Origin of the sequence: Tardiphaga sp. OK246 (assembly GCF_900188215.1) — a bacterium.
Classification (GTDB): Bacteria; Pseudomonadota; Alphaproteobacteria; order Rhizobiales; family Xanthobacteraceae; genus Tardiphaga; species Tardiphaga robiniae.
Genome location: NZ_FZOX01000009.1, coordinates 1 through 106,583 on the forward strand (window position 1 = coordinate 1; position 106,583 = coordinate 106,583).

Genomic DNA, 106,583 nt, shown 5'->3' on the forward strand with positions numbered 1-106,583 from the left:
CCGGCGTCCACCGCATCCCACCCCGCGAACGTGACGATCGCGATCGCCCCTCTCGGTGGGGCAGGACGAAGGGGAATATAAACCTGATGGGGATGTTGTCAATCGGAAGTAGGAATAAATGTTTGGCACTGTCGTGCCGCCTCACACTGTCATTCCGGGGCGGGACCGGCGCCGCAGGCGACGGGACCGAGCCCGGAATCCCGACATGTTCAGCGCAAAACACACCGAGATTCCGGGTTCGCGCCGGCCCGCTTCGCGGTCCTCTGCGCCCCGGAATGACGAGGAAGAGACGGTGTTACCAAACTAGGACTTTGCCTAGCTCACAAATTCGCTGCGCTTGTAGCCCTGCGCATAGAGCAGCGCCGTGAGATCGCCGTGATCGATCCGCGCCGCCGCGGCAGCAGCCACCGCAGGCTTGGCGTGAAAGGCGACGCCGAGGCCGGCATCCTGGATCATCGCGAGATCATTGGCGCCGTCGCCGACGGCCATGGTGTCGAGATTGTCGAGATCGAAGGACTCGCGCAGCTCCACGAGTGTTGCGAGTTTCGCGGCCTTGCCGAGGATCGGCTCCGCGACGGTGCCTGTCAGCTTGCCATCCGCGACATGCAACACGTTGGCGCGGTTTTCCTGGAAGCCGACGAGTTCGGCGACCTTGGCCGTGAACAGCGTGAAGCCGCCGGAGACGAGACAGGTATAGGCGCCATTGGCGCGCATGGTCTGCACCAGTTCGCGGCCGCCCGGCGTCAGCGTGATGCGCTCGGCCAGCACCTCATCGACGACGCCGACTTTCAGGTCTTTCAGGAGCGCCACGCGTTCGCGCAACGCCGGCTCGAATTCGATCTCGCCGCGCATGGCGCGCTCGGTGATGGCGGCGACATGAGCCTTGAGGCCGGCGAAGTCAGCGAGCTCGTCGATACATTCCTGGCCGATCATGGTGGAATCCATGTCGGCGAGAAAAAGCTTCTTGCGCCGGTCGCCGACAGGCTGCACGACAACGTCGATCGGCATGTCGCCGCGGGCTGCGCGCAGGCGGTCGCCGAGCGCGAGCATGTTGTGGTCGCTGGCAAACATGATATCTGCGGCGACGCCGTCGCTCAGCCAGTGCGTCTCGGTGTCGCCCGGCAGAAGTGCGCGCAGACCGTCGACCACCGTGCTATCGAGAGCGGGATTGGCGGGATTGCAGATCAGGGTCGCGACGAGAGACATGACGTGAGTTCCAAGCCAGACAACAGAGCGCTGCTTATCGCAGGGCCGACCGCCAGCGGCAAGTCGGCGCTGGCGCTGGCCGTGGCGCGCGCGCAGAACGGCGTGGTCATCAATACCGACAGCATGCAGGTCTATCGCGACCTGCGCGTGCTGACGGCGCGGCCGACGGTCGAGGAAGAAGCGCAGGCGTCGCACCGGCTCTATGGCTCCGTCGATGCCGCGGTGAATTTCTCCGCCGGCGCCTGGGTCGAGGAGGCGGCGCGGGTGCTTGCCGAGGTCCGGACGCAAGGCAAACTGCCGATCTTCATCGGCGGCTCCGGACTATACTTCAAGGCGCTGACGCGCGGGCTCTCGGCCGTACCGCCCGTCGCCGCCGAGGTGCGCGACGATGTCCGCGCGCGTCTGGAAAGGGATGGGCCGGAGGCGCTGCATGCGCAGCTCGCTTTGGTTGATCCGGTCTCCGCCGCGCGGCTCAATCTGCGCGACCGCACGCGCATCGCCCGCGCGCTGGAAGTCGTGGAGGCGACGGGACGTTCGCTGACCGACTGGCACAGCGAGGGCCTGCCGCCGCTGCTGCCGCCGGAGGGCGTCACCGCGCTGTTTCTGGCGCCAGACCGCGACGAGCTCTATGCGCGGATCGATGCGCGGTTCGGGCGAATGCTGGACGAGGGAGCGCTGGACGAAGTCGCGGCACTGGCTGCGCGCGGTCTCGATCCGCTGCTGCCGGCGATGAAGGCTCATGGCGTGCCGGCGCTGATCCGGCATATCCGCGGCGAGATCTCGCGCGAGGAGGCCGCGGAGATCGGGCAGGCGGATACGCGCCACTACGCCAAGCGGCAGTTCACGTGGTTTCGGCATCAACTGCCGGAGTTCGCGTGGATGACGGTGGAGGAGGCGGGGACGAGCTTGGCCAGAGCTCTTGTCAGTTGACCCATAGGGTGGTACAATGGCTCACCTGGGAGGCTCTGAATGATCGTCGGGTTTCGCGATGATTGGTTGCGGGCCTTCTTCGTGGACGATATCCATTCTCGCAACATTCCGGCGGACCTTGAAAGCCGGCTGTTTCGCAAGCTTCAGATGATCGACGATGCGACCACCGATCAGGATCTGCGCGTACCGCCGAGCAATCATTTCGAAAAGCTGCGCGGCAAACTTGGCGGCTTGCACTCGATCCGCGTCAACAACCAATGGCGGCTGATCTTCCGCTGGGATAGCAGCCGCGGCGAAGCGTCGGATCTTTATCTCGACGATCACAGCTATCGATGAGGTGACTCATGCTGATGACCAAACGCAAGCCGGCCACTGTCGGTGAAATCCTGGTCGAGGAATTCATGCAGCCGCTTGGCCTGACACAAGGGACATTGGCAAAGGCGATGGGTGTCCAGCGCAAGCATGTGAACGAGTTGTGCAACGATCGCCGTAACGTGACCGCGGCGACCGCGCTCATTCTCGCGCGCGTCTTCGGCAACAGCCCGGACTTCTGGCTGAACGTGCAGCGCCGCGGCGATCTTTGGGAGGCGATGAACTCGCCGCAGGAACTGGCGCGGATCGAACGTGCGACGCCTCTGGTGAAGGCGGCTTAGGCCTGCAAACTAACACTCCGTCATGGCCGGGCAGCGCGAAGCGAGCTTCGCTAGATGTCCCGGCCATCCACGTCTTCGCTTGCGGCCAAAGGCGTGGATACCCGGCATTCGCCGGGCATGACGATGGAGGGGGCGGGTGACCCGTACGTCGGCACGCATATCTGCCCGCCCGTTTTTTCCGCTCGCCGAATGCCAAAGACCCGGCTAGGCTCCAAAATCAGCGCGATCACAGCAACTTCCCTTGACATCCCCCGTTTGCTGGCTATGTTCCGCGCAAGTTATGAAAAGTCGGACCGATCCTGTGCGCAACAAAGTTACAAATCTCCTTATTATCGTGGTACCCTGGCGCACCGCCGGGGGTAGCTGACGGCTACCCACGAACCGAGCGGTGTGCACAGGGTCCTGAACGGGCCCTTTTTTATTGTCTGAACTTCAAGCTTTCCGAACCCAGCGACCATCCAGACCAAGCCGCGCCGCAGAGCGCATCCGGAGCGAACCATGAGCGACAGCAAGCCTCACGATCCCAATCAGATGACCGGCGCAGCGATGATCGTGCGCGCGCTTGCGGATCATGGCGTCAAGCACATCTTCGGCTATCCCGGCGGGGCGGTGCTGCCGATCTATGACGAGATCTACCAGCAGTCCGAGGTCGAGCACATTCTGGTCCGCCACGAGCAGGGCGCCGGCCATGCCGCGGAAGGCTATGCGCGCTCCACCGGCCTGCCGGGCGTCGTGCTGGTGACTTCGGGTCCGGGCGCCACCAATATGGTGACGCCGCTGGCCGACGCGCTGATGGATTCGATCCCGCTGGTCTGCATCACCGGACAGGTCCCGACGCATCTCATTGGTAACGACGCGTTCCAGGAATGCGACACCGTCGGCATCACGCGGCCCTGCACCAAGCACAACTGGCTGGTCCGCGACGTCAACGATCTCGCCAAGGTGCTGCATGAAGCCTTCTATGTTGCGACCACCGGCCGTCCTGGCCCGGTCGTCGTCGACGTTCCGAAGGACGTGCAGTTCGCCACCGGCACCTATCATCCGCCGCGCAAGTCGGACGTCCATATCTCCTATTCGCCGCGCGTGAAGGGTGATGCCAATGCGATCCGCAAGGCGGTGTCGATGCTGGCGGGTGCCAAGAAGCCGATCATCTATTCCGGCGGCGGCGTCATCAATTCGGGTCTCGCGGCATCGAAGCTGCTGCGCGAGCTGGTCGAGGTCACCGGTTTTCCGATCACCTCGACGCTGATGGGCCTCGGCGCCTATCCGGCATCCGGCCCGAACTGGCTGGGCATGCTGGGCATGCACGGCACTTATGAAGCCAACATGGCAATGCATGACTGCGACGTCATGCTGTGCGTCGGCGCGCGCTTCGACGACCGCATCACCGGCCGCACCGATGCGTTCTCGCCGAACTCGAAGAAGATCCATATCGACATCGATCCGTCGTCGATCAACAAGAACATCCGCGTCGACGTGCCGATCATCGGCGATTGCGGCAATGTGCTGGGCGATATCCTGCAGGTGTTCAAATCCGAGGCGAAGAAGCCCGACACCAAGGACTGGTGGAAGACCATCGCCACCTGGCGCGCGCGCAATTCGCTGGCCTATAAGACGAATAACGATGTGATCCTGCCGCAATTCGCGATCCAGCGGTTATTCGAGGCGACGCGCGGCCACGACACCTACATCACCACGGAAGTCGGCCAGCATCAGATGTGGGCGGCGCAGTTCTTCGGCTTCGAGGAGCCGCATCGCTGGATGACGTCCGGCGGTTTGGGCACCATGGGCTACGGCCTGCCGGCGGCGCTCGGCGTGCAGGTCGCGCATCCGGACTCGCTGGTTATCGATATCGGCGGCGACGCGTCGGTGCAGATGACGATGCAGGAAATGTCAGCCGCGGTTCAGCACGAACTGCCGATCAAGATCTTCATCCTCAACAACCAGTATATGGGTATGGTGCGCCAGTGGCAGCAGCTGCTGCATGGCAACCGGCTGTCGCATTCGTACTCGGAAGCACTGCCTGACTTCGTCAAGCTGGCGGAGGCCTATGGCGGCGTCGGATTCCAGTGCAGCAAGCCCGGCGATCTCGACGGCGCGCTGCAGGAGATGATCAAGGTTAAGAAGCCGGTGCTGTTCGACTGCCGCGTTGCCGCGCTGGAGAACTGCTTCCCGATGATCCCGTCCGGCAAGGCACATAACGAAATGCTGCTGCCGCTGGAAGCGAATGACGAAGCCACCGCGGCGGCCTTCGCGGGCGGCAAGGCGCTGGTGTGATGCAGATAACACAGGCCCTCATCCTGAGGAGCCGCACTCTTGTGCGGCGTCTCGAAGGATGAGTGTCCAAGCTCATGGTTCGAGACGCGCGAAGCCGCGCTCCTCACCATGAGGGATGTAACATCGTGGCGAAAGCCAAACGGGACTTCGACAGGAAACGACAATGGAACAGCCTGCCTCCGCCTATTTCATGGAAGAGCGTCACGATCCCAACGAGACGCATACGCTGACGGTGCTCGTCGCCAATGAGCCCGGCGTGCTCGCGCGCGTCATCGGTCTTTTCTCCGGCCGCGGCTACAACATCGAAAGTCTCACGGTGTCCGAGACCGAGAGCCACAAACATGTCTCGCGCATCACCATCGTCACTACCGGCACGCCGATGGTGATCACGCAGATCAAGCATCAGCTCGATCGCATGATTCCGGTGCATCGCGTCGTCGACATGACGCTGACCGGCCGCTCCATCGAGCGTGAGCTTGCGATGGTCAAGCTGCGCGGCACCGGCGAGCATCGTGTCGAGGCGCTGCGCCTCGCCGAAGCGTTCCGCGCCCGTGTGATCGATGCGACCATCGAGAGCTTCGTGTTCGAGATCACCGGCAATACCGGCAAGATCAACCAGTTCATCGACCTGATGCGGCCGCTTGGCCTCGTCGAGATCTCGCGCACCGGCGTCGCTGCCATCAGTCGCGGACCGGAGGGGATGTAGCCTCCGCGCATCGCAGTCATGAAACCTCTCGACATCGCGTTGGCCGTCGCAGTGGCCGTGATCTGGGGCGTCGGCTTCGTGCTGACCCGGATGGCGGTCGACGAGATGTCGTCGACGCTGCTCACCACGCTGCGCTTCGGCATCACGGCGCTGCCGTGCCTGTTCCTGCCGAAGCCGAAGCTGTCATGGCTGCTGATCGTCGCCACAAGCTGGCTCCTGGTAGCGCAATTCCTGGCGCAGACCTATGGCATGGCGCATGGCGTGCCGGCGGGGTTGACCTCGGTGATCGTGCAGAGCCAGGCGCTGTTCACGGTGGGCGCCGCAGCGCTGTTCCTGCGGGAATTGCCGACGCGGCAGCAGGTCGCGGGTATCGCCATCGCCATGGGCGGGCTGCTGATGATCTGCTTCACGGTCGGCTATGACTTCAGCGTGTTCCCCTTCATGGTGCTGATGACTGCGCCGGTGAGCTTTGCATTCTCCAATCTGCTGCTGCGGCGCGCGCAGGGTGTGCCGATGCTCGACCTGTTCGCCTGGATCAGCCTCGTTGCCCTGCTGCCGTTGCTGGTGGTGCTGTTCAGTGTCGATGGCGCAAGCACGACCTGGCAATCGCTGACGCATGCCTCGCTGAAGGCCTTCGCCTGTGTGTTGTTCCTCGCGCTGGTCGGCACCACGCTGGGCTACTGGATCTGGGGACGGCTGCTGCGTGATTATTCCGCCGCACAGGTCGTGCCGTTCGCGCTGCTGGTGCCGTTCATCGGTGCGGCCGCGTCGAGCGTCACGTTCGGTGAACAGTTCGGCACGCTGCGGCTCGCGGGCATGATCGTCGTTGTCTGCGGCATTGCCGTGATGCTGCTGTCGAAGCGCCCACCCACGCTTGTCGAGGTGGTCTGAGGTCATGTCGCAACAACTCTTGTTCGCCTTTATCGTGTTCGCCATCGTGATGTTCTTCACGCCCGGCCCGAACAACATCATGCTGCTCGCGTCGGGGCTTAATTTTGGCTTTCGTCGTACGCTGCCGCATGTCTTCGGCGTCACCGTCGGCTTCGCCTTCATGGTCGCCGTCACGGGCCTCGGATTGGGGGCGGTCTTCACCTCCTATCCGGTGCTGCACACCATCCTGAAATATGCCGGCGCCGCTTATCTCGTCTATCTCGCCTTTGCGATCGGGATGTCCGGTCCGCCCAACCCGGGTGACGCCGAACGGCGCCGGCCGATGACGTTTTTCGGCGCAGCGCTGTTTCAATGGGTCAACGTCAAGGGCTGGGTCATGGTGATCGGCACCATCACCGCCTATGCGGCGATTGCGAACTATCCCTGGAACATCCTGCTGCAGGTCGCCCTGTCGCTGCTGCTCGGGTTCGTCTCCTGCGTCACCTGGGTGCTGTGCGGCACCTCGCTGCAATCGCTGGTAAAATCGCCTGGCGCGGTCCGGGCGTTCAATATCGTCATGGGGCTGCTGCTGCTGGCCTCCCTGTATCCGGTGCTGGTCGAGCTATGAGCCCGACGCGCAGCGTAAAATCACCGTCGCGGGCTTGTCTCGCGGCACCCGTCGCCCTAGAAACCGGCGGCAATTCATGGTCATCCACCACGCGGTGGTGACCCGTTCGAACGGGCAGCTTTGAAATATAGTTGCTGAAGAGAGGAAATACCCATGCGAGTTTATTACGATCGCGACGCCGACCTGAACCTGATCAAGGGCAAGAAGGTCTGCATCGTCGGCTATGGCAGCCAGGGCCATGCTCATGCGCTGAACCTCAAGGACAGCGGCGTCAAGGACGTCGTGATCGCGCTCCGCAAGGGCTCGGCCACCGCGAAGAAGGCGGAAGCCGCCGGCTTCAAGGTGATGGAAGTCGCCGAGGCCGCCAAGTGGGCCGACCTGATGATGATGCTGACCCCTGACGAATTGCAGGGCGACATCTATCGCGACCACATGCATGACAACATGAAGAAGGGCGCTGCGCTCGTCTTCGCGCACGGCCTCAACGTGCACTTCAACCTGCTCGATCCGCGCGAAGATCTCGACGTGCTGATGATCGCGCCGAAGGGCCCCGGCCACACCGTGCGTTCGGAATATCAGCGCGGCGGCGGCGTGCCCTGCCTGATCGCCGTTCACAAGGACGTCTCGGGCAATGCCCATGACCTCGGCCTCAGCTACGCTTCGGCAGTGGGCGGCGGCCGCGCCGGCATCATCGAGACCTCGTTCAAGGAAGAGTGCGAAACCGATCTGTTCGGCGAACAGGCCGTTCTCTGCGGCGGCACCGTCGAGCTGATCCGCGCCGGTTTCGAGACGCTGGTGGAAGCCGGCTACGCGCCGGAAATGGCTTACTTCGAGTGCCTGCACGAGCTGAAGCTGATCGTCGACCTGATCTATGAAGGCGGCATCGCCAACATGAACTACTCGATCTCCAACACGGCCGAGTACGGCGAATACGTCACCGGTCCGCGCATCGTCACCTCGGAAACCAAGGCCGAGATGAAGCGCGTGCTGACCGACATCCAGTCCGGCAAGTTCGCCCGCGACTGGATGCTGGAAAACAAGGTCAACCAGGCCTCGTTCAAGGCAACCCGCCAGCGCAACAACGCGCATCCGATCGAGGAAGTGGGCGCCAAGCTCCGCGACATGATGCCGTGGATCAAGGAAAAGGCGCTGGTCGACAAGACCAAGAACTAAGCCCTTTTCAAATCGCAGTTACCAACGGGATCGCGGCAACGCGGTCCCGTTTTTAGTTTGCAGGCACTGCCACGCGCGCCCGGCGACGTTTCAGCACCGTCGCCGCGATCCTGAGCGCCATCACCACAATCAACGGCATCAGGAACCAGACATAGTTCGACATTTGCGGAATGCGCATGCCGAAGCTCACCATGAACTGGAACCAGAGATAATAGATGCCGGTCGTGTGCAGGATGCGCCATGGGCGCGGGCCGATGGCGGCCGCCGAGCGGTCGAATGACGTTGCCGCCATCGCGATGATGAAGGCGTAGCCGATGCCGCCGAAGATGTAGGAGGCGGGCGTCGTTGCTGCTGCATAGTCAGCGGGCGCCATCACGGCGAAGCAGACGATGGCGACGGCGTGGATGGCGTGAGACGCTGCAAAAGTGAGCCCAAGATAGCGGCGGTTGCGCCGCAGCCAGTGGGTGCCGGACGTGGGCCAGAGCATAGCCAAAGCGGATGCCGCGAAGGCGAGGCAGAAGAACAGCAGCGAACTGCGCGCGGTGAAGCGGATCACCATCCTGATGCCATCGACCTCGAAGCCGCGCATGCCGGCGATCCAGACGCTGAGCGCGATCAGTACAAGCGTCAGTATGGCGAGCAGCCGCCAGCCTTCGAACCAGTTGCGACGATCCAGTGTCATGACGTTCCCCTGTATTGCCATATGTAATCACCAGTTACATTCGGTGCAGGCGGTCCAGTCAATTGTGTAATCGGTGATTACATTCACGATACGGTGATGCTATGCTGGCGCATGTCCAAGTCCGCAAAGCCGCCGCCGTCCAGATCGGCATCGAAGCCGCCTGCGCGAAAACGAGCCGCCCGGCCATCGGTCGTGCCACGTGCCGCGAAGGGGCGAACGGCGACATCGCCGAAGAGCTATCATCACGGCGATCTGCGCCGTGTGCTGATTGTGGCGGCGCTTGAACTGGCCGAGGAAGGTGGCGCGGATGCCGTCAGCGTGCGCGAGGCCGCGCGCCGTGCCGGCGTGTCGCCGGGAGCGCCGTTTCGGCACTTCCCCAGCCGCAATGACCTGATGAGCGCGGTGGCGGAAGAGGCACAGCGCCGCTTCCGTAGCGCGATTGCTGCCGCGATCGCCGAAACGTCCTCCGAGGATCCGCTGGTTCGGTTTCGCGCGTTTGGCCTGGCCTATCTGCGCTGGGCGATGAAAAATCCTGCGCATTTCGAGGTGATCTCGAGCGGGAAGTATTTCGCCCATGACCAGTCGGAAGCGTTACGCGAGGACAATGATGAGCTGATCGCCATGACCGAGCAATTGCTGACGGATGCTTTGGAGCAGGGGCAACTGCGCTCCTCCGATCTGCGCGTGATCAAGATTGCCGGCCGTGCCTTGGTCTACGGCTTTGCCCGCATGAATATCGACGGGCATTTTCCACGCTGGGGCATCGCCCCCGCTGATGCCGAGCGGATGGCCGAGGCGATCATCACACTGTTCGTTGATGGTATCGCAAAGCCTGTCTGAACAGCGATTCCGTTCGAATATGCATCAAGCCTGCGCGGCTTGCTGTCGCAGATAGACAAGAGCGCGCCGATCGTCAAAAAACAATGAGGCGGCGATCCGCAATTCTCGTTGTGACCGCGGCGATGCGGTCTCGTCCTCGGCCAAATTCACGTGCCATCACATCTCAGGTGCTTTTCATGCGATCCATCGTCATCACCGGCGTCTCCACGGGCATCGGCCACGCCACGGCGAAGCTTCTGCTCGCGCGCGGTTTTCGCGTATTCGGCAGTGTCCGTAGGCAGGTTGATACAGAGCGGTTGCAAGCCGAGTTCGGCGCGAACTTCATCCCGCTGCTGTTCGATGTCACCGACGAGGCCGCTGTGTTGGCCGCCGCTGTGCAGGTCCGTGCCGCGCTGAACGGCGAGACGCTTGCAGGGCTCGTCAACAATGCCGGCGTTGCGGTGCCTGGCGCGTTGCTCGATCTGGCGGTGGACGAGTTTCGCCAGCAGATCGAGATCAATGTGATGGGGCCGGTGATCGTCACCAAGGCCTTCGCGCCGCTGCTCGGCGCCGATCCCGCGATGACAGGCACGCCCGGGCGCATCGTGATGATGAGTTCGGTGTCAGGACAATTCGGCAATCCACTGCTGTCGCCCTACAGCGCGTCGAAATTCGCACTCGAGGGATTGGCCGAAAGCCTGCGGCGCGAATTCATGCTGTTCGGCATCGATGTGCTGGTGATCGCGCCGGGAGCCGTGCGCACGCCGATCTGGGACAAGGCCGAGGCCATCGATATGGCGCGCTTCGCGAATTCGCCGTTCCTGCCGGCGCTGACGAAGCTGCGCGAGATGCTGATGAAGCTGGCGAAGAACGGACTGCCACCGGAACGGATCGGCGAGCTGGTTCATCAGGCGTTGACCGTAGCCCGCCCGAAACTGCGCGTGGTGGCGTCGCCGGAGCCGGTCCAGACCTTCGTCGCCGGCTGGCTGCCGCGGCGCTGGCTCGATCGCATTGTCGGCCGCCAACTTGGGTTGGCGTCGCGCAAGCGAGCTGGTTTCTAGAACTCGGCCGGGAAGGGCCTGAGCGGCCTCATGCCGTGAAAATCACCTTTGCGCGGCCCCGACGTCATCGTGATCGCAGTTGCCAGTGTCGGGCTCGGATAGCCGGAGGGAAGAGGAGGGAAAGGGCCTGCCACGCGAACGACGGCGAGGAACGCGCCGTCGAGTTCGGTATCCCCGGAGCTGCGGAGAACCTTTGACTCGATCAGGCGACCGCTGCGGTCGACGCGAAAGCCGACGACGGTCTGTCCCCGCACCGACAGCCTGCCGAGATTGCGGGCCGTGCGATTGATCTTGATATCGACGCCCCGGCGCCACTCCGCCATGGCCGGGCTGCGCTGGTCGGCTGCCGGTGCGGACTGTGCGTTCGCTTCGGGAGGGCCAAGCAGCAAAGTAACGAGAATGAGTGAGAGAGTCGTGGGGAGAGATGCGTAACGACGAGCCATGCTGCTGGACTTTCGGCAGTACTCGGCACCGGGCGTGCCATATTCCGTTAGCCTGTCCTATGTCCGCGCGTTGGCCGCGCGACTGAGCCAGAGCTGACGGTCGCGATCGCTATCTGCTTCGAAACGCGATTGGCAACGTAAAGTCGAGTTTCTTTTCCGGAAGGCCGTTTGGACCGAGAGGGATGGGACTGGCGAGCTGGACGGCCTGCCGGGCGGCGCGGTCGAGCGCTGCAGATCCCGAGCTCCTGATGATCCTGATGTTCGTCAGCTTGCCGGACGGCGCGAGCACAAAATGCACCAGGGCCATGCCGCCTTCGCCTTCCATGGCTGCCTGCGGCGGATACTGGACGGAGCCGAGAATGCGATAGGTGATGCTTGCTCGCAGGCGGGCGAGTTCGGCGGCGCGCGCGCGTGCCCGCATGGCCACGCAATGCGGCTCTTCGGATCTCGCGCATTCATGAGGTGGCGGAGGGGCGCTGCGCGCCTGTGCCTGCGCCGTGAACGCGGCAAGGACGAGTGCGGCGAGTACGGGCGATACGGCCGAAGCGATCGAGCGGGTGCGCGTATCGCGCAGACCCGCATCATGGCGTCCTGACGGGACGAACATTGGCGAGGTTATCCTGATGACGATGAGGGCGGTTTGGCTGGCTGCTACCATAGGTATTATATTGCGGAGATGGCATCCGCAAGACTGGGAAGACGGCCGAACATGTCTTGCCGCGCCCATCAGCCGCATTTAACTGCCTTGATCTGGTCCTACCAGATTGGTAGGGTCAGCCGATGCTCGCTGCGGTCAGTACCGACACCTCCGACGCTGTTCGGAAAATGCTCGAATTCGTCCGGCACCACCGGCTTGCGAAAGGCGACCGGCTGCCGTCGGAGCGGGATCTGTCGGAGCGGTTCGGCGTGACGCGCGGATCGGTCCGCGAGGCGCTGGCGGTGCTCGATGCCATGCGCATCACCGAGCGGAAGCCCAAATCAGGGATCTATCTGCGCAACGCGCTGGAAGACAGCGGGCTCGATGCGCTGGTGCTGCAGGCCGACCTTGGCCTGCCCTTCGATGCGCAGGTGACGCGCGATGTCACCGAGGCCAGAATTCTGTGCGAGGAACAGGCGTTCCGGTTGGCCTGCCAGCGCCGCACCGACGCCGATCTCGCGAAGCTGCATCAGCTGCTCGACACCTATGCTGGCCTCGTCGCCAAGGGCAGCAACATCGCCGATGAGGACGTGGCATTCCATCTCGCGGTTGTCGCGGCGAGCCAGAACCGCGTGCTGGTGCGCACGCTGACGCCGCTGATGCTGATGAGCACGGGCTGGCGGCGCCGCTATTTCGCCTCCGCGGAAATCCGCCAGCGCTCGCTCATTGATCACCGCGCCTTCGTCGCAGCCATCGAAGCCCGCGACGAAGCGACTGCCACAATGCTGGTGCATCGCCACGTGCAGACCGCAGCCGAAGACGTGCGAGCATTGGCCGAGCAGGGCGCCACGGACTCCGACATCAAGGACTGATCACGACGAACACACGCATCTGACGAGCCGTTCAACAATCCCGACAAACGGGAAGGCTCGGATCGCATACGGCAACGGCCGTCACTTATGGAAACGCAAAAAGAAGGACAGAAAATGCGTATCACGACGACTTCCAGGGCCGCGCCAGCGGCCGCCAGCATCGTGGCTGCGTTCGCAGCTGCGATTGCACTGGCAGCGAGCCCGGCACTGGCGCAGAAGACATATGGCCCCGGTGCCTCTGACACCGAAATCAAGATCGGCAACACGGTGCCCTATAGCGGCCCGGCCTCCGCCTACGGCATTCTCGGCAAGGCCTATGGCGCCTACTTCAAGAAGATCAATGATGAGGGCGGCATCAACGGCCGCAAGATCGTCTTCATCAGCTATGACGACGCCTATTCGCCGCCGAAGACCGTGGAGCAGACCCGCAAGCTGGTCGAGAGCGACGAGGTGATGGCGATCGTCGGCAATGTCGGCACCGCCGCGAATGCCGCGATCCAGAAATACGTCAATGCCAAGAAGACGCCGCAACTGTTTCTCGCGACCGGTGCCACCCGCTGGAACGATCCGAAGCAGTTTCCATGGACCATGGGCTGGCTGCCGAGCTACCACGCCGAAGCTGCGGCCTATGCGAAGTATCTTCTGAAGGAGAAGCCGGATGCCAAGATCGGCGTGTTCTATCAGAACGACGATTTCGGCAAGGACTATGTGAAGGGATTGAAGGAAGGCCTTGGCGACAAGGCTTCAACGATGATTGTGATGGAGACGAGCTACGAGGTCTCGGAGCCGACCGTCGACTCGCACATCGTCAAGCTGAAGGCGGCAGGCGTCGATACGATCTTCTCTTTCGCCACCGGCAAGTTCGCCGCGCAGTCGATCAAGAAGGTTGCCGAGCTCGGCTGGAAGCCGTTGCATATCGTGCCGAATGCGAGCTCGTCGCTGGGCAGCGTGCTGCGCCCGGCCGGTCTCGAAAACGCGCAGGACGTCGTCTCCGCGACCTTCGCCAAGGATCCGACCGATCCGCAGTGGAAGGACGATCCGGGCATGCAGAAGTTCTACGCCTATGTCGAGAAGTACATTCCGGAAGGCAAGGCGATGGAGAGCACCGTGCTGTCCGGCTACAGCATCGCCCAGACCATGGTTGAGGCGCTGAAGCAGTGCGGCGACGATCTCACCCATGAGAATCTGATGAAACAGGCCGCTAACCTCAAGAACGTGCAGCTCGACGGGTTGCTGCCGGGCGTGACCGTCAACACCAGCCCGACCGACTTCTCGCCCATCGACCAGTTCCAGATGATGAGCTTCAAGGGCGAGCGCTGGCAGCGCTTCGGCGAGATCATCAAGGGCGAGACGCCGACCGCAGTGCGGTAGAGGCGAGGGATGACGACGGCAGGCGGCGCCTGGACCGGCACCGCCTGCGTCGAAAGGTTCATTGTCCGTTCATGACGCCTGTATTACGATTTTGTGACATTCCGCAGGGTCCGGTCGCGGTGTGAGCCGGCTGGCCGTTGCCAGACAGGGTAGTTTTCTTGCCGGGTGTTCGCAGGCAAGTCATGCTGCCGTCGCCGATCTCAGTCTCTCCGGCGCAAGCCGGCCGTCGCTTCAGGGAGCGATTGGCGGCCGCTGGGCAGTATGTTCGGCAGTGGCCGCTGCGCACGGCGCTGATCGCTGCGATCCATACATTCGCGATCTATGTGCTGGCCTCGGTCGAATACGGCCCGTTCGCCACCACGCTGGCGCTGTTCACCTGGGCCTTGCTGAACTTCCTGTTCCTCGCGCTGTTCAAGCGGCCCGGCGTCAGCGCGGTGCTGTCGTTGCTGCTGATCACGACGCTGATCGTGCTGTCGCAGTTCAAGTTCGGCATCACGCAGCTGACGCTGACCTTCCTGGATTTCCTGATCATCGATCGCGACACGATCTCGTTCCTGCACTCGATCTTCCCGCAGCTGCGCACCCATCTGCTGATCGCCGCCGCCGTCGCGCTGCCGATCCTGTGGCTGATCTGGCGCGCCGATCCGTTCCGCTTGCGCCGCCGCAGTGCGCTGGCCTGCGCGGGCGTCTGCCTGACGGGAATCGTCGGCCTGTCGGCGGCCAATCCCGAAAAGCCATGGGAGCCGTTCCAGGGCGTCAATCACATTTCCAATCTGGCGCGCTCGGGTGTCGTCTCCGTCTCGCATCTCACCGCGACCGGATGGATCGAGGCGGATTCCAAGAGCCTCGTGAGTTCGGCGCAGGCCTCGCCGATGACCATCTGTGAGCCCGGCGTGAAGCGGCCGAACATCGTGATGGTGCTCGACGAGTCGTCATTCGACATCTCGGCGGCGCCGGGCATCAAGGTGCCCGCCGGCTACCACGATAACTTCAAGTCGTCGGATGGCCAGCAGCGTGTGTTGATCACCGAGTCCAGCGGCGGGCCGACGTGGTACACCGAGTTCAACATCTTCACCGGCCTGTCGGCACGCTCCTTCGGCGCATTGAAGTTCTATGTGACGCGCATTGCCGCCGGGAAGATCTCGCGCGGCCTGCCGCAGGCGTTGCAACGCTGCGGCTACAAGACCTTCTCGCTCTATCCGACCTACGGCAATTTCCTCAGCGCCCGCAGCTTCCAGGAGGGCGCTGGCATCGATGGCTTCATCGACATGGCGGCGATGGGCGTCAGCGAGGACATGCAGCCCGACAGGTTCTATTTCGACCAGGCCAGGGATCTCGTCGCGCGCGAGAGCAAGACCGACCAGCCGGTCTTCGTGTTGGTCTATCTCACCGCCAATCACTTCCCGTGGACCACGACCTATCGCGACGACCTGACGCCGGCCAGCTGGCAGGCGCCGGGCAATACGGCCGAGGTGGATGAATATATCCGCCGTCAGGCGATGACGGCTGCGGACTACAAGGCCTTCGTCGCGCAGCTCCAGAAGGACCATCCGACCGAGCCGTTCCTGTTGGTGCGGTTCGGCGATCATCAGCCGGCGATCGCGCAGAAACTGCTGGAGCCTGATCTGGCCCAGCCGAAGCGCGCCGACCGGATCATGACGCATGATGTCAGATACTATACGACCTATTACGCCATCGACGCGCTGAACTACCGGCCCGACCTGGCATCGGCGCTGCCGGTGCTGGACGCTGCCTACCTGCCGCTCATGGTGCAGGAGGCCGCACGCGTGCCGCTCGATCCGTCCTTTGTCGAGCAGAAGAAGATCATGCTTCGCTGCAAGGGCGTGTTCTATGGCTGCAAGGGCGGCGATGAAGCCAGCCGATTCAATCGGTGGCTGATCGATGCGGGGCTGATCAAAGATCTTTGACCCGGCCGGCTGCAGCAGTGAGGGCAGGGTGTCTGCTGGTTCCGTCGATCCCGTTCGGGCCAAGGTCATTGCCCGTTCATGACGATTACATTACAAATTAATGACATATCGCAGTTTCCGGCTGCGACATGCGCCCTCTGGCCGTCGCCAGCCCAGGCCCGAGGCCTCGCCGGTGGTGTTGCGTGCCGCCATGGCGCCTCCGCTCAATCCAGTACCCAGCGTCTCGTCAACTGCTGTGGCCGCGCCGACCAGCGTGTGGCGGCTGTTGGCCGTGGCCGCGCCGCATTTCGGCGCGCTGCTGGTGATGTTCCAGACCGAGACCGATCTGGTGGGTCGGATCGGCTTCGTGCTGGCCTGGGCCATCCTCAACCTGTTCTGGATTGCGCTCTTGCGCCGCCCCGCGCTGTCGGGGGCGCTGTCGCTGACCCTGGTCGTCATCCTCGTGCTGCTGTCGCGGCTGAAGCACGACGTGGTGCAGATGACCGCGAACTTCGTCGACCTGATGGTGATCGATCGCGATACCGCGGCCTTCCTGTTCACGATCTTTCCCAACCTGCGCTGGTCCGCCATTGGCGCCGCCGTCGTGGTGGTGCCACTCATGTATGCGCTGTGGTGGCTCGATCCGTTCCGCATCCGGCGGCTGCCGGCGCTGGCCGCGCTGACGGCTTGCCTCGCCGCATTGACGGGCTATGCGTTGGCGTGGCCCGATGAAGCCTGGCGCGGCTATTACGATGACGGCTATCTGTCGAAATTCGCGCGCTCCGGCGTCACCGCCGTGTCGGACTTCAGCAGCCACGGTTTCATGGAGTCCGATGCGGTCATCACCGAGCGGCTGAAGTTGCCGCTGGAGGATTCCTGCCATCCGGCGGGACGTCGTCCGCACATCATCATGGTGCATGACGAGTCGTCCTTCGACATCCGTCAGGCCGCCGGCGTGAAGACGCCGAAAGGCTATGGCAGCCACTTCGATTCATGGGACGGCAAGGCGCGCAAATTTCTCGCCGAGAGCAATGGCGGGCCGAGCTGGTTCACCGAATACAACGTACTGGCCGGACTGTCGTCGCGCTCGTTCGGGCCGTTCTCCTATTTCGTCACGCGCATCGCTTCGGGCCGCGTCGAGCGCGGATTGCCGTTGGCGCTGCGCCGCTGTGGCTACAGCACTATCTCGCTCTATCCGGCCTTCGGCGCCTTCATGAGCGCGCGCGGCTTCCAGACCACCACCGGCGTCGAGCGCTTCTATGACGCCAAGGATCTCGGCGCCAAGGGCGTCGAGCCCGACAGCTTCTTCTACGATTCAGCGGCGCGCCTGATGGCCGAGCAGCCGCCGGCCAATCCGCTGTTCATGTTCGTCTACCTCGCCGCCAATCACTTTCCGTGGGAAACCAGATTTCGCCCCGACATGACGCCGGGCTGGCGTGCGCCCGGCAACGTGCCGGTGGTTGATGAATATCTGCGCCGGCAAGCGATGAGCGTCGATCACTATGGTGCGTTCGTCGCGAAGCTGAAGAAGCTGTTTCCAGCGCAGCCGTTCCTGATCGTACGCTATGGCGATCATCAGCCGGAATTCGCGCCGGGCATTCTCGATCCCAACATGGATGAAGCGGGCCTTGGCAAGAAGCTGCAGAGTTACGACCCGCGCTACTACGCGACTTATTACGCCATCGACGCGATCAATTTCGAACCGGTGAAGAGCGCGACGGTGATGGACACGATCGACGGGCCGTATCTGCCGCTGGTCATTCAGGAGGCCGCGGGCATTCCGCTGGACCCGTCCTTCGAGGAGCAAAAGAAGATCATGCTTCGCTGCAAGGGACTGTTCTACGCCTGCAAGGACGGCGCGGAAGCGCGGCGATTCAATCGCCTGTTGATCGATGCGGGGATGATCAAGAATTTGTAACGCCGGAGCTCGTAGGATGGGTAGAGCGCAGCGAAACCCATCGCTTCGTGGCTCGCCATTGATGGGTTTCGCGAAGACGCTCTACCCATCCTACTTTTTTATCCTGTCCCACATCCACCGGGCCACACTTTCCGGCGAACTCGTCGCATCATTCCCGGCGCCGCGCAGATTGGCTTCCCGCATCAGCGGCAGATCGATCTTGCCGAGCAGCGGCTGCAACGTGCTGCGCAGCTTCTCGTCAGCCGCGCGTTTCGGCGCCAGCAGCATGATCGCGTCATAGGGCGGGATGGCGTGTTTGGGATCGTCGAGCACCACGAGATCGTATTTCGCGATCAGCCCGTCACTGGTGTAGCCGGCGATGACATCGACCTCGCCGGAGGCGACGGCGGCATACATGAAGTCCGGCTGCATGGTGCGCTGGGTCTTGAATGACAAGCCGTAGGCTGCCTTCAGCCCCGCCCATTCCGGCCGCGAAAAGAATTCGTAATCGCCGGCGATGGTCATATTGCCGCTCAGCGCCGCGAGATCGGTGGCGGTCCTGATGCCCAGCGCTTGGGCCTTCATACGCGGCATCACCAGCGCATAGGCATTGGCGAAACCGAGCTCGCCGAATAGCGTGATGCCTTGTTTCGCCAACGTCGTCTTCAGCTCGGTCAGCAACTTCTCGCGCGGCAGGATCTCGGTGCGGTGAAACTGGTTGGCCCACAGCGTGCCGGAGTAATCGATATAGACATCGATATCGCCGGAGGCCAGCGCATCATAGATCACGCTGGAGCCGAGACCCTGCCGCGTCGTGGCGGGCAGGCCGCCCGCCTGCAGGCGCTGCGACATCAGCGCGGCGAGTACATATTGTTCGGTGAAGGTCTTGGCGCCGACCACGATACGCGTGCCGGAACGGGCGAATGACGGTGCGAGTGTGACGATCACCAGCGCCGCGATACCGAGCACGCCGATGGCGGTGCGGATACGGCTGCGCAGGCGGATGCCGGTCTCGATCAGCGCCAGCAACTGATCGACGGCCAGCGCAAGAACTGCCGCGGCGACGCAGCCGAAGATCACCAGCACCCAGTTCTGCGTCTGCAGTCCCGCGAAGATGTAGTTGCCGAGTGAGGTCTGGCCGATCGGCGTGGAGAGTGTGGCAGTGCCAATCACCCACACTGCGGAGGTGCGGATGCCGGCCATCATGACGGGCAATGCCAGCGGCAGTTCGACCATGGTCAGCGATTGCCGCGGCGTCATGCCGACGCCTTGCGCGGCCTCGGTCAATGCGGGATCGATGCCGTTCAATCCGGTGATGGTGTTGCGCAGCACCGGCAGCATCGAATACAGCGCCAGCGCCAGCACCGCGGGCAGGAAGCCGAAGGCCGAGAAGTTGAAGCCGAGATATTGCAGCGACAGCGCCGCAAGCGCGAGCAATAGGGGATAGAACAAAGCCAGCAGTGCCAGGCCCGGCACTGTCTGCACGATGCTGGCCACACCGAGCAGCGCGCTGCGCATCACCGGCCGGTGCCGCGCGATGATGGCCAGCGGCAGGCTGATGACGAGGCCAAGCGCCAGCGCGGCGAGACTGACGCGCACGTGGCTGCCGAGATAATCCGGCAGATGCCCGAGCGCGTCGCTCCAGCGCGGATCGGTGAACAGGCTCATGTCGCGCCGCCTTGGGGCGCCGCGCCATCCTTCGGCAGCAGCATCTGAAGTCGTTCCGCTTGCCGGCGCGGTGTGCCCAGCAACTCACCGACATAGGGATCGGTGCTTTCGGATAACTGGGTGGGCGTGCCTTCCGCGAGCAGTTTGCCTGAGCGCATCACCGCAACACGATCGGCGAGCAGGATCGCTTCCGTCATGTCGTGGGTGATCATGATGGTGGTGAGGCCGAGCTTGTGATGCAGCGCGCGGTAGTCGTCGCCCAGCGCATCGCGGGTCAGCGGATCGAGCGCGCCGAACGGTTCATCCATCAGCACGATGCGTGGTTTTGCGGCGAGGGCGCGTGCAACGCCGACGCGCTGGCGCTGGCCGCCGGAGAGTTCGTGCGGGAAGCGGTCGCGATGCTGTGTGCGGTCGAGGCGCACGAGATCGAGCAATTCATCGACGCGCCCGGCGATCTCCTTAGGGGGGGTGCCAAGCAACTTGGGCGTGATGCCGATATTGTCTTTGATGCTCATATGCGGAAACAACCCGCCGCTCTGGAACACATAGCCGATGCGCCGGCGCAGTTCGATGGGATCAACCTGCGCCACGTCCTCGCCGGCGATGGTGATGTGTCCCGCGTCCGGCGCGATCAACCGGTTGGCCAGCCGCATCAGCGTGGTCTTGCCAGAGCCGGAGCCGCCGACCACCGCGAGGAACTCACCCTCCGCGACAGCGAGCGAAACGTCATCGACGGCCTTGATGGCCCCGCCGTCGAAGCTCTTGCTGACATGGGAGAAGCGGATGAGGGGCTGCGTCATACTTAATTGTCATCCCCGCGAAGGCGGGGATCCATAACCTCCAGAGAAGAAGGCAAGGCCCGGTCGATCCCACAGCGCAAACTTAGGTCTCCTGAGGCTATGGGTCCCCGCCTTCGCGGGGACGACAAATGATGGGGCGCCGATGAAAGCTATCATGCAGCATCTGCGTCACCAACCCGCCCCAGACGTTGAATTCCCAGCCCTGCGGCGCTAAGCCAGTCCCGGAACAAAAACACTCTGGGGAACGCGCGTGCAGGCAGGTGGGGCCGCGGCATCGATGGCGGTGGCGCTTGATGACGCGACAGTGGCGTTCGGTATTGCCGATAATCGCATCTATACGGCGGTGGAGAAGGCGACACTCCGGGTCGCGGATGGCGAGTTCGTTGCCATCGTCGGGCCGACCGGCTGTGGCAAATCTACACTGCTCAATGTCGCTGCCGGGCTGCTGGCGCCAGCCTCCGGTGCGGTCCGGATCTTCGGTCAGCTGCTGGGCGGACTGAACGCGCAGGCGGGCTACCTGTTTCAGGCCGACGCGCTGTTTCCCTGGAAGACCGCGCTCGATAATGTTGCCATTGGGCTGGAGATCGCGGGCATAGCGCGCGACGCGGCGCTGGCGAGGGCGCAGGACTGGTTGACCTCGGTGGGTCTCGGCGCCTTCGCTGGGCGCTATCCGCATATGCTGTCGGGCGGCCAGCGCAAGCGCGTCGGTCTTGCGCAGGTGCTGATCCGCAATCCGAAAATCCTGCTGATGGACGAGCCGTTTGGCCCGCTTGATGCGCAGACCCGGCAGGTGATGGGCAACCTGCTGCTGGATTTGTGGAGCAGGGATCGCAAAGCGGTGCTGTTCGTCACGCACGATCTCGAAGAGGCGATCGCGCTGGCCGACCGTGTCGTCATCATGTCGGCGGGGCCTGGCTCGCGCATCATCGGCGACTGGAAAGTGCCGTTGCCGCGGCCGCGCGATATTTTCGAAGTGCGGCTCGACAAGGAATTTCACGCGCTTCACCGCGAGATCTGGAGCGTGCTGAAGGACGAAGTGATGAAGGGCTATGCGCAGTCCGCTGGTATGGGAGCCGCGTCATGACGCGTCCTGTATTGCTGCTGTGTCAGGTACTCGTCGCCGTGGTCGTCATCGGGCTGTGGCACCTGCTCACCACCGTGCCGGTGTTCGGCCGCATCCTGCTGCCGCCGTTTTTCTTCTCCAACCCCTGGGATGTCGGCAGCCAGATCTATAGCTGGTTTGCCAGTGGCATTATCTGGAAGCATCTCGGCATCACACTGCTGGAATCCGTGCTGGCCTTCGTGATCGGCTCGACACTGGGCGTGCTGATCGGCTTCTGGTTCGCGCGCCAGCCGCGCCTCGCCGCGATCTTCGATCCCTATGTGAAGATGGCCAATGCGCTCCCGCGCGTGGTGTTGGCACCCATTTTTGCGCTTTGGCTCGGGCTCGGCATCTGGTCGAAGGTGGCGCTCGGCGTCACGCTGGTGTTCTTCATCGTGTTCTTCAACGTCTATCAGGGCGTCAAGGAAGTCTCGCCCACGGTGCTCGCCAATGGCCGCATGCTGGGCATGAGCGAGCGGCAGTTGATGCGCCATGTGTTCTGGCCGTCGGCACTGTCGTGGATGTTTTCGTCGCTGCACACCGCGGTGGGTTTTGCCGTCGTCGGCGCCGTGGTCGGCGAATATCTGGGATCGGCGGCCGGGCTCGGTTACGTCATCCAGCAGGCGGAGGGCACGTTCGATGTCGCCGGCGTGTTTGCGGGCATGTTCGTGCTGTCGGCCTTTGTCATCGCCATCGATGTGCTCGTGTCGGTGGTCGAGAAGCGCTTGCTGGTGTGGAAGCCGGTGGCGAGTGAAGGGCGGAGCTGAGACGATTCCCTCGCCCCGCTTGCGGGGAGAGGGGGGATCGAATGACCGAAGGTTATTCGAGACGGGTGAGGGGGAGCTAGCGAGTGAAACACTGGCTCCCCCTCACCCGGATCACGCGCTGTCGCTTTGCCCGTGGCTTACGGCAGCGGCTTGGTGTCGTCCGGCGCCTGCGGCGGGGTCTTGATGGCGATGGCGCGGAACGGCTTGCCGTCGGGCTTGGTGCCGCCATGGGGCGTGCCCTTCGGGATGATGATGAGGTCGCCGGCCTTGACCTGAACTTCCTTGTCGCCCAGCCACACGGTGCCGGTGCCTTCGAGGATGTACTGGATTTCGTTGGTGTTGGGATGCATGTGCTTCACCACATTGCCGTCCTGCACCGAGATGGTCGCGCCGTCGGCCTGCATGAACATCTTGGAGCGGAAGCCGGTGGGTGAGGCCGGGCCGAGTGCGTCGCCGACGAGTTCGGGGACGTGGATGACCTGGGCGGTGATGTTTTCCGCGGCCTGTGCCGGCGTGATACCCTCGGGCACGAGATGCGTGATGAGACAACCGGCGGCGAAGGCTGCGGTGATCGAGAGTGTCGCAGTGATGCGCTTCATGAACGTTCCCCTTGGATGACAATGATTTGCCGCGCGGATGCTATGTCGCGGGACGTGGGTTGACCAGTGCCGGCTTTCCAACCGGCGGAGGCTCCTCTATCCTCCGCGCCAGATAGCAGCGGAGGAAACAATGACAACAAACATAAAAACCGGCTTGAGCCGTTTATTCCTTGCACGTCTTTTCCTTGCGAGCCTTTTGTCGCTGTTTCTCGTTCATCCCGCTGCAGCGCAAACCAAGGTGACTATCGCCATCGGCGGCGGGGCGTGCCTGTGCTATCTGCCGACCGTGCTGGCCAAGCAGCTTGGCGAATACGAGAAGGCGGGTCTCGCCGTCGAACTGGTCGACCTCAAGGGCGGCTCCGATGCGTTGAAAGCCGTGCTCGGCGGCAGTGCCGATGTGGTCTCCGGCTATTTTGATCATTGCGTCAATCTCGCCGCCAAGAAGCAGGAGCTGCAGAGCTTCGTGGTCTATGACCGCTATCCCGGTCTCGTGCTGGTGGTGTCGCCGAAGCACACCGGCAAGATCACGTCGATCAAGGATCTCGCCGGCAAGAAAGTCGGCGTCAGCGCGCCGGGCTCGTCGACGGACTTCTTCCTGAAGTATCAGCTCAAGAAGAACGGTCTCGATCCGGCTGGTACTGCTGTGATCGGCGTTGGCCTGGGCGCGACGGCAGTGGCGGCGATGGAGCAGGGGCAGATCGAAGCCGCGGTGATGCTCGATCCTGCCGTCACCGTGCTGCAGGGCAGCCACAAAGACCTCACGATTCTCAGCGATACCCGGACGCAGAAGGACACGCTGGCGGTGTTCTCCGGCGAATATCCAGGTGGCGCGCTGTATTCGACGACGGCCTGGGTCAAGGCTCATGAGAAAGAAGTGCAGGGGCTGACCAACGCGATCATGAATACGCTGAAATGGATTCACAGCCATACGCCGGAAGAGATCATGGCGAAGATGCCCGAAGGCATTGTCGGCAAGGACAAGGAGCTCTATCTCGCGGCGCTGAAGAACACGCTCCCGATGTATTCGGAGACGGGGCTGATGGATCCGAAGGGCGCAGCTGCCGTGCTCGCCGTATTCAGCGAGGGCTCGCCGGAGGTGGCCAAGGCCAATATCGATGTCAGCAAGACCTACACGAATAAATATGTCGAGCAGTTCGCCAAAACGATGGGGACGAATGCGAAGTAGGTTTTGCGCATGATGACGCCGGTCATTCACCGCGTCACGCAACTCGACCTCACACGCAGCGATTGGCAGTGGCCATTCGCGCGTGAGCGGCGGGACGAGATCGACGCTCACTTCGCAGGCAAGCGCGCCGAGAAGCCGCAACTGTTCAATGGGCGCGTGTTGCTGGCGCGCAATGCGCAGTTCACTGGCAACCAGTTTAGCGCGGAGTATTTCGAGACCGATTTTGCGAGCTTTCTGGCGTGGCGGGATTGGCGCTGTCCCGATCCGGACGTGTTCAACGGCTTTGGCATGGGTGCGCTGCGTGCCAGCGACGGCGCCTTCGTGCTCGGCGAGATGGGACAGCATACATCCAATGCCAGACGCATCTATTTTGCGGCGGGCACGCCTGATCTGGACGACCTGCGCGGCGACGTGGTCGATATCGCCGGCAGCGTGACCCGTGAAGTCGAGGAAGAGCTCGGCCTGACAGAAGCCGATTACCGGGCCGACGCTGGCTGGTCCTGCGTCGTGACGGATTTCTCGGTGGCGATGATGCGTCTTCTAAATGCGGATCAGCCGGGTGAGACGCTGCGCAGCATCATCGAGGCCAATCTTGCCGGTCAGGCGTCGCCTGAGCTGAGCGGAATTCATCTGGTGCGCAGCGAAGCCGACTTCACCCCGACGATGCCACTGTTTGTGACAGCGTTTATGACAGCGCAACTGATGCCAGCGACGTGATCTGCTGGTATTGCCGGGATCGGCACGCTACGCTTGCAATCCCCATGTCCCGGAGTTGCCGATCTCATGTCTGCCAAGCCAGTTGTGTCCGCGTTGAAGTCCTATATCGAGCCGTATCGGGTCGACGGTTCGAAAGCTTTCCACCTCAAGGCGCATGACACCAATGGCAGCGGCGGGCTGCACAAGGAAACCGGCAAGAAGATCATCGAGGCCAACCGCCGCCGGCTGCAGGAGCTGCAGGAAAAGCTCTATGCGCAGGATCGCTGGTCGCTGCTGCTGATCTTCCAGGGCATGGACGCCGCCGGGAAGGACAGCGCCATCGAGAGCGTGTTCGACGGCATCAATCCGCAGGGCTGCGAGGTGCATTCGTTCAAGACGCCGTCGTCGAACGAACTCGATCACGATTTCATGTGGCGTCACACCATCGCGCTGCCACAGCGCGGCCGCATCGGCATCTTCAATCGTTCTTACTACGAGGAATGTCTTGTGGTGCGGGTTCATCCGGAGATTCTCGCCAAGCAGAAAATTCCGGGGGAGCTGGTGACAAAAGATATCTGGCGCGAGCGCTTCGAGGACATCACCGCCTTCGAAAAGTATCTGGCGCGCAACGGCACCGTGGTGCTGAAGTTCTTTCTCAACGTCTCCAAGGAAGAGCAGCGCGAGCGCTTCCTCGATCGTCTCGAGCAGCCGGCCAAGAACTGGAAGTTCTCATCGGCCGATATCGCCGAGCGCGCGTTGTGGGACAAGTATCAGGAGGCCTATGAGGACCTGATCAAGCATACGTCCTGCGAGGAAGCGCCATGGCATGTGGTGCCGGCGGATCGCAAATGGTTCTCGCGCGTGGTGATCGGCTCGGCCATCGTCAACGCGCTGGAGAAGCTGGACCTGCACTTCCCGACCGTGGACGGCGAGGCGAAGAAGGACTTCACGCTGATCCGCGAGGCGCTGGACAAGGAAGGGCCGCCGCGGGAAGGCAAGCCTGTGGTGAAGAAGGTCGCGAAGAAGAAGGTGGCCAAGAAGAAAGCGGCGAAGAAAACGTGATATTTTCTGGCTGTCATCCCCGCGAAGGCGGGGATCCATACACGCCGAAGAGGCCGTTCGTACGTTGTCGTCGCGACTTTGCCGTTTTGATTAGTTCGACCGTGGCTATGGGTCCCCGCCTTCGCGGGGACGACAGCTACGGCGGGCTAGTTTAACTCAGCTTCAATTCTTTCAACACCGCGGCGACCTTGTCCTGCGTCGCGTCGTTCAATGGCAGCACCGGGCGCGGTGGTTTCGCATCCGTCAGCCCCATCTGCTCCGCAGCCGCATACATCACGCGCAGGCTGGAAAACTGCTTGAACAGATCCCACAGCGGCTGCATCGCGCCGTTGAGGCGGCGCGCTTCGTCGGCATTGCCGGCCTGCGCTGCGCGGGTGATGGCCAGACAACTCTTTGGAAACAGGCCCGCCGCCACGCAATACCAGGCATCGCCGCCGGCCAGCAGTGTCTCCATCGAATTCCAGTCACCGGCATAGCCGACTGAAAAGCCTGATGGCACGGCGGCACGCATCTGCTTCAGGTGATCTGCCGCGAAGCTGGCTTCGGGGGAGGTGCCCTTCACCGCGACGACGCCGGGAATACGCGCGATGCGGCCGACAAGGTCGGGCGTGAACTTGAAATGCGTGGTGGCAAAGTTGTCGTAGATCACGATCGGCAATTTGCTTTCGCCGGTGACCGTTGTGAAATGTTCGAAGACTTCATCCTCGGTGAGCGGCGTATAGGACACCGGCGCCAGCAGGCCTGCGGCAGCGCCGGCCGCCTTGGCGTCGCGGGCGAGTTCGATCGTCTCGTCGGTGCGGAGCGCGCCGATGCCGACCAGCACGGGGACGCGGCCGTTCACCTCCGCAACGGCGGCTTCAGTGGCACGCCGACGCTCGTCGCGGGAGAGGAACGGGTAAGAACCGGTGCTGCCCAGGAGGCCAATGGAATCGACCTTGGCCGCCGCCAGCGGCGCCACCAGCCGCCGTAGCGCGGGCGTATCGACCCTGCCATTCGTATTCATCGGCGTGATCGGGAAAGCGGATAATCCCCTGGCGAAAGTCATCGTCCTGTCCTCGCAATTTCCGTTCGGTCTTAGGGCAAAAGGATGGCTGCGAAAACGTCCAGTTGGCGATGTTCTGGCTAGGCCAGTCGGCCACGCGCCCGAGCTTCTCCCAGGAGGATTTAGGTCAGCATTCCTGACCCTCTTAGCCGTTGCAGCCTCCCGCAATTGTCGTCTAGAACGACCTCAGGCCCTCGTCGGCAACGAACCATCAAGGGTTTTCCTTGAGACTGGTTTTGGCCGAGGATGTGGGCCTGAAGGTGTGGCAATGCTGATTCGCAGCGACATGGTTGGAGTTTCCGGGAGAGTGGCTGTTGCCGCTGGTCCCGACGCGATTCCGGCTGCGCTGCGCTCGAACCTCCTTCTTGGCGGGCTGCTTCTGCTTATCTGCCCCTGAGCGCCGTCTGGGCCGTTTGGCCTGGGTACTCAGGGGATCATGACATTCAGAACCATCAGCTCCCTCTGGCGCCCAGACAGATGCGCCCCGACCTAAGGAATATCTCATGACTTCGACCACCCCGTCCGTTCAGGACAAGTCCGACAAGGACCGCGTCATCATTTTCGACACCACCTTGCGCGACGGCGAGCAGTGCCCCGGCGCCACCATGACCTTCGAGGAAAAGCTGGAGATCGCCGCGATGCTCGACACCATGGGTGTCGACGTCATCGAGGCCGGCTTCCCGATCGCTTCCGACGGCGACTTCGAAGCCGTCAACGAGATTGCCAAGCGCACCAAGAATGCCGTGGTCTGCGGCCTGTCCCGCGCCGGCCAGAAGGACATCGACCGCTGCGCCGAGGCGATCCGCCCGGCCAAGCGCGGCCGCATCCATTCCTTCCTGTCCACCTCGCCGGTGCACATGAAGTACAAGCTGCAGATGGAGCCCGACGCCGTCCACGATCTGGTGATCTCGTCGGTGACCCGTGCCCGCAACCATACCGATGACGTCGAATGGTCGTCGGAAGACGGCACCCGCACCGAATTCGATTTCCTGTGCCGCTGCGTCGAGTCGGCGATCAAGGCCGGTGCGACCACGATCAACATCCCCGACACCGTCGGCTATTCGGTGCCCGAGGAATATTACGACCTGTTCAAGCGCGTGCGCGAGAACGTGCCGAATTCCGACAAGGCGATCTTCTCGGTTCACTGCCACAACGACCTCGGCATGGCCGTCGCCAATTCGATGGCCGGCATCCGCGGCGGTGCGCGGCAGATCGAATGCACCATCAATGGCATCGGCGAGCGTGCCGGCAATGCTGCGCTGGAAGAAATTGTGATGGCGATGAAGGTGCGCAATGACAAATTGCCGTACTGGAATAACATCGACACCACGATGCTGATGCGCGCCTCGAAGGAAGTCTCCGCCGCAACCTCGTTCCCGGTGCAGTACAACAAGGCGATCGTCGGCCGTAATGCCTTCGCCCATGAGAGCGGCATCCATCAGGACGGCATGCTGAAGAACGCGCAGACCTACGAGATCATGCTGCCGGAGACGGTGGGCGTGAAGCAGACCTCGCTGGTGATGGGCAAGCATTCCGGCCGCCATGCCTTCATCCACAAGCTGGAGGAGATGGGCTACAAGCTGGGTCAGAACCAGTTGGAAGACGCCTTCGTGCGCTTCAAGGCGTTGGCCGACCGCAAGAAGGACATCTACGACGAGGATCTGGAAGCGCTGGTCGATCAGGAAATGACCGCCGCCCATGACCGCATCAAGCTGGTGTCGCTGACGGTGATCGCTGGCACCCACGGTCCGCAGCGCGCGACCATGAAGCTGAACGTCGACGGCGTGGTGAAGATCGAGGAGGCCGAGGGCAATGGTCCGGTCGATGCGGTGTTCAACTGCATCAAGGCGCTGGTGCCGCATGAGGCCAAGCTGGAACTGTATCAGGTTCACGCCGTCACCGAAGGCACCGACGCGCAGGCGGAAGTGTCGGTGCGTCTGGCCCATGAAGGCCGATCGATGACCTCGCGCGCCGCCGATCCGGATACGCTGGTCGCTTCGGCCAAGGCCTATCTCGGCGGGCTGAACAAGATCGTTATGAAGCGCGCGCGCGACATGCCGGCAGCGGTTGCTGCCGCGAGCTGATCGCTTCCCAAAACCTATACGCGCAACGAAACGCGGCGTCGCAAGACGCCGCGTTTTTGCATTGCAGTAAAGCTTTTGCAGCAACCCCTGCGAAGGGAGCGATGGCGTTTGATCGCCGATGACGATAAAGCTCCCTGTGGCATCCAAGCGCAGCGACTTCTTAAAACAGCTCCGCATGGCCAACAGGGAGAACATCATGCGCAAGTTTATTTTAGCCGCAGCGTCGATCGCAGCGCTCGCGCTGGCCGGTCCGGCCTCCGCTCAATCCCCCATCGTCATCAAATTCAGCCACGTCGTCGCGCCGAACACGCCGAAGGGGCAGGGCGCGGAGAAGTTCAAGGAACTCGCCGAGAAATACACCAATGGCAAGGTGAAGGTTGAGGTCTATCCGAACTCGCAGCTCTACAAAGACAAGGAAGAGGTCGAGGCGCTGCAGCTCGGTGCCGTGCAGATGCTGGCGCCTTCGCTCGCCAAGTTCGGCCCGCTTGGCGTCAAGGAATTCGAGGTGTTCGACCTGCCTTACATCCTGCCAGACAAGGCGGCGCTGACCCGCATCACCACTGGGCCGATCGGCAAGGGCCTGCTGGCGAAGCTCGAGCCCAAGGGCATCAAGGGTCTCGCTTACTGGGACAACGGTTTCAAGATCATGACGTCGAACAGGCCGATGCATAAGGTCGCCGACTTCCAGGGCATGAAGCTGCGCATCCAGTCATCGAAGGTGCTGGAAGCCCAGATGCGCGCGCTCGGCGCCATCCCGCAGGTGCTGGCGTTCTCGGAAGTGTATCAGGCGATGCAGACCGGCGTCGTCGACGGCAACGAGAACACGCCGTCCAACGTCTATACGCAGAAGATGCATGAAGTGCAGAAGCACATAACACTCTCGAACCACGGCTATATCGGCTACGCCGTGATCGTGAACAAGAAGTTCTGGGACGGTCTGCCGGCCGACGTGAAGCCGCAGGTCGAGAAGGCGATGGATGATGCCACAGCCTATGCCAACGGCCTGTCGCAGACGGAAAACGACGACGCCATCGTCGCGATGAAGAAGGCCGGTACCACCACCTTCTACGAGCTGAAGCCGGAAGAGCGCGCCGAATGGATGAAGGCGCTGGAGCCGGTGACCGCTGACATGGCGTCGCGCGTCGGCAAGGATCTGATCGCGGCGTTCCAGAAAGAAGCCAACGCAAAGACCAATTGAGCACGGACGCACTCTCAACGTCGTCATGCCCGGCCTTGTGCCGGGCATCCACGTCTTGAAGCGTGCGGGGCAGACGTGGATGGCCGGGACAAGCCCGGCCATGACGGAATGTGGGGAAGGGGACAAATCTCGTGCGGTTCTTGTTACGCATCCTCGATCGTCTCGAGGAAACGCTGATCGCGACGCTGATCGGCGCCGCGACGGTGGTGATCTTTGTCGCCGTGGCGCATCGCTACACCACCGATTTCGTGGTGTCGTATCGCAACCTGCCCGGTGCGATGGCGGCCTATAAATTTCTCGCCAGCATCCATTTGTCCTGGGCGCAGGAACTTTGCATTTACATGTTCGTGTGGATGGCGAAGTTCGGCGCGGCTTACGGCGTGCGCACCGGCATCCATGTCGGCGTCGATGTACTGGTGCTGCAACTGCCGCCGAAATGGCGCAAGGGCACCATCCTGTTCGGCCTTCTGTGCGGCGCGCTATTCACCGGCATCATCGGCACCATGGGCGCGAGTTTCGTGATGGGTCTGTCGCAGACCGACCAGACATCGCCCGATCTCGAGCTGCCGAGCTGGATCGTCTATCTCTGCATTCCGCTTGGCTCCTATCTGATGTGCTTCCGCTTTCTGCAGGTCGCCTACAGCTATTTCCGTTTCGACGATCTGCCGCATCACGATCACAGCCATGTGGAGGGTATCGAGGTCGACACGGCGGTTGGTCCGACGCCGGAGGGCGCCCGATGACCACGCTGTTCATTTTCGCGCTGCTCATTGCGCTGATGCTCACCGGCATGCCGATCTCGATCGCGCTCGGCCTGACGGTGCTGACCTTCCTGTTCTTCCTCACGCAGGTGCCGATCGAGGCGGTGGCGCTGAAGCTGTTTACCGGCATTGAGAATTTCGAGATCATGGCGATCCCGTTCTTCATTCTCGCCGGCAATTTCCTGACTCATGGCGGCGTCGCCCGGCGCATGATCAATTTCGCGACCTCGATGGTCGGGCATTGGTATGGCGGTCTCGGCCTCGCCGGCGTGATGGCCTGCGCGCTGTTCGCGGCGATCTCCGGCTCGTCACCGGCGACAGTGATTGCGATCGGCTCGATCCTGCTGCCCGCCATGGTCGCGCAGGGCTTTCCGAAGCGGTTCGGCGCCGGCGTCATCACGACGTCGGGGGCATTGGGCATCCTGATCCCGCCGTCGATCGTGATGGTGATCTATGCGGTGGCGACCGGCGGCAGCGTCGCGCTCGGGCCAGACGGCGCGCGCGTCACCTCGGCGTCCGTCGGCCAGTTGTTCATCGCCGGTGTCATTCCCGGCCTGATGCTGGCGACGCTGCTCGGCGCCACCACGGTGTATCGCGCCTGGAAGTTCGATTATCCGCGGCTGCCGCGAGCGTCATGGGGCGAGCGCTTCAAGGCGTTTCGCGAATGTATCTGGGGCCTGCTGCTGATCTTCCTTGTGCTCGGGGGCATCTATCGCGGCTGGTTCACGCCGACGGAAGCCGCGGCGGTCAGCGCCGTCTATGCCTTCATCATCGCGGTGTTCGTCTACAAGGACATGGGTCTGAAGGACGTACCGCGGGTGCTGCTCGGCTCAGCCAGCATGAGCGCAATGATCCTCTACATCATCACCAATGCGGTGCTGTTCTCGTTCCTGATGACATCGGAACAGATCCCGCAGCAGCTCACCGCCTGGATCGTCGACATGGGCGTCAACTGGTGGACATTCCTGATCTTCGTCAACATCCTGCTGCTGGTCGCCGGCAATGTGATGGAGGCGTCGTCGATCGTGCTGATCACCGCGCCGATCCTGTTTCCGATCGCCGTGAAGCTCGGCGTGCATCCGGTGCATCTCGGCATCCTGATGGTCGTCAATATGGAGGTCGGCATGTGCCATCCTCCAGTGGGCCTCAATCTCTATGTGGCGTCGGGCATCGCCAAGATGGGCATCACGGAACTCACCATCGCGGTGTGGCCGTGGCTACTGACCATGCTGATGTTCCTCGTTGCGGTGACCTTCATCCCGGAGATCTCGCTGTGGCTGCCGCGCGTTCTCGGGATGCTGTGACAAAATTGCGGCTGTAAATATTGCGACAACACATCGCGACACCACATGGCCAAAGCGTAAGTTGAACCCGTGGCAGCGCAGGATCATCTTCAGGTAACTTTCCAAAGGAGGTTGCCATGAAGAAGATCTTGCTCGCCGGTGCCGCTGTTGCCGTGATCGCCGGTTCTACCGCGGTCTATGCCCAGCACCGTCCATGGATGCATCATCACGTCCGGATAAATCCCGAAGACCGCGCTGCCTTCGCCGATGCGCGCATCGCTGCCGTGAAGGCCGGGCTCAAGCTGACGCCGGACCAGGAGAAGATGTGGCCGGCGGTGGAGAGCGCAGTGCGCGATTTCGCCAAGCTGCGCATCGACCGCGCCAATGCGCGCATGGAAGAGCGCAAGAACCGCGACGACGACGCGAAGCGGACCGACACGCCGGACAATCCGGTCGCCCGCCTGCAGCAGCGCGCCGGCGACATGGCCACCACGGCCGCCGCGCTGAAGAAGATCGCCGATGCCGCCGACCCGCTCTACAAGACCCTCGACGACGGCCAGAAGCGGCGACTGGCGGTGTTGACCCATATGGACCGCGGCTTCGGCGGCGGGGAGGGCGGCTGGCGTCACCGCGGCCCGCGGCCGGGGTATGAGCGCGGCAGCTTCGAAGGCGAGGGATTCGGCCCTCCCGGCTTCGATCGCCCGCGTTTCGGCGATGACGACGATCGCGGTCCCGGTGGCCCCGGCGACAGATTCGAGCGCAACCCCGCGCCGGGCGCCGAACGGCTCTGATCCGGAGCAGTTTTCCACTGTCGCAATGACGAAGAAGCCGCTGAAATCCAGCGGCTTTTTCGCATTTTCGCGATTGCGAAAAACGGTGCAATTTTTGTGACAGCGTCGCTGGACATCCCGGGATCGCTTTGCTAAACGACGCCGTCCCCACGGGGATATCCGGATCTGGATCCGGGCGCATAGCTCAGTTGGTAGAGCAGGTGACTCTTAATCACCGGGTCCTAGGTTCGAGCCCTAGTGCGCCCACCACCCGGCTCTTGCTTTGTGGTTCGATCAAAACCATTCGCATTGGCTCCCAGAACGACACGTCATTCAAGAAGATTTTCGCGGGCGTCCCGACGCTTCCGCGCGCCGTCCCGTCGTTGCTGCATTGAGGTGCGCGCATAGGTCACGACCATACTCGCCGTGCGATGCCCGCTGAGAGCCCGCAACTGGGCGTCGCTGAGGTCGGCGTCAGCACCCTCCGTATTGCCGCCGTGCCGCAAGCCCATGAACTTGACCTCAGAATCGATGCCGGCGGCAGCGCGGATGTCGGCGACACGATGTCTAAAATAATCCTCACGCCAGGGCAGATACGATTTTCTAAGGCGGTCAGGACGGTCGCGCATGATGATCAGCGGTCCCCGTCGGCACGTGTGGTCAAGCCGCTCACACATCTCCGGCCAGAGTGGAGATCCGTCAGTGTCAACCAGCGGAATATCGATCATCTCGTGTGTCTTGTGATGGAAGATGCGGACGATGCCGGGCGCATCTGCGGGACGATAGTGCTCCCAGCTCAGCCGTTCGAGAATGTCGACTTGGCGCTGCAGCCAAAAGTAAGCGAGCATCGCAGCTGTGCCGATCGAATGATCCCCGAGGCGATCCGCCATGGCTACAAACCGGATCAACTCCGCATAGGTCACGGGCCGTGTCGGCGTCGGCCGATATGAAATGCCCATTTTTGCAAAAGGGTTGAGAGCGGGCATTTCCGAAGAATATCTTCTTTGAGCAACGGACCATGCTCGCTGGCATACGCGCATCGACAACATCGCAGATCGGAGCCGCTTGCTGCCATCGGGACGTATTTTGAGCTTTGCGTAGATCTGATCAGCCGCCCCCGGCGTGATGCTTGCCAGCGGCAAGCTGCCAAAACGACGGCCGTCCTTGAGCTCATAGTTGGCTACGCGGCGGAGTACACCGGCGTAACTCCGCCGCGTTGCAGCCGGCAAGTCTAGAAATCTTGGTGATGCCTGATAGGCTTCGATCAGCCAGTCGAATGAGCCACGTACCGGGCTTACAAGTGGACCGACAACGCTCGCTGGGTTGTGAAGTGACAAAGTGGTCATGCGGTGAACCCTCCTGTTCAGATTAAGTCGACGACGTCTTGATCGGGGGCCGCGCATTCCGACAAACCGTGACGTGCGTCGATCGCGGCATCGAGCCTGGTCCGGTGCCATTTGGGATCGCAGTCCGATATCAAGGGCGGAGGATAGATCCCGCGTGCGACTTGCTGCAGGAAGCTCGCGACACTTGGCTCGTCGCAATAGCCAGCGGCGCGCTCGGCGCGCATTTCTGCGGGCCATGCGCAAGAACATCGTTGCTCGTTCAAGATCTCTCCTTGTCGTCAGATGGTGTGACCGAGCCATGGTTGGGTTCGTTCCGCCAAACGTGGCTCGCTACCTTCGCTATCGCTGAGCGGCCTAACCCACGATGGGTTCGTTCCGCCAAAATGGCAGAGGCCCCGGCAAGCTGGCTTGCCGGGGCCTCCAATAGATTCAAACGAAGGGCCGAGAAGTTGTGGGGTTTTAGAAAGAAATTCGAGTTGTTGCCGGTCTGCAACTTATACGCCGGGGGGACGGCGGCGCTTCGCTTTCGCAACTGCCGCGTCGAACTGTCGTAAGGCGCGCATGCGCCGTGAGTAAGCGCGTCGCTCGTAGCGTGCCAAAGTGCTGAGCTGTTTTGCGAATTCCGGCAGCGTCAGCGGCGGAGCCGCCTCAGGCTCTTTCAGTTGATCAGCTAGCAGTGTCATCACGGCTTCGAGAGCTGTTAAACCCTCGGCGACAACGGGCGGCGGAGGCAGTATCCGGATCGGCACCGCCAACCGTCCGTAAGCAAAGGCGTAAGCATCGCTCACCCGGTCATAGGTCGCGATGGCGCGCGCTGCTTCGATCGCGGCTTCCTCCACGTCGACTCCAACCAGATCGTTGATAAGCTGGTCGGCGAGCGTGCGAACAACGGTCGAACATTCCGGAAACGGAACATTCAAGCCATGGCGAAGCGCATTCTTGGCAGACTTGCCCTTGCCGGCGGCCGTGCGAGGTCCCGTGCTCTTGGTGGCGTTGAGTCGATTGACCGCGTGACGATCGGTTTCTGCATTGCGTCCCATGTGATCAGGCCTCCAACGGTGAAGCCGATGCATCGATCGTCTTCAGCACGGCAAGGTCAGCGGCACGGCGATCCTCCAGCTTGCTCAGAGCTTGATCGCGACGCAGCTCGACCACCGCGCGGCGTTTGTCGAGAGACTCAAAGATCGAAGCAAAGATCATCGTGGTCTGGGCATTAAAATCCTTGGGGTCATAGCCTTTGTTCTTCAATTCTTCGATCTTCTCGCCGTATTGACCTCGGGGCAAAGGGCTGTCGCAAAAACGTTCATCGGGAAAGCCGAGCAACCTTGCGACCGCAAAGGGGCGACCGGCGGAATACATCGCGGCGCTGATTGCCCGCAACCGTCGTGCTTCCCACTCCAACTGCACGAAATCGGAAACATAGATCTCCTCAATAATGTTTTGCGGCTTCAGATAATCCAGGACTTTGTCCTTTAATGCATTGAAATCATTTATGTTTTCGTGGCTGATGAGGTTGGGAGGCTCAACTCCTAATTGAACCGGGCGTTGATCCAATGAAATCACAGTAGGTTTTTTCGTTGTTGCGGTAGCTAGGGGACCCACGTTAGCGGGATTGCTTAGGGTCTCGGAAGTGTCGGGAGGAGTGCTCATTTCGATGTCATGCCTTCATTGTTTAGCTGACGAATGCCGCCTTGGGTGTGATAAGCGGGCGACTCCTGTGACAACTCCGAACAAGCCATGCGCGGTTCCATTAAACGCAAACAAAAATTCATCTAAGGTTTGATGGCCTGCGGACCTGGCGAGCAAATGCAGCTGAGACGGGCGCACGTAACTATCAAAATGTTTTTTCTAACCAGAAGCGGCCGCGTTTTATGAGCCCTTGAAACTTCTGGAAGGCCTACACATTAAATGCGGGTGTAAGTGCCGCTTCGGCCTTACTACAACTTCAAACCAGTTGTTCGTCCTTCCCCCCGCTGACCATGCACACTCTTAGAAAGAGCATGGTCGCTCGTTTTCGGAGCACTTCATGAGTCCCACAGTCTTTCAACTTGTCCATCGTTCAGATCTGCGAACGGAGCCTCGGCCGTTAGAAGCCAGAGGTCCGCAATATCGCCAAGTGGTCGAACGGACGATCATGTACGGACAGAAGCAGCCTATCGTCGCTAATCTGAACGGTGATGTGATCGATGGCATCGATCAGTACGAAGCGATGCTTGAGCTTAACTTCCGATATATTTCCGCCATCACGATCGACGATGGAAACATGATTGACATCAAGATCGCCAAAAAGGTAGCGCACGAGTATGGCAAACTACGCGAAAAATTTAATGCTTTCGCAGTTCAGGCGCGACTCATGATCGATAAAGGTGCCGACGAGGAAAATATGAACGGCTTCATCGATGCGCTCGTGAAGGATTTCGTCGACTAGGAAAATTCTGGAAAATGGCGAGCGCCGATATCGTTCGTCTATTTTAGAGCTCACTACAGTTCTGAAGTTTAAATCTTGAAAACGGGCGGCACCATCAGGTGCCGCCCGTTCTCTTATGTCAGTATAGTTGGTCTATTAATGAAGAACGTCGATCATCAGATGCCCGGGATATCTCAATCATTGCGCAACTAGGGCGTGTATTCATAAATTGAGGTTCGCAAGCAAGCTCAACCCGTTTCCGCTATTCGGCACACTGCAGACTCAAGCTCTACATCGCCTCAGGTCCCTTTTGTGCCAACAGGCGACATTAATCCGCGCGGCCCACCTATCCTGGTCGCCCATGGCTTCCGCGCACTCGGAGGGCGCCGCCGAGCCACCTGCCAAACGCGGCGATCGCGAGAACAGGCACCAGCAACGGCGGCACGATGAAGATCGCGATATAGGCTTGGCCGGCATCGCGGACACCACTGGCGATTGCTGCGCCCCAGATGCCATGCACCATGGCGACCATCACTAACGCCATCGTGGCGACGACACCGCTGAAGCTGCCGGTTGCAGCCACGGCTCCGAGCGACCACGCGAGCATTAAGAGATAGAGCCCGATCCCGACCTTGTCTGAGCCATGCGTCACAAAGAGCAGAACAAATGCTGTCGCGGCGAAGGCGATGCCGACGGCGTGCACGATTGCCGTCCGCTCCGTGCCGAGGCGTCGCGCCTCCGCTCCGATCAGGCGCACGTAGCCGCTGCCGGCCAACGCCACTAACCCGTTGGTGACGCCGTCGACTCCTAATCCGTAGAGCGCGCCCGACAAGGGGCCGCTTAGTGACAAGCGAGAGAAGTACAAGCCTCCCCAAGCGCCGAAGCCGAGGGCGGAAAGGCCTGCCGCGATCAAGTGGGAACGGGTCAGCATGAACAGGCCGGCGCCGGCCAGCAGCGGCAATAGCGGCTCGACGACAACGAGGTAGAGCAAGTCGAGAAGGGGCATTGACGATTTCAATCCGCCAAGGTGACGTCCGAACCGTGCCACAGCCGAAAGCGATGGCAATGACAACTGGCCAAACTGCTGTGCATTAGTGGCCCGGTCCTGCGGTTTGGTTCATGCGGGCGAGTATCGGGGGTGGCAAGCATGTCGGCCCGGGGTCATTCGCGTCGCTTTTGGCATGTCGGCGGCATGTCCGCTATCCGACCCATCTCCGACCTGCAGTTCGGTGTTACGAACACCAAGATAGACATGATTCAAGCTCCCGGACCGGGGCCTCGAATCATGAGATACGAACTCACGGACTATGAGTGGACTGCCATCAGGCCGTTCCTTTCGAACAAGCCGCGCGGCGTGCCGGGGGGCGACGACCGGCGGGTCCTCAACGGCATCTTCTGGGTTTTGCGGTCGGGAGCGCCATGGCGCGATCTGCCGGAGAACTTTGGGCCTTACACGACCTGCTACAATCGGTTTGTTCGTTGGCGGATGGCTGGAATCTGGGTCTCGATCATGGAGGCCCTCGCGGAAACCCATGATGGCTCTGTCCAGATGATCGACGCCTCCATTGTCCGCGTACATCAGCACGGCGGTTGCGCGGGTGGGGCCGAAACAAGGCTGATGGGCAGGTCAAGAGGTGGGCTGATGACCAAGATACACGCTTGCGTCGATACCAACGGAATGCCGGTTCGCTTTGAACTGACGACCGGTGAGGCCCACGAAAACCGGCTCGTCACCGAGCTGCTGTCTGATCTAAAATCAGGCGCAATGTTGTTGGCTGATCGAGGGTACGATGCAGACCGGATTAGGGCATTCGCCGGTGACCGAGGTGCGTGGGCTAACATTCCTCCGAAGCGAAATCGCAGAGACCCAATCTGTTTTAGCCCATATCTGTATCGAGCACGCAATTTGGTGGAGCGTTTCTTCAATAGGATAAAGCAATGCCGGCGCGTGGCCACCCGATATGACAAACTTGCCGCAAATTACCTCGCCTTCATAATTGGCGGCGCGCTTATGAGTCCACGCCCTAGATTGAAGTGAAAACGACGGCGTTAACTAACGGAGAAATCTGTCCTTCAAAAAAAGCGCACTGAGCGAACCGCCGCCTGAAATCGCTGTCACGCCGTCGGGTTGGGCAAAAAGTGTTGACTCTCTGGCAGCTGTTGCGGTGGCCGTCGATGCCAGCCTGCTTGTTGCCGATGCCAACAAGCAGCATTCATTCGCAGGCGCAGATCAGCGCGACTGGAAGAAGTCGCCCGAAGGCGCCGACTCATCTCAATAGAGAACCGGTTGTACGCTATTCCATGGCAAGAAATTCCCGATACGGACCATGGTCACCGTCGCTTCAAATTACATTGTACGGTCGTACCATCCCGTTGGGAGTTCGCGTAGCCTTGGGTCGCGGTGCAGAAATCGAATGAGGCGGCGTCCTTTTCCACGCGCCAGCCAAATTTGGCGCAATCCTCAGTCTCTTTGATGCGGTACATCGTCCCCCGCCATTCGAGGGTTTTGCTCGTATCATCCACCTTCAGCGGAAAAGGCCTTCCTTGGTCTTTGCAGATGTAATTGTAAGTCTCGGCCCGTGCCGAGGGAGTTGGGATGGCAACGAGTGCCAAGAGGCTGGCAACTGTCGCGCAGCAAGATTGAAGAATGTTTGCGCGGCCCATTTCTAACGTCCGTTGTAGGGTGACAATATTTGAAAACCGGCAATGCGTGCACAGTTCGGAATGACGACGGGCCGCTCTTCTTCGACTTTCATCGGACAGCACTCGTCGTCGGTGACGATGTAGAGCAGGCCTTTGAGGTCTGGGGATGCGCAAGTCGTGCTCTCTCCGGCATCGCATTGCGCGGAATAGGTGCCGATGGCTTTCGCTAGTGATCCACCAACGCCATTACCCAAGGTGTCGTGAGATCGCTCGTCGTAAGATCTCATATCGACGATGGTGCGTCCGTCCTTCGCGAAGCTGACCTCGATCTGACCATCCGCCCCGGTAATGACAGCGCAGGTCAGGCAGCCTTCGCCCTTGGCGTAACGGACATCGTACCCTGCAAATCGTCGCTTCAGCGTTTGTCTGGCGATCTTCTCACCCAAGCGGATCAGCAGCGCGGGCTTCGTTGAGTGTTTGACTGAACTTGCATCGAAAACGAAGCCGCTCCAACTGTTTCTTTTGATCGGTGGTGCTTCGGCCGAGTTGGTAGCTGATGATTGGTTTGCAGCTGCGATATGCATCTGCTGGATTTCGAGCGTCAGCTTGAGATTACGGCCAATCGTTGTTCGCTTCACGCCTTCGGTTGCAGCCAAGAGCCAATCTCGTTTCGCTGCTCGAAACGCCGATCGGCAATTGGCCGAACCTGCGTCTGAGCAGAATACGATGGTGGATTCGGTCGAGCTGCGGGTTGGTGCTGCCAGGGTGGGGGCCGAGCAGCCGATTGCGAGCAAAAGGCCAACAGCGACGGATATGAGCGGCATGCTGGTCGGGCTCATTTCAGAAGGGTGACGTAGTTCTGGCCGGAGGCCAGCGGCTGAACGGCGTAGTTGGTCAGGTAGTCCTTGGTCAGCGGAAAGTTCCGCTTCGCGGCCTCCTGTTTGATGCGAACGATTTCTTCTTCGGTGGCTTGCTCGGTGAAACGCATCATCTCGATGACGTCGGAGGTGACTACGACGGAGCAGCGGTTTTTGCCGTTCTCCTGGCCCGCTCCGATGAATGTCGCGGTCTTGTCCTGGACCATGAAGACCTTCGGAGGGATTGGCATGAATTGGCCGAACTCTTGCTGGTCGAACAGTTCCTTGACCTTGGCGAGAACGTTCGGATCGGCGCAGGGCGAGCTGTTGCCGCAGGCTGATAGAGCGATGGATCCAAGAATCAAGGCTGTCGCAGAACACATTTTCATCATGCTCATTCGGCGGTCAGGCCGCCCTCCAAAGTTACGGGTGGTAGAGACGGAAAGCGGTGGTTAGGCTCGTTCGCGTCGCGCAACGACAATCGAGATGTTGTCGTGACCTCCGCGGCGGAACGCGAGGGCCGCGAGACGGCGAGTTGCAAGGGAAAGATCGGCCGTCCGGGCGAGCACGCGGCGAATGGCGTCGTCCGAGACCAGATCGGTGAGCCCGTCGCTGCACAGCAGGAGGGTTTCGTCGGGAGTCGGCAGCGGATCTGTGGTTACATGCGGTTCGACGGCGATGAATCCGAGCGAGCCACCGAGCGCCTGAGTGATGCCGTGGGTCGTCCGCCGTCCTTGGGGGTCGATATTGCCCTCGGGTACATCGTCTTGGCTCAGCTGAATGAGGTGAAGCGGCGTTTGGAGATAAAGGCGAGAGTCACCGACGTGGAAGCTGACTAGTTCCGTTTGCTGAAGCACGGCGCCGACCAATGTACTTCCCATCCCGGCAAGGTCGGGTTGTTGCTGCATCAGGTCGAAAAGGTTTTGATTGGTCTCGGTGATCGCCGTTGCGCAGTCAAACGCTGTGGCGGTGCAATCGATCAGTTTGACCAACTGCTCGATGACGAACCGGCTTGCGAGGGCGCCCGCATTATGCCCGCCCAGTCCATCCGCAACCATTAGAACGCTGGCTCGGCTGCTCAAGTGAAATTCCAACGGAGCTGGAAGGTCGCCCGCGAGAATCTGGCCGCCGATCGCGATGGTGTCTTCGTTGCTGCCGCGAACACGTCCGCGGTGGGTGAATGCACTTACATGCCAAGTCGGTGTGGTGCACATATCGCTAATCCAACCCATAGTTGTGGAAGTCGCCGGCTCGCATGCGACCGGGTAGGTCGCCCCACTAGATTCAAATCAGGCGCCGAGAAATTGCGGTTTTTTAAGAAGAAAGATCAGGTGTTACATTTGTGCCACGCGCGCCTTGCGGGGCCGGACGGAATGCGCCGGTCGCGCTCGTGGGATCGCCGACAGCGTAGATTGGAAGCATCGGCTCGGCGGCCCGCAGGCTGGACAGCATGGTACTCAGGACGCCGTTCTTTTGATCAGCGTCGAATCCGAAGATCAGCAGGCGAGGGGTTGGGTCGATCATGAGCTTTGTTCCGCCATTCGAGACGTCGCCAATCAAAGACCCGATCGCACGGACGACCTCACCGCGGTCGGCACGCAGGCGCTCACGCATTGCGCCGACGCGCACGAGGGCTTGGCAAGTTGCCTGGTAGCGGCCAAGCAGAGTTGCGGAATGTTGAGCGATGGTCCGGCGGTACCGACGCAGTTGATTGAGAACGTCGGGGTCGCCTCGCCTGGCGCGTAAGGCGGGATTGGTGAAGTGTTTTGCTTCGTGGAATACGATAGCGATGGCATCTCCCTGACGCTCCAGGGTCGTGACGTCCAGGCGATCCTGAAGACGTAAGGCTGCCTTGCCGCGTCGAGCAGGATCCTGGGTCTGTGGTGTCGTCTCAGCCGGCACGTCATCGCCAGCCCGGTCCAAGGAGACTTCGACGTCGATGACATGTGGGCTGCTCAATATCAAAGGATGGAGACCTGCCTTCTCAACCCCGGCCAGATCAGTCGCCGATCGCGTCATGTCGGCCAGCGTGCGCCGAGGATCGTATCGCGACCAGACGATCTCCTTAGAAGACCTGAAGCGGCCTTCGACGAGTTCCGCCAATGCCTGCTGCTGCCTCACGAGATATTTGACGTGCGTCTTCGGGCTGACGGTCCCATCGCCCTTGTCGTCGATGCGGAAGATCGAAGCACCGCGGTGGTAGACATTCAGCGAATTACGCCGAACGGCGATGAACAGATCGTCTCTCAGCAGAACATCCCGCCACCACGGATCAGTCTCATCAAAGGCGAGACGCTCGAGATGATCGAGGAAAGCATCGCTGACCCCAAGCTGGACCTGTGTCGGGATCATGCGGGGATGTCCCACCATTCGCCGTCGTGCTTTAACGCGACCGCATCAAAGTGGTCTAGGAACGCGGCTGGCGCATAGGTGTGGATAGGCACCAGCATCTTGGGCGCTATCGCGCTGGCGAGTCGCTTAAGGTCCTTGATGCTCGCGTGGCCGGAGGTATGGGCATCTTCGATTGGAATATCGAGAGAGCTAAGTTCGCGGACCAATGCTAAGCCGCGATCCTGACGGAGATAGCCATCCCATTGAGACCATATCGCAACAGCGCCGCTCAGGGACGCTGCATGTTTGAGGTCGTCGAGCATTGCGGGGCGAAACAGGAGCGCTGACTTCGGGGCAATCTCGAACAACTGTTCTGCAAAGATGCGGTTCGTTCGATGTCGTTCGATGAGATCAAACCGGGCGGCGCGCTTGATCTGCACCCGTTGATACTGCGGGACGTAAACTGCGACGTTCTGCCAGTCCGATTGCGGAATACGGGCGTTCTCGGTCGCCCGCAGGATTTCGGCGGTGTAGAGGTCGATGATCAACGTCCGCCCCGTCCGCTTGCAGGCGCGATAAAGACTGACCATGCGATCGATGTTCTGGGCGGATGCCGCGACGAGGGCCAAGCCCTTAGTCTGGCGGAATAGCTCAACGAAACGTTGCTCGACCTCTGCCTCTGCCGGGAAAGAGCGGTCGGGATCAAGCCGGCCAAAGCTCGACCCCTCGATCAACATAACATCGACGTCCTTCGGCGGATGCGAGAGCATCTTCTCAAACAGACCCGCCTTGCGACCGTGGCCGCGAATGTCGCCGGAATAGAACAGGCGCGTTCCAGAAGCTTCGACCTCGATGGCATGGGCGTCGTAGGCGGAGTGATCGACGAGATGAGCTGTTATGCGAAATGGGCCGAATTGAACCGAACTGCCGTTTGTGAACTCGATCGGTCGCGCCGGGACGTAGGGCCGCGGGACGAACGGAGCTGCAGCTTGGAGAATGCGGAGCGTCGCTGCACCCAATGCGACCGGCAGATCCGGGCCTGCCAACGGCGCCAGACCCCAATGATCGACGTGTCCGTGGGAAAGAACCAAGCCTAAGAGATTGCTGTCGCCCGCAAGTCCCTCGATGGACGGATGGGATGCCGTATCGCTGAGGTCGCCATCCAACGGTAGGCCGAGATCGAGCAAAAGCCGCGCTCCCTCGGTCTCAAGCTCGATACATGTGCCCCCGATCTCCTGAGTCCCTCGATGGATGCGGACGCGCATACAGCCCGAGGTCGCGTTGGCTACCGGGCCTGAAGCGCCGCTAGTCTTAGGGCATTTTTGCATGCGATCAGTGCCGCCGAGCCGGTGAATTTTGCAACAGTTACCGGATTCGTATGGCTATATCCAGTGGTTTAATGGCCCCTCTAATGTTGCTGTCCGAGCATGAAAGGCCGGGCGCTTGTTGCATGGAATCTACGCAGAGTGAGGGTGCTGAAGGGCATCTCTCAAGAGAAGCTTGCGGCGGATGCCGAAGTGGACCGGGCTTACTTGGGCGGTTTGGAACGCCAAGAAGAAAATCCAACGGTAGATCTGCTTGACCGGATCGCGGCGGCGTTGTCCGTTGCTCTAGGGGAGTTTTTCGTGCGGCCGAAACCCGGAGAGAAGCCTCCTCGTCCTTTGAAAAGCGGCCGTCGCTCTAGAAAATGAGTGAGCAACAGCAGTCAGGTGCCATTCCAATCGAGAGCTGGCGGCAGCACTACAATACTATCGGCCGCAGCTCACTCGGCTGTGTACTGCCAGCACAGGAAGCGATCTTGCCTCGTGCAGCCAGCTGCTCTACGCTCCATGCCGGCCAGCCCATCTCGGCGGCCACAACTGCCGGAACTCAAATTTATCCAGGGGACCTCCTTAGTGGGGCAGGCCACAAGCGCGTGACACGCCCGGGCAGTGGCGTGACTGCGCGAGGCCGCGAAGCCGTACCCCAACCCATGCGCTGACCTCGGCCTACTTCAACGCATCCGGCACCCGCATGAATTTCACGCAGCACGTTCCGATTTTGACCTCTGCCGTTTCCCATGTTGGCGCAATTGGCCCAGCAGACTAGGTTACTCCTCGCGAAATGATCGTGCGATCTGGTCGCCGGTCGGCTTGACCAGATAAGACAGGACTGTGCGCTCGCCGGTCTGAATGAAGCCTTCCGCAGGCTCCTGGGAACGAGGGCGAGTTTACCGGGGCCTGCCAGTTGCTGCGGCGGGATGGTGATCTGCTCGATGTATTAGGAAAGCCCGGACTTCTAATCCTGCGTCAGCTCAGCAGCGATGCGGGTGACATTACCGGATCGATCGCGAGGGCTTTCGCTATCTAATGTCGAAAACCAATGTAGAGACCGATCATGGTTATGGCCGATATCAAGATGAAGCAAAAAAGCCCCCAAGCAATAATCGTAGCTTCATCTGGGGCATTCCGACTCGTCTTCTGAAGAACGTTCAATGGATTCTCCCTGTAATCTATCGTCAGCGCCCGCATCTTGAGGCAAGCTTGTGCAAAGCGTAGCGACGGTAGATCGCAGGGTCCAGAATGAATTACTGGTGCGCTGCAGAGTGTTACCCCGAAATCGGCATAGTTTTGCAAACCCGAGCGAAAAAGCGGACCGAATTTCTCCCATTGGTCCCGAGTCCTCTGCGGAGGCGGTTAAGGTGGAACCGCCGGGATGCGTGCACGTTCCTACATCTGGAGAAACAGCATTCTGGTGCCGTCGTGCGGCGCGCTTTGCATTCAAGTCCAATCACCAAGCAGCAAATGGGAGTTTGTCGATGCTCAGCGCCTTCATCAACGGGAATGATATCAAAACCGGTACCGTGATTTCTGTCGTGGCCAAATCGGTGGCGCCGGGAGAAACGCTTGCGCTCGAATACCCAAACAAAAGTCGGGTGTCAGGTAAGGTGATCTCGGCTTCGCACAGCGAGCTCGAATTGGAGATCAATTCGGAGGCCTGGCGGCTGCGTCCACACGCCCCGAGCGACAGTACCATCCACAATGATCTGTCCGATAAGGATGCCTCATTCTGGACGGTCCAAGCGAAGCTCTAGACTATTCGTCCCGGCCGGTTTGCGACCTCAGCGGCCTGGTTTGAAATGGCAGCGGTCTGATTTGGTGACTGCCTAGGAATGGCCGTCGGAGCCGTGATGAGTTCCGTCTCCGCTTGTCCACGGCTCGGAGTCGTCATCATTTGGTTTTGTCTTCGTACCCTGACGAAACGCAAAGCCGAGAAACCCAACCAGGAGGACCAGCGCGAGAAGCGGCCCTAACCAGTTCGGCATAACTTACTCCTCCGTAAGGCCGCCTCAGTGGGCGGCTCTTTCATTTTGGCGACCTGGAGGCGGATCGATGGATAGTCTCGAAGCCCACGCGCGGTTCGTTCAGGATCTTCGCCAGAGGATCGTGTTTCGGAGTCGTCCGAGGGGATGCCGTCGGTTTGTGCCGGCGCTCGACGACCATGGCGCGCTCGGCATTGGCCGCGCGCGAACCGTGCTCTTCAACAAAGCCGATCCTGGGTTCGTCGAGCAGCTTGGACTGCCATGCTTTTGTGTTCGTCATTCTGGCATTCTAGCCGATGGCGTGCGTCCGCAAAAGCCCGCGGGCGAGGGCGGGTGGAGACCGCACGCGCAACGCCGCCCCGGGCGGAGTATGATCGCCCCGGCGACGTTGGCTAAACACTGGGCCCTGAAATCCCCAGCACAAATTGGTACGATGGACGTGGCTGAAAGGTTCAAGGGAGCCAAAGAAAAAACGCCCGAGGGTATCGGGCGGTTATGGCGGTCTGCGGTTCGGCGATATGCCGCCAGGCGTCGAAGGCCCTACCAATGAAATGAAAACCCGCCGAGCTGCGCCGGCGGGTCTCTTCTACCTACTGGCGATACGGCTCGTCAGGGAGTGGTTCGAGCGGCCCGCGGCGTAGCTGCAGGCGCCGCGGTCCTGGTTTTCTGGATTGCCTGACTGACCGGTAATTGCAGCACGATTGCCTTCTGCCCGGGTTTCAGGTCTGTGACGAGAACAATCCTGCCATTTGAGAATTCCAGCGCGTCGTGGTGATTGTGATACTGGCCCATGTCAATTTGACGAAAGCGGGCTAGCCGATCGTTGACGTTGCGGCGAAACACCCATCCCTCGACTCGGACGTTTTCTTCAAAAGCGATCTCGGTGCCAGGGCGAAGGCATACCGCAACGTTTGGATCGTCGAAGCTTGCGAACCCTTTGGTCGTCGTCGAAGGAAATCTTGCCGATACCAACCTATCCGCCACCTCTGCGGGACGGTTGGCGACCGCGTGCAGGCTGTAATCACACATGGATGCGCTCCTATGGACGGCCACCCAGCAAATGCTGCAACATCCGTGAACCCCGTTGGTTGCAGCGCGGGGCAAAAAAAGCTTCCGGCCTAGCCGGCCGTAACCTCATTCTGACCGCGCCAAAATCCCGAGCTTAGCGTCCAAGTTGGGCGCGTCCAGAATCGCCTCGGCGTCCGACTGCCGCTTTCACGCGTTTGCAGCGCCATCGTTCGCGAGTATCGAGCAGGAGCCACCGCATGGTTCAGCCTGTTGCTGCCCATGCACTGGTGCGCGGTCCCGGATACGCCGTCCGCGGAAGTCCGGCACGGTCGTGCGTTCGTTGCCGGGCGTCGATCTCGGATTGAGGTCGATTAGCTGTAGAAGATACCGCCATCCACGTTGAGGGCCTGACCCGTCACAAAGGCGGAATCGTCGGAGGCGAAGAATGCGACGGGGCCGACGACGTCTTCCGGTTCGCCGAGCCGATGCAGGTCGGTGATCTTTTCGAAATAGGTGACCCGCTCCGGATCGCGCAGGTTGTTGCGGCCCATTTCGGTCAGGATGATGCCGGGGCATACGGCATTCACCGTGATGCCGTGGCCGCCGAATTCCATCGACGACACCCGCGTGAAGCCGACCACAGCGGATTTCGACGCCGCATAGTGCGACTGGCCGGGGCCGCCGGTGCGCGCGGCCAGCGAGGCGATGTTGACGATGCGCCCGTACTTCCGCTCCTTCATATGGACGACCATCGCCTGGGTCATCTGGAACACGCCGCGGACGTTGACCGCGAAGGTCTGGTCCCAGTGTTCGGGCGTGGTTTCTTCGATGGTCGCGAGACGCAGGATGCCGGCATTGTTGACGAGAACATCGACATGGCCGAGACCCGCGACCGCTTCCGCAACTGAGCGCTGGCAATCTTCGAGCTTGCTGACATCCGCCAGAACCGGAATGCACTTGCCGCCGAGCTTCTTCACATCCGTGACGGTCTCCAGCAGCGTGCTCTCCTGCGCTGCGATGTCGGTGAGAGCGAGATTGTAGCCGCGTTTGGCGAGGCCAAGAGCGATGGCGCGTCCGATTCCGCGGCTGGCGCCGGTAACGATGGCATGTCTGGTCATGAGATCGATCCTGTTTTTTCAGAAAAGCGTAACGCGAAGCGACTTAAGCGCGGGCGGCGCCGCGGACGGGCAGCGTGTTCATCGCCTTGACCGTTTCCTCGAAGGACACGAGATTGGCGCCGGAACCGAGCCCCGTCGCGACGGTGGCGGCGGTGGCTGTCGCCAGTTTTGCGCAGTCCAGCAGGTCCCAGTCGCGGACGAGGCCGGCGATGAAGCCGCCGGTATAGGAATCGCCGCAGCCGGAGGTGTCGCGCACCGTCACCTCGAAAGCCGGCACCGTGAACTGCCGTCCGTCGCGCGTCATGATGAAAGAGCCGTGCTCGCCGAGCGAGATCGCACAGGCACCGGCGCCCTTGCCGATAAAATATTGCGCGCAGGCCGCGGGGTCGTCGGTGCCGACCAGCGCGTGGGTCTCGTCAATGCTCGGCATGAAGAAGTCCGTATAGGGCATCAGCGGTTCGACCAGTGCCAGCGTCTCGCTACGTGCCTGGATGAGATCGACGGTGGTGATGCAGCCGGCCGCCTTGGCATCGCGCAGCAGCGCCACCGTGGGCTCGCCGTCCATCGCCAGCAGCGACCCGACGCCGCCCAGATGCAGCACCTTGCTGCGGCAGGCGGCTTTCTGCGCTTCGGGCGAAATCTTCCAGCGCGCCGAGGCACCGCGCGCATGCAGCACCGGCCGCGAGCCATCCGGACGGATCGGCAGGATGGTGGCGGAGGTCGGCACGCCGGCCATCCGCTCCATCACCGAAATATCGATGCCCTCGCGCTCCATCGCATTCAGCACCCAGTCGGCCTTCTCGTCGGCGCCGACCGCACCGACGGCGAGCGCCTTCAGCCCGAGGCGCGCGCAGGGCACCACGGTGCCACCCGCGGTGCCGGCGACCGTGAGCCGGATCTCATCGATCAACGCGCGGCCGCCGCCGGCCGGGATTTCAGTGACGGGGACACCGAGGATGTCCAGGATGTAGGTGCCGCAGACGCTGACGTCGTGGGGATGGGCCATGTGGCAAGTCTCGCAATTGTTGGTGCTGGTTTGTTAGGTCGAGGTTTTCGGGGTGCTGTCGCTGTCGCGCAGGCCGTATTGTCCCCATCGCTTCAGGATGCTGTCGATCTCGGCATCGGGCAGCAACGGCGGCGTGCCGAGTTGCAGGCAGCCGTGGTATTGCTTGGCGAGCACCTCGACCTCCACTGCAAGCCACATCGCCTTGCGTAGATTGGGGCCGATGGCGATCAGCCCGTGATGGGCGAGCAGGCAGGCGCGGCGATGGCGCAGCGCCTCCAATGCTGCTTGCGATAGTTCCGCGGTGCCATATTGCGCATAGGGCGCGCAGGGGATGTCGTTGCCGCCGGCCGCCGCGATCATGTAGTGGATCGCGGGAATGCTGCGGTTCATGATCGCGATGATCGTGCAGAAGATCGGATGCGCGTGCACGACGGCATTCGTTTCGGGCTTGGCCTTGAGTATGTCGAGGTGGAAACGCCATTCCGTCGAGGGCACGCGGCCTGCCGGCGCCGTCCACGAGCCATCCCATTTCATCGCGACGATGTCTTCCGGCCGCATGCTGTCATAGGGAACACCGGACGGCGTCAGCAGGATGCCGTCCCCGGTGCGGACGCTGATATTGCCGGACGTGCCCTGATTGATACCGGCAGCCGCCATTTCGTGGCAGGCATCGATGATGGCCTGTCGGGTTGCGACGTCTGCGGCGCTTGGATGCGTCATGGCCTGTTTCCTCGAAAGTCGTCGCTGCGGCTCTTACCGGCCGCTGCGAGCGATCGTTATGTCGGTGCGAGGCGGGTCAGCGCCCCATGGCGAAGAATTCGTCGTTCGGCCGCATGCTGGTGACATTCGCCAACCGGTTCGACATGCCGAAGAAGGCGGCGATGGCAGCGATATCCCAGACGTCGTCCTCCGTGAAGTCGTGGCGCTTCAGCGCCTCGATATCGGCATCGCCGACCTCGTAAGCCTGCATCGAGACCTTCATGGCGAAATCGAGCATCGCGCGCTGCCGCGGCGTGATGTCGGCTTTGCGATAGTTCACCGCGATCTGGTCGGCAATCAGTGGGTTCTTGGCGCGGATGCGCAGGATAGCGCCATGCGCCACCACGCAATACTGGCACTGGTTGGCATTGCTGGTGGCCACCACGATCATCTCGCGCTCAGCCTTGGTGATCGGGCCTGGCTTGTCCATCAGCGCATCATGATAGGCGAAGAAGGCACGGAATTCGTCGGGCCGATGGGCCAGCGTCAGGAACACGTTGGGCACGAAGCCGGATTTTTCCTGCACCGCGAGGATACGGGTGCGGATGTCTTCCGGCAGGCTGGAGATTTCGGGGACGGGGAAGCGGCTGATGGCTGGGGTGGTCATGGTCTCTGTTTCCTCTCAGGCGGTCGCGAGTGCAACCAGTCTGTCCTGGTATTCTTCAAAAGCGTCGCGTTGATCTGCAATATGGGGTTCGGCGCGGACCAGGCATGTATGCGCCGAGCAGCCCTGGCCGAATTGCGAGGTGCCGATGTCGAGCGTCAGCACGTTCGGATTGCCGGCGACTTCGAGACCAGTCTCAGCGCACGGAGTGAACCAGGCGCCGGTCGGCAGCACCAGCACGCCGGAGCGCACGCTGTCGGTGACATCAGCGGTGGCGAGACAGGCGCCACGTGCATTCCAGATGCGGATGGTCTGTCCGTCACTGATGCCGCGCGCCGCGGCGTCGTCGGGATGCAGCCGTGCCTGTTCGCGGCCGTTGCGCTTGTTGGCGACGCTGGCGAGGCCGGTTTCGATCTGGCTGTGCAGCCGGCCGGCCGGTTGATGCGAGATCATGTGCAAGTCGGACGCATCGCTGCCATTGCCGAGCCATTCCGCCGGCTCGACCCAGGCCGGATGCGACGGACAATCGGCATAACCGAGCCGGGCGAGGGTCTCGCTGCCGAGCACAATCTTGCCGCTTTCGGTCTTGAGCGCATGCGCCTCGGGATCGATACGGAAATCGGCCAGGAAAGTGTGGTCGGCGCGCACCGGGCAGCGCGCGTAGCCGTCGTGCCAGAATGTCTCGAAATCGGGCATGTCGAAGCCGAGCCGCTCGGAGGCGTCCTGCCGGCTCGCCTCGTAGAGATGACGGACCCAGCCCATTTCGTCGCGGCCTTCGTTGAAGCGGTCGGCAACGCCGAGCCTGCCGGCAATGCGGTCGAAAATCTCGAAGTCGGGCAGCGAGTCTCCGACCGGCTTGATGGCCTGCTTCATTGCAATGATGAAGTCGGAACGCCTGTTGCCGGCAAGGTCGTTGCGTTCGATCGATGTGGTCGCCGGTAGCACGATATCGGCGCGCTGTGCCGTCGCGGTGAACATCGGATCCTGGACGATGATGGTCTCGGGCCGCGTCCAGGCTTCGGACAGCCGGTTGAGATCCTGATGGTGATGATAGGGATTGCCGCCGGCCCAGTAGACCAGCCTTGTGTCCGGATAGGTTCGCGTCTCGCCCTCATAGGTGAAGGTCGTGCCGGGATTGAGCAGCATGTCGCTGATGCGCGCCACCGGGATGAAACTGTCGATCGGGCGCGTCAGTTGCGAGATGGCCGGTGACTTGCCGAGATTGAAGGGCGAGCCGACGCCGCCGAGCGAGGCATAGCCGTAGCCGACACCGCCGCCCGGCAGCCCGATCTGGCCGACGATGGAGGCGAGGCCGAGCGCGGCCCAGAACGGCTGCTCGCCATGATGCGCGCGCTGCAGGCTCCAGCTTACGGTGAGCATGCTGCGGGTATCGACGAGGCGTCGCGCCAGCTGGCGGATGCCATCGGCATCGAGCCCGCAGATCTCCGCGGCCCAGGCTGCATCCTTGCGAATGCCATCCGACGAGCCGTCGAGATAGCCGAGCAGTTGCTCGGCGCCGCTGGTGCAGCGATCAAGGAAATCCCGGGCGTGCCGGCCTGCCTTCACGATCTCGCCGGCGAGGCCGAGTATCAGCGCGGTGTCAGTGTTCGGGCGGATCGGCCACCATTCGGCATCGACCCAATCCGGCATATCGTCCTTCAGCGGCGAGACGTGAACGATGCGGATGCCGCGCTCGGCGATTTTCCTGAGATAGGATTCGAGGCGGTGGGTGCCGATGCCACCGGCCTCGGTCTGCGCAGTGCGCGGCGATAGCGCGCCGAACACCACAAGCGTGTCGGTGTGTGCGGCTATGGTGTCGAGCGTATTGGCCTGGCCGTCGCAAGCATCCGAGCTTCCCAGCGTATGGCGCAGGATCACCGGGCCTGCAGCAATGGAATACGTATCCACATGCCGGGTGAAGCCGCCGACCAGATTGAGCATGCGCTTGAGCAAAGACGACGCATGATGCAGGCGGCCCGAATTGGTCCAGCCATAGGAGCCCGCGAAGATCGACGCATTGCCGTGGGTGCTGGAGACGCGACGGATTTCGTCGGCCACCAGCGTGGTCGCCTCATCCCAGCTGACGGGCACGAACTTCTCCGCGCCGCGCTTGCGCCGATCGCTGTGCTCGCGCTTGTCGAGCCAGCCGGAGCGCACCATCGGACGCAGAACGCGGCGTTCAGGATTGGCCCATTCCGGCACCGAATGGATGATCGGCGAGGGGGCGGGATCATGGGCGAACGGCTCGATGCCCACGATCTGTTCGTCCTGCACGAGGATCGTATAGGCGCCCCAGTGACTGCAATGCGGGATCCGCCTGATCTCACTCACGCATCGTCTCCGTGTCGTTGCTCGCCGGTCCTGTCAGGATGCATGGGACAGCGGCCGTTCGATCTCGCGCCGTATCTGCGCGGCGAAGTCCGGATAGGTTTCGGCGACCTCGTCGTAAACACGCCCGCGCAGCAAAGCCAGCGTCTGCGGATCCGGCAGCGCGGTCTGTTCCGGCTGACTTTCATGGGCGAACTGGAAGCCGGTGGCGTCCTTGATACCTGCGAGATCGTGTCCGGGATGGACGCTCTGCAGGTCGAAGCCCGGACGCGTCTTGTCGAAGCGGAACAGCGCCTTGCTGGTCAACAGCGCGATCGGGCCGCCACTGCGGTAAACGCCATCGTCGCTGACCCCGGGCGTGCTGATGAAATCCACCTTCTCGACCAGAGCGCGCGGCGTGTGCTCCTCGCGAAACAAGATCACGCGCGGCACCACGTAATAAAGATAGGCCGATCCGAACGAGCCGGGCCATCGCACTGGCGTCTGCGGATAGTCGCCGGTGCCCACCAGATTGACATTGCCGCGGCCGTCGATCTGGCCGCCTCCGAGGAAGAAGGCATCGATGCGGCCCTGGCCAGCGCAATCGAACAGTTCGGCCGAGCCGTTGGTGAAGAAATTGTGCTCCACCGATCCGAGGATCGAGATGCGCGGGCCTTTCTCGCCGGCCTGCTGCTTTAGCGCTCGCAGCAGCATGGCGCCGGCCGCGGGGATCGGCGAGGACGCACCGACAGCGACATGCCGGACGCCGTCGAGCAGTTTGGCGACGGTGCAGATCAGGATTTCGCGCGGGTGAACCTCGCTCATCATGCGGGTTCCATCTGTGCGTTCGTCATGTAGTCGGCAAAACCCTCGGCGCTGCGCGCGGCGCGCGCATAACGCAGGATCTCGGCCGTGTCGGTCGGATACTCGCCCCACAGGCCGTAGGGCCAAGCGCCCTTCGGCGCGACGGCGACTTCGGTGACATAGAGCGCCGGCAGCACGCCCGCTGCGCTCGTCTCATTGGCGAGCAGGCTGTCGTCCACGATGCGCTCGACAGTGACGAGTGTGGTGGCCGATGCATAAGCCATCGCGGCGAGTTCGCGGCGTCGTCCGATCCACACATTGCCGAAACGGTCAGCCATCGGCGCGTGGAAGATCGTGATATCGGGTTTGATCGCGGGGATGAGCACGATGGGATCGCCGCCATCCGCCAGCGGATTGTCGATGACGCGCCAGTCGCTGCGGTGGTGCAGCAGGTCGCTGCCGATCAGTCCGCGCATCGGCATGAACGGGCTGCCTTTCTGCGCGGCCATCAGGCCGGCATGGATAGCGGGGCAGGTGGCGTCCTTCAATGCGATTGCGCCGTTCCTGACGGCTGCGTTGAAGCGCGGTGCGCCGCCGGCTTCGCCGAGCGATACGGCGCTGGTCTCAACCGACCGAACCAGACCGGCACCGACGAGTTGGTCCACCTGAAGGCCACCGGTTGGCACGCAGACGAGATCGAGATTGCGTGTGTTGCGCTCTATGATCGGGTGCGTCATTGCCATCGAGACGCCGGCATAATCCACCGGCAGCGCCAGCCGGATTCCCGGCTCCACATACTTCGCCAACGCGCGAAGATCGCTTACCACAATTCGCCTCCCGATTTTATTGTTCTATATTGTAGAACGTAGTTCCAAATAAAATTAGTCGCGCGGCGCCGCGGCTGTCAATCCGTTTGTGTTGCGAAGTACTTTGCCCATAGTGGAAAATGCAAACCCATCGGTAAGTCGATGATGACCGGCGCGTCGTCGCATCGCGCGTTCACTTGACAAGACGATGCGTCACGCCAACAATAATTGGAATAACGTCTCATAATATAGAACGACCAGGGAGGTTGATGATGGCTGAGCCATTGGCGCTGCGCGTGGGATATTCCGGCGCGGGTGTTCCGGCGTCGCGGTCGGGCGGCGCGAGCGAGCGTCAGGTCATCGGTTCGCGCATTGCAGTTCGCGATGCCGAGAAACGATACGGCCAGTTCCATGCCGTCAATCGCATCAATCTCGATATCGAACCCGGCGAATTCATCACGCTGCTCGGCCCGTCCGGCAGCGGCAAGACCACATTGCTGAACCTGTTGGCCGGTTTCCAGAGCCTCGACGGCGGCGAGATTCTCGTGGACGGCAGGCCGGTGCACAACGTGCCCACGCATAAGCGCGGATTCGGCATGGTGTTCCAGAGCTATGCGCTGTTTCCCAACATGACGGTGACACAGAATGTCGCGTTCCCGCTGCGCATGGCCGGCGTCGATCGCGCCACCACCGAGCGGCGCGTCGCCGAGACGCTGGAAATCATGCGCCTGTCGGATCATGCGAACAAATCGCCGTCGGAAATGTCCGGCGGACAGCAGCAGCGCGTCGCCATTGCGCGCGCCATCGTGATGCGGCCGAAGGTCGTGCTGATGGACGAGCCGCTGAGCGCGCTCGACCGCAGGCTGCGCGAATCGATCCAGATCGAGATACGCGATCTGCATCAGACGATTGGCAGCACGATTCTGTTCGTGACGCATGATCAGGGCGAAGCGCTCACCATGAGCGATCGCATCGCCGTGCTGGATGCCGGCAAGATCGTGCAGATCGGCCGCCCGCTCGACATCTATCGCCACCCGTCCAATCGTTTCGTGGCGTCGTTTGTCGGCGAGAGCAATCTGATCGAAGCCGAGATCATGCAGAAGCGCGGCACCACCGTGACGCTGAAGAACCGCGCCGGCTATGTGTTCGATGCCGAGAGCCGTGACGCCATCGATGTCGGCCGCGTCACCGTGCTGGTGCGGCCCGAGCGCATCGCGATCGCTAACGAGCCGACCGCAAGCTCGACGCCGGTGACTGTGACGTCGGCGATCTTCCTCGGTGAGATACTGCGCATCGAGGCGCAGATGGACGGCGGCGACACGCTGCTGATCCGCTGCACCGACACCGCCAGGCGGCCGCTGCCCGATGTCGGCGATCGCCTGCATGTGAGCTGGGGTCCGGAAGACTGCTGGGTGCTGACATGACGACGATCTCGCTGTCCGATGAACCGAGGCATCAGGCGAGCTCTAGCCTGGCCATGAAGCTCAAGAACCCCGCGCTGCTGCTGCTGCCCGCGGTCGCTTTCCTGTCGTTCATCTATCTGCTGCCGCTGGTCGATCTCATTCGCATCAGCATCAGCGGGGCGAGCTGGCTGACCTATTTCCAGCGCGTCTTTGCGGTGCCGCTCTATTGGGAATCGCTGGTCCGGACCATGCAGATCTCGGTCACGGTCGCATTCCTGTGCCTTTTGTTCGGCTATCCCACCGCGCTGCTGATCCATCGCACCCGCGGCATTACCCGTGCTCTGATCGCCACCGCGATCGTGCTGCCATACTTCATCGCGATCCTGATCCGCACCTATGCATGGATGGTGCTGCTCGGCCGCAATGGCCCGGTCAACAAGCTGTTGGTGTCGATCGGTATCTTGAGCGAGCCGGTTCAGCTCTTGTTTCACCGGGGCACCGTCTTAATGGGCATGACGGCGGTGCTGTTGCCGCTGATGGTTCTGACCATCTATTCGAGCGTGTCGCGGCTCGATCCCGGTCTGACGCGTGCGGCGCTGGCCAGCGGTGCCGGGCCTATCGCCGTGTTCTGGCGGGTTCTGCTGCCGCTGACGCTGCCCGGCATCGGCGCCGGCTTCCTGCTGGTTTTCGTGGCCGCGATCGGCTTCTTCATCACGCCGACGCTGCTCGGTGGCCCGGGCGACCAGATGTTCGCCATGCATATCACGCAGCAGGCGGACTCGGTGACGTCGGAGGGCTTCCTGCAGGCGCTGGGCGTCGTGCTGTTGTTGATCACGCTGCTGGTGGTCGCCATCGCCGGACGTTTCCTTGGCCTGGAATTCATCTGGGGTGGGCGCAAGCTCACCGAGACGACAGCAGGGAAGGCCGCGCCGGCGGCAACGTCCGGCACCGCACGTCGCAGTTTCGGCAGCGTGTTCGCTGACGCCATCGGTTGGCCGCTGCTTCGGCTGTTCGGCATGCTGCCGGCTAGTTGCGGCACATGGACGGTCCGCCTGATGGGTGGCATGGTGGTCGCGCTTCTGATCCTGCCCATCATCGTCGTCATGATCATCTCGTTCAGCAGCGCCAGCTATCTGACCTTCCCGCCGCCGGGCTTCTCGCTGCGCTGGTACGAGCAGTTCTTCTCCGACACCAACTGGATGCGCGCGTTCTGGACATCCGCGCTGATCGCGGCGGTCTCGGCCTTCATTGCGGTCGGGCTCGGCACATGCGCGGCGCTCGGCATCGTCAGAGGTAATGTGCGCGGCAAATCCGCGATCATGCTGCTGCTGGTCAGCCCGATCATCGTGCCGCCGGTGGTGCTCGGCTTGTCGCTCTACACGCTGTTCTTGAAGTTCGATCTGGTCGGCTCGGTGTTCGGCCTTGCGGCGGCCCATGCCATTGGCGGTTTGCCGATTGTGGTGGTGATCCTGTCTGCTGCGCTGCAGAGCGTGGACTCGCGGCTCGAACAGGCCGCCTCGGTCCATGGCGCGTCGTCGCTCACGGTGCTGCGGCTGGTGACGCTGCCGGCGATTGCGCCGGGCCTTGCGGCCGCGACCTTCTTTGCGTTCCTGCATTCGTTCGACGAATTGGTGCTGACCCTGTTCCTGTCGAGCGCGCAGCTGAAGACGCTTCCGTTGATGCTATGGGGCGATATCAATTACCGGCTCAACCCGGTACTGGCCGTCGTGTCCACGCTCGAAGTGCTGCTGGTCGTGGGAGGACTGTTCCTCGCCCGGCCAGTGCTCGCAACGTCGCAAAAAGCGACCTGATGACAAACGATCAAACAGGAGGAAACATACTATGCTGGGAATGAAACGCTTCAGGCTGCCGGCCTTGGCTTCGGCGGCGTTCATCGCCATGGGGACGGGTCTGGCCGTTGCCCAGAGCAACGTCGTCATCATGCAGGATCCGGGCGGCGGCTATGGCGATGCGCTGCGCAAGGTGATGTACGATCCGTTCGAGAAGGAAACCGGCATCAAGGTCGTGACCGTGCAGGAAGCGCGCAGCGGTCCGCGCATCAAGGCGCAGGCCGAAGCCGGCAAGGCGCAGTGGGATCTGACCTTCATCTTCGATCAGGAAACCAAGTTGCTCGGCGACTGCTGCCTGGCTGACATCGACTATTCCAAACTGTCGGAATCCGCGCAGAAGACCCTGGCGGCGATGCCGGACAATCTGAAGCGCAAGAAGGGGGTCGCGCTGCAGGTGATCGGCGTCGGCCTCGTCTACAACAAGGACAAGTTCAAGGGCGATAAGGCACCGCAGAACTGGGCCGACTTCTGGGACGTGAAGAAGTTTCCGGGGCGCCGCTGCATGCCAGCCTGGCCGCGCTTCACCTTCGAGGCCGCGCTGATGGCCGACGGTGTCGACAAGAGCAAGCTGTATCCGATCGACATGGAGCGTGCGCTCAAGAAGATCAAAGAGATCAAGCCGCATATCGTCAAATGGTGGACCACCGCCGCGCAGCCGCCGCAGCTGATCCTCGATGGCGAAGCCGATATGTGCCAGGCCTATACGGGCTCGATGAGCAAACTGGCGCTGGAAGGCGCTCCGATTGATCTCACCTTCAATCAGGGCTTCGTCTATTACGACTTCTTCTCGATCCCGAAGGGCGCGCCGAACTATGATAACGCGCTCAAGCTGCTGTCCTGGCGTCTCGACCCCAAGCGCGCGGCCCAGCTGACCTCCACTTTCCCGGTCGCGCTTCCTTCGAAGGTCGTGTTCGATGCGGCGACGGACAAGAACGTCGCGCGCTATTGGGCGAACAATCCCGAGAACATCTCCAAGGCGATCGAATGGAGCCCGGACTTCTGGGGGGCGCCCTCGCCCGCGGGCAATTCGACCAATGAAGAATATGCGCAGGAAAAGCTGAACGCACTGCTTGCCCAGTAAATCGCGCCATACAACAATGAGGCCGGCGGCCCAGGGCCGCCGGTCTGTTCGCAACAGAGAACTCCCCACATCGGCTGCTTGGATGGATAAGGCATTTATCAAGGGACTGAGGCTCGTCGAGGCGCTCGCGATGAGCGAGCAGCCGCGCGGGGTCACCGATCTCGCCAATGAGCTGAAGTTCACCAAGAGCAATGTGCATCGCCTGCTGACGACGCTCCAATCGCAGGGCTTCGTTCGCCAGATTCCGCCGCACAGCACCTACGAGCTCACAACCAAGCTATGGGTGCTCGGCAATCACGTCATTCAGCGCATGGATCTGATCCGTATCGCACGCCCGGCGATGACGGCGCTGGCCGAAGTTACCGGAGAGACCGTTCATCTGTCGGTGCTCGAGGGCACCGACGTTGTCTATGTGGACAAGATTGAAAGCGCGCATCATATCCGCGCGCATACCAGCGTCGGCATGCGTGCGCCTGCATTCACCATGGCAACCGGGAAGGCGATGCTCGCGCAAATGCCAGACGAATATCTAGAGAACTTTCGCCCGCATCTCAGGCGTTATACGGATACGACGCGAACGACCATCGAGGAGTTGCGCGAAGACATCCATGCGGCACGGGTACAAGGTTACTCGTCAGTGCTGCATGGCGAATGGCGAGAAGGTATCGCCGCCTGTGCTTGCGCCATCGTTGGACGCTCCGGTGAACTCGTCGGAGCCATCGGCATGTCTGGCCCGGACATCCGGGTCAAACGAAAGCAGATCAAGGAATACGCCGTTCACGTGATGGAAGCGGCGCGCGCCATCGGCCTAGCGCTCGGCCATGTTCGTGCGATGTGAGCGCAGTATTTTTCCGGCGAGTGGCGCTGTCCACCGGTCAGGCTCTGACTGGCCGTGCCGGCATTTTTCTCAGGCAGTCTTATCGGGGATGCCCGCTTCCGGCGGCGAGTTCAACCGATCGCTGCAACACACTCGGCGAACTTCTCAGCTGGCGTCTGATAGAGCAAGGTTTTTCGCGGCCGCTCATTGAGCTGTCTTGCGACGGCGCTGAGCTTGGCTTGACTGTGTAAGGACAGATCGGTGCCGCGCGGCAGATATTGGCGTAGTAATCTGTTGGTGTTCTCGTTTGATCCGCGCTGCCATGGGGAGCGAGGGTCACAAAAGTAGATGTCGACGTCGGTGGCCAATGCCAGTCGCTGATGGTCGGCGAGCTCCTTGCCTCTATCCCAGGTCAGGGACCGGTTATTTCCGAACTGGACAATGGGCTTCAAGCGCGTGCCGGATCAAACATTAGTCGACGAGGTGGTTGGAGTTAATAGCCGCGTCAAACTGCGATACTTGAATGCTATATCGGCTCAGGATTTCTTGCTGGCGTGCAGCAGAAGTCAAGCGTGAATTGCGAAAGGCGCCCCCGCGGATCGCCATGGCTCTCACGTTGTCTTCGACTTCTTCATCTTCTTGACCGGATTCGCGGATTGATCCATTTCGCTGTTCATGCTGGCGTCATGCCAGCCTTGCCTGCACCAGGCGCTCATGTTCGGATCGGCGGACTCGTGCATCCTGCCTACGCCCCCTTTGGGGCAATGCGCGTCGGGCCTGACCGGCTCATCGACACTGGAGGATGCTGTCCGGCTGCTCGAACAGCATCGTCAGGGAACATCGTTCCCCAAAGGCCCGGCGAGTAGGTCGCTCTACCGCCGGGCCGACCGAAGCGAGGCTTCTGGGGTCAAGATTCGGTCGCTGTCATCCTGCGTGAACTCGAGCCGGAAATCTATCGACCGTTAGATTGAGGTAACTCGCTCAATCCTGTTTTCGAAAAGTGAGCGCGGAACAACTTTGGAGCGAAGTACTGTCGCCAACATCTTACAGACGCACATCGGTTCACCTTTGACGGTAGTGCACCTGCATGTGTCGCCGTATGCAAATTTTATCAACCTGTCGATGTCCTGATCTGCAATCGCTGTTTCGATCTGATCGGCATAAGTCAAAACATCATCCCTTGCTGCATCGTTGATTCAAATACGAAGACAGGAGCGAGAGGTTTCAACCCTTTCAGTAAGGTGCAGCCTCCATTCTGCGGCAGATCAACGCGGTTCCTTCGCTCTTGTTTGGAGGCCGATAAAAGGGTTCCCCGTTTGCGGCTTGGTCGCGCCGGTCCTGCCACCGTGGTACGTTTGGCCGCAATTAAGGACTCGATCGTGAAGCACCGGGGCATTGATTACGGCGTTCAAGAAGACCGGCCCGGGATATGGCGCTGGATCATATATCCCAAGACGGAGGGCGGCCCAAAAGTGGTTGGCGACGCCAAACATTTGACGCGGGAGCGTGCCGTTGAGGCCTGCATAGAGGAAATCAATAACGGGCTTGAAAGAAGGACATATGCCCGGAAGCCCTGATGGCGCACAGCACCTGCAGGTGCATCGGTCGCTCCATTATGATTACCCGGAAGGGTGCCAGCGTCATGAACTCCGGCGCCGCTCGCGGAGTGCCACTATCGATCAACTGGTGATTTCTCCAGCGGTGTCTCGCCGTCGAGCCAGTCCTCTTCCTCGGCCAACGCGAGCCATGCAGCTTCCATGCGCTTGAAACGATTCCTGGCTGGCTCGCTATCGGCTGCAGCGGCCATCTCCGCGCAGTTCTCTGCATTCGCCCGGTAAGCGTCGGACTGTTTCATTGTCGGATCCTACGCTGTCCGGAGGGAGCGTGGAAGCGTGGAACAACTTCCCGCGTTGCGGTATAACATCGGCATGAAACCAACGAAGTCGCTGAGGAAGCAGGCCGAGAAAGCCGAGGCCGTAGCTCATCGCTCGGAAGACACCGAGCATGCTGAACCGATGCGGAATCTGGCTGAAGCGTTCCGCGCGCAAGCCGATGCCCTGAAGGCTGCAAGGAAGAAGGGGAAAGCGAAGAAATAGCCTTCGCCTTATTGGCTACTGCCTTCCAGCCGGTCAAATATTGTCCAATAAACCGACTGACGCATCAGCGAACGTTGACGTAGCTATCAAGAAGGCGAACCCCGACCCTACGCTTGGTCGTGCGTCGCCAGCCAATCCGTCATGATCAAAAGTGAGCTTTTAGCCTGTTTTTCGGGCGCTGGGCGCTGAAAACAGCAGCTTGACACTCTACATCCTCTAGTCGAGATTATTGACTAACTGGTTAGTAATGACGAGGCAGGCGATCGTGGCTATGGCGTCAGGCGGAAAAATCCGGGTTGCGGTCGATATCGGTGGGACATTCACCGACATCGCGTTGTTCCTTGAATTCGGCCTGATCCATCAGAGTAAGATCTCCTCAACACCTGAGGATCCTAGCCGAGCGGTTGTCGATGGCGTGGGCAGCTTGTTGGCGGAGCTGTCGATCGAGCCTTCCGCTGTTGCCGAAGTGCTGCACGGCACCACCGTTGGCTCCAACACCATCCTGCAACGGTCGGGCGCCAAGACTGGACTGATCACGACGCGCGGCTTCCGGGACGTGCTGGAGATCGGGCGCATCCGGATGCCCGATATGTTCGACCTGACATGGGTGAAGCCGCAGCCATTGGTGCCGCGCCGGTATCGTATGGAAGTGACCGAACGCATGGCGGCCGACGGAACGACGGTCGAGCCGCTCTCCGAAGCAAGCGTCATCGCGGCCGGAGAAGCGCTGGTCGCCGAGGATATCGAGGCCGTCGCGATCGCATTCATCAACAGCTATCGGAATCCGGCGCATGAATTGCAGGCCGAAGCGATCTTGCGGGCCAATTTCCCGCAATTGCTGGTGACGACATCCTGCGCGGTGCTGCCCGAGATGAAGGAATATGAGCGGACCAGCACGACGGTGGTGAATGCATATCTGCTGTCGGCCATGCGCACTTATCTGCAGAAGCTTGAATCGGGTCTGCGCTCGATCGGCGTGGCTGCGCCCATTCTGGTCATGACCTCGAATGGCGGCATGCTGGCTGCCAATGTGACCTGCGAGAAGCCGGTGCTGGTGGTGGCGTCCGGTCCTGCGGGCGGTGTCATCGGCGCAGCACGGCTCGGCATCGCGCGTGACGATCGCGACGTCATCGTGTTCGACATGGGCGGCACCACGGCCAAGGCGGTCATTATCGAGGACGGCCGCCCGACCATGACGTCGGAATATGAATTCCGCGATGGAATTTCGACGTCGAGCCGGTTCATCAAGGCCGGCGGCTATATGCTCAAGGTGCCGGCTATCGATATCGCCGAGGTTGGCGCCGGCGGCGGCTCCATTGCCGGCATCGACAAAGGTGGCCTGCTGGTCGTCGGCCCGCAATCCGCAGGTGCCGTTCCGGGCCCGGCCTGCTATGGGCTCGGCAACACAAAGCCGACAGTGACAGATGCCAATGTTGTGCTCGGTTTCATCAACGCCACGTCGCTGGCTGGCGGCAATCTCAATATCGATCGCAAGCTAAGCGAGACTGCCATCCGTACCCATGTCGGCGACCCGCTCGACCTCACTCTACTGGACGCCGCACATGGCATTCGTGCCGTCGCCAATGCGGCGATGGCGCGTGCCGTGCGCGCCGTCACCGTCGAGCGTGGTCGCGATCCGCGCGATCTCACGTTGATGGCATTTGGCGGCAACGGGGGCGTGCATGCGCCGGATCTCGCGCGTCAGTTGGGCATTCCGCGCGTCGTGGTGCCGCCGATGTCGGGAATTTTCAGCGCACTGGGCATGCTGGCTTCCGATATTGAGCATACCGCACTGAAAACCGTCAGCCTATATCTCGACGGGATGCAGGTCAGCGACCTCAAGGCGATCAAGTCCGAGCTGCAACAGCAAGTGGCGGGGCAACTCGCCGGCGATGGCTATCAGGCCGAACGCACGATGTTTCTGTGGGAGGCCGATCTGCGCCATGAAGGTCAGGCCACCGAACTCACGGTGCCGTTCGAGGGCGAAGATTTCGATCAGATCCGTGAGCGGTTCGTCGCCGAGTATTTCAAGACCTATGGCTATCGTGACGCCACGCCGATCGAACTGATGAAAGTGCGCGTGGCCGGGCGCGGCCTGCGCGATAACCGCCTGGATTTTGCGGCCATGAAGATCGCCGCGCGGCAGGGCGCATCGCGTTCCGGAACCCGCGACGTTTCCTTCGCGCGTGGCGAGGCCGCTGTCGCGGTCGAGATCGTCGATCGCGGCGCGGTCGGAATGTCGCCACGGCAGGGACCTCTGATCATCGAGGAATTCGACGCCACCATCATCGTGCCGCCCGATGCTCGGGTGCACAAGGATGCGATCGGCTGCATCGTGCTGGAGTTCGAGGTATGAAAGTCGATCCGATCACCTTCGCGGTCATCAAGAGCGGCCTGGATTCCATCGCCGACGACATGGCCTATACGGTCGTGCGCATAGCGCGTTCGGAAATCGTCAAGGACGTGATGGATTTTTCCGCGGCAATCTGTGCCGGCGACGGCCAGATGGTGGCGCAGGCCAAGACCATCGCCCAGCATCTCGGCGCGATTCCGGAGGCCATGGCCTCCGTGCTCAGCAAATACGAAGGTGATCTGCACGACGGCGACGTCGTCATCATGAACGATCCCTATCATGGCGGCATGCATCTGCCAGACATCTTCATGTTCGTGCCGATCTTCCACAGCGGCAAGCGGCGCGCTTTCGCGGTGGTGATCTGCCATCACACCGATGTCGGCGGCCGCGTGCCCGGCTCCAACGCATCGGATTCGACCGAGATCTATCAGGAAGGGCTGCGAATTCCGCCGCTCAAGCTCTACGACCGCGGTGTCCTGAACACGACGCTGGAGGCGCTGATCAAGATCAATGTCCGGGTCCCGGATCGGGTCTGGGGCGATCTTTCGGCACAGTTCGCGGCGGCTCAGGTCGGCAAGCGCGGGCTGGAAAAGCTGATGCAGCGTTACGGCGCCGACGATGTCGATGCCTATATGCAGGAATTGCTCGACTACGCGGAACGCCTGACGCGGCAGGAGATCAAGACCTGGCCGAAGGGCACCTATCACTTCACCGACTATATCGACGATGACGGTTTTTCCGACACGCCGATTCCTATCAAGGTCGCGATCACCGTCAACGGCGACGGTACGCTGCTGGTCGACTACACGGGCTCTTCGCCACAGGTGAAGGGCGCGCTGAACTCGACGCTCAGTTTTACGCATTCGCTGACCTATCTCAGCGTGCGCTGCGTGCTGGCGAAGGACGTGCCGAACAATGTCGGTCTGTTTCGCTGCATCACAGTGAAGGCGCCGGAAGCCTCGGTGCTTAATCCCGTCATGCCGGGGCCTTGCGCAGCACGCGCGCTGACGGGGTACCGCGTGTTCGACACGATGCTTGGCGCGCTTGCGCAGATCGTGCCGGACAAGGTGCCGGCGGCCGGCGAGGGCGGCAATAGCGTCATCTGCATCAGTGGTCTCAGGCCGAACCGCCAGCCCTTCATCATCGTCGACATGATCTGCGGCGCCTGGGGCGGTCGTCCCGACAAGGACGGGTTGGAGGCCGTCACCAACGCCTCGCAGAACCTCTCGAACATGCCGGTCGAAGTGATGGAAGCCGAGCATCCGGTTCGGATCGAGGACTATTCGTTCGTGCCCGATAGCTGCGGCGCCGGACAATATCGCGGCGGTGTCGGCATTCGCCGTAGTTATCGTATCCTCGCGCCGGAAGCGCTGCTGCAATTGCGCACCGACCGCGTCAAGTTTCATCCCTATGGTCTCAATGGGGGCGAGCCCGGGGGCTTGTCGAAGAACTACATCGAGATCGGCAATGAGCGTAGTGCCATTCCTGGCAAGATCACGCGGAATGTCACTGAGGGCGCGCTCCTGATCCACGAGCAGGCCGGTGCAGGCGGCTTCGGCAATCCGCTGCTGCGTGATCCCTCCGATGTGCGCGAGGATTTCCTGGACGGCAAGATCACGGCCGAGTTCGCGCGAAAGCATTATGCTGTGACATTCGGCCCGCGTGGCGTGCTGGACGTCGAGGGAACTGCGGCACTACGATCCTCACGGGACGCCCCGCCATTACCGGAAGGGCGCCATGGAGCTTAGTGTGGCCGCGCCCAGCAAGATCACCCGCAATCCGGAAGCGAGCCGTGCCAAGATCCTGGACGCGGCACGGATCGAATTCGTCTCCAACGGGCTTAACGGCGCGCGCGTCGATCGCATCGCCGAACAATCCGGTGTCAACAAGAACCTGATCTACCATTATTTCGGCTCCAAGGACGAGCTCTATCTGGCAGTGCTCGAGCGCATCTATACGGACTTGCGTACTAAGCAGCAGGACGAAGACCTGCGCGGTCTGCCGCCGGTCGAAGGCATGAAGCGACTGGTCAGTAGCACGTTCGATCATTTCGTTGCGACGCCGGATCTAATCCGGTTGATGAGCATCGAGAACATCCATTATGCGCAGCACCTCAAAAGTTCGAGCACCATCAAGCCGCTCTATCGCGGGTTGCTCGACACGATCCAGATCCTGCTGAAACGCGGTCAGACCGAGGGTGTGTTTCGCGCCAATGTCGATGCGGTCGATCTCTATATGTCGATCTCCGGCCTCGCTTACTTCTTTCTGTCCAATCAGCACACATTGTCCTGGCTGCTCGACCGCGATCTCGCGGCGCGCCGACGTGTGCTCAAGAGACGCCAGCACGTCGTCGAGATGGTGCTGAGCTATTTGACGCAGAATTCGCCGGCAGAAGCGGACGGCGCCGACACAGAGTAATCAAACCGGAGATTGGGATATGAGAAGGCTTTTTCTATCGACCCTGATGCTTCTAGGTGCTGCGGCCGGCGCGGGTGTTTCGCCTGCTCTGGCTCAGGATAAATTGTCGGTGCGGCTGGATTTCTCGCCATGGGGCGTGCAGGCGGCGATGCATCTCGCGCAGAACCGCGGCTGGTTTAAGGAAGCCAAGCTCGACGTCGATATTCAGGACGGTCGCGGCTCCGGCAACACGATCCAGCTGGTGAATGCCGGCCAGGTCGACGTCGGTCAGGTTCAGGTCGGGCTCGTCGGCTCTGCGCGCGCCAAAGGCGCCACTATTCGATCGATCGCGACGTTCCAGCGCAAGACTGATCTCTGCATTCTGGTCGACAAGGCGTCGCCCATGCAGAAGGTCGCGGACCTGCGCGGCAAGAGCGTGGTGGTCTTTGCGGCGAGCCCATGGGCGCCTTTCATCGATGTCTATCTGAAATCGGGCGGACTGACGCGTGACGATCTCAAGGTTGAAGTTGTCGATCCGGCCGCATTGTGGGGCACCTATATTGCCAAGCGATCCGATGGCCTGATGTCCACGATCGGTTCGGCGCTTCCACTCGCAGAAGCATCGCGACCTTCGAAGTGCCTGCTGGCGTCGGACGCCGGGATCGCTTTCCCGAGTTACGGCCTAGTTGCACGTGACGAGGTGATCGCCAGCAAGGGACCTGCGTTGAAGCGCCTGATCGAAGTGCAACAGCGTGCCTGGCAACATCTGCGCACCAATCCCGAGGACGGCGTGAAGGCGATGATCGCCGAGCGTCCGGACGCCAAGCTGGATCCCGTGGTGCTGCTCGGGCAAATCAAGCTGACGCTGGATTACTTCGACACGCCGGCGTCGCAGGGCAAGCCGATCGGCTGGCAGGCACAGGCGGACTGGGAAGCGGCTGGCAAGTCGATGGAAGCCGCGGGCGTGTTGCCGGCGGGCTGGAAAGTGACCGATTACTACACCAACAGCCTCGTCGAGTAACATGGCGCCTCCTGCTTCATCAGAGACGGCGGCCTATGTCGCGCTTGGCCGCGTGGGGAAGACGTACGCCTCCCCACGCGGGCCGGTCGCGGCCCTGGTCGACATCAATCTCGACATCCGGCCACAGGAATTCGTCAGCGTGGTCGGCCCGTCCGGTTGCGGCAAGAGCACCTTGCTGAAGCTGGTGGCCGGCCTCGAAGGGACGACCTCCGGAACGATCGACATCGGCGGCAAACCGCTCGACGGCACGCCGGATCGGCTTGGCGTCGTGTTCCAGCGCGATGTCCTGCTGGACTGGCGCACCATTCTCGACAATGTCCTGCTGTCGATCGAATTCACCCGCAAACCGACCCCCGATGAACGCGCGCGGGCGGCGGCTTTGCTGAACCGGTTCGGCCTCGGTGGCTTCGAGCATCGGTTTCCGTGGGAATTGTCGGGCGGCATGCGACAGCGCGCATCGATCTGCCGTGCACTGCTGGCCGATCCCGACCTGCTTCTGATGGACGAGCCATTTGGCGCGCTCGATGCCATGACCCGCGATGATCTCAACATCGAGCTCGCGCAGATCTGGCAGGACACGCGCAAGACGCTCTTGTTCATCACGCATTCGATTGCGGAAGCCGTCTTCCTGTCGGATCGCGTTGTCATGATGAGCAAGGCGCCGGGCATGGTGGTCGATGTCATCACCATCGACCTCCCGCGACCACGCCTGCTTGCAGTGCGCGACACGCCGGAATTCGCCGCCTATGTGCACCGGATCCGTCACCACTTCGCCGAGTTGGGGATCGTCAAGGAATGATGCGTTTCGCAAGGCGTCTGTTTCTGGGCGATAACGAAACGCGCGACGTCATCGTCGTGCTGGCCGGAGCTCTCGTTCTGTGGGAGATCGGGGTTCGCGTGTTCCAGCCGTCGCCGCTGATCCTGCCGGCGCCGTCGGCGATCTTTGCCGCGTTTCTGGAGACACCTGGGTTGTTCCTGCGTCATCTCGGCTTTACGCTCTGGATGACATGCCTCGGCTTTGTACTGGCGGTCGTCATCGGCGTCGCGCTGGCGGTCGGGATTGTCTATTCGAAATTCCTCGAGCGGACTATTTATACGCTGCTCGTGGCGCTCAACTCGATCCCGAAAGTGGCGCTGGCGCCGCTGTTCGTTATCTGGATGGGCACCGGTCCTGAGCCCAAGGTGGCGATTGCGCTAATGCTGGCGATCTTTCCGATCGTCATCGATATGGTTCTAGGCCTGCGGTCGGTGGATCCTGACATGCTGGCGCTGGCCAAGGTATCAAAGGCATCGCCTTGGGCCGTATTGATAAAAATCCGCTTTCCCTGCGCTTTGCCGAGTCTGTTCGCGGGCATGAAAGTGGCGATCTCGTTCGCGCTGGTGGGCGCCATCGTCGGAGAGTTCGTGGCCGGCAGTCGGGGGATCGGTTTTCAGATACTCGTTGCGCAAGGGCAATTCGACACGGTTCGTGTGTTCGTGTCGCTGCTGTTGTTGGGCGTAGTCGGAACAATCCTCTTCTTTCTCGTAGACTATGCTGAGCGGCTATCCTTGCCATGGCACGTCTCGCAACGCGGGCGTCATCAGTCATCCGCCGATCGGGCATGAACGGCGGCTCGCGATCACTCGGTACGCTTGCGCTGATAGTGACTGCGGCACTGTGGGGCAGCAACCATGTGGTCGCGCGGGCCGCGCGTGACGCGGCGCCTTTGCCGGCGCTAGTGTTCTGGCGCTGGCTGCCCGCTCTCATCATTCTCACAGTCATTGCGTGGCCGTCCCTGCGGCGCGGCTGGCCTGAGATCCGGCCGCGGCTGGGCGAATTGACGATCGGTGGCGTTGTCGGCGTCGGCCTGTTTTCGTTTCTTCTGATCGGCGGAGCCTATCAAAGCCCAGCTATCGAAGTGGGCTTCATCAATGCCACGACGCCGGTATGGGTCGTGTTGATCGGCTGGATCGTGGGGCAGGGGCAAATCGCCCGAATGGGCCAAGTTGGGCTCGCTCTGGCTTTTGTCGGCACGCTCCTGATCATCAGCAAGGGCGATCTGCTGCGACTGACCGGGCTGCAACTGAATCTTGGAAATCTCTGGTCGCTTCTCGCTGCGATCTTCTTTGCGTGGTTCTCGATCCGTGTGCGCGAATGGTCGCGCGTGATCGAAACCTTGCCGCTCACGGTGGTGACTGCCTGGGCAGGTCTCCTGGTCGTGTCGTTGCCGGTCTATGTCATATGGGTTGCAAGCGGCGGTCCATGGTTCGCCTGGACCGACGCTGACATGGCCATAGCCCTCGGCGCGATCGCCTATACCGGATTGGGTCCTACCATGCTTGGTAACGTGTTCTATATGTACGGCGTAGCCACCAACGGACCGACGCGTGCTGCAGGATTTCTGTATCTCAGCCCGCTGTGTACGGCAGTGTTTTCGATCTGGTGGCTGGGCGAACATCTCGCCTGGTATCACGTCGTCGGGATCGCGGCGATTTTCGCCGGATTGATCCTGTTGGGACGCCTGGGGCGAGAGAGAAAGGCGATTTCGTAGCTACCGGATATTGCTGCGTAGAATGAAGCCAACCTTGAATTTGGAAACCCGGGTAGGTCTTCAGTGCCGAAGCTTATATCGCCTGCTGCCTTGCCAGCCTCGGCCTCATCCAGGTCCCGGCCTACGATGTAAAACGCCACCTCGACGCGGGCGAACTCGTCGAGGTGATGCCCCATCATCGAGCTGCGCCGATGCCGATGGCACTGCTCTATCCACACCGTCAGCATCTCTCTCGGAGGTTTCAGGTCTTTGCGGACTGGCTGGATGGACTGTTGAAACGTGAGCTGCTGTGATGGCGACAGGGCGGGAACTGGTGCTTGAATGGCTGAATCTCATCCCGCGGCGTTACAAATGTGTTTGAGCATTACCGCGAGCGCGTCGAAAGTTGATTGACCTGCGGCTCCATGGTCGCGCTCAGCGAGCTCCTCTCGTAGATGTCGCTCATCCAATGGGACTAAATGCCGATCGACGAAGAGCCACGCAACGTCGCAGTGTATGGTCCACGCGGTCTCCTCGTTGGTGGTCGTCAAATTGCTGGCGTTTTCATTCAACTCGTCTTCGAAGGTCGATATTTTTGTTTGCCGGTTCATAATACATCTGTTGGGTATGACCTGCGATTTAATTCGATAGCTGTGGATGGTAGGTGATGCTCTGCATTGCAGTCTGAATGGGATCCCGACGCAATGACTGTCATTGGCGCTCGTGCAACCAGTGTAATTTCCCGGCGCCCTGCATAGTTTTGCTGCAACGAGGGATGAATTGAAGCAACTCTCGCCGTAACAACGTGCTTGACAGTATGGTCGTTCTAAGGGAGCTTAAACTGCAAGCGTTGGGCAGAGCTGCCCGATAACGCTACAAGTTCAAACCATTTCCAACACCGCGCTTCAAATTCAAGCGTGTCCAGTTGGTGGCGAGGGCGCCCACGGCTTCACAGCCGGCGGGCGCTTTTTTTGTTTTGGATCGGCTAATGGCGCGGAAGCACTATCGCATCGGCATAATGTTCTCGACGACAGGGTCTTACAGCGTCGTCGCACGCTCGATGCTGAACGGCGCGTTGCTGGCGTTCCAGGAGAATGCCGAGGCAGACGGTGCGGTGACGTTGGAGCCCGTCGTGGTCAACCCGTCGGGCGATCTTGAACGTTACCGCGCACTTAGTCTCGAGCTGCTCGGCGCCGGCATCCGCCAAGTTTTGGGCTGCTATACGTCTTCGAGTCGCAAGGAGGTCATTCCCTGCTTCGAGAAGTTTGACGGGTTGCTCTGGTATCCGTCGCATTATGAAGGGTTCGAGAGTTCGGACAATGTGATCTACACCGGAGCATCGCCCAACCAGCACGTGCTGCCACTGGTCGAGTATCTCGCCTCGCGGGTTGGTACTCGCGCATTCTGCGTCGGCTCCAACTACATCTGGGCCTGGGAGAACAACCGCATCTTCCGTGAGGCGCTGACCGCGCGGGGAGGCACCGTGGTCGCAGAGCGATACCTGTCCGTGGGCGATACCGAATTCGACCAGGTGATATCGGCGATCCTTGAGCAGCGTCCAGATTTCGTCTTCAACAATCTGATCGGTACGAGCGCCTATGCCTTCTTCCGCGCTTTCCGCGCTGCCTGCCGTGCGCGTGGTATCGATCAGGTCAATGAAATTCCGGTGGCCAGCTGCACGCTGTCAGAGCCAGAGCTTGCGGAGATTGGCGACGAGGCTATCGACGGGCACTTGAGCTCCAGCGTCTATTTCTCCTCGTTGGAATCTCCGGCGAATGCGGCATTCATCGCCGCGTATGCCAAGGCCTTCCCCGGCGGACCAGTATCGTCCGCCGACGCAGAAGCGTCCTACATCGCCGTCAAGCTTCTGGCCGCAGCATTGGAGCAGGCGGGTACCGATGATGCACGCGCCGTGCGCGCCGCGGTCGCCAGCCAAAGCTTGCTGGCGCCGCAGGGCGAGGTGCGCATTGATCCGCAAACCTATCACGCCTGGCTGACACCGCGGATCGCCCGTTCCACCCTCAATGGGCAGTTCGAGGTGCTGCTGGAGGCACGCAGCCCAATCGCGCCAGATCCCTATCTCGTTCAGTCGTCGCCGCGCTTTGCGAGTGCAATGCGCTCTCCCGTGCTCAGAGTGGTGCAATCATGACATCCCGGTTGCTGCAGAATTTCAAAGGCGGTCGCGCTCTTGTCGTCATCGGACGCGGCGGAAAAGAGGGCTCACTCGAGTCCACCCTCGCCAAACTTGGTGTAACGACCGATTATCCCGAGATCGTTGACGGCCGCGCGCATATCGATGTCGGCAACCTGCAGTCCGAGCGCGATATCCTGTTCGTTGACGGCGATCTCGAAGGCGCGGTGGCGATTGAGGTCAATCCCATCTCACGCCTGCCGCCGGTGCCGGTGATCGGTCTGGTCGGCGTCGAGGCGCCGAGCCGTCTGAAGGCGTTGGTCAATCTCGGCGCGACTTCCTTCCTGCGTAAGCCGGTCCACGGCGGCGCCGTCTACACCTCACTGTTCATGGGCGTGAACCAGTTCATGTTGCGTAGCGATATGCATGCCCGCCTTCAGGATCTCGAAGAACGCCGTCGTAGCCGTCGCGCGGTGATCCGCGCGGTGATCTTCTTGATGCAGCAAGACGGTCTCGATGAAGAGAGCGCCTATTCCCAGCTTCGCCGCGAGAGCATGCGCGCGCGGCAGAACTTGGAACTCTACTGCGAGGAATTTCTGAGCAGGCGGGCAAGTGCGCCCGACATTCCCGGCCGCGCGACCAGCATCACGCTGCGAGGCGGCAACAAGCAAGCGATGTAGGAGACACCAACATGACCAAGAATGTGTTGCGGGGGCTGCGCGCCGTAGCCCTCACGGGGACGCTTGTTCTCGCGACAGGTGCGGCGTTTGCGCAAACCCCGATTAAGCTCGGGGTGCTTGAGGACCAGTCCGGCGATTTCGCGGTGGCTACCATCGGGAAAGTGCATGCGATCCAACTCGCGGCCGAGGAGATCAACAAGGCGGGTGGTATCGACGGCCGGCCGCTTGAGCTGGTCGCCTACGACACCCAGTCCGACAACACACGCTATCAGGAATTCATGCGGCGTGTGCTCCAGCGCGACAAGGTCGACGTGGTATTCGCTGGCTTCTCGTCCGCTTCGCGCGAGGCCTATCGCCCGATCGTCGATCAGTTCAACGGCTTCGCATTCTACAACAATCAGTACGAAGGCGGCGTTTGCGACGGCCATATGATTGTCACCGGTGCGGTGCCGGAACAGCAGTTCTCCACGCTCATTCCCTACATGATGGAGAAGTACGGCAAGAACGTCTACACGCTCGCCGCGGATTACAATTTCGGCCAGATATCAGCGGAGTGGGTGCGCAACATCGTCAAGGAGAACGGCGGCAAGATGGCCGGTGAGGAGTTCATCCCGCTCGGCGTGTCCCAGTTCTCACAGAGCATCCAGAATATCCAGAAAGCAAAGCCGGATTTTGTGGTGACGCTGCTGGTTGGCACTGCGCAGGCTTCCTATTACGAGCAGGCGGCATCCGCCAACGTCAATCTGCCGATGGCCTCGTCGGTCAACGTCGGGCAGGGCTACGAACACAAACGCTTCAAGCCGCCAAGCCTGAAGGACATGTACGTCACGACCAACTACATCGAGGAAATCGATACCCCGGCCAGCAAGGCATTCTACACCAAGTTCAAGGCCAAGTTCCCTAACGAGCCCTATGTGAACCAAGAAGCCGAGAATTCCTATCTCGCAGTCTATCTCTATAAGCAGATGGTCGAACGGGCGAAGTCGACCAAGCGGGAAGATATCCGCAAGGTAATCGCGATCGGTGATGTCTGCATGGATGCGCCGGAGGGCAAGGTCTGTATCGACCCGAAGAGCCAGCATATGTCGCACACCATTTATCTCGCCAAGGTCGGGGCCGATCATTCGATCTCGTTTCCGAAAGTGTGGGAGGGCATCAAGCCGTACTGGCTGGGCGATGCCGGTTGCGATCTGACCAAGAAGGATCCTATGGCGCAGTACACGCCCTCGAACCCGCCGCCGAAACCCTGACATCGGCGTCGGCGCCGCCCCGGCAGGTACGTCTGCCTGCCGGGACAGTGTTCTCGAAGAGCTGAAGTTTCCCTCGCATTTCGAATTTGCATCATCCCGGTTGGTTCATGGACATCGCAACGCATATATTCTCGGCGCTCTATCAGTTCGGCGATGCATTCGCTTTTCTCGTGCTGTCGGCATGCGGGCTCGCGGTGATCTTCGGCATGATGGGCGTGATCAATCTCGCCCATGGCGAGTTCATCATGTGCGGCGCCTATGTGACGGCTTCCACCGTCCATCTCGGCCTGCCGCTGCCGCTGGCGATATTGGCCGGGGCCATCGTCGCCGCGTTGGTTGGCGCGCTAGTCGAACTCGTGGTGATCCGCCATCTCTATGACCGGCCGCTCGACACCATCGTGGCAACCTGGGGCCTGAGCCTCATTGCGACCCAGGGGACGCTGATCTTGGTGGGCTCGTCCATGGCCGGCGTCGGAACGCCGTTCGGCAGCTTTCAGGTTGGCGAGTATTCTTATTCCATCTATCGCCTCGTGCTGTTTGCCTCCGCGCTCGGCGTACTCGGCGGCCTCTATATGCTGTTCAACTGGACGCGCTTCGGCGTGCTTGCCCGCGCCACCATCCAGGTGCCGCACATGGCCGCGGCTCTCGGTGTCGATACCCGCCTGATCTACAGTCTCACCTTTGCCTGCGGTGCCGGGCTCGCCGGTCTTGCAGGTGGCCTGTACGCGCCCACCATGACGCTGGTGCCGACGATGGGCGCCACCTTCATCATGGAGGCCTTCGTCACCGTGGTGATTGGTGGGGCCGACGTATTCCTCGGTACCGCGCCGGCCGGCGCGATCCTCGCGGTGGTGAAGTCGGTGATGACCTCCTGGCAGGGACAATTGTTTGGCCAGATCGGTTTGCTGGTCGCCGTGATCATCGTTGTCCGGGTCCTGCCGAAAGGCATCTCCGGCTTCCTGCTGCGCGAACGAACCTGAAGGATCCGCAGCTGTGAACGGTTTGCCTGGTTTCCTCCGCCGCCTCGAAGGCCCGCAGACTGTGGGTCGTGGTCCGGCGTTCTGGATTACGTTCGCCATCGTGTTCGCGATTGCCTGCGCCTATCCGTTGTTCAGCGACGGCTATACGGTCGGCAATACCGTGTATTTCTTCGTCTGGGTGTTCATCGCGCTCAGCCTTTGTGTGATCTGGGGCTATGGCGGTTCGCTCTCGTTCGGGCAGACCGCTTTTTTTGGCATTGCCGGTTATAGCTACGGCATCCTCACGCTCAATTTCGGCTCGGCTTATGGGTTCACCTTGGTCGCGCTGGTGCTGGCGGTCGTGATCGCCGCGCTGTTTGCGTTGCTGCTCGGCTATTTCATGTTCTTCGGCCGTATCGCCGGCGTCTTCCTCGGTATTGTCACGCTGGCGGTGACGCTGATGCTGGAGCGCTTTATGGCCCAGACCGCGGGCCCTGAGTGGCGCATCGGCGCGGCGCGCCTCAACGGCTTTAATGGCATGAGCGCGATGCCGCCGCTAACGATCCCATGGTCCGGTGGCGACATCGTGTTGTTGGCCGATATCGGACTCTATTACGCCGTGCTGGGATTGCTGCTGCTGGTCTATCTCGGCCTGCGCATCCTGATGAACTCCTCGTTTGGCAATGTCATCGTTGCTATCCGCGAGAATCCGGAGCGCGCGGAGATGCTGGGCTACGACGTGCGCAAATATCAGCTCATCACCTTCGTGATCGGAGCGGCGCTCGCGGGCATTTCCGGCGTGCTTTACACGGCGTGGGGACAGTACATCACGCCGTCGAGCATGGGCATGACCGCGGCCGCGCTGCCGTTGATCTGGGTCGCGGTCGGCGGCCGCAGCGATCTCACGTCGACCGTGATCGGCACGCTGGTGGTGCTCGCGGCCTTCCAGGCCCTGACCATTTACGGCAGCCAATACGCGCTGGTGTTCATGGGTGTGCTGCTGGTGCTGACCGTGCTGATCGCGCCGAACGGGCTCGTGCTCGGTGCCATGAATCTGATTTCCCGGTTCGTTGCGCGCCGCAGCAAGGGAGACGTCTGATGGCGCTTCTCGAGCTTCGCGGACTCAATAAACATTTCGGCGGCTTGCATGTCACCAATTCGGTCGATCTCGTGCTTGAGGCCGGTGAAATCCATTGCCTGATCGGTCCGAACGGTGCGGGGAAGAGTACGCTGTTCAGGTTGATCCTAGGCGAACACCATCCCGGCAGCGGCGATATTCTGTTCGCCGGCGAGAACATCACTGCGCTGAAATCGTTCGCCCGCATTCACCGCGGGCTGTCGGTCAAATTCCAGGTGCCTGGCGTATTCAAGGGATTGTCTGTCCGACAGAACCTCGAAATCGCCCTGCAGCGGACGCATCGCAGCGTTGAGCTCGCGCGCGAGATCGATCGGTTGCTGACGTTCCTCAACCTTGAAGCCGAGCAGATGCAGACCGCCGGGAATCTGAGCCACGGCCAGAAGCAGTGGCTCGAAATCGGCATGGCGATCAGCCTGAAGCCGCAACTGTTGCTGCTCGACGAACCGACTGCGGGCATGTCGCCGGAAGAAACGCATCAGACTGGCGAGATGGTGCAGCGATTGAATGCGGACGGCATGACAGTGTTGGCGATCGAGCACGACATGGCCTTCGTGCGCCAGGTCGCGCAGCGCGTCACGGTGCTGCATCTTGGACAGGTCTTCGCGCAAGGCTCGATCGATGAGATCGTCGCCGACGAACGCGTCGCCGCTATCTATCTGGGGCAGGCCCATGCGTAAGGAAGTCATTCTCTCGACGCAGGCCTTGCGCGCCGGTTACGGCGGCAAGCCGGTGTTGCAGGGCCTCGAAATCGAGGTACGGGAGAGCGAGATCGTCGCTGTGATTGGCCGCAACGGCGTCGGCAAATCGACGCTGATGAAAAGCCTGATTGGCCTCGTGCCGGCGATGAGCGGTTCGATTGTCTATCGCGGCGAGGCCGTCGAACTGTTGCCGCCGCACAAGCGGGCGCGGCTTGGCATGGGTTATGTGCCACAGGGGCGCGACGTGTTTCCGCGCCTGACGGTGGCCGAAAACATCGCTGTCGGCGCTGCGATCAAGGGCGATATCCCCGAGGAGGGACGGCGGCGGATCGTGGAAGCCTTTCCGATCCTCGCGGAGCGCTGGAGCCAGCGTGCCGGCACCATGTCCGGCGGCCAGCAGCAGCAACTCGCCATCGGGCGTGTGCTGATTGCCGATCCCCACCTCATTTTGCTCGATGAGCCATCCGAAGGCATTCAGCCGAATATCGTTCAGGACATTGCCCGCAACATGGTCGAACTCAACCGCAGCACCGGCGTCACTATCATCTTGGTCGAGCAGAATCTCGACATGATCCGCGCCATGGCGCAGCGCTGCTACGTGATGGACAAGGGGCGCATCGTCGCAAGCCTCGATCGGGCCGCGCTCGACGATCAGGCAGAAATGCGCCGTCATCTCGCGGTCTGAAACCAACCCACGCTCATAACAACACAGAGACGAAGGAGAGAATCGATGGCCTGGCAGGAAAATTCGATCATGGCGAGCAAGGGCGTCGCCAAGGGAAAACCCGGCACCCATCACATGATCACCGAACAGGATCAGGGCAAGTACCACTATGTCTATGGCCCTTACGTAGGGCCTGTGCTGACGGTCGATCCCGGCGCTGTGGTCTCCGCCGAAACCCATGATGCGTTCGAGGGCGCCATCAAGCACGAGACCGACATCCCCTCGAAGATTCTCAACTTTCCCTTTCTCAACCCGCAGAACGGGCCGATCTGGATCAACGGAGCCGAGAAGGGCGATACGCTCGCGGTCTATATCGAGAGCATCGTGCCGCGTGGGCCGCAACCGCGCGGCACCACTGTCGTCATGCCGGAATTCGGCGGGCTGGTCGGCACCGGCCAGACCGCGTTGCTCAATCCGGCTTTGCCCGAGCGCGTCAAGAAGCTCGAGATCACTCTCGAGAGCGGCACCAAATGGAACGACAAGATCACGCTGCCCTATGAGCCGTTCATCGGCACCATCGGCACTTCGCCGGAGATCGAGGCGATTTCGTCGCTGGTGCCGGACTATTACGGCGGCAACATGGACCTGCCCGACGTGGGTGTCGGTGCGGTGATCTATCTGCCGGTCAATACCAAGGGCGCGTTGCTCTATCTCGGCGACTGCCACGCGGCGCAGGGCGACGGCGAACTCTGCGGCGTCGCGATCGAGCATCCGACCGTGACCACGGTCCAGATCGATCTGATCAAGGGCTGGAGCATCGCCTGGCCGCGGCTGGAGACCAAGGACTTCATCATGACGATCGGCTCGGCGCGGCCGATGGAAGATGCTGCGCGCATCGCCTATCGCGAGCTTTGCCGTTGGATGACGGCCGATTACGGCTTTGAGGAGATCGATGCCTACATGCTGCTGACCCAGACCGGCCGCGTCCGGCTCGGCAACATGGTGGATCCGAAATATACGCTCGGCGCTTCGATTAAGAAGTCGTTTTTGGTCTAAAAGGGTAAGCCGATCATGTCGCGCGTGCACAAGGTTGCCACGGTTCAGTTCGAACCGACCATGTTCGAGAAGGAGCGCAATATCGCGCGGCTGCTCGAACTCTGCGAGGCGGCGGCGACAGCGGGCGCCCGGCTCATCGTTACGCCCGAGATGGGCACCACGGGCTATTGCTGGTTCGACCGGGCTGAGGTCGCGCCTTTCGTCGAGACGATCCCGGGGCCGACCACGGATCGCTTCGCAGCGCTCGCGCGGAAACATGACTGCTACATTGTTGTCGGCATGCCGGAGGTCGATAGCGACAGCATCTATTTCAACTCTGCGGTGCTGATCGGACCCGAAGGTGTGATTGGCCAGCATCGCAAGACGCATCCCTATATTGCGGAGCCGAAATGGTCGGCGGCAGGCGATCTCGGCCATCAGGTCTTAGACACGCCGATCGGGCGCATCGCGCTGCTGATCTGCATGGACATCCACTTTGTGGAGACCGCGCGTCTCGTCGCCTTGCAGGGCGCCGACGTGATCTGCCATATCTCGAACTGGCTCGCTGAGCGCACACCGGCTCCGTATTGGATCAGCCGGGCGTTCGAGAACGGTTGCTATCTGATCGAAAGCAATCGGTGGGGACTTGAACGCACCGTCCAGTTCAGCGGCGGCAGTTGCGTGATCGCGCCGGACGGAACAATTGCGGCCCTGATCGATAGCGGGGACGGCTTCGCACTAGCTGACATGGATCTGGACGCGTCCCGCGCGCGGCGTGTTGGCGGTGAAGCCGTGTTCTCTCAGCGCCGCCCCGAACTCTATGCGGGGCTGCTGTCCGATACGTTCAGCTGGAATCCCCGCGATTTTTTCAAGTTGTACGGCCACAAGCCCTGGCCGACGGGGCGGACGTCGCGGGTTGCGGTCGCGCAGATGAGTCCCAGTGACGACGTCGAAGCAAATCTCGCGCGCATCACCTCGCTTGCGCGGCAGGCGGAGCTTGAGGGCAACGCCGACCTCGTCGTGTTTCCGGAGCTCGCGCTGAGCGGCCTCAACAATCCCGGCGCGCGAGCGCAGACTGTTCCGGGGCCGGTGACCGATCAGCTCTGCCGTCTGGCCGCCCAACTCAAGGTGTATCTTGTCGTCGGCATCGCCGAGCGTAACCGCGATGCGATCTACAACAGCGCGTGCCTGATCGGGCCTGAAGGCCTTGTCGCGGTTTACCGCAAGACCCACTTGACGGAATCCGAGCGTGCCTGGGCGCGTCACGGCGATGACTGGGTGGTGGCCGACACGTCGGTCGGGCGCATCGGCCTTCTGATCGGTCACGATGCATCGTTTCCTGAAGCCGGCCGCATCCTTGCGCTGAAGGGGTGTGATCTCATCGTCTGCGCGGCAGCGATTAAGGAACGTTTCAGCACCCCGCATGTGGGATCGCTTGTGTCGCAGAACTATCCGATCCCGACCGGCGCCGATCTCTATCACTGGCATCACTTCCGGGTTCGCGCCGGCGAGAACAACGTGTTCTTTGCGTTCTCGAATGTGTTCGATCCCGGCAACGGATATCCAGGCCTCAGCGGCGTGTTCGGCCCCGACACCTTCGAGTTTCCGCGTCGGGAAGCCATCGCGGCGGATACCGAAGGGACGGCGACGGCGGTGGTGGACACCACGAATCTCGACACCGTCTATCCGACCAACGTTGTGCGCCGGAAAGATCTGGTTGCTATGCGGATGCCGCACAGCTACCGCGGGTTGATCACGAAGGCTGTGGGGTGGCACGCGCGAGAGCACCGATGACAATCGTGCAAGCCGAGCAGTCAGGCATCTCAACCGAGGAGTGAACCATGGATCTGGGATTGAAGGGCACGAACGCTCTCGTGACGGGCGGAAGCAAGGGAATCGGTCGTGCGATTGCGGATATGTTCGCTAGCGAGGGCGCCAACGTCGCCATTTGCGCGCGACAACAAGAGCAGATCGACAGCGTCGTTGCGGCCTTGCAGGCGAAGAGCGTCAAGGCCTGGGGCAAGTCGACCGATGTCGCCGATCCCGTCGCCCTCAAGCAATGGGTTGACGGCGCGGCCGCCGAGCTCGGCGGCGTCGATATCCTCGTATGCAATGTCAGCGCACTGGCGGTCGGCGATACCGCGGAAACCTGGGAAAAGTCATTCCGCATCGACATGATGCACACGGTCAATGCGGTGGCGGCCGCGCTTCCCTATCTGGAAAAATCGAAGACGCCGTCGATTGTTATCGTCTCCAGCGTCTCCGGGTTCGAGGTCGATTTCGCCGCCGGCTCTTACGGCGCCTTCAAGGCTGCACTGATCCACTATGCCAAGGGATTGAGCAATCAGCTCGCCGGCAAAGGCGTCCGCGTCAACGCGGTGTCGCCCGGCAACACCTATTTCGAGGGCGGCATATGGCAGGGCATCGAACACGGCTCGCCCGAACTTTACAAGACGGCCATGAGCTTGAATCCGACCGGTCGAATGGGAACCGCGGAGGAAGTGGCCGCCGGAGTCGTGTTCGTGGCTAGCCCGATCGCGAGCCGCATCTCGGGTACCAACCTCATCATCGACGGTGCTCTGACGAGGGCTGTGTAGCTCTGAACCCGCTTCGAAACGAGCCGCGATCAGTTCGAGGAGCGGGATAGTTCGACGATCATTGCTGAACTAAGAAACATGAGAATTCATCCACGCCGATGACTGTATAGGAAACTGCATTTTCCTATACAGTCATCGGCGATCAGCTAACTCGGTGTGATCTCGCCATTCTGCAATGAGTGACATCAACCCGGCGCCAACGCCAAACTGCAACCGTGGAAACGAAATGGGCTGGAAGGTGGGGCTCAGTCGGTTGGTGCCTCATGTGCCTCTAATTGGCGGCAATGGGGCTGGTGATACGACAGCTACGAGCTATCGTGAAGCAGTGGGCTTTTCGGCTCAGCTTGGGCGATTGGCAGCTCCTGGCGCAATGTATGGACCGGCTGCTGGCTCCGAAGGCGGCATTGAAGGGCTGCAGGAATTCCAGACCATCAAGTATGTGAGCCAGCATGCTGACTGAGTGAGCTTACAAAAAACTGGATCGCCGTTTACGCGTGGCAGGCTTGGAATGTCTGTTCCTTGGCGCAAAGCTGGCATCCCCGTGGCGTGCGGTGTGTGTCCCGTCGCCCCGCCACGCCTGATCTGTTGGCTCCCGTCCGCGTTCAACTAGTGAGGCATCCACATTGTTGTCGCGTGATCGCTCGCCTCGTATTGCTCGAGGCGATCGGCTTCCTGGCGGTATGCGTGCGATGCTTCGACAAGTCGCGTGACAGTGACGGTATCCAGAATAGTCTTTGCCAACCGTTCGGCGCGGATCGCTTGTTCCCTGAGATACTGAACTCTGGTCATCTGCTGCCCTCACACTTGCCAATACAAGTTGAGTCAATTTCGATCGTTCCCAGCCTGTTCCCAGATGCTTAACGGATCGTAAGCGGCGCTGGAGTCGCAGTGAAGATTGTTCTGGGTTGTGGTAAACGCGGCGGCGTCAACCCTAACGCTCCCGCGCAGCCGGGCATTCAGGTTAAGCCCGAACATTTTCGCCTGAGGTGGTAGACATGTAAATCGCCTTCACCCTCGTTATTCGCGCCGTTGCTATCCCCGGTTCAAACGGGGAGATCGCAATGTCGGAGAATGCAAGTGTCGCCAAGCGGCTGGAGAAATTTCTGGCGTTCGACGGCTTTCGGGGAATCGGCGTGGTGGTGGTGGTGTTCACCCATTGCCCGCAGGTGCTGGACAGCAACGCCTACAACGCGATCTGGTACGCCAATCAGCTGTCACGCGTGGGCTATATCGCGCTCGACATCTTCTTCGTGATCTCTGGCTTCTTCATCACGCGGTTGCTTCTGCGTGAGCGGGCCAAGACCGGCCGCATCTCCTTCAAAGACTTTTATATGCGCCGGGCGCTGCGCATCTTCCCGGTCTATTACCTCACGGTACTCGCCTGCTACTTTATCTTCAGATTAGGTCCGGCGGATACGCTGAGCCTTCTGACCTACACGTTCAATTTCTATCATCCGCTGCATGCGGCGCCGAACCCGCTGGAACACACCTGGTCGTTGTCGGTGGAAGAGCAATTCTATTTCTTCTGGCCGCTGTTGATCCTGATGGTGGCACCGGCGTGGCTCAATGTCGTGACTGGGCGGGTGATCCCGCTGCTGGCGGTGGCGAGCGGTTTGTTGATGGCGCAGCTGCTCATCAATCACGAGCCGCGAGAGGCGGGCGATGTCGTCTATATGTCGCTATTCACCCGCATGCTGTCGCTATCTCTCGGTGGCTGGCTGGCGCTGCGCGAATTCGAGAACCGGCCGCTGCGCGGTTGGCGCTGTGCAGCGCTCGTGGTCGCAGCGCTGATGATCCTCGTGATCGATCGCAAGGGGCGCGACCTCGGCATCATCACCTCGCAACCAGTCTACTGGACCCTTGCGCTGATCGCCTATTCGATGGTGAGCGTGTCCTTCGTCGCGACGCTGGTGTTCGATCGCGGCATTGTCCGGCGTGTGATGACGGCGATCCTGTCGCTGTCCCTGTTCCGTGGGCTCGGCTCTCTCTCTTACGCGATGTATGTGTTTCACCTGCCGGTATTGTTCTATCTCGGCCTCAACGATGCTGCGACCCATGGCACCAAGGTGCCGATCCTCCAGGTCGCGATCGCTTTCGGCATTACGCTTGGTCTGTCGATCCTGTCTTACTATCTGCTGGAAAATCCGATGGCGAAGCTGAAACAGAATTTCAGCGGCACCAGGCCGGTGGAACCGGTCGGCACAAAGGGAGCAAACGTCACCCAGAGCGGCTTGCCCGCCGGGTTTGCCCGCGCAGCGTTTTTCTCCCCGGAGGATCGTGCCAAGCCGGCTGACGAGTCTCCGCAACCGATGACGATCTGGCCAGGAGTTCGTCGCAGTCGGGTGAACTAATGTCGGCTGCGCCGCCGGCCGCATCAGTTGCAACCGAGGCGCGAAGCCGTCGTGATCGGCCTCGGTGACGTGCGCGTGGTGATGGGTGTCGTCGATCGGGAAGGGCGAAACCGGTCTGCCGAGACCATGTGGCGAAGGGCAAGTCTTCACGAAGAAGGGCAAGACTTGACGAAGCCTTGCGGCTGCTTCTCATTGGCTGGCAGCACGGCGATAGTCCGTGCCAGCTTGGAGGTCTCGCCCGATGATCACGCTCTACCACTGCGCCCGCGCGCGCTCGTTCCGCCCGCTATGGACGCTTGAAGAGCTCGGGCTGCCCTATGAGCTGAAGATGCTGCCGTTCCCGCCGCGTGTCTTTGCCAAGGAATATCTCGGCATCAATCCGCTCGGCACCATCCCGCTGATGCTCGATGGCGAGACCCGGATGACGGAATCGGCGGCGATCGCGCAATATCTGGTGACCAAACATGGCCCGACGCCGCTGGCCGTCGGCATCGACGAGCCGGACTACGGCCCGTTCCTGAACTGGCTGCATTTCGGCGAGGCGACGCTGACCTTCCCGCAGGCGCTCGTGCTGCGCTATTCGAAACTCGAGCCGGAAGAACGCCGCCATCCGCAGGTGGTCGAGGATTACTCGAAGTTCTTTCTCGGCCGGTTGCGCGTGATTGAGAGCATCACGACCACCAACGACTATATCTGTGCCGGCCGTTTCACCGCCGCGGACATTTCCGTCGGCTATGCACTGCTTCTGGCCAGTCGTCTCGGGCTTGCATCGCAATTCGGGCCGAGTGTCACAGCCTATTGGGCGCGATTGCAGCAACGCGAGGGCTACCTGCGTGCGATTGAGTCCGAGAACAGTGCGGGCGACGCGCTGGGTTTGGTGCGCCGCTTCTGAGCGGCTATACCAGCCGCATCAACTTCAACCAAGCGAGCAGACCGATGGCCGATGATAGCGTAATCCTGGAGAAGAAGGGCGCCGCACTGTGGATCACCATCAACCGGCCGGAGAAGCGCAATGCCATGAATGGCGATGTCATCGCCGGCATTGCCAACGGCTATCGCACCGCCCACGAGGATGCGGGCGTACGGGTGATCGTTCTGACCGGCGCGGGCGAGAAGGCGTTCTGCGCCGGCGCTGATCTGGCGAACGCGGGTGCGGCCTTCTCAATGGATTTCTCCAAGCCCAATGGCGATCTCGCCGATCTGATGCGGCTGTCGCAAAACGCCACCAAGCCCGCCATTGCGCGCGTTAACGGCGTCTGCATGGCCGGTGGCATGGGGCTGCTGTGCATGACCGACATGGCGGTGGCCGCGGACAACGTGATCTTCGGTCTTCCCGAGGTGAAGGTCGGCGTGTTTCCAATGCAGGTGCTGGCGCTGCTGCAGTCCATTGCGCCACGTCGCCTGGTCAACGAATGGTGCATTACTGGCGAGCCGTTCGACGCGCAGACCGCGCTTGGCGCTGGCCTGCTGAATCACGTGGTGCCGGCGGCCGAGCTCGACAGCAAGGTCGACTGGCTGATCTCACGCATCACCGACAAGTCGCCGACCGCGATCCGCCGCGGCAAATATGCGATGCGCGCCATCGCGGCGATGTCGTTCGACGAGAGTATTGCCTATACCGAAAGCCAGATCGCGATCCTGTCGATGACCGAGGATGCGAAAGAAGGCCTCAAGGCGTTTGGCGAGAAGCGCAAGCCGGTGTGGCCGGGCAAGTGAAAGCACCTCTCGGCCATCGCGACACGTCGTGCCGGCGCATCGTCAGCCTTAAAGTGGAATTAACAGTGTCGCCGTACCCTCGTAGCCCGTGAGCGACCAGGCCATCAGCAGCCCAGCCAAGCAGTTCCCGGTGCGAGCAGCGATGCCTTTGCTGGTGAGCGCGTGCGTCTATGGCGTGCTGCTGGCGCTCGGGCCGCGGCTGCTGAACGATCCGGACAGCTATTCTCATATCGCGATCGGCCGCTGGATCCTGGCGAATGGCGTCATTCCGTCGACCGACTCGTTCTCCTTCTCCATGCATGGCGGTCATTGGCTTGCCTTCGAATGGCTCTCCGAGGTCATTTACGGGGCGGTCTATACGTTTGCCGGCTGGCAAGGCGTTGTGGCGCTTGCTGCTGCGGCCATCGCGCTTTCCGTCGGGATTCTGACCCGGTTCCTGCTGCGCGAACTTGCGCCGAAGCCGGTATTGATCATCGTTACAGCCGTGGTCGTTCTTCTCGCGCCGCATCTGCTGGCGCGGCCGCATGTACTGGCACTGCCGGTCATGATGACCTGGGCGACCGCGCTCGTTCGTGCCATGGATACGCGTGCACGGCCGCCCTACTGGGCGTTACCCCTACTGGTTCTGTGGGCCAATCTCCATGGCAGTGTCATCCTGGCACTGGGGTTGATCGGGCCCGCAATCCTGGAAGTCCTCATACGAAACAAGCTCCGCGAGCGGCCTCGCGAAGTGCTTCATTGGCTCGCTTTCGCGGCTCTTGCTGTTGCCGCATCCTGCCTGACCCCTTACGGGCCTGGCACGCTGTTGATGCCGCTGACGACGATGGGTCTTGGCGACGCGCTCAACTGGATCGGCGAATGGCGGCCACAGAATTTCGGCCGTATCGGGATCTTTGAGATCCTGCTGCTGGCGGGAATCTTTGCGCTGTCGCGCGGCGTGACGCTTCCCGTGGTGCGGGCTCTGGTTTTAATCGGCCTGTTGCATTTTGCTCTGGCGCAGGTGCGCAACGCGGATCTGCTTGCCATGCTGGCGCCACTTTATCTTGCCGCGCCGATCGCGCAGCAGTTTCGCAGCTTGGCCGCATCCAATGAGGCCGGCTCAGGTTGGGCGCTGCAGGTCGGTGCCCTCGGTGTCATGATCCTGGCGACCGTAATCGCTTCGGCGCGCGACGTTCGCCCCGCTGCGCGAAATACGCCACAGGCAGCGGTGGCCAGCGCCGGTCTGACTGCGGCGCACCGCGTGCTCAACGACTATTCGTTTGGCGGCTATCTGATCTTCGCGGGAATTCCCACTTTCATCGATGGTCGCGGCGAACTCTATGGTGGCAGATTTCTTCATCGCTACAACAGCGGCCTCTCGCTGGCGGACCTGAATGACTTTCTGAAGCTGCTCGACGAGTACAAAATAGATGCCACGCTGCTGGAGCCGGAAACTCCGGCGGTGGCGTTGCTTGATCGGCTGCCAGACTGGAAGCGTGTCTATGGCGACGACGTGGCGGTGGTGCACAAGCGTCAGAACGCGGTAGCGAAGTAGCTCAGGCAGTACCAAACGTCGCGTATTGCGCGCCGAGCGGCAGGCCACTCAAGGCACTTTCAACGCGCCGCGCGGCTGTCGCCTCCCAGGGCAGCAGCAGGAAATGCCGCGAAGATATGTCGTGCAGGCCAGAGCTTGCCATGATCTTTTGCGTCTTCCCGGCGCCGAGCAATACGGCATCGCGGTCGAATTCGCAGCGTGCAACGGCCAAGCGTGTCAGCGGATTGAACGGGTTGTGTTCGATGACACAGACCATGCCGCCCGGCCGCACCACACGTCGCATCTCGCGCATGAAGCCCGCCCATTCGGCGGGCGGGACGTGATGCATGACGCAGGTCGTGGTGACGAGATCGAAGCTGGCATCGGTGAAAGGAAAAATGCGGCCATCGAACGCTTGGTAGGCGACATCGGGGTTGTCGACCTGTGCCTGCGCAATACTGGCGGAGGATACGTCTATGCCGCTGAGTTGACCGACCATGCCGCGCAGCAGTGGATGGAAGCTGCCAACGCCGCACCCGACATCGAGCATGTCAGGCTTTTTTGATCGAAGTCGCTCTGCGATCAATTCGCGCAGCAGATCGGCCTTTGCACGCATGAAGAAGCTATGTGGCAGGCCGGAAAAGTCGATCGAGGATTGAACGACGTCGCGGTAGTTGCTGCGGTAGCTGTCGAACAGCTGGCTCATGACATCCGCTCCGTCAGGCGCTGCGCGAGGTGCGGTAAGATGTTTCGGCTTGATCGCGGTCGAAACCGACGCGGTTCTGCACAACATAAAGTGGACGATGTTTCGCTTCTGCGTGGATGCGCCCGACATAGAGGCCGACGATGCCGGTCATCAGCATGTTCAACCCGCAGAGCAGCGACACGATGACGATGATCGACGACCAGCCGGCAACCAGATGCGGGTCGTTCGTTATCCAGAGCAGCAACACCCAGGCGCCGTACAGCAGGGCCATGCCCGACACCGCGAGACCGCACCAGATCGCCAGCCGCAGCGGCGCATCGGAAAAGCCGAGAGCGGCCGACATGGCGAGCCGGGCCATCTTGAACAGCGGATATTTGGTTTCGCCGGCGGCGCGCTCAAGGCGATGGAAACTCACTTCGGCCTGGCGGAAACCGAGCCAGGCGATCATGCCGCGCACGAAGCGATCGCGCTCCGGCATCTGGCGCAACGCGTCCAGCACCTTGCGGTCGATCAGTCGGAAATCGCCGACGTCTGCCGGGATACGAACCGAGGTCATACGGCCAAGCACCCGATAGAACACATGGGCGGTGGCGCGCTTGAACGCGCTTTCACCCGCGCGGGACAGGCGGCGCGCATAGACCACGTCATTGCCTTCGCGCCACTTGGCGATCAGTTGTTCGACGACTTCAGGCGGGTCCTGCAAATCCGCGTCCATGACGACGATCGCGTCGCCTTGCGCGGCGTCCATGCCGGCGGTGATGGCCACCTGGTGGCCGAAATTGCGCGACAGGCCGATGTAACGGAAGCGTGGATCACTCCTGGCGAGTGCCTGCAGCACGATGGGGCTGGTGTCGCTGCTGCCGTCGTCCACGAAGATGGCTTCCGCGGGCGCGTCGAGGCGGTCGAGCAGCAGTCCCAGCCGGCGGACCAACACAGGCAGCACGGCCTCCTCGTTATAGACCGGCACGACGATGCTGTAGATGATCCGCCCGCCATCAATCGCCATTTTGGAGTTCCGCCCTTCTGAATGGCGGGATCCTAAGCCCTGATGGTTAAGGCGGCCTTGCAAAGCGCCTTGAAATCAGGCGCCTTGACCGCCTTTGCGCGGTTCCATGAGGCAGGCCCAGGTGCGAACTAGACCGCGTGGCTATGGCCGCCTGTCAATCTTGTACAGGACAAATCGTGCTGACCTGTCCACCTCTTGCAGTCTGTCGGGCAGCGGGTTCGCCGCAGCGGGGCCAAGCACATAGAGATAGTCGAAATCGCGGTGCCAGGTCTGGATGAACGATGGCACGGCTGCTGTCGTACCGCCGGCCGCAATCGCGCTGAGCAGCCGCATCGGCACAGGGCCGCCATATGGAATGGCGAGCCGCTGCATGTCGACACGGGGGCGAATGGGCTGCTTGCCAATCTCGGTGAACACGTTGGGGACGAAAGCATTCGCGTAATGCACGGCCAGCGTCGGGGCATAGGCCATTGGATACTGCGTAAGGTCTTTGAATGGCGGGTCGTCGCCATCGCCGCTCGTTCCCACGAGTACCCGCGAACCGCGGTCAAGCTTTTGAAACGAAGCGATCAGCGCCGCATAGTCTGCGCGATAAGAGAGCCAGACCGCAAAGACGGTTGCGAGATTGGCGATGATGACGCCGCTGACGACCAGCAATACGACAGCCCGCCATTTCCGGTTCGGTAGCGATAGCGAGCAAAACGCCGCAACGATCATCACTGCGGCAGGGATAATCCGGAGATCGGCAAATGACGTGCCGAGAAGCTTCGACGGAATGAGGAGGTAAAGAAGCGCAAAACCGGCGGCGAGCCAAATGCCGACCGGTTCGATCGTCAAGACGTTGCGCTTGAACGCGAAATACAACGAGATCAGCAAGACCAGAACGCTGGCGGCGGACACCGTCAAATTATAGCCGTTCATGATGCGAAACAGCCAGAGCGGCTTGTACTGAAACAGCCACTCTGTGCCCTCGCTGCCAACAGAGCCGGCGGTGGCGCGCATCACCAGAAGCAGCAGAGCGACCGGCAGGCCGAGAAGCACCAGTCGCAATGCGGCGACGTGATAGGGCACTTTCCGTTGATGGGCGCGCCACAGCTCATAGATTCCGATCGCTGCGCCGTAGATGCCGAGCGAAAAGAAATGGACCGCGAAGAGCGCCGAGACGAAGAAGGCATTGACAACGAGGCGCGTTAGGAACGTGCCCTCGATGACCACCAGATAGAACGCGATACCCCAAAGCGAGACGCCAAGACCGAATTCGAAATTCAGAAAACCCCAGCTGAAGGGCAGGCAGTAGACGAACAAGAGGGCGACGAAGCCACCAATCTGAACTCGGCCCTTCACAACCCGTTCGAGGGCTAGTGCGCCACCAACAATCAATATTTGGCTGCAGAGCAGAAACAGCCGCGTTGCGCTCTCGACGCCGACCCATTGCGCGAGACGTGGGACAAGCAAATCCATCCCAAGATTGGGATACAGCGCCCAGCGGACTTCATAATACGGATTTGCTCCTGGATCCCCATTCTGGGCCAGAAGATACATGCGGGCGAGGTGATTGGGATAATCGACCATCGCCGGAATCGGAGTCAGCAATGTGGGAAGGAGCGACGCCGCCGCCAGCAGTGCAAAAATGATGATTCCTGCAGACCGATTGGGATCCGCCTGCGTCTGCGCAGACGTGGCCTCCGATTTTCGCGTGATCATGTTCACTGGTCGAGATAGCCGTTGGGATTTTTCCGCTGCCAGTTCCAGGCGTCACGACACATCTCTGCAATACCGCGCTTTGCGTGCCATCCGAGAACATCTGCTGCAAGCTCTGCGCTTGCATAGTAGCTGGCGATATCGCCGAGGCGTCTCGGCGCAAAAGTGACAGGAATCACCTTTCCGCTCGCACGCGTATAGGCGTCAACCAGCTCCAGCACGCTGGTGCCTTGGCCGGTTCCCAGATTGACCTTAAGGACCCGCTGCTTGTCGACACAGTCGAGGGCCGCGATATGAGCGGCGGCCAGATCGACCACATGGCCGTAGTCACGTATGCCAGTGCCATCCGGTGTCGGATAATCGTTGCCATAAACATTGAGCGCGGGCAGTCGCCCAATAGCGACGCGTGAAATATAGGGCATCAAATTATTCGGCACGCCATTGGGGTCTTCTCCGATCAGCCCGCTTTCATGGCTGCCGACCGGATTAAAATAGCGCAGAATCGCGACGTTCAGCGGGCTTAGGGAATGGGCAATGTCGATGAGCAAATCCTCGGCCTGCATTTTAGTGCGGCCATAGGGGCTGACTGGTGCGAGCTTGTGGTCCTCCCGCAACGGCAGCACGTTCGGCTCGCCATAGACGGTCGCCGACGATGAGAAGACGATATTGCGCACGCCGGTCTGCTGCATGGCCTGCGCCAGCCTCAGGGTTCCGACCACGTTGCAATCGTAATACTCAGCCGACTTGCTGACGGAATCCGCAACCGACTTTAGTCCGGCAACGTGAATGACAGCGCTGCAGCCATGCGCCGACAGGGTCGATATCAGCGTGTTGACATCGCGCACATCGCCTTTGACGACATCCGGCGCCGTGCCGGTGATCCGCCGAATCCGATTGATGACTTCCGGATGGCTATTGGCGAAATTGTCATAGATCACGACCTGACGACCGGCGTGCATGAGCTCCACGCAGATATGCGAACCTATAAAGCCGGCACCGCCTGTAATCATTACCGTCATGTCGGAATGGTCCTGCCTGGAAGCTGTCGGGCGACCATCAACACTAGCCCTGTCAGCTTAATAAACGGCAGCTCGCGGTGACAGGTGGCGGCTGACAGCCGCTTTGGTTAGTAAATCGTATCCAAGAACTAGCCGGTGTGTTTCAGCCGGTGCAGCGTCACTTCCGGAGGGCAGTTCAGTCGCACCGGGAGCAAGCTGGTGCCGACGCCGACGGACGTATAGCCGGCCATGCCTTCATGGCGCCATGCGCCGTTGCCCATATGGCGCGGCAACACGGCTTCCAGCTTGATGGCGTAGCCGCCGGGCAGGCAGAGCTGGCCTCCATGGGTGTGGCCGCTCAGCATGAGGTCGAAATTGTGCTCGGCCGCCTCGGCATAGGTCTCCGGCGTGTGCGACAGCAGGATCGAGAAGGCGTCCGTCGGAATTTGCGACGCGACCTTCGGGATGTCGTCGGCAAGGTAGAAGTGCGGATCGTCGACACCGGCGAGATAGATCCTCTCGTCGCCGCGAGCGATCGTCTCGCATTCGTTGAACATCATGCGGATGCCCATGGCTTCCAACGCCGGCGTCATGCGGATGCTGTCGTGATTGCCGAGAACGCCATAGACAGAATCGCGCAGCCTCGCGCGCAGTTCACCGACACCTTCGGTGGCGCGCTGATACGGCCCATAGGTCTTGCCGCGATAGTCGCCGGTCAGCACACAGATGTCGTAATCGAGATCGCCGACGAAGGAGATCAGGTGGCGCAGCGCATCCTCGCTGAGATCGACGTGGAGATCGCTGATATGCAAGATCGTGAACCCGTCGAACGCGGCGGGCAGGCGCGGTGACGCGACGATATTCTCGCGGACCAACACGCGGCTGGCCTCGCGGCGGGCGCGGCCATAGAGGCCGGCGAGTTGCAGCGCGGTGCGGACGATCGGCGGTGCGGTGAGCCAGTTCTCCAGATTGAAGAACAGGCGGCCCTGGCCGAACAGCTGGTGATCGCGATGGGTTTCGATCTCCAGCCGTGCCTTCACATGCGCATCCCCGATACGGTCGATCAGCGGGCGCAGCGCGCTGTCGTCGATCGGGGGATGCGGTGGCTGAGTCAATGTCGATCTAGCCGGTCGAGGCCTTGAGGCCGGCCGCCTCAATGCCCGCGACGGCTGCGATCTCGTCATTGTCCGATGTATCGCCGGAGATGCCGATGGCGCCGAGCAGGCTGCCCGATGCGTCATGAATGAGAACGCCGCCCGGCACCGGGATCAGCGCGCCGCGCGCCATGGTATTCACGGCATCGATGAAGAACGGCTGTTCCTCGGCACGCTTGAGCAAAGCCCTCGAGCCGAGCCCCATGGCCAATGCGCCATAGGCTTTTCCGTGGGCGACTTCGCCGCGCATCAGGCTGGTGCCGTCCTGCGCGATGGTGGCCTTCACGCAGCCACGAGCGTCGAGCACCGTGATGACCATGGGCTTGAACTTCATCTCGATCACTTTGGCGAGAGCGCCATCGATGATCTTGCGGGCTGTATCGAGGGTGAGGTCGGCCATATCGGTTGTTTTCCTAGTTGAGCGTGGAAGAATGGACGTTTGTTGCGGCGCCGTCGAGGCTCATGGCCAGCACCCGCGCGACATGTAGCGCATGGCGCGAGGCGCCGTCGGCGATCTGGTGCCGGCATGATGTGCCGTCGGCGACGATCAGCGTATCGGCGGCGGCCTTGCGCACGGTGGGTAGCAAGGACGCTTCGGCCATCTGCATCGAGACGTCATAGGTGTCGGCGCCATAGCCGAACGCGCCCGCCATGCCGCAGCAACTGGATTCGAAGGTCTCGACCTTCAGATCCGGGATCAGGCGTAAGGCTTGTTCGACCGGCTTGAACGCACCGAATGACTTTTGATGGCAGTGGCCATGCACTATCGCCTTCGGCGCGATCGGCTTCAGCGGCAGTTGCAGCCGGCCGGCCTCGGCTTCGCGGACCAGGAATTCCTCGAACAGCATGGCGTGGGCGCTGACGGTTTTGGCGGTGTCGTCGGAACGCAGCGATAGTAACTCGTCGCGCAGCGTCAGCAGGCAGCTCGGCTCAAGACCGACAATCGGCACGCCGCGTGCCGCGAAGGGCGCATAGGTGGCAACCAGGCGATCCAGCTCGGCGCGCGCCTGATCGACGAGGCCCGCCGAGAGAAACGTACGGCCGCAGCAGAGTGCACGGCTGCTGCGATCGATCGGCTTCGGTAGATGCACGCGATAGCCACCGGCGGTGAGTACGCGCAGCGCATCGTCGAGATTCTCGCGCTCATAGGCGCGGTTGAACGTGTCGGCGAACAGCACGACCTCGCGGCCATCTGCCGGGCCGAAGGCTTCTTCGTCGCGATGAAACACATCGCTTCGCCATTCTGGCAGGCTGCGCTTGGCGCTGATCCCGGCATAGCGTTCCAGCAGATTGCGAAGCAGCGGGCTCTTGTTGCGCAAATTCGCCAGCGGCGCGGCGCGTGCGGCCAGGGCAGCATAGCGCGGCAAGTAGCCGACAAGGCGATCGCGCAGGGTGAGACCATGCTTCGCGGCACGGGCGGCCAGAACCTCGATCTTCATCTTCGCCATATCGACGCCGGTCGGGCATTCATGGCGGCACGCCTTGCACGACACGCAGAGTTTCATCGTGTCGGCCATGGCATCCGACGTCAGCGCATCCGGGCCAAGCTGGCCGGAGATTGCCAGCCGCAGTGTGTTGGCACGGCCGCGGGTGACGTCTTTCTCGTTGCGCGTCGCGCGATAGGACGGGCACATCACGCCGCCCTCTAGCTTCCGGCATGTGCCATTGTTGTTGCACATTTCGATGGCGCCCTGGAAACCGCCGCCGGCGCCGGGCCAGGCGGACCAGTCGAGAGCAGTCTTGAGCTCGCCGACGCGATAATCCGGCGTGTAACGAAACAGCGAACGATCATCCATCTTGGGCGGATCGACGATCTTGCCGGGATTGAGGACGTTCTGCGGATCGAAGCGATGCTTCACTTCGGCAAAGTCGCCGATGATTTGCTCGCCGAACATTTCGGCGTGGAATTCCGAACGCACGAGTCCGTCGCCGTGCTCGCCGGAGTGCGAGCCCTTGTATTCCCTGACTATCGCGAAGGCTTCTTCGGCGATGGCGCGCATTGCCTTGACGTCCTTGTCGAGCTTCAGGTTCAGCACCGGGCGGACATGCAGGCAGCCTTCGGAGGCATGCGCATACATGGTGCCGGTGGTGCCGTGCTTCCTGAATATCGCGGAAAGGCGTTCGGTATAGTCGGCCAGATGCGGCAGCGGCACTGCACAGTCCTCGATGAAGGACACCGGCTTGCCGTCCTGCTTCATCGACATCATGACATTGAGGCCGGCGGAACGAAACTCGGCGATGCCCGACTGCAGAGCAGGCTCGGTGACATCGACGACGCCGCCCCATTTGCGCGGCGGGTTGTTCCAGCCAAAGCCGAGATCGCCCATCAATGCGCCCAGCTCTTTCAGCTTGGCGGCATTCGCGGCCTGATCCTCTTCCGCGAATTCGACGATCAGGAGTGCATCCGGATCGCCGCGCACCGCGCTCTTGATGATCGGCTGGAACATCGCGATGTCGCGGCCGAGTGCGATCATGGTGCGGTCGACCAGTTCGACGGCGATGGGCTTGAGCTTGACCAGATGCTGGGTCGCATCCATCGCTTCATAGAAGCTGCCGAAGTGACAGACGCCGAGCGCCTTGCTGCCGATGAGCGGCCAAAGCTTGAGTTCGACCTGTGTGGTGAAGGCGAGGGTGCCTTCGGAGCCTATGAGGAGATGCGCCAGGTTATTGGCGGTGTTGCGCGGCGTGAGCGCATCGAGATTGTAGCCGCCGACGCGGCGCTGCACCTGCGGGAAGCGCTCCGCGATCTCGGTCGCCTCGCGTTCGCCGAGCGCCAGCATGTCGCGAAATAAAGCAGGCGCATCGTCCCCGGAATTTACTTCGCCGAAATGCAGGAGGTTGCCATCGGCCAGTGCGGCGTCCATCGCGATCGTGTTGTCGCGCATGGTGCCGTAGCGCAGCGAACGGCCGCCGCATGAATTGTTGCCGGCCATGCCGCCGATGGTGGCGCGCGATGCGGTGGAGACATCCACAGGAAACCACAGCCCGTGTTTCTTCAGCTGCCGGTTGAGATCGTCGAGCACGATGCCGGGCTCGACGATGCAGGTGCGGTTCTCGACGTCGAGCGAGATGAGCTTGTTGAGATGTTTGGAGAGGTCGATGACGATGCCGTCATTGACGGTCTGTCCGCATTGCGAGGTGCCGCCGCCGCGCGGCGTAACGATGCGGCCATCGTCGCGACAGATCGCCAGCGCGCGCAGCGCCTCGTCGATGGTGCGCGGAACGACCACACCGAACGGTACGATCTGGTAGAACGAGGCATCGGTGGCATAACGGCCGCGATTGAACGGGTCGAAGAACACGTCGCCGGAGACTTCCCGTGACAGCCTGGCAGCCAGCGCGCTGTCTGCAGCCGTGCTCCGAATGATTGCCGCCTTCGCCATGGATTCCAGCCTTATCCCTCTATCGCCCTGTCTTGCATCCGGATTCCGGCTTGGCAACCCGGAGGTGCTGTGCTCCGGCAGTGGCAACAAGGAGATACGGGAGGGATAAGAAATCCTCATGGCTGCCCAACGTTTTTCTTCGGCGCTCTGGTATACCAGACGCGGGACAAGCTGTTTGAAAGGTGCTATCCGGGCGTTTCAATAAAAATGGACTCCCTGGGAAGGACGAGACATGACCGTGCACACCGGAAGGCATTTCCTGCAGATTCCTGGCCCGACCAACGTACCCGACCGGGTGCTGCGGGCGATGGATATGCCCACGCTGGACCATCGCGGTCCCGAATTCGCCGAGCTCGGCCTCCACGTCATTGCTGCGATGCAGCGTGTATTCCGGACCAAGCAGCCGGTCATCATTTATCCCTCCTCGGGCACCGGCGCCTGGGAAGCCGCTATCGTCAATACGCTGTCGCCGGGCGACAAGGTGCTGATGGCCGAGACCGGCCAGTTCGCCACGCTGTGGCGCGGCCTCGCCGAGAAGTTCAGGCTCGACATCGATTTCGTGCCGGGCGACTGGCGCCACGGCGCCGATCTCGCCGAGATCGAGAAGCGTCTCGCCGCCGACAAGTCGCACGCCATCAAGGCGGTGATGATCGTCCATAACGAGACCTCGACCGGTTGCGTCACCCATCCGCAGGACGTCCGCAAGATCCTCGACCGGGTGAAGCACCCGGCGCTGCTGATGGTCGACACCGTCTCCGGCCTCGGCTCGCTCGAATACGAACATGACGCCTGGGGCATCGACGTCTCCGTCGCCGGTTCACAGAAGGGCCTGATGCTGCCACCGGGCCTCGGCTTCAATGCCGTGTCCGACAAGGCGCTGGCCGCCTCCAAGGCCAACAGTTCGTTCCGGTCCTATTGGGACTGGGAAGAGATCATCAACGCCAACAAGCTTGGCTCCTGGCCCTATACGCCCGCGACCAACCTGCTCTATGCGCTGAAGGAAGGCGTGGCGATGCTGGAGGAGGAGGGGCTCGATAGCGTATTCGCGCGCCACAAGCGCCATGGCGCCGCCGCCCGCGCCGCCGTCAAGGCCTGGGGCCTCGAGACCGTCTCCATCGAGTCGCATGATCACTCGCCGGCACTGACCGCCGTGCTGATGCCGGAAGGGCATGACGCCGACAAGTTCCGCAAGGTGGTGCTGGACAATTTCGACATGTCACTCGGCACCGGCCTCAACAAGTGGAAGGGCAAGATCTTCCGCATCGGCCATATCGGGCACTTCAACGACCTGATGCTGATGGGCACGCTGGCTGGTGTCGAGATGGGTCTCGAACTTGCCAAGGTCCCGCACCGCGCCGGCGGCGTGATGGCAGCGATGGATGTGCTGACCGGCAAAAGCGTGGTGCCGATGACCAAGGCGGCGGTGGCTTAAAGCGAACGAATTCCCGTCTTTGAGGCCTAACAATCTACTGGAGGCTGGAGCATAATCGCTCCAGCCTTTTCAACATGTTGCGGCGGAACGCTGCACCAGAGGACGAATCACATGAACGCGCCAACGCCTGCCAATGAAGACCTGCTGTATTCCGTCGAGAACGGGATCGCGAAGATCACTTTCAATCGCCCGCAGGCGCGTAATGCCATGCTGTTCTCGATGTATGAGCGGATGGCAGAGATCTGCCAGGCCGCCAATGAGGACCACTCGATCAAGGCGATCATCCTGACCGGCGCCGGCGACAAGGCCTTCGCCTCGGGTACCGACATCTCGCAATTCCGCGAATTCAAGACGGCGCAGGACGCCCTCGATTACGAAGCGCGGATCGACCGCGTGCTCACCGCGCTGGAGACCTGCCGGGTGCCGACCATCGCCGCTATCGCCGGCGCCTGCACCGGCGGCGGCGCCGGCATTGCCGCCTGCTGCGACCTGCGCATCGGCACGGCGGCCACGCGCATGGGCTTCCCGATCGCCCGCACGCTCGGCAACTGCCTGTCGATGTCCAATATCAGCCGCGTGATGGCGCTGGTCGGACCGGCCCGCACCAAGGACATGATCTTCACCGCCCGCCTCATCGAGGCTGATGAGGCGCTGGCGCTGGGTCTGATCAACGAGATCGTGCCCGATGTCGAGACGCTGCAGCGCCGCGCGCTGGAACTCGCGCAACTGGTGGCCAGCCATGCGCCGATCACCCTCGAAGTGACCAAGGAAGCCGTCCGCCGGCTGCGCCCGACCCTGACCCGCGAGGAGGGCAAGGATCTCGTGCTCAAGGCCTATATGAGTGAGGATTTCCGCGAGGGCATGGATGCCTTCCTGAACAAGCGCAAGCCGAACTGGCAGGGGAAATAACGGGCAGACGGCGGTCTCGGGCGATCGCCTCATTCCGCCGCCCGGCAGCTAAAGGGGGTGCCGGCCCCTGACCAAAGTCGGCCTTCGCATGCGCGGGACATGCTTGAAGTCACGGTCAATACCCCGCACAATAGAACCAATGAAAAATGGCGGACATCCAATGTCCGCCGATCTCTACAGGGAAGAAACCAATGTCCAAGTCGATCAGGGCCACAGCTGCGCTTGCAGCCGTGCTCGCCAGCGCGCCCATCCTCTCATCGGCCACGTCGCCGGCCATGGCCTGGGAGCCCACGAAGCCCGTCGAAATCGTCGTTGCAGCAGGCGCCGGCGGCGCATCCGACCAGATGGCGCGCATGATGCAAGCTGCGATCCAGAAGAACAATCTGATGAAGGCGCCGGTGGTGGTGTCGCTGAAGGGCGGGGCCTCCGGCGCCGAAGCGCTGATTTACATGAAGTCCAGCGACGGCGACGCCAACAAGGTGCTGATCGCCTATTCGCTGATCTACATGCTGCCGCTGTCCGCCAAGATCCCGTTCAACTGGCGCGATCTCACGCCGGTGTCCGTCGTCGCGATGGACCAGTTCGTGCTGTGGGACAATGCAGGCGGCGCCAAGACGGTGAAGGAATTCATCGCCGCGGCCAAGGCGGCATCGTCGCCGTTCAAGATGGGCGGCACCGGATCCAAGCGTGAAGACCACGTGCTGACGGTGTTCATGGAAAAGCAGACCGGCGCCAAGTTTTCCTATCTGCCCTACAAGTCGGGCGGCGAGGCGGCGACGCAGCTGGTCGGCAATCACACCGAAGCCAACGTCAATAACCCCAGCGAGAATCTTGAAGTCTGGCGCGCCGGTCAGGTGCGTGCGCTCTGCGTGTTCGACAAGGAACGCATCTCCTACAAGACCAAGGTCACCGAGACGCAGTCGTGGAACGACATCCCGACCTGCAAGGAAGAGGGCCTCGACGTGCAGTATTTGATGCTGCGCGCCATGTTCCTGCCCGGCAAGGTGACGTCCGAGCAGCAGGCTTTCTATGTCGATCTGTTCGAGAAGGTGACGAAGACGGCCGAATACAAGGACTACATGGAGAAGCAGGCGCTGAAGCCGATCTTCCTGAAGGGGCCGGAGATGCTCAAGTTCCTCGAAGAGGACGATGCGCTCAACAAGTCGCTGATGACCGAAGCGGGATTCGTGGCGAAATAAGTAACTGCGAAGCGACGTCTCTTCTCCCTCGCCCCGCCCTTGCGGGGAGAGGGGCGGGGTGAGGGGCTCTTCGATCCGCAGGCTCGGCGATTTGCTTTGCGTTCGTGCCTCGCCCCTCACCCGAAGCCGTCGCTTCGCTCAGGCTTCGACCTCTCCTCGCCTAGCACAGCTCCGCTGTGCACGGGAGCGGGGAGAGGTTAGCACCACATCGTTCCGTCAGCTCCCATCTGCGAGACCCAATGTCCAACACCGACCTCGAAATCATCGTCGAAGATCCCACCGCTCCGGAGGACGACTCGCCCTCCGTCGTCAGCACGCGGACCGTTGAGATCATCGTCTCGCTGGTCCTGCTGGCACTGGCCATCGTACTTGGCTTTGACAACTGGCGCACCGGCATCGCCTGGGATTCCACCGGGCCTCAGCCCGGCTACTTCCCGTTCTATCTCTCGGTCATTCTCGGCGGCGCCAGCCTTTACGGGCTGATCACGACATTCTTCGCCCGCAGTGGCGGCTCCGACACATTTGTCACCCGCGCACAATTGCGGCGCGTGGCGCTGGTCTTCGTGCCCACCGCATTGTTCTGTCTCGCCACGCAGTTTCTCGGCATCTATGTCGCGAGTTTCGTGCTGATCGCCGGCTTCATGCGCTTGGTCGGCAAGATTGCGCTGTGGAAGTCGCTGCTGACCGCCTTCGTGTTCACCGCGATCATGTTCGTCACCTTCGATGTCGCCTTCGACGTCATCATGCCGAAGGGGCCGATCGAATCGGCTCTCGGTCGCTAGGACTTTAACTATGGAAGCCTTTGGATTGTTGATGCACGGCTTCGCCGTGCTGATGACCTGGAAGATCATCTCGCTGATGGTCGTCGGTCTCGTGCTCGGCATCTTTGTCGGCGTGCTGCCGGGCCTCGGCGGCCCCAACGGCGTCGCCATTCTGTTGCCGCTGACCTTCACCATGGATCCGACCTCGGCCATCGTGATGCTGTCCTGCATCTATTGGGGTGCGCTGTTCGGCGGCGCCATCACCTCGATCCTGTTCAACATCCCCGGTGAGGCGTGGTCGGTGGCCACGACCTTTGACGGCTATCCGATGGCGCAGCAGGGCAAGGCTGCGGAAGCGCTGACGGCGGCGTTTACCTCGTCCTTCATCGGCTCGCTGGTGGCCGTGATGCTGATCACATTTCTGGCGCCGATGATCTCATCCTTCGCGCTGAAATTCGGCCCGCCGGAATTCTTTGCGGTCTATCTTCTGACCTTCTGCTCCTTCGTCGGTCTCGGCCGCGAGGCGAAGCATAAGACCGTCATCTCGATGGCGCTGGGCCTGCTGATCGCCGGCATCGGCATGGACACGGTGTCGGGCAATCTGCGCATGACCTTCGGCTCGGACAATCTCCTGCGCGGCATCAACTTCCTCGTCGCGGTGATCGGCCTGTTCGGCATCAGCGAAATCCTGCTCACCATGGAAGAACGCCTCGCGCTGCGCGGACACGCCGCCAAGATCAGCCTGCGCACGGTGCTCAAGGTCTGGATGGATCTGCCGAAATACTGGGTGACGCTGCTGCGCTCGTCGGTGATCGGCTGCTGGCTCGGCATCACGCCGGGCGGCGCCATTGCGGCCTCCTTCATGGGCTACAACCTCGCCAAGCGCTTCTCCAAGGATCCCGAGAGTTTCGGTAAGGGGCGCATCGAAGGCGTATTCGCGCCGGAGACCGCGGCGCACGCGTCAGGCACCGCGGCACTGCTGCCGATGCTGGCGCTCGGCATTCCAGGTTCCGGCACCGCGGCGATCCTGCTCGGCGGCCTGATGGTGTGGGGGCTTAATCCGGGGCCGCTGCTGTTCGTTGAGCACAAGGACTTCGTCTGGGGCCTGATCGCCTCGATGTATCTCGGCAACGTGGTGGGTCTGGTCATCGTGCTGACGACCGTTCCGGTCTTCGCCTCGATCCTGCGCGTGCCGTTTGCGGCAGTGGCCCCGATGATCGTCGTGTCCTGTGCCATCGGCGCCTATGCGATCCAGAATGCCATGTTCGACATCTGGCTGATGCTCGGCTTCGGCGTCGTCGGCTATGTCTTCAAGAAGATCGGCATTCCGCTCGCGCCATTCACGCTGGCGCTGGTGCTCGGCAGCCGCGCCGAGGATGCGTTCCGCCTCGCCATGATCGGCTCTGGTGGCAGCGTCGGTGTGTTCTGGTCCAATGGCCTGGTCGGCACCATCACCACGCTGGCGATCACGCTGCTGTTCTGGCCACTGATCGATCGTGCCTTTACGGCCGTTGCACGCATCTGGCGGCCTACGCCGGTGACGACGTAAGTCGTGCTCGCGCCTGGCTTGATGGAGACCTAATCCGGCAGTGACGGCTGCGCCAGATATGCCAGCAGCTTTATCTCGCGGCGTCCGCGGGTGACGGTGTCGAGCACGAGGCCCGACGAAAATGAGAGCACGCCGACGATCATCAGGCCAGTCGAGAGCACGGCGGTGGGCAGCCGAGGCACCAACCCTGTTTCCAGATAGGTGACGGTCACGGGAATCGCGAGGCCGATGGAGACGATGCCGAAAAACAGGCCAATTGTGCCGAAGAAGCGCAGCGGCTTTTCCGAACGATAGAGCTTCATGATGGTGCCGAGAATCCGGAAGCCATCCTTCCACGTATTGAGCTTGCTGGTGGAGCCCTGCGGTCGCGCGAAATACGGCGTCTCGATTTCAGCGACCGGTAGTGCGAGCTGCAGCGCATGAACGCTCAGTTCGGTCTCGATCTCGAAACCATCGGACAGCACCGGGAAGGATTTGACGAAGCGTCTCGAGAATACACGATAGCCTGACAGCACATCTTTGAAGTTCTGACCGAACGTCATTGACAGAAAGCCGGTGAGCAGTGAGTTGCCGGTGCGGTGGCCAAGGCGATAGGCGGCAACCTGCTGCTCAATGCGGCGGCCCACCACCATGTCGAGGCGATCGTTTAACAGCGCTTCGATCATGGTTGGTGCGGATGTCGCGTCGTAGGTCGCATCGCCATCGACGAGAACATAGACATCGGCATCGACGTCACCGAACATGCGGCGGACGACATGACCCTTGCCTTGACGGGGCTCGCTGCGAACAATCGCACCCGCCTGCGAGGCTACTTCGCGCGTGTGATCTGTCGAGTTGTTGTCGTAGACATAAATCGTGGCGACCGGCAGCGCCCTGCGGAAATCGTTCACGACTGTTGCGACTGCGACCTCTTCATTGAAGCAGGGGACCAGGATAGCGACGCGGTGAGGTGCGGTCATGGAGCTTTCCGGCGGGTTCGAGGCGCAGCACGATCTCCGATCGACTGCACCCGGACGAAGATGTGCTCCCTATTAATGCAGCCTATGGCGTTAATTTTCATAGTATTTGACAGCTCGCCCCTCAGACCACCTTGCCTCGTCGCAATTCGGCGATCTCTTCGGCACCGAAGCCAAATTCGGCGAGTAGCTCCTCCGTCTGCTCGCCGACTTCCGGCGGCCGAGCGGCCATGTGGCTCGGCGTGCGTGACAGCGTGAAGGGCTGACCGACCAGCGTGATCTTGCGGTTCTGGTCGTTGGGAACGTCCTGCGCGAGGCCCAGATGCTTGACCTGCGCGTCGGCGAACATCTGGTCGACGGAGTAGATCGGACCGCAGGGCACGCCGGCGGCATTGAGGTCGTTGACCCAATCCTCGGTGGTGCGCTTTTCGGTGCAGGCGCTGATCGCGGCATTGAGCGCGTCGCGATTCTTCGAGCGCGCGGGGCCGGTGGCATAATCGGGATTGGTGATCAGTTCGGGGGCGCCGATCGCCTGGGCGCAGCGCTCCCAGATCTTGCCGCCGGTGGTGGCGATATTGATGTAGCCGTCAGACGTCTTGAACACCCCGGTGGGAATGCTGGTCGGGTGATTGTTGCCGGCCTGTTTCGGCACGTCCTGCTCCATCAGCCAGCGCGCGGCCTGGAAATCCAGCATGAAGATCTGCGCTTGCAGCAGCGAGGTCTGGACCCACTGGCCCTGACCGGACACATCGCGTTCCAGTAGGGCTGTAAGCACGCCCAGCGCGCAGAACAGCCCGGCGGTGAGATCGGCCACGGGAATGCCGACCCGCATCGGGCCCTCGCCAGGGGCGCCTGTAATGGACATCAACCCGCCCATGCCCTGGGCGATCTGATCGAACCCCGGCCGCTTGTGATAGGGGCCGTCCTGACCGAAGCCCGAAATGCTGCCATAGACGATACCAGGATTGATCGCCTTCAGGCTCTCGTAATCGATGCCGAGCCGGGCCTTAACATCCGGGCGAAAATTCTCGACCACCACGTCGGCCTTCTCGACCAGCCGCTTGAACACCGCGAGACCGCGCGGGTCCTTCAGGTTCAGGGTCATGGCCCGCTTGTTGCGGTGCAGGTTCTGGAAGTCCGAGCCCTGCCGCGGGCCACCGGGCTGCTCGGAACCGGCGTCGTCGCTCAACGCGTCGATCTTGATGACATTGGCCCCCCAATCCGCGAACTGCCGGACCGCTGTCGGGCCCGAACGGATCCGGGTGAGGTCGAGAACGGTAAAGCGGGAGAGGGCCTGCGAGGCGCGCGGGAAGGGCATTCAGAAGGCTCCGGTGGTGCCATGGAGTCGGAAGGTCCTCTTACCTTTCGCCCAAACCGATGGGCTTGTCATGCCTGGCAATAGCAGGCGGGGCGTGCATCCCGGCCATCTTGCGCAAAGATCCACATCATCGGGATGTCACACCCCCTTGTAACTCGAGCTCCGGTTCGCGCAACCACATGACCGCCGGTCTAACCGTTTGAATGCTAAGGCATTATTTTGAGTTATGCGTCTGTTTGAAAGGTATTCTTTTGGGACTTATCGTTTTCGCAGTCGGCTATACACTGGCGATGCGGATCATGGCCCGGAGGGCGGACGTATTGCATGGTGAGTTCATTCAATCGGACGAGCGTACTGCAACGGCTGTGCCGTCGCTGCTTACCACCATTGCAAGCTATCCACAAAAGGGCGACTTCCCGCAGCGTCGCTAGGCAGCGCGCCGCGCTGCGGCGACCGCTCAACGGCATCGTCGGCGAGGTCAAGCCGGTCTAGGCTGCTTCGCATTACGTTGACCGATCATGACTGCTCGTCGAGCGCGCCCGGGTCGATGTCGCAGAGATCAACTTTAAACTGGAGCAGATGCAGCGCTCCGCTCATCTGTCTTTCAACCGGCAATTCAAAGAGGCTACGCAGTAGCGCACGTTGTGCGAACGAAGGATTGAACAATGGCATCGAGATCTTATGACGCCCCCATCCCTACGGGCGAGCTACAACGCAAACGAAATGACCTAGCTAGGTTACTGCGGCGGCACATGGGGAGAATCGGTTAGGCAAATCAGTCTATCGGGAAAACATCGGCATGCGGCGGCAAAAAAAACTCGTCTTTCCCATAGGCTGACACCACCTAGGCTTCTTTCATCCAATGGGCGAAAGGATCAGTTCATAAAATCTCGCCATCATTCACTGGCGAGGGTTCAAGATGATTGATTACGCGTTAGAAGGTCCGAAGTGGAACGGTGGAGCTCTAGGCACTCCCGGCGGCACTGTAACTTGGACAATCGATGGCACAGTGCCAGCTGGCTTTGTTTCTGTCTTCGCTGCTTGGTGGACTATGCCAATATTCAGTTCCAGCAAGTCGTTTCAACAGCGACGGCCAAAATCGGTTTGGGGTTTTCGTCTATCGACGATCTGAACAACATACTAGGGGCGCTAACTACTCCTTCTCAGAATTAAGTCTGATTTCTGCGACCATCGATTTCGATAGTGCAGAAGGGTGCACTCGTTCGGAGCGCAGATTGTCAGCAACAGCGGGATTGTTCTTTTCATCGTCGCACTTCACGCGCTTGGTATTGATAATTACAATGTGGTCCCGGCTGTAATGAACGCATATCTAGATCGTTCAATTGCAGATCTAACCTCGTCTAACATTCATGCTGTGCAGTCCCTTTGTGGTGCGATAGTCACCGCTCCGCCGCCGCCATTGCCACCGAGTCTACGGCACCGCCGCGGACGGCTACCTGTACGCGGGTAACAGCGCTCACTCATTTTAAGGAGGCGATGGAAATGTTTCTATAAACGGTGGCATCGCTGCCGATGTGACGTATGGCGGAGGCGGAAATGACGGCCTGTTCGGCGGCTACGGAGCAGACAGCCTCAGCGGCGGCGATAGCGATGATTATCTCGTTGGCGGGAATGGTAACAACGGTCTGTTCGGCGATGCTGGAAATGACAGCCTGAACGGCGGATTTCAGAACGATTACATCGTGGGCGGCGCCGGTGACGATGGCATGTTCGGCAGCGATGGAAACGATCAATTCCTTTCAGGCGCGGGTACCGACTGGATGGTGGGCGGCCGCGCAGCTGATACCTTTGTCTTTGCGAAGGGCGACGGCGTCGATACTGTCGCTGATTTTAATGTTCTCGAAGATCACATCAACATCGCTGGGACCAACATCCATTCTTTCGCGGAGTTGATGTCTCATTCGGTTTTCAATGGCCAGAATACCGTAATCGATCTAGGGCCGATCGACATTCAGGATTCCCGAGAGGTTAAATCGCTGATTCATAGGGTTCCGTGATTTGCACGGAACATGTGTTGGCGATGAAGCTACGAATTGAATGAGGCACAGTGGGTGAAGATTTCTCCGCTGCTGCCGGGCAAGGCTAGCGATGCAGGTCGCACAGCGTCCGATAACCGCCTGTTTGTGAACGGCTGTTTGTGGGTTCTGCGCTCGGGTGCTCATTGGTGCGACCTGCCGGAACGGTACGGCAAGTGGAAACGGTGCACCGGCGGTTCAGCCGCTGGTGCCATGGGGGGCTGGGAACGCGTGTTCACGGCCCTGACGGCAGAGCGGGATAATCAGTATCTGATGATCAACAGCACCATCGTTCGCGCTCACCAGCAGGCCGCAAGCGGAAAAGGGGGGCAAAGATCAGGCGATGGGGCGTTCCCGAGGTGGGCTGACCACGGAGATCCATATGCTGGCCGATGCACTCGGTCGCCCGCTCTGCTTCATCATCACAGCTGGACAGGCTGGCGACGTCACCCAGGCACCTGCCTTGCTCCACGGCCAGACCGGCGAAGCCGTGCTTGCCGACAAGGCCTATGACAGCAACGCTCTGCGCGCGATCATCGTCAATATGGGCGCAACAGCGATCATACCATCAAACCGAACCCGCAAGGTCATCATCCCGCACGACATCAACGCCTACAAGCAGCGCAATCGGATCGAGCGTTGCTTCTGCCGTTTCAAACACTTCCGGCGCTTCGCCACACGCTATGACGGACGAACCTCGCACTTCGCTGGCTTCATCCACCTCGCCGCCGCAATGATCTGGAGCGAGTGAGTGTCGATCGGTCCTAG

At 61.4% G+C, this 106,583-nt stretch carries 99 protein-coding genes, 1 tRNA gene and 3 pseudogenes; 64 read left to right on the forward strand and 39 right to left on the reverse strand.

Annotated elements, in window-relative coordinates; all coding sequences use genetic code 11:
- Window positions 1-315: 315 nt before the first annotated feature.
- Window positions 316-1,206 (reverse strand): phosphoserine phosphatase SerB, encoded by an 891-nt coding sequence (gene serB / locus CHC01_RS29270; protein WP_089267871.1) that lies wholly within the window; start codon window positions 1,204-1,206, stop codon window positions 316-318.
- Between the two features lie 3 nt (window positions 1,207-1,209).
- On the opposite strand from serB, the gene miaA reads away from it, so the two are divergent.
- The 8 genes from miaA to ilvC all read left to right on the forward strand — a co-directional run bounded on the left by miaA (window position 1,210) and on the right by ilvC (window position 8,443).
- Complete coding sequence (miaA, locus tag CHC01_RS29275) at window positions 1,210-2,136, forward strand: tRNA (adenosine(37)-N6)-dimethylallyltransferase MiaA (RefSeq protein WP_089267872.1); 927 nt, start codon at window positions 1,210-1,212, stop codon at window positions 2,134-2,136.
- A 39-nt stretch (window positions 2,137-2,175) separates the two neighbouring features.
- Window positions 2,176-2,472 carry a type II toxin-antitoxin system RelE/ParE family toxin gene (locus tag CHC01_RS29280; protein WP_089267873.1) on the forward strand — a complete coding sequence of 99 codons (297 nt, stop codon included), beginning with the start codon at window positions 2,176-2,178 and terminating at the stop codon, window positions 2,470-2,472.
- Between the two features lie 8 nt (window positions 2,473-2,480).
- Window positions 2,481-2,789, forward strand: a complete 309-nt coding sequence (locus tag CHC01_RS29285) for a HigA family addiction module antitoxin (RefSeq protein ID WP_089267874.1) — start codon at window positions 2,481-2,483, stop codon at window positions 2,787-2,789.
- 498 nt (window positions 2,790-3,287) lie between these two features.
- Window positions 3,288-5,066, forward strand: a complete 1,779-nt coding sequence (locus tag CHC01_RS29290; protein WP_089267875.1) for an acetolactate synthase 3 large subunit — start codon at window positions 3,288-3,290, stop codon at window positions 5,064-5,066.
- A 163-nt stretch (window positions 5,067-5,229) separates the two neighbouring features.
- Window positions 5,230-5,772, forward strand: a complete 543-nt coding sequence (ilvN, locus tag CHC01_RS29295; RefSeq protein ID WP_068738461.1) for an acetolactate synthase small subunit — start codon at window positions 5,230-5,232, stop codon at window positions 5,770-5,772.
- Window positions 5,773-5,790: 18 nt separating this feature from the next.
- Complete coding sequence (locus CHC01_RS29300; RefSeq protein WP_089267876.1) at window positions 5,791-6,663, forward strand: EamA family transporter; 873 nt, start codon at window positions 5,791-5,793, stop codon at window positions 6,661-6,663.
- A gap of 4 nt (window positions 6,664-6,667) precedes the next feature.
- Window positions 6,668-7,270 carry a LysE family translocator gene (locus tag CHC01_RS29305; RefSeq protein WP_068738457.1) on the forward strand — a complete coding sequence of 201 codons (603 nt, stop codon included), beginning with the start codon at window positions 6,668-6,670 and terminating at the stop codon, window positions 7,268-7,270.
- Window positions 7,271-7,423: 153 nt separating this feature from the next.
- A complete protein-coding gene (gene ilvC / locus CHC01_RS29310; RefSeq protein ID WP_089267877.1) occupies window positions 7,424-8,443 on the forward strand; it encodes a ketol-acid reductoisomerase in 1,020 nt (339 codons plus the stop codon).
- 52 nt (window positions 8,444-8,495) lie between these two features.
- Here the strand turns inward: ilvC and CHC01_RS29315 are convergent, their stop codons facing one another.
- Window positions 8,496-9,125, reverse strand: a complete 630-nt coding sequence (locus CHC01_RS29315; protein WP_089267878.1) for a ferric reductase-like transmembrane domain-containing protein — start codon at window positions 9,123-9,125, stop codon at window positions 8,496-8,498.
- 111 nt (window positions 9,126-9,236) lie between these two features.
- On the opposite strand from CHC01_RS29315, the gene CHC01_RS29320 reads away from it, so the two are divergent.
- Both CHC01_RS29320 and CHC01_RS29325 read left to right on the forward strand, forming a co-directional pair.
- A complete protein-coding gene (locus CHC01_RS29320; protein WP_089267879.1) occupies window positions 9,237-9,965 on the forward strand; it encodes a TetR/AcrR family transcriptional regulator in 729 nt (242 codons plus the stop codon).
- A gap of 176 nt (window positions 9,966-10,141) precedes the next feature.
- On the forward strand, window positions 10,142-11,005 hold the full coding sequence (locus tag CHC01_RS29325) for an SDR family NAD(P)-dependent oxidoreductase (protein ID WP_089267880.1): 864 nt from the start codon (window positions 10,142-10,144) through the stop codon (window positions 11,003-11,005).
- On the opposite strand, the gene CHC01_RS29330 is transcribed toward CHC01_RS29325, so the two are convergent.
- Both CHC01_RS29330 and CHC01_RS29335 read right to left on the reverse strand, forming a co-directional pair.
- Window positions 11,002-11,448 (reverse strand): energy transducer TonB family protein, encoded by a 447-nt coding sequence (locus CHC01_RS29330; RefSeq protein ID WP_089267881.1) that lies wholly within the window; start codon window positions 11,446-11,448, stop codon window positions 11,002-11,004. The genes CHC01_RS29325 and CHC01_RS29330 overlap by 4 nt on opposite strands.
- A 109-nt stretch (window positions 11,449-11,557) precedes the next feature.
- A complete protein-coding gene (locus tag CHC01_RS29335; RefSeq protein ID WP_176454742.1) occupies window positions 11,558-12,055 on the reverse strand; it encodes an energy transducer TonB in 498 nt (165 codons plus the stop codon).
- Between the two features lie 173 nt (window positions 12,056-12,228).
- On the opposite strand from CHC01_RS29335, the gene CHC01_RS29340 reads away from it, so the two are divergent.
- From CHC01_RS29340 to CHC01_RS29355, 4 genes are all read left to right on the forward strand, one after another.
- Window positions 12,229-12,957, forward strand: coding sequence for a FadR/GntR family transcriptional regulator (locus CHC01_RS29340; RefSeq protein ID WP_089267883.1), 729 nt, complete (start codon window positions 12,229-12,231; stop codon window positions 12,955-12,957).
- A gap of 114 nt (window positions 12,958-13,071) precedes the next feature.
- Window positions 13,072-14,328, forward strand: a complete 1,257-nt coding sequence (locus tag CHC01_RS29345) for an ABC transporter substrate-binding protein (protein ID WP_089267962.1) — start codon at window positions 13,072-13,074, stop codon at window positions 14,326-14,328.
- 182 nt (window positions 14,329-14,510) lie between these two features.
- The gene (locus CHC01_RS29350) at window positions 14,511-16,256 is read left to right on the forward strand and encodes a sulfatase-like hydrolase/transferase (RefSeq protein WP_089267884.1); all 1,746 of its coding nucleotides are present in this window, start codon (window positions 14,511-14,513) and stop codon (window positions 16,254-16,256) included.
- 190 nt (window positions 16,257-16,446) lie between these two features.
- Complete coding sequence (locus CHC01_RS29355) at window positions 16,447-18,153, forward strand: sulfatase-like hydrolase/transferase (RefSeq protein ID WP_089267963.1); 1,707 nt, start codon at window positions 16,447-16,449, stop codon at window positions 18,151-18,153.
- Between the two features lie 90 nt (window positions 18,154-18,243).
- Here the strand turns inward: CHC01_RS29355 and CHC01_RS29360 are convergent, their stop codons facing one another.
- The gene (locus CHC01_RS29360) at window positions 18,244-19,800 is read right to left on the reverse strand and encodes an ABC transporter permease/substrate-binding protein (protein ID WP_089267885.1); all 1,557 of its coding nucleotides are present in this window, start codon (window positions 19,798-19,800) and stop codon (window positions 18,244-18,246) included.
- Complete coding sequence (locus tag CHC01_RS29365; RefSeq protein WP_089267886.1) at window positions 19,797-20,600, reverse strand: ATP-binding cassette domain-containing protein; 804 nt, start codon at window positions 20,598-20,600, stop codon at window positions 19,797-19,799. The genes CHC01_RS29360 and CHC01_RS29365 overlap by 4 nt, the downstream gene beginning before the upstream one ends.
- Before the next feature lie 277 nt (window positions 20,601-20,877).
- Here CHC01_RS29365 and CHC01_RS29370 point away from each other — a divergent pair, with 277 nt between their 5' ends.
- Both CHC01_RS29370 and CHC01_RS29375 read left to right on the forward strand, forming a co-directional pair.
- On the forward strand, window positions 20,878-21,684 hold the full coding sequence (locus tag CHC01_RS29370) for an ABC transporter ATP-binding protein (protein ID WP_089267887.1): 807 nt from the start codon (window positions 20,878-20,880) through the stop codon (window positions 21,682-21,684).
- Window positions 21,681-22,469 carry an ABC transporter permease gene (locus tag CHC01_RS29375; RefSeq protein ID WP_089267888.1) on the forward strand — a complete coding sequence of 263 codons (789 nt, stop codon included), beginning with the start codon at window positions 21,681-21,683 and terminating at the stop codon, window positions 22,467-22,469. The genes CHC01_RS29370 and CHC01_RS29375 overlap by 4 nt, the downstream gene beginning before the upstream one ends.
- A 137-nt stretch (window positions 22,470-22,606) precedes the next feature.
- On the opposite strand, the gene CHC01_RS29380 is transcribed toward CHC01_RS29375, so the two are convergent.
- Window positions 22,607-23,068, reverse strand: a complete 462-nt coding sequence (locus CHC01_RS29380; RefSeq protein WP_068738428.1) for a cupin domain-containing protein — start codon at window positions 23,066-23,068, stop codon at window positions 22,607-22,609.
- Window positions 23,069-23,198: 130 nt separating this feature from the next.
- Here CHC01_RS29380 and CHC01_RS29385 point away from each other — a divergent pair, with 130 nt between their 5' ends.
- From CHC01_RS29385 to CHC01_RS29395, 3 genes are all read left to right on the forward strand, one after another.
- The gene (locus CHC01_RS29385) at window positions 23,199-24,254 is read left to right on the forward strand and encodes an ABC transporter substrate-binding protein (RefSeq protein WP_089267889.1); all 1,056 of its coding nucleotides are present in this window, start codon (window positions 23,199-23,201) and stop codon (window positions 24,252-24,254) included.
- 9 nt (window positions 24,255-24,263) lie between these two features.
- Window positions 24,264-24,971 carry a hypothetical protein gene (locus tag CHC01_RS29390; protein WP_089267890.1) on the forward strand — a complete coding sequence of 236 codons (708 nt, stop codon included), beginning with the start codon at window positions 24,264-24,266 and terminating at the stop codon, window positions 24,969-24,971.
- A gap of 66 nt (window positions 24,972-25,037) precedes the next feature.
- Window positions 25,038-26,012, forward strand: a complete 975-nt coding sequence (locus tag CHC01_RS29395) for a polyphosphate kinase 2 family protein (protein ID WP_089267891.1) — start codon at window positions 25,038-25,040, stop codon at window positions 26,010-26,012.
- 151 nt (window positions 26,013-26,163) lie between these two features.
- Here CHC01_RS29395 and CHC01_RS29400 read toward each other — a convergent pair whose 3' ends face one another.
- Complete coding sequence (locus CHC01_RS29400; protein WP_089267892.1) at window positions 26,164-27,057, reverse strand: dihydrodipicolinate synthase family protein; 894 nt, start codon at window positions 27,055-27,057, stop codon at window positions 26,164-26,166.
- Window positions 27,058-27,557: 500 nt separating this feature from the next.
- Here CHC01_RS29400 and CHC01_RS29405 point away from each other — a divergent pair, with 500 nt between their 5' ends.
- The 6 genes from CHC01_RS29405 to CHC01_RS29430 all read left to right on the forward strand — a co-directional run bounded on the left by CHC01_RS29405 (window position 27,558) and on the right by CHC01_RS29430 (window position 33,420).
- Window positions 27,558-29,138, forward strand: coding sequence for a 2-isopropylmalate synthase (locus tag CHC01_RS29405; protein ID WP_089267893.1), 1,581 nt, complete (start codon window positions 27,558-27,560; stop codon window positions 29,136-29,138).
- Between the two features lie 196 nt (window positions 29,139-29,334).
- Window positions 29,335-30,336 carry a TRAP transporter substrate-binding protein gene (locus tag CHC01_RS29410; RefSeq protein WP_089267964.1) on the forward strand — a complete coding sequence of 334 codons (1,002 nt, stop codon included), beginning with the start codon at window positions 29,335-29,337 and terminating at the stop codon, window positions 30,334-30,336.
- A gap of 131 nt (window positions 30,337-30,467) precedes the next feature.
- Window positions 30,468-31,079: a TRAP transporter small permease gene (locus tag CHC01_RS29415; RefSeq protein ID WP_089267894.1), complete on the forward strand. Its 612-nt coding sequence runs from the start codon at window positions 30,468-30,470 to the stop codon at window positions 31,077-31,079.
- The gene (locus tag CHC01_RS29420; protein ID WP_089267895.1) at window positions 31,076-32,401 is read left to right on the forward strand and encodes a TRAP transporter large permease; all 1,326 of its coding nucleotides are present in this window, start codon (window positions 31,076-31,078) and stop codon (window positions 32,399-32,401) included. Before CHC01_RS29415 ends, CHC01_RS29420 begins: the two co-directional genes overlap by 4 nt.
- A 116-nt stretch (window positions 32,402-32,517) precedes the next feature.
- Complete coding sequence (locus CHC01_RS29425; protein WP_089267896.1) at window positions 32,518-33,171, forward strand: Spy/CpxP family protein refolding chaperone; 654 nt, start codon at window positions 32,518-32,520, stop codon at window positions 33,169-33,171.
- Window positions 33,172-33,344: 173 nt separating this feature from the next.
- A tRNA-Lys gene (locus tag CHC01_RS29430) sits at window positions 33,345-33,420 on the forward strand.
- A gap of 59 nt (window positions 33,421-33,479) precedes the next feature.
- On the opposite strand, the gene CHC01_RS32105 is transcribed toward CHC01_RS29430, so the two are convergent.
- The 3 genes from CHC01_RS32105 to CHC01_RS32110 all read right to left on the reverse strand — a co-directional run bounded on the left by CHC01_RS32105 (window position 33,480) and on the right by CHC01_RS32110 (window position 36,146).
- Window positions 33,480-34,496: a site-specific integrase gene (locus CHC01_RS32105; protein WP_141137198.1), complete on the reverse strand. Its 1,017-nt coding sequence runs from the start codon at window positions 34,494-34,496 to the stop codon at window positions 33,480-33,482.
- A 494-nt stretch (window positions 34,497-34,990) separates the two neighbouring features.
- Window positions 34,991-35,536, reverse strand: coding sequence for a hypothetical protein (locus CHC01_RS29445; RefSeq protein WP_089267899.1), 546 nt, complete (start codon window positions 35,534-35,536; stop codon window positions 34,991-34,993).
- Between the two features lie 4 nt (window positions 35,537-35,540).
- The gene (locus CHC01_RS32110; RefSeq protein ID WP_141137199.1) at window positions 35,541-36,146 is read right to left on the reverse strand and encodes a hypothetical protein; all 606 of its coding nucleotides are present in this window, start codon (window positions 36,144-36,146) and stop codon (window positions 35,541-35,543) included.
- 376 nt (window positions 36,147-36,522) lie between these two features.
- Here CHC01_RS32110 and CHC01_RS29455 point away from each other — a divergent pair, with 376 nt between their 5' ends.
- On the forward strand, window positions 36,523-36,924 hold the full coding sequence (locus tag CHC01_RS29455; protein ID WP_141137200.1) for a ParB N-terminal domain-containing protein: 402 nt from the start codon (window positions 36,523-36,525) through the stop codon (window positions 36,922-36,924).
- Window positions 36,925-37,249: 325 nt separating this feature from the next.
- Here the strand turns inward: CHC01_RS29455 and CHC01_RS29460 are convergent, their stop codons facing one another.
- Window positions 37,250-37,909, reverse strand: coding sequence for a hypothetical protein (locus tag CHC01_RS29460; protein WP_089267902.1), 660 nt, complete (start codon window positions 37,907-37,909; stop codon window positions 37,250-37,252).
- A 279-nt stretch (window positions 37,910-38,188) separates the two neighbouring features.
- On the opposite strand from CHC01_RS29460, the gene CHC01_RS29465 reads away from it, so the two are divergent.
- A complete protein-coding gene (locus CHC01_RS29465; protein WP_176454743.1) occupies window positions 38,189-38,941 on the forward strand; it encodes an IS5 family transposase in 753 nt (250 codons plus the stop codon).
- A 628-nt stretch (window positions 38,942-39,569) separates the two neighbouring features.
- Here the strand turns inward: CHC01_RS29465 and CHC01_RS29475 are convergent.
- From CHC01_RS29475 to CHC01_RS29495, 5 genes are all read right to left on the reverse strand, one after another.
- Window positions 39,570-40,202, reverse strand: a complete 633-nt coding sequence (locus tag CHC01_RS29475; protein ID WP_089267905.1) for a hypothetical protein — start codon at window positions 40,200-40,202, stop codon at window positions 39,570-39,572.
- Between the two features lie 179 nt (window positions 40,203-40,381).
- The gene (locus CHC01_RS29480) at window positions 40,382-40,801 is read right to left on the reverse strand and encodes a hypothetical protein (protein WP_089267906.1); all 420 of its coding nucleotides are present in this window, start codon (window positions 40,799-40,801) and stop codon (window positions 40,382-40,384) included.
- 54 nt (window positions 40,802-40,855) lie between these two features.
- Window positions 40,856-41,617: a PP2C family protein-serine/threonine phosphatase gene (locus tag CHC01_RS29485; protein WP_176454744.1), complete on the reverse strand. Its 762-nt coding sequence runs from the start codon at window positions 41,615-41,617 to the stop codon at window positions 40,856-40,858.
- Between the two features lie 100 nt (window positions 41,618-41,717).
- Window positions 41,718-42,755 (reverse strand): hypothetical protein, encoded by a 1,038-nt coding sequence (locus CHC01_RS29490; RefSeq protein WP_089267908.1) that lies wholly within the window; start codon window positions 42,753-42,755, stop codon window positions 41,718-41,720.
- Window positions 42,752-43,999: an MBL fold metallo-hydrolase gene (locus CHC01_RS29495; protein WP_089267965.1), complete on the reverse strand. Its 1,248-nt coding sequence runs from the start codon at window positions 43,997-43,999 to the stop codon at window positions 42,752-42,754. Before CHC01_RS29495 ends, CHC01_RS29490 begins: the two co-directional genes overlap by 4 nt.
- 162 nt (window positions 44,000-44,161) lie before the next feature.
- On the opposite strand from CHC01_RS29495, the gene CHC01_RS29500 reads away from it, so the two are divergent.
- Both CHC01_RS29500 and CHC01_RS29510 read left to right on the forward strand, forming a co-directional pair.
- Window positions 44,162-44,425, forward strand: a complete 264-nt coding sequence (locus CHC01_RS29500) for a helix-turn-helix domain-containing protein (protein WP_089267909.1) — start codon at window positions 44,162-44,164, stop codon at window positions 44,423-44,425.
- A 1,106-nt stretch (window positions 44,426-45,531) separates the two neighbouring features.
- On the forward strand, window positions 45,532-45,807 hold the full coding sequence (locus CHC01_RS29510) for a hypothetical protein (protein ID WP_089267910.1): 276 nt from the start codon (window positions 45,532-45,534) through the stop codon (window positions 45,805-45,807).
- 271 nt (window positions 45,808-46,078) lie between these two features.
- Here CHC01_RS29510 and CHC01_RS29515 read toward each other — a convergent pair whose 3' ends face one another.
- The 9 genes from CHC01_RS29515 to CHC01_RS29555 form a co-directional block, all read right to left on the reverse strand.
- Window positions 46,079-46,315, reverse strand: coding sequence for a hypothetical protein (locus CHC01_RS29515; RefSeq protein ID WP_089267911.1), 237 nt, complete (start codon window positions 46,313-46,315; stop codon window positions 46,079-46,081).
- Between the two features lie 329 nt (window positions 46,316-46,644).
- Window positions 46,645-47,064: a hypothetical protein gene (locus CHC01_RS29520; RefSeq protein WP_089267912.1), complete on the reverse strand. Its 420-nt coding sequence runs from the start codon at window positions 47,062-47,064 to the stop codon at window positions 46,645-46,647.
- 350 nt (window positions 47,065-47,414) lie between these two features.
- Window positions 47,415-48,161: an SDR family NAD(P)-dependent oxidoreductase gene (locus CHC01_RS29525; RefSeq protein WP_089267913.1), complete on the reverse strand. Its 747-nt coding sequence runs from the start codon at window positions 48,159-48,161 to the stop codon at window positions 47,415-47,417.
- A gap of 43 nt (window positions 48,162-48,204) precedes the next feature.
- On the reverse strand, window positions 48,205-49,167 hold the full coding sequence (locus CHC01_RS29530; protein ID WP_089267914.1) for a sugar kinase: 963 nt from the start codon (window positions 49,165-49,167) through the stop codon (window positions 48,205-48,207).
- Between the two features lie 33 nt (window positions 49,168-49,200).
- Window positions 49,201-49,887, reverse strand: coding sequence for an L-fuculose-phosphate aldolase (locus CHC01_RS29535; RefSeq protein WP_089267915.1), 687 nt, complete (start codon window positions 49,885-49,887; stop codon window positions 49,201-49,203).
- Between the two features lie 76 nt (window positions 49,888-49,963).
- Window positions 49,964-50,533: a peroxidase-related enzyme gene (locus CHC01_RS29540; RefSeq protein WP_068738357.1), complete on the reverse strand. Its 570-nt coding sequence runs from the start codon at window positions 50,531-50,533 to the stop codon at window positions 49,964-49,966.
- 15 nt (window positions 50,534-50,548) lie between these two features.
- Window positions 50,549-52,861: a molybdopterin-dependent oxidoreductase gene (locus CHC01_RS29545; RefSeq protein ID WP_089267916.1), complete on the reverse strand. Its 2,313-nt coding sequence runs from the start codon at window positions 52,859-52,861 to the stop codon at window positions 50,549-50,551.
- 33 nt (window positions 52,862-52,894) lie between these two features.
- Window positions 52,895-53,662 (reverse strand): CoA transferase, encoded by a 768-nt coding sequence (locus CHC01_RS29550; RefSeq protein ID WP_089267917.1) that lies wholly within the window; start codon window positions 53,660-53,662, stop codon window positions 52,895-52,897.
- Window positions 53,662-54,468: a CoA transferase subunit A gene (locus CHC01_RS29555; RefSeq protein ID WP_089267918.1), complete on the reverse strand. Its 807-nt coding sequence runs from the start codon at window positions 54,466-54,468 to the stop codon at window positions 53,662-53,664. Before CHC01_RS29555 ends, CHC01_RS29550 begins: the two co-directional genes overlap by 1 nt.
- Before the next feature lie 251 nt (window positions 54,469-54,719).
- Between CHC01_RS29555 and CHC01_RS29560 the strand changes: the two genes are divergently transcribed.
- From CHC01_RS29560 to CHC01_RS29575, 4 genes are all read left to right on the forward strand, one after another.
- On the forward strand, window positions 54,720-55,871 hold the full coding sequence (locus CHC01_RS29560; RefSeq protein WP_089267919.1) for an ABC transporter ATP-binding protein: 1,152 nt from the start codon (window positions 54,720-54,722) through the stop codon (window positions 55,869-55,871).
- Entirely contained in the window at window positions 55,868-57,661 is a 1,794-nt protein-coding gene (locus CHC01_RS29565) for an ABC transporter permease subunit (RefSeq protein WP_176454745.1), read from the forward strand. Before CHC01_RS29560 ends, CHC01_RS29565 begins: the two co-directional genes overlap by 4 nt.
- A gap of 31 nt (window positions 57,662-57,692) precedes the next feature.
- Window positions 57,693-58,781, forward strand: coding sequence for an extracellular solute-binding protein (locus CHC01_RS29570; protein WP_089267920.1), 1,089 nt, complete (start codon window positions 57,693-57,695; stop codon window positions 58,779-58,781).
- Window positions 58,782-58,863: 82 nt separating this feature from the next.
- Entirely contained in the window at window positions 58,864-59,619 is a 756-nt protein-coding gene (locus CHC01_RS29575) for an IclR family transcriptional regulator (protein ID WP_089267921.1), read from the forward strand.
- 110 nt (window positions 59,620-59,729) lie between these two features.
- On the opposite strand, the pseudogene CHC01_RS29580 reads toward CHC01_RS29575, so the two are convergent.
- Together CHC01_RS29580 and CHC01_RS29590 are read right to left on the reverse strand one after the other, a co-directional pair.
- Window positions 59,730-60,020: pseudogene (locus CHC01_RS29580) on the reverse strand (IS30 family transposase); the annotation flags it as partial.
- A gap of 1,250 nt (window positions 60,021-61,270) precedes the next feature.
- On the reverse strand, window positions 61,271-61,453 hold the full coding sequence (locus CHC01_RS29590; protein WP_089267923.1) for a hypothetical protein: 183 nt from the start codon (window positions 61,451-61,453) through the stop codon (window positions 61,271-61,273).
- A 37-nt stretch (window positions 61,454-61,490) separates the two neighbouring features.
- On the opposite strand from CHC01_RS29590, the gene CHC01_RS32115 reads away from it, so the two are divergent.
- The 20 genes and pseudogenes from CHC01_RS32115 (at window position 61,491) to CHC01_RS32120 (ending at window position 81,587) form a co-directional block, all read left to right on the forward strand.
- A complete protein-coding gene (locus tag CHC01_RS32115) occupies window positions 61,491-61,694 on the forward strand; it encodes a hypothetical protein (protein WP_141137201.1) in 204 nt (67 codons plus the stop codon).
- Window positions 61,695-61,965: 271 nt separating this feature from the next.
- Window positions 61,966-64,050, forward strand: a complete 2,085-nt coding sequence (locus CHC01_RS29595; protein ID WP_089267967.1) for a hydantoinase/oxoprolinase family protein — start codon at window positions 61,966-61,968, stop codon at window positions 64,048-64,050.
- Window positions 64,047-65,795, forward strand: coding sequence for a hydantoinase B/oxoprolinase family protein (locus tag CHC01_RS29600; protein WP_089267924.1), 1,749 nt, complete (start codon window positions 64,047-64,049; stop codon window positions 65,793-65,795). The genes CHC01_RS29595 and CHC01_RS29600 overlap by 4 nt, the downstream gene beginning before the upstream one ends.
- A 1-nt stretch (window position 65,796) precedes the next feature.
- On the forward strand, window positions 65,797-66,465 hold the full coding sequence (locus CHC01_RS29605; protein WP_244558570.1) for a TetR/AcrR family transcriptional regulator: 669 nt from the start codon (window positions 65,797-65,799) through the stop codon (window positions 66,463-66,465).
- Window positions 66,466-66,484: 19 nt separating this feature from the next.
- A complete protein-coding gene (locus CHC01_RS29610) occupies window positions 66,485-67,465 on the forward strand; it encodes an ABC transporter substrate-binding protein (RefSeq protein ID WP_244558571.1) in 981 nt (326 codons plus the stop codon).
- A 1-nt stretch (window position 67,466) separates the two neighbouring features.
- The gene (locus CHC01_RS29615; protein ID WP_089267927.1) at window positions 67,467-68,264 is read left to right on the forward strand and encodes an ABC transporter ATP-binding protein; all 798 of its coding nucleotides are present in this window, start codon (window positions 67,467-67,469) and stop codon (window positions 68,262-68,264) included.
- Window positions 68,261-69,070, forward strand: coding sequence for an ABC transporter permease (locus CHC01_RS29620; protein ID WP_089267928.1), 810 nt, complete (start codon window positions 68,261-68,263; stop codon window positions 69,068-69,070). Before CHC01_RS29615 ends, CHC01_RS29620 begins: the two co-directional genes overlap by 4 nt.
- Window positions 69,019-69,996, forward strand: coding sequence for a DMT family transporter (locus tag CHC01_RS29625; RefSeq protein WP_089267929.1), 978 nt, complete (start codon window positions 69,019-69,021; stop codon window positions 69,994-69,996). The genes CHC01_RS29620 and CHC01_RS29625 overlap by 52 nt, the downstream gene beginning before the upstream one ends.
- Window positions 69,997-70,052: 56 nt before the next feature.
- Window positions 70,053-70,289 (forward strand): annotated as a pseudogene (locus CHC01_RS29630) (LysR substrate-binding domain-containing protein); the annotation flags it as partial.
- A gap of 674 nt (window positions 70,290-70,963) precedes the next feature.
- Window positions 70,964-72,124 carry a transporter substrate-binding domain-containing protein gene (locus CHC01_RS29640; RefSeq protein WP_089267931.1) on the forward strand — a complete coding sequence of 387 codons (1,161 nt, stop codon included), beginning with the start codon at window positions 70,964-70,966 and terminating at the stop codon, window positions 72,122-72,124.
- On the forward strand, window positions 72,121-72,786 hold the full coding sequence (locus CHC01_RS29645; protein WP_089267932.1) for an ANTAR domain-containing response regulator: 666 nt from the start codon (window positions 72,121-72,123) through the stop codon (window positions 72,784-72,786). Before CHC01_RS29640 ends, CHC01_RS29645 begins: the two co-directional genes overlap by 4 nt.
- An 11-nt stretch (window positions 72,787-72,797) precedes the next feature.
- Window positions 72,798-74,036 (forward strand): urea ABC transporter substrate-binding protein, encoded by a 1,239-nt coding sequence (locus tag CHC01_RS29650; RefSeq protein ID WP_089267933.1) that lies wholly within the window; start codon window positions 72,798-72,800, stop codon window positions 74,034-74,036.
- A gap of 107 nt (window positions 74,037-74,143) precedes the next feature.
- Window positions 74,144-75,016 (forward strand): ABC transporter permease subunit, encoded by an 873-nt coding sequence (locus CHC01_RS29655; RefSeq protein WP_089267934.1) that lies wholly within the window; start codon window positions 74,144-74,146, stop codon window positions 75,014-75,016.
- 13 nt (window positions 75,017-75,029) lie between these two features.
- Window positions 75,030-76,094, forward strand: a complete 1,065-nt coding sequence (locus CHC01_RS29660; protein WP_089267935.1) for a branched-chain amino acid ABC transporter permease — start codon at window positions 75,030-75,032, stop codon at window positions 76,092-76,094.
- Window positions 76,094-76,810, forward strand: a complete 717-nt coding sequence (locus CHC01_RS29665) for an ABC transporter ATP-binding protein (RefSeq protein ID WP_089267936.1) — start codon at window positions 76,094-76,096, stop codon at window positions 76,808-76,810. Before CHC01_RS29660 ends, CHC01_RS29665 begins: the two co-directional genes overlap by 1 nt.
- The gene (locus tag CHC01_RS29670; RefSeq protein ID WP_068729125.1) at window positions 76,803-77,516 is read left to right on the forward strand and encodes an ABC transporter ATP-binding protein; all 714 of its coding nucleotides are present in this window, start codon (window positions 76,803-76,805) and stop codon (window positions 77,514-77,516) included. Before CHC01_RS29665 ends, CHC01_RS29670 begins: the two co-directional genes overlap by 8 nt.
- A gap of 45 nt (window positions 77,517-77,561) precedes the next feature.
- Complete coding sequence (locus tag CHC01_RS29675; RefSeq protein WP_089267937.1) at window positions 77,562-78,551, forward strand: acetamidase/formamidase family protein; 990 nt, start codon at window positions 77,562-77,564, stop codon at window positions 78,549-78,551.
- A gap of 15 nt (window positions 78,552-78,566) precedes the next feature.
- Entirely contained in the window at window positions 78,567-80,324 is a 1,758-nt protein-coding gene (locus CHC01_RS29680; RefSeq protein ID WP_089267938.1) for a nitrilase-related carbon-nitrogen hydrolase, read from the forward strand.
- Between the two features lie 47 nt (window positions 80,325-80,371).
- Window positions 80,372-81,127, forward strand: coding sequence for an SDR family NAD(P)-dependent oxidoreductase (locus tag CHC01_RS29685; RefSeq protein WP_089267939.1), 756 nt, complete (start codon window positions 80,372-80,374; stop codon window positions 81,125-81,127).
- A gap of 175 nt (window positions 81,128-81,302) precedes the next feature.
- On the forward strand, window positions 81,303-81,587 hold the full coding sequence (locus CHC01_RS32120; RefSeq protein ID WP_141137202.1) for a hypothetical protein: 285 nt from the start codon (window positions 81,303-81,305) through the stop codon (window positions 81,585-81,587).
- A 146-nt stretch (window positions 81,588-81,733) separates the two neighbouring features.
- On the opposite strand, the gene CHC01_RS29690 is transcribed toward CHC01_RS32120, so the two are convergent.
- Window positions 81,734-81,916, reverse strand: a complete 183-nt coding sequence (locus CHC01_RS29690; protein ID WP_089267940.1) for a hypothetical protein — start codon at window positions 81,914-81,916, stop codon at window positions 81,734-81,736.
- Window positions 81,917-82,188: 272 nt separating this feature from the next.
- On the opposite strand from CHC01_RS29690, the gene CHC01_RS29695 reads away from it, so the two are divergent.
- The 4 genes from CHC01_RS29695 (at window position 82,189) to CHC01_RS29710 (ending at window position 86,728) form a co-directional block, all read left to right on the forward strand.
- Window positions 82,189-83,478 (forward strand): acyltransferase family protein, encoded by a 1,290-nt coding sequence (locus tag CHC01_RS29695; protein WP_089267941.1) that lies wholly within the window; start codon window positions 82,189-82,191, stop codon window positions 83,476-83,478.
- A gap of 241 nt (window positions 83,479-83,719) precedes the next feature.
- On the forward strand, window positions 83,720-84,370 hold the full coding sequence (locus CHC01_RS29700) for a glutathione S-transferase family protein (protein ID WP_089267942.1): 651 nt from the start codon (window positions 83,720-83,722) through the stop codon (window positions 84,368-84,370).
- Between the two features lie 44 nt (window positions 84,371-84,414).
- Window positions 84,415-85,194: an enoyl-CoA hydratase/isomerase family protein gene (locus CHC01_RS29705; protein ID WP_089267943.1), complete on the forward strand. Its 780-nt coding sequence runs from the start codon at window positions 84,415-84,417 to the stop codon at window positions 85,192-85,194.
- A gap of 142 nt (window positions 85,195-85,336) precedes the next feature.
- Entirely contained in the window at window positions 85,337-86,728 is a 1,392-nt protein-coding gene (locus CHC01_RS29710) for a hypothetical protein (protein WP_244558572.1), read from the forward strand.
- A gap of 1 nt (window position 86,729) precedes the next feature.
- Here the strand turns inward: CHC01_RS29710 and CHC01_RS29715 are convergent, their stop codons facing one another.
- The 7 genes from CHC01_RS29715 to CHC01_RS29745 form a co-directional block, all read right to left on the reverse strand.
- A complete protein-coding gene (locus CHC01_RS29715) occupies window positions 86,730-87,413 on the reverse strand; it encodes a class I SAM-dependent methyltransferase (protein WP_089267945.1) in 684 nt (227 codons plus the stop codon).
- A 13-nt stretch (window positions 87,414-87,426) separates the two neighbouring features.
- Entirely contained in the window at window positions 87,427-88,419 is a 993-nt protein-coding gene (locus CHC01_RS29720) for a glycosyltransferase family 2 protein (protein ID WP_089267946.1), read from the reverse strand.
- A gap of 141 nt (window positions 88,420-88,560) precedes the next feature.
- Window positions 88,561-90,123, reverse strand: a complete 1,563-nt coding sequence (locus CHC01_RS29725) for a hypothetical protein (protein ID WP_089267947.1) — start codon at window positions 90,121-90,123, stop codon at window positions 88,561-88,563.
- 2 nt (window positions 90,124-90,125) lie between these two features.
- The gene (gene galE, locus CHC01_RS29730; protein ID WP_089267948.1) at window positions 90,126-91,139 is read right to left on the reverse strand and encodes a UDP-glucose 4-epimerase GalE; all 1,014 of its coding nucleotides are present in this window, start codon (window positions 91,137-91,139) and stop codon (window positions 90,126-90,128) included.
- Window positions 91,140-91,267: 128 nt separating this feature from the next.
- The gene (locus tag CHC01_RS29735; RefSeq protein WP_349636635.1) at window positions 91,268-92,233 is read right to left on the reverse strand and encodes a metallophosphoesterase; all 966 of its coding nucleotides are present in this window, start codon (window positions 92,231-92,233) and stop codon (window positions 91,268-91,270) included.
- 7 nt (window positions 92,234-92,240) lie between these two features.
- On the reverse strand, window positions 92,241-92,672 hold the full coding sequence (locus tag CHC01_RS29740; protein WP_089267950.1) for a GlcG/HbpS family heme-binding protein: 432 nt from the start codon (window positions 92,670-92,672) through the stop codon (window positions 92,241-92,243).
- Between the two features lie 13 nt (window positions 92,673-92,685).
- Window positions 92,686-95,655: an FAD-binding and (Fe-S)-binding domain-containing protein gene (locus tag CHC01_RS29745; protein ID WP_089267951.1), complete on the reverse strand. Its 2,970-nt coding sequence runs from the start codon at window positions 95,653-95,655 to the stop codon at window positions 92,686-92,688.
- Between the two features lie 232 nt (window positions 95,656-95,887).
- On the opposite strand from CHC01_RS29745, the gene CHC01_RS29750 reads away from it, so the two are divergent.
- The 5 genes from CHC01_RS29750 to CHC01_RS29770 all read left to right on the forward strand — a co-directional run bounded on the left by CHC01_RS29750 (window position 95,888) and on the right by CHC01_RS29770 (window position 101,505).
- The gene (locus CHC01_RS29750) at window positions 95,888-97,087 is read left to right on the forward strand and encodes a pyridoxal-phosphate-dependent aminotransferase family protein (protein WP_089267952.1); all 1,200 of its coding nucleotides are present in this window, start codon (window positions 95,888-95,890) and stop codon (window positions 97,085-97,087) included.
- Window positions 97,088-97,198: 111 nt separating this feature from the next.
- Window positions 97,199-97,996 carry an enoyl-CoA hydratase/isomerase family protein gene (locus CHC01_RS29755; protein WP_089267953.1) on the forward strand — a complete coding sequence of 266 codons (798 nt, stop codon included), beginning with the start codon at window positions 97,199-97,201 and terminating at the stop codon, window positions 97,994-97,996.
- Between the two features lie 191 nt (window positions 97,997-98,187).
- Window positions 98,188-99,195: a Bug family tripartite tricarboxylate transporter substrate binding protein gene (locus tag CHC01_RS29760; protein ID WP_089267954.1), complete on the forward strand. Its 1,008-nt coding sequence runs from the start codon at window positions 98,188-98,190 to the stop codon at window positions 99,193-99,195.
- 239 nt (window positions 99,196-99,434) lie between these two features.
- Window positions 99,435-99,977 carry a tripartite tricarboxylate transporter TctB family protein gene (locus CHC01_RS29765; protein WP_089267955.1) on the forward strand — a complete coding sequence of 181 codons (543 nt, stop codon included), beginning with the start codon at window positions 99,435-99,437 and terminating at the stop codon, window positions 99,975-99,977.
- Window positions 99,978-99,987: 10 nt separating this feature from the next.
- Entirely contained in the window at window positions 99,988-101,505 is a 1,518-nt protein-coding gene (locus tag CHC01_RS29770) for a tripartite tricarboxylate transporter permease (protein WP_089267956.1), read from the forward strand.
- A 29-nt stretch (window positions 101,506-101,534) separates the two neighbouring features.
- On the opposite strand, the gene CHC01_RS29775 is transcribed toward CHC01_RS29770, so the two are convergent.
- The 3 genes from CHC01_RS29775 to CHC01_RS32800 all read right to left on the reverse strand — a co-directional run bounded on the left by CHC01_RS29775 (window position 101,535) and on the right by CHC01_RS32800 (window position 104,451).
- Entirely contained in the window at window positions 101,535-102,464 is a 930-nt protein-coding gene (locus CHC01_RS29775; protein WP_089267957.1) for a glycosyltransferase family 2 protein, read from the reverse strand.
- Between the two features lie 121 nt (window positions 102,465-102,585).
- Window positions 102,586-103,779: a CaiB/BaiF CoA transferase family protein gene (locus tag CHC01_RS29780; protein WP_089267958.1), complete on the reverse strand. Its 1,194-nt coding sequence runs from the start codon at window positions 103,777-103,779 to the stop codon at window positions 102,586-102,588.
- A gap of 516 nt (window positions 103,780-104,295) precedes the next feature.
- Window positions 104,296-104,451: a hypothetical protein gene (locus tag CHC01_RS32800; RefSeq protein ID WP_176454746.1), complete on the reverse strand. Its 156-nt coding sequence runs from the start codon at window positions 104,449-104,451 to the stop codon at window positions 104,296-104,298.
- 863 nt (window positions 104,452-105,314) lie between these two features.
- Between CHC01_RS32800 and CHC01_RS29790 the strand changes: the two genes are divergently transcribed.
- Complete coding sequence (locus CHC01_RS29790; RefSeq protein ID WP_089267960.1) at window positions 105,315-105,797, forward strand: calcium-binding protein; 483 nt, start codon at window positions 105,315-105,317, stop codon at window positions 105,795-105,797.
- A 36-nt stretch (window positions 105,798-105,833) separates the two neighbouring features.
- A pseudogene (locus CHC01_RS29795) lies at window positions 105,834-106,566 on the forward strand (IS5 family transposase).
- Window positions 106,567-106,583 lie beyond the last annotated feature (17 nt).

Bases quoted from the DNA above. Each gene is read 5' to 3' on its own strand.
- serB (WP_089267871.1), bottom strand. From the start codon at position 1,206: ATGTCTCTCGTCGCGACCCTGATCTGCAATCCCGCCAATCCCGCTCTC.
- CHC01_RS29280 (WP_089267873.1), top strand. From the start codon at position 2,176: ATGATCGTCGGGTTTCGCGATGATTGGTTGCGGGCCTTCTTCGTGGAC.
- CHC01_RS29285 (WP_089267874.1), top strand. From the start codon at position 2,481: ATGCTGATGACCAAACGCAAGCCGGCCACTGTCGGTGAAATCCTGGTC.
- CHC01_RS29290 (WP_089267875.1), top strand. From the start codon at position 3,288: ATGAGCGACAGCAAGCCTCACGATCCCAATCAGATGACCGGCGCAGCG.
- ilvN (WP_068738461.1), top strand. From the start codon at position 5,230: ATGGAACAGCCTGCCTCCGCCTATTTCATGGAAGAGCGTCACGATCCC.
- CHC01_RS29300 (WP_089267876.1), top strand. From the start codon at position 5,791: ATGAAACCTCTCGACATCGCGTTGGCCGTCGCAGTGGCCGTGATCTGG.
- CHC01_RS29305 (WP_068738457.1), top strand. From the start codon at position 6,668: ATGTCGCAACAACTCTTGTTCGCCTTTATCGTGTTCGCCATCGTGATG.
- ilvC (WP_089267877.1), top strand. From the start codon at position 7,424: ATGCGAGTTTATTACGATCGCGACGCCGACCTGAACCTGATCAAGGGC.
- CHC01_RS29315 (WP_089267878.1), bottom strand. From the start codon at position 9,125: ATGACACTGGATCGTCGCAACTGGTTCGAAGGCTGGCGGCTGCTCGCC.
- CHC01_RS29320 (WP_089267879.1), top strand. From the start codon at position 9,237: ATGTCCAAGTCCGCAAAGCCGCCGCCGTCCAGATCGGCATCGAAGCCG.
- CHC01_RS29325 (WP_089267880.1), top strand. From the start codon at position 10,142: ATGCGATCCATCGTCATCACCGGCGTCTCCACGGGCATCGGCCACGCC.
- CHC01_RS29330 (WP_089267881.1), bottom strand. From the start codon at position 11,448: ATGGCTCGTCGTTACGCATCTCTCCCCACGACTCTCTCACTCATTCTC.
- CHC01_RS29335 (WP_176454742.1), bottom strand. From the start codon at position 12,055: ATGTTCGTCCCGTCAGGACGCCATGATGCGGGTCTGCGCGATACGCGC.
- CHC01_RS29340 (WP_089267883.1), top strand. From the start codon at position 12,229: ATGCTCGCTGCGGTCAGTACCGACACCTCCGACGCTGTTCGGAAAATG.
- CHC01_RS29345 (WP_089267962.1), top strand. From the start codon at position 13,072: ATGCGTATCACGACGACTTCCAGGGCCGCGCCAGCGGCCGCCAGCATC.
- CHC01_RS29350 (WP_089267884.1), top strand. From the start codon at position 14,511: ATGCTGCCGTCGCCGATCTCAGTCTCTCCGGCGCAAGCCGGCCGTCGC.
- CHC01_RS29355 (WP_089267963.1), top strand. From the start codon at position 16,447: ATGGCGCCTCCGCTCAATCCAGTACCCAGCGTCTCGTCAACTGCTGTG.
- CHC01_RS29360 (WP_089267885.1), bottom strand. From the start codon at position 19,800: ATGAGCCTGTTCACCGATCCGCGCTGGAGCGACGCGCTCGGGCATCTG.
- CHC01_RS29365 (WP_089267886.1), bottom strand. From the start codon at position 20,600: ATGACGCAGCCCCTCATCCGCTTCTCCCATGTCAGCAAGAGCTTCGAC.
- CHC01_RS29370 (WP_089267887.1), top strand. From the start codon at position 20,878: ATGGCGGTGGCGCTTGATGACGCGACAGTGGCGTTCGGTATTGCCGAT.
- CHC01_RS29375 (WP_089267888.1), top strand. From the start codon at position 21,681: ATGACGCGTCCTGTATTGCTGCTGTGTCAGGTACTCGTCGCCGTGGTC.
- CHC01_RS29380 (WP_068738428.1), bottom strand. From the start codon at position 23,068: ATGAAGCGCATCACTGCGACACTCTCGATCACCGCAGCCTTCGCCGCC.
- CHC01_RS29385 (WP_089267889.1), top strand. From the start codon at position 23,199: ATGACAACAAACATAAAAACCGGCTTGAGCCGTTTATTCCTTGCACGT.
- CHC01_RS29390 (WP_089267890.1), top strand. From the start codon at position 24,264: ATGATGACGCCGGTCATTCACCGCGTCACGCAACTCGACCTCACACGC.
- CHC01_RS29395 (WP_089267891.1), top strand. From the start codon at position 25,038: ATGTCTGCCAAGCCAGTTGTGTCCGCGTTGAAGTCCTATATCGAGCCG.
- CHC01_RS29400 (WP_089267892.1), bottom strand. From the start codon at position 27,057: ATGACTTTCGCCAGGGGATTATCCGCTTTCCCGATCACGCCGATGAAT.
- CHC01_RS29405 (WP_089267893.1), top strand. From the start codon at position 27,558: ATGACTTCGACCACCCCGTCCGTTCAGGACAAGTCCGACAAGGACCGC.
- CHC01_RS29410 (WP_089267964.1), top strand. From the start codon at position 29,335: ATGCGCAAGTTTATTTTAGCCGCAGCGTCGATCGCAGCGCTCGCGCTG.
- CHC01_RS29420 (WP_089267895.1), top strand. From the start codon at position 31,076: ATGACCACGCTGTTCATTTTCGCGCTGCTCATTGCGCTGATGCTCACC.
- CHC01_RS29425 (WP_089267896.1), top strand. From the start codon at position 32,518: ATGAAGAAGATCTTGCTCGCCGGTGCCGCTGTTGCCGTGATCGCCGGT.
- CHC01_RS32105 (WP_141137198.1), bottom strand. From the start codon at position 34,496: ATGACCACTTTGTCACTTCACAACCCAGCGAGCGTTGTCGGTCCACTT.
- CHC01_RS29445 (WP_089267899.1), bottom strand. From the start codon at position 35,536: ATGGGACGCAATGCAGAAACCGATCGTCACGCGGTCAATCGACTCAAC.
- CHC01_RS32110 (WP_141137199.1), bottom strand. From the start codon at position 36,146: ATGAGCACTCCTCCCGACACTTCCGAGACCCTAAGCAATCCCGCTAAC.
- CHC01_RS29455 (WP_141137200.1), top strand. From the start codon at position 36,523: ATGAGTCCCACAGTCTTTCAACTTGTCCATCGTTCAGATCTGCGAACG.
- CHC01_RS29460 (WP_089267902.1), bottom strand. From the start codon at position 37,909: ATGCCCCTTCTCGACTTGCTCTACCTCGTTGTCGTCGAGCCGCTATTG.
- CHC01_RS29465 (WP_176454743.1), top strand. From the start codon at position 38,189: ATGAGATACGAACTCACGGACTATGAGTGGACTGCCATCAGGCCGTTC.
- CHC01_RS29480 (WP_089267906.1), bottom strand. From the start codon at position 40,801: ATGAGCATGATGAAAATGTGTTCTGCGACAGCCTTGATTCTTGGATCC.
- CHC01_RS29485 (WP_176454744.1), bottom strand. From the start codon at position 41,617: ATGTGCACCACACCGACTTGGCATGTAAGTGCATTCACCCACCGCGGA.
- CHC01_RS29490 (WP_089267908.1), bottom strand. From the start codon at position 42,755: ATGATCCCGACACAGGTCCAGCTTGGGGTCAGCGATGCTTTCCTCGAT.
- CHC01_RS29495 (WP_089267965.1), bottom strand. From the start codon at position 43,999: ATGCGCGTCCGCATCCATCGAGGGACTCAGGAGATCGGGGGCACATGT.
- CHC01_RS29500 (WP_089267909.1), top strand. From the start codon at position 44,162: ATGAAAGGCCGGGCGCTTGTTGCATGGAATCTACGCAGAGTGAGGGTG.
- CHC01_RS29510 (WP_089267910.1), top strand. From the start codon at position 45,532: ATGCTCAGCGCCTTCATCAACGGGAATGATATCAAAACCGGTACCGTG.
- CHC01_RS29515 (WP_089267911.1), bottom strand. From the start codon at position 46,315: ATGACGAACACAAAAGCATGGCAGTCCAAGCTGCTCGACGAACCCAGG.
- CHC01_RS29520 (WP_089267912.1), bottom strand. From the start codon at position 47,064: ATGTGTGATTACAGCCTGCACGCGGTCGCCAACCGTCCCGCAGAGGTG.
- CHC01_RS29525 (WP_089267913.1), bottom strand. From the start codon at position 48,161: ATGACCAGACATGCCATCGTTACCGGCGCCAGCCGCGGAATCGGACGC.
- CHC01_RS29530 (WP_089267914.1), bottom strand. From the start codon at position 49,167: ATGGCCCATCCCCACGACGTCAGCGTCTGCGGCACCTACATCCTGGAC.
- CHC01_RS29535 (WP_089267915.1), bottom strand. From the start codon at position 49,887: ATGACGCATCCAAGCGCCGCAGACGTCGCAACCCGACAGGCCATCATC.
- CHC01_RS29540 (WP_068738357.1), bottom strand. From the start codon at position 50,533: ATGACCACCCCAGCCATCAGCCGCTTCCCCGTCCCCGAAATCTCCAGC.
- CHC01_RS29550 (WP_089267917.1), bottom strand. From the start codon at position 53,662: ATGAGCGAGGTTCACCCGCGCGAAATCCTGATCTGCACCGTCGCCAAA.
- CHC01_RS29560 (WP_089267919.1), top strand. From the start codon at position 54,720: ATGGCTGAGCCATTGGCGCTGCGCGTGGGATATTCCGGCGCGGGTGTT.
- CHC01_RS29565 (WP_176454745.1), top strand. From the start codon at position 55,868: ATGACGACGATCTCGCTGTCCGATGAACCGAGGCATCAGGCGAGCTCT.
- CHC01_RS29570 (WP_089267920.1), top strand. From the start codon at position 57,693: ATGCTGGGAATGAAACGCTTCAGGCTGCCGGCCTTGGCTTCGGCGGCG.
- CHC01_RS29575 (WP_089267921.1), top strand. From the start codon at position 58,864: ATGGATAAGGCATTTATCAAGGGACTGAGGCTCGTCGAGGCGCTCGCG.
- CHC01_RS29590 (WP_089267923.1), bottom strand. From the start codon at position 61,453: ATGAAACAGTCCGACGCTTACCGGGCGAATGCAGAGAACTGCGCGGAG.
- CHC01_RS29595 (WP_089267967.1), top strand. From the start codon at position 61,966: ATGGCGTCAGGCGGAAAAATCCGGGTTGCGGTCGATATCGGTGGGACA.
- CHC01_RS29600 (WP_089267924.1), top strand. From the start codon at position 64,047: ATGAAAGTCGATCCGATCACCTTCGCGGTCATCAAGAGCGGCCTGGAT.
- CHC01_RS29610 (WP_244558571.1), top strand. From the start codon at position 66,485: ATGAGAAGGCTTTTTCTATCGACCCTGATGCTTCTAGGTGCTGCGGCC.
- CHC01_RS29615 (WP_089267927.1), top strand. From the start codon at position 67,467: ATGGCGCCTCCTGCTTCATCAGAGACGGCGGCCTATGTCGCGCTTGGC.
- CHC01_RS29620 (WP_089267928.1), top strand. From the start codon at position 68,261: ATGATGCGTTTCGCAAGGCGTCTGTTTCTGGGCGATAACGAAACGCGC.
- CHC01_RS29625 (WP_089267929.1), top strand. From the start codon at position 69,019: ATGGCACGTCTCGCAACGCGGGCGTCATCAGTCATCCGCCGATCGGGC.
- CHC01_RS29640 (WP_089267931.1), top strand. From the start codon at position 70,964: ATGGCGCGGAAGCACTATCGCATCGGCATAATGTTCTCGACGACAGGG.
- CHC01_RS29645 (WP_089267932.1), top strand. From the start codon at position 72,121: ATGACATCCCGGTTGCTGCAGAATTTCAAAGGCGGTCGCGCTCTTGTC.
- CHC01_RS29650 (WP_089267933.1), top strand. From the start codon at position 72,798: ATGACCAAGAATGTGTTGCGGGGGCTGCGCGCCGTAGCCCTCACGGGG.
- CHC01_RS29655 (WP_089267934.1), top strand. From the start codon at position 74,144: ATGGACATCGCAACGCATATATTCTCGGCGCTCTATCAGTTCGGCGAT.
- CHC01_RS29665 (WP_089267936.1), top strand. From the start codon at position 76,094: ATGGCGCTTCTCGAGCTTCGCGGACTCAATAAACATTTCGGCGGCTTG.
- CHC01_RS29670 (WP_068729125.1), top strand. From the start codon at position 76,803: ATGCGTAAGGAAGTCATTCTCTCGACGCAGGCCTTGCGCGCCGGTTAC.
- CHC01_RS29675 (WP_089267937.1), top strand. From the start codon at position 77,562: ATGGCCTGGCAGGAAAATTCGATCATGGCGAGCAAGGGCGTCGCCAAG.
- CHC01_RS29680 (WP_089267938.1), top strand. From the start codon at position 78,567: ATGTCGCGCGTGCACAAGGTTGCCACGGTTCAGTTCGAACCGACCATG.
- CHC01_RS29685 (WP_089267939.1), top strand. From the start codon at position 80,372: ATGGATCTGGGATTGAAGGGCACGAACGCTCTCGTGACGGGCGGAAGC.
- CHC01_RS32120 (WP_141137202.1), top strand. From the start codon at position 81,303: ATGAGTGACATCAACCCGGCGCCAACGCCAAACTGCAACCGTGGAAAC.
- CHC01_RS29690 (WP_089267940.1), bottom strand. From the start codon at position 81,916: ATGACCAGAGTTCAGTATCTCAGGGAACAAGCGATCCGCGCCGAACGG.
- CHC01_RS29695 (WP_089267941.1), top strand. From the start codon at position 82,189: ATGTCGGAGAATGCAAGTGTCGCCAAGCGGCTGGAGAAATTTCTGGCG.
- CHC01_RS29700 (WP_089267942.1), top strand. From the start codon at position 83,720: ATGATCACGCTCTACCACTGCGCCCGCGCGCGCTCGTTCCGCCCGCTA.
- CHC01_RS29705 (WP_089267943.1), top strand. From the start codon at position 84,415: ATGGCCGATGATAGCGTAATCCTGGAGAAGAAGGGCGCCGCACTGTGG.
- CHC01_RS29710 (WP_244558572.1), top strand. From the start codon at position 85,337: ATGCCTTTGCTGGTGAGCGCGTGCGTCTATGGCGTGCTGCTGGCGCTC.
- CHC01_RS29715 (WP_089267945.1), bottom strand. From the start codon at position 87,413: ATGAGCCAGCTGTTCGACAGCTACCGCAGCAACTACCGCGACGTCGTT.
- CHC01_RS29720 (WP_089267946.1), bottom strand. From the start codon at position 88,419: ATGGCGATTGATGGCGGGCGGATCATCTACAGCATCGTCGTGCCGGTC.
- CHC01_RS29725 (WP_089267947.1), bottom strand. From the start codon at position 90,123: ATGATCACGCGAAAATCGGAGGCCACGTCTGCGCAGACGCAGGCGGAT.
- galE (WP_089267948.1), bottom strand. From the start codon at position 91,139: ATGACGGTAATGATTACAGGCGGTGCCGGCTTTATAGGTTCGCATATC.
- CHC01_RS29740 (WP_089267950.1), bottom strand. From the start codon at position 92,672: ATGGCCGACCTCACCCTCGATACAGCCCGCAAGATCATCGATGGCGCT.
- CHC01_RS29745 (WP_089267951.1), bottom strand. From the start codon at position 95,655: ATGGCGAAGGCGGCAATCATTCGGAGCACGGCTGCAGACAGCGCGCTG.
- CHC01_RS29750 (WP_089267952.1), top strand. From the start codon at position 95,888: ATGACCGTGCACACCGGAAGGCATTTCCTGCAGATTCCTGGCCCGACC.
- CHC01_RS29755 (WP_089267953.1), top strand. From the start codon at position 97,199: ATGAACGCGCCAACGCCTGCCAATGAAGACCTGCTGTATTCCGTCGAG.
- CHC01_RS29760 (WP_089267954.1), top strand. From the start codon at position 98,188: ATGTCCAAGTCGATCAGGGCCACAGCTGCGCTTGCAGCCGTGCTCGCC.
- CHC01_RS29765 (WP_089267955.1), top strand. From the start codon at position 99,435: ATGTCCAACACCGACCTCGAAATCATCGTCGAAGATCCCACCGCTCCG.
- CHC01_RS29770 (WP_089267956.1), top strand. From the start codon at position 99,988: ATGGAAGCCTTTGGATTGTTGATGCACGGCTTCGCCGTGCTGATGACC.
- CHC01_RS29775 (WP_089267957.1), bottom strand. From the start codon at position 102,464: ATGACCGCACCTCACCGCGTCGCTATCCTGGTCCCCTGCTTCAATGAA.
- CHC01_RS29780 (WP_089267958.1), bottom strand. From the start codon at position 103,779: ATGCCCTTCCCGCGCGCCTCGCAGGCCCTCTCCCGCTTTACCGTTCTC.
- CHC01_RS32800 (WP_176454746.1), bottom strand. From the start codon at position 104,451: ATGCCATTGTTCAATCCTTCGTTCGCACAACGTGCGCTACTGCGTAGC.